At 63.0% G+C, this 111,487-nt stretch carries 109 protein-coding genes and 6 tRNA genes (1 of these 115 running past the window's edge); 70 read left to right on the plus strand and 45 right to left on the minus strand.

The window, feature by feature from the left end:
* Both IGS60_RS12120 and glpK read left to right on the plus strand, forming a co-directional pair.
* Window positions 1-1,427, plus strand: the 3' portion of a protein-coding gene (locus tag IGS60_RS12120) for an ABC transporter substrate-binding protein (protein ID WP_034779106.1). It extends 301 nt beyond the left edge of the window; 1,427 of the gene's 1,728 nt are visible here — the last part of the coding sequence; its start codon lies beyond the left edge, outside the window; it ends in the stop codon at window positions 1,425-1,427.
* A gap of 83 nt (window positions 1,428-1,510) precedes the next feature.
* A complete protein-coding gene (gene glpK, locus IGS60_RS12125; protein WP_230504588.1) occupies window positions 1,511-3,004 on the plus strand; it encodes a glycerol kinase GlpK in 1,494 nt (497 codons plus the stop codon).
* Window positions 3,005-3,008: 4 nt separating this feature from the next.
* Here the strand turns inward: glpK and IGS60_RS12130 are convergent, their stop codons facing one another.
* Genes IGS60_RS12130 through IGS60_RS12140 form a run of 3 tightly spaced genes read right to left on the minus strand, consistent with a single transcriptional unit; the run spans window position 3,009 to window position 4,645 of the window.
* A complete protein-coding gene (locus IGS60_RS12130; protein WP_230504590.1) occupies window positions 3,009-3,389 on the minus strand; it encodes a hypothetical protein in 381 nt (126 codons plus the stop codon).
* 2 nt (window positions 3,390-3,391) lie between these two features.
* Window positions 3,392-3,952, minus strand: a complete 561-nt coding sequence (locus IGS60_RS12135) for a YdcF family protein (RefSeq protein WP_230504592.1) — start codon at window positions 3,950-3,952, stop codon at window positions 3,392-3,394.
* Window positions 3,953-4,006: 54 nt separating this feature from the next.
* Complete coding sequence (locus tag IGS60_RS12140; RefSeq protein WP_230504593.1) at window positions 4,007-4,645, minus strand: cysteine hydrolase family protein; 639 nt, start codon at window positions 4,643-4,645, stop codon at window positions 4,007-4,009.
* Window positions 4,646-4,757: 112 nt separating this feature from the next.
* On the opposite strand from IGS60_RS12140, the gene IGS60_RS12145 reads away from it, so the two are divergent.
* Window positions 4,758-5,753, plus strand: coding sequence for a GlxA family transcriptional regulator (locus IGS60_RS12145; protein ID WP_230504595.1), 996 nt, complete (start codon window positions 4,758-4,760; stop codon window positions 5,751-5,753).
* Here IGS60_RS12145 and IGS60_RS12150 read toward each other — a convergent pair.
* From IGS60_RS12150 to IGS60_RS12165, 4 genes are all read right to left on the minus strand, one after another.
* Window positions 5,730-6,590: a tetratricopeptide repeat protein gene (locus IGS60_RS12150; protein WP_230504598.1), complete on the minus strand. Its 861-nt coding sequence runs from the start codon at window positions 6,588-6,590 to the stop codon at window positions 5,730-5,732. The genes IGS60_RS12145 and IGS60_RS12150 overlap by 24 nt on opposite strands.
* A 90-nt stretch (window positions 6,591-6,680) precedes the next feature.
* Window positions 6,681-7,247, minus strand: coding sequence for a carboxymuconolactone decarboxylase family protein (locus tag IGS60_RS12155; RefSeq protein ID WP_230504600.1), 567 nt, complete (start codon window positions 7,245-7,247; stop codon window positions 6,681-6,683).
* A 95-nt stretch (window positions 7,248-7,342) separates the two neighbouring features.
* Window positions 7,343-7,690 carry a hypothetical protein gene (locus IGS60_RS12160; RefSeq protein ID WP_070222194.1) on the minus strand — a complete coding sequence of 116 codons (348 nt, stop codon included), beginning with the start codon at window positions 7,688-7,690 and terminating at the stop codon, window positions 7,343-7,345.
* A gap of 148 nt (window positions 7,691-7,838) precedes the next feature.
* Window positions 7,839-8,339: an Lrp/AsnC ligand binding domain-containing protein gene (locus tag IGS60_RS12165; protein WP_070222192.1), complete on the minus strand. Its 501-nt coding sequence runs from the start codon at window positions 8,337-8,339 to the stop codon at window positions 7,839-7,841.
* Window positions 8,340-8,445: 106 nt separating this feature from the next.
* Between IGS60_RS12165 and IGS60_RS12170 the strand changes: the two genes are divergently transcribed.
* From IGS60_RS12170 to IGS60_RS12235, 13 genes are all read left to right on the plus strand, one after another.
* Entirely contained in the window at window positions 8,446-9,735 is a 1,290-nt protein-coding gene (locus IGS60_RS12170; RefSeq protein ID WP_099411493.1) for a D-amino acid dehydrogenase, read from the plus strand.
* A 13-nt stretch (window positions 9,736-9,748) separates the two neighbouring features.
* The gene (gene alr / locus IGS60_RS12175) at window positions 9,749-10,858 is read left to right on the plus strand and encodes an alanine racemase (RefSeq protein WP_230504602.1); all 1,110 of its coding nucleotides are present in this window, start codon (window positions 9,749-9,751) and stop codon (window positions 10,856-10,858) included.
* A 204-nt stretch (window positions 10,859-11,062) separates the two neighbouring features.
* The gene (locus IGS60_RS12180; RefSeq protein ID WP_070222187.1) at window positions 11,063-11,620 is read left to right on the plus strand and encodes an NADPH-dependent FMN reductase; all 558 of its coding nucleotides are present in this window, start codon (window positions 11,063-11,065) and stop codon (window positions 11,618-11,620) included.
* Between the two features lie 155 nt (window positions 11,621-11,775).
* Window positions 11,776-13,350: a sensor domain-containing diguanylate cyclase gene (locus IGS60_RS12185; RefSeq protein ID WP_230504604.1), complete on the plus strand. Its 1,575-nt coding sequence runs from the start codon at window positions 11,776-11,778 to the stop codon at window positions 13,348-13,350.
* Between the two features lie 135 nt (window positions 13,351-13,485).
* Complete coding sequence (locus IGS60_RS12190; protein WP_230504606.1) at window positions 13,486-14,031, plus strand: hypothetical protein; 546 nt, start codon at window positions 13,486-13,488, stop codon at window positions 14,029-14,031.
* A 33-nt stretch (window positions 14,032-14,064) separates the two neighbouring features.
* Entirely contained in the window at window positions 14,065-14,493 is a 429-nt protein-coding gene (locus IGS60_RS12195; RefSeq protein ID WP_230504608.1) for a hypothetical protein, read from the plus strand.
* 113 nt (window positions 14,494-14,606) lie between these two features.
* Window positions 14,607-14,987: a hypothetical protein gene (locus IGS60_RS12200; RefSeq protein WP_230504610.1), complete on the plus strand. Its 381-nt coding sequence runs from the start codon at window positions 14,607-14,609 to the stop codon at window positions 14,985-14,987.
* 1 nt (window position 14,988) lies between these two features.
* A complete protein-coding gene (locus tag IGS60_RS12205) occupies window positions 14,989-16,347 on the plus strand; it encodes a TolC family protein (protein WP_230504612.1) in 1,359 nt (452 codons plus the stop codon).
* 2 nt (window positions 16,348-16,349) lie between these two features.
* Entirely contained in the window at window positions 16,350-17,732 is a 1,383-nt protein-coding gene (locus IGS60_RS12210) for a multicopper oxidase family protein (RefSeq protein WP_070290685.1), read from the plus strand.
* 159 nt (window positions 17,733-17,891) lie between these two features.
* Window positions 17,892-19,547 (plus strand): methyl-accepting chemotaxis protein, encoded by a 1,656-nt coding sequence (locus IGS60_RS28450; protein WP_306798482.1) that lies wholly within the window; start codon window positions 17,892-17,894, stop codon window positions 19,545-19,547.
* Window positions 19,548-19,624: 77 nt separating this feature from the next.
* The gene (locus IGS60_RS12225) at window positions 19,625-20,398 is read left to right on the plus strand and encodes a transporter (protein ID WP_230504614.1); all 774 of its coding nucleotides are present in this window, start codon (window positions 19,625-19,627) and stop codon (window positions 20,396-20,398) included.
* A gap of 93 nt (window positions 20,399-20,491) precedes the next feature.
* On the plus strand, window positions 20,492-20,983 hold the full coding sequence (locus IGS60_RS12230) for a hypothetical protein (protein ID WP_230504616.1): 492 nt from the start codon (window positions 20,492-20,494) through the stop codon (window positions 20,981-20,983).
* Window positions 20,984-20,998: 15 nt separating this feature from the next.
* Complete coding sequence (locus IGS60_RS12235; RefSeq protein ID WP_230504618.1) at window positions 20,999-22,297, plus strand: NAD(P)/FAD-dependent oxidoreductase; 1,299 nt, start codon at window positions 20,999-21,001, stop codon at window positions 22,295-22,297.
* A gap of 44 nt (window positions 22,298-22,341) precedes the next feature.
* Here the strand turns inward: IGS60_RS12235 and IGS60_RS12240 are convergent, their stop codons facing one another.
* Window positions 22,342-22,857 (minus strand): DUF6265 family protein, encoded by a 516-nt coding sequence (locus IGS60_RS12240; RefSeq protein ID WP_070290681.1) that lies wholly within the window; start codon window positions 22,855-22,857, stop codon window positions 22,342-22,344.
* A 74-nt stretch (window positions 22,858-22,931) separates the two neighbouring features.
* Window positions 22,932-23,645, minus strand: coding sequence for a sensor histidine kinase (locus IGS60_RS12245; RefSeq protein ID WP_070219230.1), 714 nt, complete (start codon window positions 23,643-23,645; stop codon window positions 22,932-22,934).
* Window positions 23,646-23,955: 310 nt separating this feature from the next.
* Here IGS60_RS12245 and IGS60_RS12250 point away from each other — a divergent pair, with 310 nt between their 5' ends.
* Window positions 23,956-24,351: a hypothetical protein gene (locus tag IGS60_RS12250; protein ID WP_070219229.1), complete on the plus strand. Its 396-nt coding sequence runs from the start codon at window positions 23,956-23,958 to the stop codon at window positions 24,349-24,351.
* 80 nt (window positions 24,352-24,431) lie between these two features.
* Here IGS60_RS12250 and IGS60_RS12255 read toward each other — a convergent pair whose 3' ends face one another.
* Window positions 24,432-25,415, minus strand: a complete 984-nt coding sequence (locus IGS60_RS12255; protein WP_070219228.1) for a diguanylate cyclase — start codon at window positions 25,413-25,415, stop codon at window positions 24,432-24,434.
* A 306-nt stretch (window positions 25,416-25,721) separates the two neighbouring features.
* Window positions 25,722-28,229, minus strand: coding sequence for an ATP-binding protein (locus IGS60_RS12260; protein WP_230504620.1), 2,508 nt, complete (start codon window positions 28,227-28,229; stop codon window positions 25,722-25,724).
* Window positions 28,230-28,657: 428 nt separating this feature from the next.
* Here IGS60_RS12260 and IGS60_RS12265 point away from each other — a divergent pair.
* The 3 genes from IGS60_RS12265 (at window position 28,658) to IGS60_RS12275 (ending at window position 29,061) form a co-directional block, all read left to right on the plus strand.
* Window positions 28,658-28,734: transfer RNA gene (locus IGS60_RS12265), tRNA-Arg, on the plus strand.
* Window positions 28,735-28,816: 82 nt separating this feature from the next.
* Window positions 28,817-28,893 (plus strand) — tRNA-Arg (locus tag IGS60_RS12270).
* A gap of 91 nt (window positions 28,894-28,984) precedes the next feature.
* Window positions 28,985-29,061 (plus strand) — tRNA-Arg (locus IGS60_RS12275).
* A gap of 118 nt (window positions 29,062-29,179) precedes the next feature.
* Here the strand turns inward: IGS60_RS12275 and IGS60_RS12280 are convergent.
* Complete coding sequence (locus tag IGS60_RS12280) at window positions 29,180-31,309, minus strand: hypothetical protein (RefSeq protein ID WP_230504622.1); 2,130 nt, start codon at window positions 31,307-31,309, stop codon at window positions 29,180-29,182.
* Here IGS60_RS12280 and IGS60_RS12285 point away from each other — a divergent pair.
* Both IGS60_RS12285 and IGS60_RS12290 read left to right on the plus strand, forming a co-directional pair.
* Window positions 31,304-31,609 (plus strand): hypothetical protein, encoded by a 306-nt coding sequence (locus tag IGS60_RS12285; RefSeq protein ID WP_230504624.1) that lies wholly within the window; start codon window positions 31,304-31,306, stop codon window positions 31,607-31,609. The genes IGS60_RS12280 and IGS60_RS12285 overlap by 6 nt on opposite strands.
* Window positions 31,587-31,663 (plus strand) — tRNA-Arg (locus IGS60_RS12290). The genes IGS60_RS12285 and IGS60_RS12290 overlap by 23 nt, the downstream gene beginning before the upstream one ends.
* Before the next feature lie 55 nt (window positions 31,664-31,718).
* Here IGS60_RS12290 and IGS60_RS12295 read toward each other — a convergent pair.
* Window positions 31,719-32,591 (minus strand): AraC family transcriptional regulator, encoded by an 873-nt coding sequence (locus tag IGS60_RS12295; protein WP_230504627.1) that lies wholly within the window; start codon window positions 32,589-32,591, stop codon window positions 31,719-31,721.
* Between the two features lie 115 nt (window positions 32,592-32,706).
* Here IGS60_RS12295 and IGS60_RS12300 point away from each other — a divergent pair, with 115 nt between their 5' ends.
* Both IGS60_RS12300 and IGS60_RS12305 read left to right on the plus strand, forming a co-directional pair.
* A complete protein-coding gene (locus IGS60_RS12300; protein ID WP_230504628.1) occupies window positions 32,707-33,666 on the plus strand; it encodes a phytanoyl-CoA dioxygenase family protein in 960 nt (319 codons plus the stop codon).
* Between the two features lie 92 nt (window positions 33,667-33,758).
* Complete coding sequence (locus IGS60_RS12305) at window positions 33,759-34,904, plus strand: alpha-hydroxy acid oxidase (protein WP_070289276.1); 1,146 nt, start codon at window positions 33,759-33,761, stop codon at window positions 34,902-34,904.
* Here the strand turns inward: IGS60_RS12305 and IGS60_RS12310 are convergent.
* The 4 genes from IGS60_RS12310 to IGS60_RS12325 all read right to left on the minus strand — a co-directional run bounded on the left by IGS60_RS12310 (window position 34,901) and on the right by IGS60_RS12325 (window position 37,855).
* Window positions 34,901-35,407: an ATP-binding protein gene (locus IGS60_RS12310; RefSeq protein ID WP_230504630.1), complete on the minus strand. Its 507-nt coding sequence runs from the start codon at window positions 35,405-35,407 to the stop codon at window positions 34,901-34,903. The two genes, IGS60_RS12305 and IGS60_RS12310, sit on opposite strands and share 4 nt — an antisense overlap.
* Window positions 35,408-35,601: 194 nt before the next feature.
* A complete protein-coding gene (locus tag IGS60_RS12315; protein WP_230504632.1) occupies window positions 35,602-36,408 on the minus strand; it encodes a DUF6624 domain-containing protein in 807 nt (268 codons plus the stop codon).
* A gap of 10 nt (window positions 36,409-36,418) precedes the next feature.
* Complete coding sequence (locus IGS60_RS12320) at window positions 36,419-37,078, minus strand: hypothetical protein (protein ID WP_230504634.1); 660 nt, start codon at window positions 37,076-37,078, stop codon at window positions 36,419-36,421.
* 9 nt (window positions 37,079-37,087) lie between these two features.
* Window positions 37,088-37,855 carry a CPBP family intramembrane glutamic endopeptidase gene (locus IGS60_RS12325; RefSeq protein WP_230504636.1) on the minus strand — a complete coding sequence of 256 codons (768 nt, stop codon included), beginning with the start codon at window positions 37,853-37,855 and terminating at the stop codon, window positions 37,088-37,090.
* A 179-nt stretch (window positions 37,856-38,034) separates the two neighbouring features.
* Between IGS60_RS12325 and IGS60_RS12330 the strand changes: the two genes are divergently transcribed.
* The 7 genes from IGS60_RS12330 (at window position 38,035) to IGS60_RS12360 (ending at window position 42,947) form a co-directional block, all read left to right on the plus strand.
* Window positions 38,035-38,598, plus strand: coding sequence for a GNAT family N-acetyltransferase (locus IGS60_RS12330; protein ID WP_070313431.1), 564 nt, complete (start codon window positions 38,035-38,037; stop codon window positions 38,596-38,598).
* The gene (locus IGS60_RS12335) at window positions 38,595-38,942 is read left to right on the plus strand and encodes an SMI1/KNR4 family protein (RefSeq protein WP_175444700.1); all 348 of its coding nucleotides are present in this window, start codon (window positions 38,595-38,597) and stop codon (window positions 38,940-38,942) included. Before IGS60_RS12330 ends, IGS60_RS12335 begins: the two co-directional genes overlap by 4 nt.
* Window positions 38,943-38,960: 18 nt before the next feature.
* Window positions 38,961-39,500: a GNAT family N-acetyltransferase gene (locus tag IGS60_RS12340; protein ID WP_230504638.1), complete on the plus strand. Its 540-nt coding sequence runs from the start codon at window positions 38,961-38,963 to the stop codon at window positions 39,498-39,500.
* A complete protein-coding gene (locus IGS60_RS12345) occupies window positions 39,497-40,210 on the plus strand; it encodes a response regulator transcription factor (RefSeq protein ID WP_230504640.1) in 714 nt (237 codons plus the stop codon). The genes IGS60_RS12340 and IGS60_RS12345 overlap by 4 nt, the downstream gene beginning before the upstream one ends.
* Window positions 40,203-41,426: a HAMP domain-containing sensor histidine kinase gene (locus IGS60_RS12350; RefSeq protein WP_230504642.1), complete on the plus strand. Its 1,224-nt coding sequence runs from the start codon at window positions 40,203-40,205 to the stop codon at window positions 41,424-41,426. Before IGS60_RS12345 ends, IGS60_RS12350 begins: the two co-directional genes overlap by 8 nt.
* 75 nt (window positions 41,427-41,501) lie before the next feature.
* Window positions 41,502-42,383 (plus strand): PHB depolymerase family esterase, encoded by an 882-nt coding sequence (locus IGS60_RS12355; protein WP_230504644.1) that lies wholly within the window; start codon window positions 41,502-41,504, stop codon window positions 42,381-42,383.
* Between the two features lie 60 nt (window positions 42,384-42,443).
* Complete coding sequence (locus IGS60_RS12360) at window positions 42,444-42,947, plus strand: DUF1993 domain-containing protein (RefSeq protein ID WP_230504646.1); 504 nt, start codon at window positions 42,444-42,446, stop codon at window positions 42,945-42,947.
* 3 nt (window positions 42,948-42,950) lie between these two features.
* Here IGS60_RS12360 and IGS60_RS12365 read toward each other — a convergent pair whose 3' ends face one another.
* Genes IGS60_RS12365 through IGS60_RS12375 form a run of 3 tightly spaced genes read right to left on the minus strand, consistent with a single transcriptional unit; the run spans window position 42,951 to window position 45,348 of the window.
* Window positions 42,951-43,406, minus strand: coding sequence for a hypothetical protein (locus IGS60_RS12365; RefSeq protein ID WP_070219495.1), 456 nt, complete (start codon window positions 43,404-43,406; stop codon window positions 42,951-42,953).
* A complete protein-coding gene (locus IGS60_RS12370) occupies window positions 43,403-44,392 on the minus strand; it encodes a D-2-hydroxyacid dehydrogenase (RefSeq protein ID WP_230504648.1) in 990 nt (329 codons plus the stop codon). The genes IGS60_RS12365 and IGS60_RS12370 overlap by 4 nt, the downstream gene beginning before the upstream one ends.
* Window positions 44,389-45,348, minus strand: a complete 960-nt coding sequence (locus tag IGS60_RS12375; protein ID WP_230504650.1) for a LysR family transcriptional regulator — start codon at window positions 45,346-45,348, stop codon at window positions 44,389-44,391. The genes IGS60_RS12370 and IGS60_RS12375 overlap by 4 nt, the downstream gene beginning before the upstream one ends.
* Window positions 45,349-45,523: 175 nt before the next feature.
* Between IGS60_RS12375 and IGS60_RS12380 the strand changes: the two genes are divergently transcribed.
* From IGS60_RS12380 to IGS60_RS12405, 6 genes are all read left to right on the plus strand, one after another.
* Window positions 45,524-45,709: a hypothetical protein gene (locus IGS60_RS12380; RefSeq protein WP_230504652.1), complete on the plus strand. Its 186-nt coding sequence runs from the start codon at window positions 45,524-45,526 to the stop codon at window positions 45,707-45,709.
* The gene (locus IGS60_RS12385; protein ID WP_230504654.1) at window positions 45,706-46,566 is read left to right on the plus strand and encodes an alpha/beta hydrolase; all 861 of its coding nucleotides are present in this window, start codon (window positions 45,706-45,708) and stop codon (window positions 46,564-46,566) included. Before IGS60_RS12380 ends, IGS60_RS12385 begins: the two co-directional genes overlap by 4 nt.
* 271 nt (window positions 46,567-46,837) lie before the next feature.
* Window positions 46,838-48,091: an efflux RND transporter periplasmic adaptor subunit gene (locus IGS60_RS12390; protein ID WP_230504656.1), complete on the plus strand. Its 1,254-nt coding sequence runs from the start codon at window positions 46,838-46,840 to the stop codon at window positions 48,089-48,091.
* Between the two features lie 2 nt (window positions 48,092-48,093).
* Window positions 48,094-51,294, plus strand: a complete 3,201-nt coding sequence (locus tag IGS60_RS12395; protein WP_070219500.1) for an efflux RND transporter permease subunit — start codon at window positions 48,094-48,096, stop codon at window positions 51,292-51,294.
* Between the two features lie 44 nt (window positions 51,295-51,338).
* Window positions 51,339-52,784, plus strand: a complete 1,446-nt coding sequence (locus IGS60_RS12400; protein ID WP_070219510.1) for an efflux transporter outer membrane subunit — start codon at window positions 51,339-51,341, stop codon at window positions 52,782-52,784.
* A gap of 234 nt (window positions 52,785-53,018) precedes the next feature.
* Window positions 53,019-53,576 (plus strand): fasciclin domain-containing protein, encoded by a 558-nt coding sequence (locus tag IGS60_RS12405; protein WP_230504658.1) that lies wholly within the window; start codon window positions 53,019-53,021, stop codon window positions 53,574-53,576.
* A gap of 55 nt (window positions 53,577-53,631) precedes the next feature.
* Here the strand turns inward: IGS60_RS12405 and IGS60_RS12410 are convergent, their stop codons facing one another.
* The 8 genes from IGS60_RS12410 to IGS60_RS12445 all read right to left on the minus strand — a co-directional run bounded on the left by IGS60_RS12410 (window position 53,632) and on the right by IGS60_RS12445 (window position 60,463).
* On the minus strand, window positions 53,632-53,895 hold the full coding sequence (locus tag IGS60_RS12410; protein WP_230504660.1) for a hypothetical protein: 264 nt from the start codon (window positions 53,893-53,895) through the stop codon (window positions 53,632-53,634).
* A 45-nt stretch (window positions 53,896-53,940) separates the two neighbouring features.
* Window positions 53,941-54,285 (minus strand): hypothetical protein, encoded by a 345-nt coding sequence (locus IGS60_RS12415; RefSeq protein ID WP_230504663.1) that lies wholly within the window; start codon window positions 54,283-54,285, stop codon window positions 53,941-53,943.
* A 115-nt stretch (window positions 54,286-54,400) separates the two neighbouring features.
* A complete protein-coding gene (locus IGS60_RS12420) occupies window positions 54,401-55,423 on the minus strand; it encodes a serine hydrolase (RefSeq protein WP_230504665.1) in 1,023 nt (340 codons plus the stop codon).
* A gap of 63 nt (window positions 55,424-55,486) precedes the next feature.
* A complete protein-coding gene (locus tag IGS60_RS12425; RefSeq protein WP_230504952.1) occupies window positions 55,487-56,722 on the minus strand; it encodes a PepSY domain-containing protein in 1,236 nt (411 codons plus the stop codon).
* 15 nt (window positions 56,723-56,737) lie between these two features.
* The gene (locus IGS60_RS12430) at window positions 56,738-58,906 is read right to left on the minus strand and encodes a TonB-dependent siderophore receptor (RefSeq protein ID WP_230504667.1); all 2,169 of its coding nucleotides are present in this window, start codon (window positions 58,904-58,906) and stop codon (window positions 56,738-56,740) included.
* 279 nt (window positions 58,907-59,185) lie between these two features.
* Window positions 59,186-59,530: a hypothetical protein gene (locus tag IGS60_RS12435; RefSeq protein ID WP_230504669.1), complete on the minus strand. Its 345-nt coding sequence runs from the start codon at window positions 59,528-59,530 to the stop codon at window positions 59,186-59,188.
* 39 nt (window positions 59,531-59,569) lie between these two features.
* On the minus strand, window positions 59,570-59,911 hold the full coding sequence (locus IGS60_RS12440; RefSeq protein WP_070219505.1) for a hypothetical protein: 342 nt from the start codon (window positions 59,909-59,911) through the stop codon (window positions 59,570-59,572).
* 222 nt (window positions 59,912-60,133) lie between these two features.
* Window positions 60,134-60,463 (minus strand): hypothetical protein, encoded by a 330-nt coding sequence (locus tag IGS60_RS12445; RefSeq protein WP_070289293.1) that lies wholly within the window; start codon window positions 60,461-60,463, stop codon window positions 60,134-60,136.
* A gap of 210 nt (window positions 60,464-60,673) precedes the next feature.
* Here IGS60_RS12445 and ligD point away from each other — a divergent pair, with 210 nt between their 5' ends.
* Complete coding sequence (ligD, locus tag IGS60_RS12450) at window positions 60,674-63,160, plus strand: DNA ligase D (protein ID WP_230504671.1); 2,487 nt, start codon at window positions 60,674-60,676, stop codon at window positions 63,158-63,160.
* Here ligD and IGS60_RS12455 read toward each other — a convergent pair.
* The 3 genes from IGS60_RS12455 to IGS60_RS12465 form a co-directional block, all read right to left on the minus strand.
* Window positions 63,144-65,456, minus strand: a complete 2,313-nt coding sequence (locus IGS60_RS12455; protein WP_230504673.1) for a PAS domain S-box protein — start codon at window positions 65,454-65,456, stop codon at window positions 63,144-63,146. The genes ligD and IGS60_RS12455 overlap by 17 nt on opposite strands.
* Window positions 65,457-65,576: 120 nt before the next feature.
* Window positions 65,577-66,452, minus strand: coding sequence for a Ku protein (locus tag IGS60_RS12460; protein WP_230504675.1), 876 nt, complete (start codon window positions 66,450-66,452; stop codon window positions 65,577-65,579).
* A gap of 3 nt (window positions 66,453-66,455) precedes the next feature.
* Window positions 66,456-67,433, minus strand: a complete 978-nt coding sequence (locus IGS60_RS12465) for an SDR family oxidoreductase (protein WP_230504677.1) — start codon at window positions 67,431-67,433, stop codon at window positions 66,456-66,458.
* A 127-nt stretch (window positions 67,434-67,560) separates the two neighbouring features.
* On the opposite strand from IGS60_RS12465, the gene IGS60_RS12470 reads away from it, so the two are divergent.
* The 6 genes from IGS60_RS12470 (at window position 67,561) to IGS60_RS12495 (ending at window position 71,043) form a co-directional block, all read left to right on the plus strand.
* The gene (locus IGS60_RS12470) at window positions 67,561-68,142 is read left to right on the plus strand and encodes a TetR/AcrR family transcriptional regulator (RefSeq protein ID WP_230504679.1); all 582 of its coding nucleotides are present in this window, start codon (window positions 67,561-67,563) and stop codon (window positions 68,140-68,142) included.
* Between the two features lie 67 nt (window positions 68,143-68,209).
* Complete coding sequence (locus tag IGS60_RS12475) at window positions 68,210-69,850, plus strand: SulP family inorganic anion transporter (RefSeq protein ID WP_230504681.1); 1,641 nt, start codon at window positions 68,210-68,212, stop codon at window positions 69,848-69,850.
* Window positions 69,847-70,236: an Imm1 family immunity protein gene (locus IGS60_RS12480; protein ID WP_230504683.1), complete on the plus strand. Its 390-nt coding sequence runs from the start codon at window positions 69,847-69,849 to the stop codon at window positions 70,234-70,236. The genes IGS60_RS12475 and IGS60_RS12480 overlap by 4 nt, the downstream gene beginning before the upstream one ends.
* Window position 70,237: 1 nt before the next feature.
* Window positions 70,238-70,510 carry a hypothetical protein gene (locus tag IGS60_RS12485; RefSeq protein WP_230504685.1) on the plus strand — a complete coding sequence of 91 codons (273 nt, stop codon included), beginning with the start codon at window positions 70,238-70,240 and terminating at the stop codon, window positions 70,508-70,510.
* The gene (locus IGS60_RS12490) at window positions 70,500-70,877 is read left to right on the plus strand and encodes a DUF2750 domain-containing protein (protein ID WP_230504686.1); all 378 of its coding nucleotides are present in this window, start codon (window positions 70,500-70,502) and stop codon (window positions 70,875-70,877) included. Before IGS60_RS12485 ends, IGS60_RS12490 begins: the two co-directional genes overlap by 11 nt.
* Entirely contained in the window at window positions 70,855-71,043 is a 189-nt protein-coding gene (locus IGS60_RS12495; protein ID WP_139143560.1) for a hypothetical protein, read from the plus strand. The genes IGS60_RS12490 and IGS60_RS12495 overlap by 23 nt, the downstream gene beginning before the upstream one ends.
* Before the next feature lie 4 nt (window positions 71,044-71,047).
* Here the strand turns inward: IGS60_RS12495 and IGS60_RS12500 are convergent, their stop codons facing one another.
* The 7 genes from IGS60_RS12500 to tssF form a co-directional block, all read right to left on the minus strand.
* On the minus strand, window positions 71,048-71,527 hold the full coding sequence (locus tag IGS60_RS12500) for a GNAT family N-acetyltransferase (protein WP_230504688.1): 480 nt from the start codon (window positions 71,525-71,527) through the stop codon (window positions 71,048-71,050).
* Window positions 71,528-71,598: 71 nt separating this feature from the next.
* A complete protein-coding gene (locus IGS60_RS12505; RefSeq protein WP_230504689.1) occupies window positions 71,599-72,726 on the minus strand; it encodes a T6SS immunity protein Tli4 family protein in 1,128 nt (375 codons plus the stop codon).
* A 3-nt stretch (window positions 72,727-72,729) separates the two neighbouring features.
* Window positions 72,730-74,583 (minus strand): triacylglycerol lipase, encoded by a 1,854-nt coding sequence (locus tag IGS60_RS12510; RefSeq protein ID WP_230504691.1) that lies wholly within the window; start codon window positions 74,581-74,583, stop codon window positions 72,730-72,732.
* Entirely contained in the window at window positions 74,580-77,174 is a 2,595-nt protein-coding gene (locus IGS60_RS12515; RefSeq protein WP_230504693.1) for a type VI secretion system Vgr family protein, read from the minus strand. The genes IGS60_RS12510 and IGS60_RS12515 overlap by 4 nt, the downstream gene beginning before the upstream one ends.
* 12 nt (window positions 77,175-77,186) lie before the next feature.
* A complete protein-coding gene (locus IGS60_RS12520) occupies window positions 77,187-77,441 on the minus strand; it encodes a PAAR domain-containing protein (protein WP_070219429.1) in 255 nt (84 codons plus the stop codon).
* A 28-nt stretch (window positions 77,442-77,469) separates the two neighbouring features.
* Window positions 77,470-78,459: a type VI secretion system baseplate subunit TssG gene (gene tssG / locus IGS60_RS12525; RefSeq protein ID WP_162995730.1), complete on the minus strand. Its 990-nt coding sequence runs from the start codon at window positions 78,457-78,459 to the stop codon at window positions 77,470-77,472.
* Window positions 78,459-80,264, minus strand: coding sequence for a type VI secretion system baseplate subunit TssF (tssF, locus tag IGS60_RS12530; RefSeq protein ID WP_230504694.1), 1,806 nt, complete (start codon window positions 80,262-80,264; stop codon window positions 78,459-78,461). The genes tssG and tssF overlap by 1 nt, the downstream gene beginning before the upstream one ends.
* Window positions 80,265-80,439: 175 nt before the next feature.
* On the opposite strand from tssF, the gene tssK reads away from it, so the two are divergent.
* From tssK to IGS60_RS12590, 12 genes are all read left to right on the plus strand, one after another.
* Window positions 80,440-81,786 carry a type VI secretion system baseplate subunit TssK gene (tssK, locus tag IGS60_RS12535; RefSeq protein ID WP_070219426.1) on the plus strand — a complete coding sequence of 449 codons (1,347 nt, stop codon included), beginning with the start codon at window positions 80,440-80,442 and terminating at the stop codon, window positions 81,784-81,786.
* A gap of 162 nt (window positions 81,787-81,948) precedes the next feature.
* Window positions 81,949-85,014, plus strand: a complete 3,066-nt coding sequence (locus tag IGS60_RS12540; RefSeq protein WP_230504697.1) for a PAS domain-containing hybrid sensor histidine kinase/response regulator — start codon at window positions 81,949-81,951, stop codon at window positions 85,012-85,014.
* Window positions 85,011-87,176 carry a HAMP domain-containing sensor histidine kinase gene (locus IGS60_RS12545; protein WP_230504698.1) on the plus strand — a complete coding sequence of 722 codons (2,166 nt, stop codon included), beginning with the start codon at window positions 85,011-85,013 and terminating at the stop codon, window positions 87,174-87,176. The genes IGS60_RS12540 and IGS60_RS12545 overlap by 4 nt, the downstream gene beginning before the upstream one ends.
* A gap of 175 nt (window positions 87,177-87,351) precedes the next feature.
* A complete protein-coding gene (locus IGS60_RS12550; RefSeq protein ID WP_230504700.1) occupies window positions 87,352-89,562 on the plus strand; it encodes a GGDEF domain-containing response regulator in 2,211 nt (736 codons plus the stop codon).
* Between the two features lie 154 nt (window positions 89,563-89,716).
* Entirely contained in the window at window positions 89,717-90,559 is an 843-nt protein-coding gene (locus IGS60_RS12555; protein ID WP_230504702.1) for an urease accessory protein UreD, read from the plus strand.
* A gap of 41 nt (window positions 90,560-90,600) precedes the next feature.
* Window positions 90,601-90,903 carry an urease subunit gamma gene (locus IGS60_RS12560; protein ID WP_230504704.1) on the plus strand — a complete coding sequence of 101 codons (303 nt, stop codon included), beginning with the start codon at window positions 90,601-90,603 and terminating at the stop codon, window positions 90,901-90,903.
* A 30-nt stretch (window positions 90,904-90,933) separates the two neighbouring features.
* The gene (locus IGS60_RS12565; protein ID WP_034751935.1) at window positions 90,934-91,263 is read left to right on the plus strand and encodes an urease subunit beta; all 330 of its coding nucleotides are present in this window, start codon (window positions 90,934-90,936) and stop codon (window positions 91,261-91,263) included.
* Between the two features lies 1 nt (window position 91,264).
* On the plus strand, window positions 91,265-92,965 hold the full coding sequence (gene ureC, locus IGS60_RS12570) for an urease subunit alpha (protein WP_230504706.1): 1,701 nt from the start codon (window positions 91,265-91,267) through the stop codon (window positions 92,963-92,965).
* A gap of 12 nt (window positions 92,966-92,977) precedes the next feature.
* Window positions 92,978-93,493 (plus strand): urease accessory protein UreE, encoded by a 516-nt coding sequence (gene ureE, locus IGS60_RS12575; protein WP_230504708.1) that lies wholly within the window; start codon window positions 92,978-92,980, stop codon window positions 93,491-93,493.
* Complete coding sequence (locus IGS60_RS12580) at window positions 93,493-94,173, plus strand: urease accessory protein UreF (protein WP_121669901.1); 681 nt, start codon at window positions 93,493-93,495, stop codon at window positions 94,171-94,173. Before ureE ends, IGS60_RS12580 begins: the two co-directional genes overlap by 1 nt.
* Window positions 94,174-94,195: 22 nt before the next feature.
* Window positions 94,196-94,834 (plus strand): urease accessory protein UreG, encoded by a 639-nt coding sequence (ureG, locus tag IGS60_RS12585; protein ID WP_100873508.1) that lies wholly within the window; start codon window positions 94,196-94,198, stop codon window positions 94,832-94,834.
* A complete protein-coding gene (locus IGS60_RS12590; protein WP_230504710.1) occupies window positions 94,831-95,391 on the plus strand; it encodes a HupE/UreJ family protein in 561 nt (186 codons plus the stop codon). Before ureG ends, IGS60_RS12590 begins: the two co-directional genes overlap by 4 nt.
* Before the next feature lie 5 nt (window positions 95,392-95,396).
* Here IGS60_RS12590 and IGS60_RS12595 read toward each other — a convergent pair whose 3' ends face one another.
* From IGS60_RS12595 to IGS60_RS12615, 5 genes are all read right to left on the minus strand, one after another.
* The gene (locus IGS60_RS12595) at window positions 95,397-96,008 is read right to left on the minus strand and encodes a 1-acyl-sn-glycerol-3-phosphate acyltransferase (protein WP_070313465.1); all 612 of its coding nucleotides are present in this window, start codon (window positions 96,006-96,008) and stop codon (window positions 95,397-95,399) included.
* Between the two features lie 204 nt (window positions 96,009-96,212).
* Window positions 96,213-96,512, minus strand: coding sequence for a hypothetical protein (locus tag IGS60_RS12600; protein WP_230504712.1), 300 nt, complete (start codon window positions 96,510-96,512; stop codon window positions 96,213-96,215).
* Between the two features lie 83 nt (window positions 96,513-96,595).
* The gene (locus IGS60_RS12605; protein WP_230504714.1) at window positions 96,596-97,660 is read right to left on the minus strand and encodes an alkene reductase; all 1,065 of its coding nucleotides are present in this window, start codon (window positions 97,658-97,660) and stop codon (window positions 96,596-96,598) included.
* Between the two features lie 58 nt (window positions 97,661-97,718).
* Window positions 97,719-98,015, minus strand: a complete 297-nt coding sequence (locus IGS60_RS12610) for a helix-turn-helix transcriptional regulator (protein ID WP_070217983.1) — start codon at window positions 98,013-98,015, stop codon at window positions 97,719-97,721.
* A 123-nt stretch (window positions 98,016-98,138) separates the two neighbouring features.
* Complete coding sequence (locus IGS60_RS12615) at window positions 98,139-98,498, minus strand: DUF1304 domain-containing protein (protein WP_083287000.1); 360 nt, start codon at window positions 98,496-98,498, stop codon at window positions 98,139-98,141.
* Between the two features lie 212 nt (window positions 98,499-98,710).
* On the opposite strand from IGS60_RS12615, the gene sugE reads away from it, so the two are divergent.
* Together sugE and IGS60_RS12625 are read left to right on the plus strand one after the other, a co-directional pair.
* A complete protein-coding gene (sugE, locus tag IGS60_RS12620; RefSeq protein WP_070217981.1) occupies window positions 98,711-99,031 on the plus strand; it encodes a quaternary ammonium compound efflux SMR transporter SugE in 321 nt (106 codons plus the stop codon).
* 23 nt (window positions 99,032-99,054) lie between these two features.
* The gene (locus tag IGS60_RS12625; RefSeq protein ID WP_070217979.1) at window positions 99,055-99,384 is read left to right on the plus strand and encodes an SMR family transporter; all 330 of its coding nucleotides are present in this window, start codon (window positions 99,055-99,057) and stop codon (window positions 99,382-99,384) included.
* On the opposite strand, the gene IGS60_RS12630 is transcribed toward IGS60_RS12625, so the two are convergent.
* Window positions 99,385-100,338 carry a succinylglutamate desuccinylase/aspartoacylase family protein gene (locus IGS60_RS12630; protein ID WP_070313466.1) on the minus strand — a complete coding sequence of 318 codons (954 nt, stop codon included), beginning with the start codon at window positions 100,336-100,338 and terminating at the stop codon, window positions 99,385-99,387.
* 148 nt (window positions 100,339-100,486) lie between these two features.
* Here IGS60_RS12630 and IGS60_RS12635 point away from each other — a divergent pair, with 148 nt between their 5' ends.
* Window positions 100,487-101,599: an acyltransferase gene (locus tag IGS60_RS12635; protein ID WP_230504717.1), complete on the plus strand. Its 1,113-nt coding sequence runs from the start codon at window positions 100,487-100,489 to the stop codon at window positions 101,597-101,599.
* Between the two features lie 3 nt (window positions 101,600-101,602).
* On the opposite strand, the gene IGS60_RS12640 is transcribed toward IGS60_RS12635, so the two are convergent.
* Window positions 101,603-102,067: a hypothetical protein gene (locus tag IGS60_RS12640; protein WP_230504719.1), complete on the minus strand. Its 465-nt coding sequence runs from the start codon at window positions 102,065-102,067 to the stop codon at window positions 101,603-101,605.
* A gap of 148 nt (window positions 102,068-102,215) precedes the next feature.
* Between IGS60_RS12640 and IGS60_RS12645 the strand changes: the two genes are divergently transcribed.
* The 11 genes from IGS60_RS12645 (at window position 102,216) to IGS60_RS12695 (ending at window position 111,413) form a co-directional block, all read left to right on the plus strand.
* Window positions 102,216-102,292, plus strand: a tRNA-Val gene (locus IGS60_RS12645).
* An 89-nt stretch (window positions 102,293-102,381) separates the two neighbouring features.
* A tRNA-Val gene (locus IGS60_RS12650) sits at window positions 102,382-102,458 on the plus strand.
* A 215-nt stretch (window positions 102,459-102,673) separates the two neighbouring features.
* Entirely contained in the window at window positions 102,674-104,581 is a 1,908-nt protein-coding gene (gene thrS / locus IGS60_RS12655) for a threonine--tRNA ligase (RefSeq protein WP_070218007.1), read from the plus strand.
* Window positions 104,582-104,632: 51 nt separating this feature from the next.
* Entirely contained in the window at window positions 104,633-105,154 is a 522-nt protein-coding gene (gene infC / locus IGS60_RS12660; RefSeq protein WP_071650129.1) for a translation initiation factor IF-3, read from the plus strand.
* Window positions 105,155-105,381: 227 nt separating this feature from the next.
* The gene (gene rpmI, locus IGS60_RS12665; protein ID WP_038493025.1) at window positions 105,382-105,579 is read left to right on the plus strand and encodes a 50S ribosomal protein L35; all 198 of its coding nucleotides are present in this window, start codon (window positions 105,382-105,384) and stop codon (window positions 105,577-105,579) included.
* 26 nt (window positions 105,580-105,605) lie between these two features.
* Complete coding sequence (gene rplT / locus IGS60_RS12670) at window positions 105,606-105,965, plus strand: 50S ribosomal protein L20 (protein WP_010399214.1); 360 nt, start codon at window positions 105,606-105,608, stop codon at window positions 105,963-105,965.
* Window positions 105,966-106,110: 145 nt separating this feature from the next.
* Window positions 106,111-107,127, plus strand: coding sequence for a phenylalanine--tRNA ligase subunit alpha (gene pheS, locus IGS60_RS12675; protein ID WP_070217968.1), 1,017 nt, complete (start codon window positions 106,111-106,113; stop codon window positions 107,125-107,127).
* 78 nt (window positions 107,128-107,205) lie between these two features.
* A complete protein-coding gene (gene pheT / locus IGS60_RS12680) occupies window positions 107,206-109,632 on the plus strand; it encodes a phenylalanine--tRNA ligase subunit beta (protein ID WP_230504721.1) in 2,427 nt (808 codons plus the stop codon).
* 172 nt (window positions 109,633-109,804) lie between these two features.
* The gene (locus IGS60_RS12685; protein WP_010399205.1) at window positions 109,805-110,152 is read left to right on the plus strand and encodes an integration host factor subunit alpha; all 348 of its coding nucleotides are present in this window, start codon (window positions 109,805-109,807) and stop codon (window positions 110,150-110,152) included.
* Window positions 110,153-110,162: 10 nt separating this feature from the next.
* Window positions 110,163-110,570, plus strand: a complete 408-nt coding sequence (locus tag IGS60_RS12690) for a MerR family transcriptional regulator (RefSeq protein ID WP_230504723.1) — start codon at window positions 110,163-110,165, stop codon at window positions 110,568-110,570.
* Window positions 110,571-110,780: 210 nt separating this feature from the next.
* The gene (locus IGS60_RS12695) at window positions 110,781-111,413 is read left to right on the plus strand and encodes a response regulator transcription factor (RefSeq protein ID WP_034783185.1); all 633 of its coding nucleotides are present in this window, start codon (window positions 110,781-110,783) and stop codon (window positions 111,411-111,413) included.
* Window positions 111,414-111,487 lie beyond the last annotated feature (74 nt).

A 111,487-nucleotide genomic window follows, 5' to 3' on the forward strand; every position in this document is an offset into this window, starting at 1 on the left:
AGGAAGGCGACGTGGTGGAAAAGCTGCAGACGTCGATGCAGTCGGGCAAGAGCATCTATGACGGCTGGATTTCCGATTCCGACCTGATCGGCACCCATTATCGCTATGGCGCCGTGGAACCGCTGTCCGACTACATGGCCGCCAAGGGCAAGGAATTCACGAATCCGGGCCTGGACCTGAAAGATTTCATCGGCATCAGCTTTACCACGGCGCCGGACGGCAAGGTGTACCAGCTGCCCGACCAGCAATTCGCCAACCTGTACTGGTTCCGCGCCGACTGGTTCGCGCGCAAGGATTTGCAGGCCAAGTTCAAGGCCAAGTATGGCTACGAACTGGGCGTGCCGCAGAACTGGTCCGCCTATGAAGACATCGCCGATTTCTTCACCAATGACGTGAAGGAACTGGACGGCAAGAAAGTCTATGGCCACATGGATTACGGCAAGAAAGATCCGTCCCTGGGCTGGCGCTTCACCGATGCGTGGCTGTCGATGGCTGGCGCGGCCGACAAGGGCATTCCGAACGGCATGCCGGTCGACGAGTGGGGCATCAAGGTGGCGGCCGACAAGTGCACGCCCGTGGGTGCGTCGATGTCGCGCGGAGGCGCCACCAATTCGCCGGCTGCCGTGTTTGCGCTGACGAAATATATCGACTGGATGAAGAAATACGCGCCGCCACAAGCGAACGGCATGAATTTCTCGGAATCGGGCCCCGTGCCGGCGCAGGGCGAAATCGCCCAGCAAATCTTCTGGTACACGGCATTTACGGCCGGCATGACGAAACCGGGCTTGCCAGTGGTCAACAAGGACGGCACGCCGAAATGGCGCATGGCGCCGTCGCCGCACGGCCCGTACTGGAAAGAGGGCATGCAGAACGGCTATCAAGACGTCGGTTCCTGGTTCCTGTTCAAGTCCACGCCCGATGACCGCAAGGCGGCCGCCTGGCTGTACGCGCAATTCGTCACGTCGAAAACCGTGTCGCTGAAGAAATCCATCGTCGGCCTGACCTTCATCCGCGATTCCGACATCCGCCACGATTATTTTACGAAGCACGCGAACGAGTACGGCGGCTTGATCGAGTTCTACCGCAGCCCCGCCCGCGTGGCGTGGACGCCGACGGGCAACAATGTGCCCGACTATCCGAAGCTGGCCCAGCTGTGGTGGAAGAACGTGGCCACGGCCATTACGGCGGAAAAAACGCCGCAGGCCGCCATGGATAACCTGGCCGAGGAAATGGACCAGGTCATGGCGCGCCTGCAGCGGGCCGGCATGAAGGCGTGCGCGCCCAAGCTCAATCCCAAGGTCGATCCGAACCAGTATCTGTCGGACCAGCACGCACCGTGGAAAAAGCTGGCGAATGAAAAGCCGAAGGGTGAAACGATTGCCTACGATAAATTATTGCAGGCTTGGAAAGAGGGCAAGGTAAGGTAGTCGTGTAGACTTCTGCCGCCGCTTTCCCGGGGCACGGGCGCATGTCCGTGCCCTTTTTTCACTGTATAGCCGTAGTAGCGACCATGACCAAATACATACTTGCTTTAGACCAGGGAACCACCAGTTCGCGCGCCATCCTGTTCGACCATGCTGGCCGGCCGCATGCGAGCGCGCAGCGCGAATTTCGCCAGATTTTCCCCCAGCCGGGCTGGGTCGAGCATGACGCGGGCGACATCTGGGCCTCGCAAGAGGGCGTGCTGCAACAGGTGCTGCGCGACAGCGGCGTGTCCGCTTCGGACGTGGCCGCCATCGGCGTGACCAACCAGCGCGAAACGACGGTGCTGTGGGACCGCGCCACGGGCGAACCCGTCGCCAACGCCATCGTTTGGCAAGACCGCCGCAATGCCGCGTTCTGCGAGCAGCTGGTCGAGCAGGGCAAGGCGGACGTGATCCAGCAAAAAACGGGCCTCGTGCTGGACGCCTATTTTTCCGCCACCAAGCTCAAATGGCTGCTGGACAACGTCCCCGGCGCCCGCGCGCGCGCCGAACGGGGCGAGCTGGCCTTCGGCACCGTCGACAGCTGGTTGATCTACAAGATGAGCGGCGCCCACTTGACGGACACGAGCAACGCGGCGCGCACCATGCTGTTCAACATTCATACTTTGCAGTGGGACACGGATTTGCTGGCGCTGCTGGACATTCCCGCCTCCCTGCTGCCCGACGTCGTGCCATCGAGCGGCGTGGCCGCGCACACGCATGCGGCATTGCTGGGCGTGTCCGTGCCCATCGCCGGCATCGCGGGCGACCAGCAGGCGGCCACGTTCGGCCAGGCCTGTCTGAAACCGGGCATGGCGAAAAATACCTACGGCACGGGCTGCTTCATGCTGATGAACGTGGGCAAGCGCCCGCTGCCATCGAAAAACCGGCTGCTGACGACGGTGGGCTGGAGCCTGGGCGCCGGCAGCGACAAGACTGATTACTTGCTCGAAGGCAGCGCCTTTATCGCGGGCGCGGCCGTGCAATGGATGCGCGACGGCATCGGCATCATCCGCGACTCGTCCGAAGTGGAAGCGCTGGCCACCAGCGTGCCCGATTCGGGCGGCCTCGTCTTCGTGCCCGCCTTCGCGGGGCTCGGCGCACCGTACTGGGACCCGTATGCACGGGGCACCCTGATCGGCATCACGCGCGGCACGGGCAAGGCCCACATCGCGCGCGCCGCATTGGAGGGCGTGGCCTACCAGAACGTCGATGTGTTGTCCGCCATGCAGGACGACGCGGGCATTGCGCTATCCGAGTTGCGCGTGGATGGCGGCGCGGCCCGCAACGACATGCTGATGCAGTTCCAGGCCGACATACTCAATGTCCCCGTGGTGCGCCCCGTGGTGACGGAAACGACGGCCCTGGGCGCCGCTTACCTGGCGGGCCTGGCCGTGGGCTTCTGGGCCTCGCAGGACGAGATCGCCGCCCAATGGCAGGTGGGACGCCGATTCGAGCCGAAGATGGCGGCCGACGAACGGCTGACGCGCTTGCATAAATGGCAGCGCGCGGTGGAACGCTCGCGCGACTGGAGCGAGTGACTGCTCACAGGCCTGGCCTTGCCATAAGCCTTGCCACGCGCTTTAGCAGGCCCGGCAGCAACAGGGCCGCGCTTGCGGCACACAGGGCGCTGGCGGCATAGGCAACGCTCGCCGTGATCGATTGCGTTGCAAATGCCAGCGCGAAACTGCCATACAGCACCGCGCTGCACAGCGCGCCCACGCAGGCCGACAGCCAGTGGCCATGCGCCACGTCCACACGCCGCGCCAGCGCGCCAAAGGCGGTGATGCACACCCCCAGCATCAGCGCGCCAAACAGGTACAGGCTTGCAGCGGCGCCGATTGGCTCCGCATCGGCGGCGGCCATCGACGGCACGGTGCATGCGGCCACCAGGCCAAAACTGGCGGCAAAGGCAAGTATCTTCATGTTCAGGATTTCACGTAATACACAAGGTAGCCCACGGTTTCCCTGGGTACGGAATACAGGTCGCGCAATTCGAAATAGGGCGCATGCACCTGGCCGCTGACGGCGATGCCGGCCCGCTCCAAAGCCAGCCGGAAGCGGGGCACGTGAAAGTATTGCGTGGCCACCATGGCCGTGTGCCAGCCGTGTTGGCGCATCAGGGCCGCAGCGTTGCGGGCCGTGGCGTCCGTCGTCCAGCCTTGATTATCTTCAATAATGACGCCAGCCGGCACGCCGCGCGATTGCAGATAGCGGGCCATAGCCGCGGCCTCGTCGAACCCTTCCTTGCCCGTCGCCCCGCTGACGAGGATGTGCGGCGCCCTGCGTTCCTGGAACTGTGTCAGCGCCGCGTCGAGCCGCGCCTGCAGGCGGGGGCTGGGCGTGCCGTCGGGCAGGATCGTGTTGCCGGGCACGACGATCACGTCGGCCGGGGCCAGCTTGTCGTTCAGGCCCGCCAGCACCAGGGCAGCGGTGGCCAGCAGGAAAACACCAGCAGTCGTCAAGCCCAGCACAGTTATTTTTCGCATCGTTCATCATCAAGTTGGGAATGGACGCATGATACCCGTCCATTCCCGCCGGCGTCAGTTCGCCTGCGCCTTGCGTGCGCGCTGGTTCGACAGATAAATATTGTCCTTGTCCAGCGGCTTGCCTGCGCGTACGGCATCGAGCCAGTCCTGTGTGCTGACGACGGCGGCGAAATTCGAATGAAATACGCTGCTGAAGACGCGGTGGATTTCCTCGGCGCTGGCCGTGCCGCCCGCATTGGCGTAGGGCAGTGTGCCGGTGGCGTCCTGCAGGAACTCGACTTGCAAGCCGTCGTGCGCGGCCTGGTAGATGGTGGCCGCGTCGCAGTTGTGCGTCATGTAGCCGATCACCGTCAGGGTGTCGATGCCGCGGCTCTCCAGCCAGGCGCGCAAGTCCGTGCCCGCAAACGCGCTGCCCATGCTCTTGTTGATGCGGTGGTCGGCGGCAAAGGCGGCCACTTGCGGGTGCAGCTGCCAGCCGTCGCTGCCTTTTGCAAAGATGGGGGAGGCTTCCGGCGCATCGTGCTGGACGACGATGACGGGCACGCCGGCGGCGCGGGCGGCGGCCATGGCGGTGACGATGTTGGGCAGGGAAATGTCGACGGATGGATATTCGATCGGCATGTCGCCCGTGAAGTATTCATTTTGCACGTCGATGACGAGCAGGGCGCGGCGTGGTGCGGTAGTGGTGGACATGCTTGACTCCTGAATGTTTGAAAGAGGAAGGACTTCCCCGATACAGCCATTTTCAAGCTGCGCGTTGAAAACAAAAAGTGGCCCGAAGGCCTATCTGCGATAAAATCGGGCCATGCCTGCCATTTCTTCTTCTTCGCCCTTGAGCGTGGCCGTGATCGCCTTCGACGGCATGACGCCTTTCCACTTGTCCGTGCCTTGTCTCGTGTTTGGCGCTCAGACGGACGAGGCCGATCTGCCGCCTTTCCACGTGCGCGTCTGTGCCGCCGACCCCGCGCCCTTGCGCACGGCGGCCGGCTTCGCCATTACGCCCGAGTTCGGCCTGGAAGGCCTGGAGGGCGCCGATATCGTCATCATGCCGGCCTGGCACGACGATTGCCGCGACGCGCCGGCGTCACTGGTCGCGGCACTGCAGGCGGCCAGCGGGCGCGGCGCGCGCATGGTGGGCCTGTGCCTGGGCGCGTTTCCCCTGGCGCAGTCGGGCTTGTTGGATGGCAAGAGCGCGGCCACGCACTGGGGCATGGCGGACCGGCTGGCGACCCGCTATCCCAGGGTCAGGGTAGACCGGGAAGTGCTGTACGTGGACGATGGCGCCGTGCTGACGTCGGCGGGCGTGGCGGCCGGCCTCGATTGCTGCCTGTATCTGCTGCGCCAGCTGGCGGGCGCCGAGGTGGCCAACCGGGTGGCGCGCCGGCTGCTGGTGGCGCCGCACCGCCAGGGCGGGCAGGCCCAGTTCATCGAACGCCCGCTGCCCGTGTCCGGCAGCGAAGGGCGCTTTGCCGAAGTGCTTGCCTGCGTGACGGCCAGCCTGGGCCAGGCGCACAGCATCGATGCGCTGGCCGAGCGGGCCGCCATGAGCCGGCGCAATTTCACGCGCCACTTCCGCCAGGCGACGGGCACCTCGTTCAAGCAGTGGCTATTGAACCAGCGTCTGGCGCATGCGCAAAGCTTGCTGGAAAAAAGCGCGGCCTCGATCGATGTCGTGGCGCAAGAAGCCGGCTTCGGCACGGCCCTGTCGCTGCGCCAGCATTTCCGGGCCAGCTTGCAGACGTCGCCGTCGGCGTACCGCAAGCTGTTCCGGCAGCAATCAGGCCAGATCAGGCAGCCATAGCGTGGATGTGTCCCGGCTTCCGTTGGGCAGCTGCGCGCTGACGGCGATTTGCCGCGCGATGAAGGCGGCCGGTGCGAAGGCGTAGCGTTCCTGGAACGAGACGGTTTCCGCGCTCATCAGTTCGGCGTACGTCTGCATCAGGGTCGAGGCGGAAAGATGCTTGCCTTGTTCCACATAGGTGTCGATGGCGGCCAGCAGCACGGGGTAATCCGCATTTTCCTTGCTGCCGCCGAAGTTGAACGACAATTGCCCGCAGGCGCGCCAGATGGGGTCTGGTTCCCCGTCCGGCACCGGCTGCGTGCGCAGCCATTGCAAGGCCTTCAATGGCGGGCCGCCAAACGATGGTGGAGAGATGATGGCCTGGATGGCCAGCTTGACGGCTTCGTCGATTCTTCCCGCGCGCACATACTGTCCATGCAGCAGCACCAGCGCGTCCGTATATTCGGGAAGGATGGCGAGCGCCGCTTCCAGCAGCGCGATGGCCGCTGCGGGATTGCGCTGGGCAATCAATTCCTTGGCTTCCAGGAACGCGGCGCGCGGCGAAGCGGGGTCGTCGGCCAGCGATGGCGTGGCGACGTACTCGTCTTCCGCCGTTGCGTAGGCTGACAGAAACGCCGCCAGGCTGGAAAAGTGCGGCTGCAAGCGCCACTCGTCGTGCCAGGTCTCGACGACGATCGGTTCGTACGCTTCGCGCCCGATGGGCCAGTACAGGCCGAAGGTATCGCCATTGCCCAGCGCGCCCTCGGCGAACGGGCTGAAGCCGAGCGGTGGATACGCAGTCGTGTGTTGCCAGTCTTGTTCGACGGAGATGGGGGCGAGGTTTGCAGGTAGTTGCATGGAGGTTGCAGAGGATAAAACGTCAGTGTAGAGCAAGAGCGCATCCGCCGGCGTTCCCCATCGCAGGGGGCAAGTGAGGGGGCAGGCCCTTCAGTCGCGTTCCGGCACCGGCACGTTGAAGCCGTTCAAGGTGGTCGAGACCAGCGCGTACAGGCCCACCAGGTAGATCAGCTCGTTGGTGCCGTGCTGGCCAAAGGTGGCCAGCGCCAGGCGGTACAGCGGCTCCGGCAGCGTGCCGCCGCCGCTGAGCGCGTAGGCCAGGTCGTAGGCGATGCTCTCATGCTGGTCGAGGTCGACGGGCTTGACGTCGGCCACCAGCGTGGCCAGGCGCTCGGCCGACATGCCTTCGCGCTCCGCGACGGCGATGTGGGCGTAGATTTCATAGGCAGCGTTGTAGCGCGCGCCGACCACCAGGATGGCAATCTGGCGCACGTTATCGGGCAGCGTGGCGTTGGCCGTCATGGCCAGGGTCAGGTCCCAGATGGCCTTGCCGATGGCCGGTTCGTGCAGCCACGGATTCCATGGTCCCATCAGGGCGCCGTCTTCGCGCACGGCGATGAAATCGTTGAAATTGCTGGTGATGCCTTTGCGCATATCGTCGTACAGCGGCTGCTGTTCGGGCGTCAGGTCTTGCGGAGCGATCAGGGGCAGGCGCATGGGAACTCCTTGCTGGGTAAGTGAGCGGTGGGCGGCGGTAGCCAGCAGCCAGTATAGCCAGCCAGCATGGTAGGCGGCGCCCGTTCGCTGTGCGCCTACTTGCGCGGCTCGTGAATGCGGAATTTCTTCACGACACCCGCCTGGTCGAACATGACGGCCACTTCGCGCGTGCCTTTTTCGCCCAGCAGGGGGATCAGCCGCGTCACCTTGGGCGCTTGCAGCTGGTTCTTGTAGACCCAGACTTCATAGCCGGGATCGAAGCTGACGACGGTGGCGTTGCCCAGAGCCGCGTCGAGGTCGAGGCGGGTGGTTTTGCCGACCTTGATGTTTTGATAGATGGCGCCGTTGTCGGGCGCGCGGTTGACCTTGTATTCACTGGCGGTGCACATGGCCACGGCCAGGCCCGCGAGGCAGGAAGCTGCCAGTTTGATCAATGTGTTCATAGGGACTCCCGGTGTGCATCACTGCTTCCAATCTCAGAGGGGACGGGCGTGATGTCATGCCGGGAGTGTGCTTGCGTCGCCGCGAATGTGCTACAAGATTATACAAAGGCGCAAAAAATGATGCCGGTGGTGCCGGCTGACGGTACTTTTACCGGTTCTGCAGCACGTCGGTCGACAGTGCCAGGGTTTCCTTGATTTCTTCCATCACCACATAGCTTTTCGATTGCGCGGCGCCCGGCAGCTGCAGCAGCATGTCGCCCAGCAGCTTGCGGTACTCGGCCATTTCATGGATGCGCGCCTTGATCAGGTAATCGAAGTCGCCCGACACCAGGTGGCATTCCTGCACTTCGGGAATCTGCAGCACTTCGCGGCGGAATTGCTCGAAAGCGGACGCCGACTTTTGATTGAGAGTAATCTCTACAAAGACGAGCAGCTTGGCGCCCAGCGCGGCCGGGTTCACCTTGGCGTGGTAGCCCGTGATGACGCCGTCGCGCTCCATGCGCTTGACCCGCTCGATGCAGGGCGTAATCGACAGCCCCACCTGTTCACCGAGGTCTTTCATCGAGATGCGGCCATCCTGCTGCAGGATGCGCAGGATGTGGCGGTCCAGCTTGTCGAGGCCACGTGCCGATTCTTTAAGGATTCTCATGATTTATTGCTGAATATCTCGATTTATACGTGAACAAATACTGGCTCTTTCCCAATATGATAGCGGTTAATCTGGCGTCAGCCTAAAAAAATATAATGAGGAAACTATGCGTATCGTGATTCTGGGTAGCGGCGTCATCGGCGTCACCAGTGCTTACTATCTGGCCAAGGCAGGACATGAGGTGACCGTCATCGACCGCCAGCCGGGCCCCGCACTGGAAACCAGCTTTGCGAATGCGGGGCAAATCTCGCCCGGCTACGCTTCGCCATGGGCGGCGCCCGGTATTCCCCTGAAAGCCGTGAAATGGATGATGCAGCGCCACGCGCCGCTGGCCATCTCGCTCGACGGCAGCGCCGCCCAGCTCAAATGGATGTGGCAGATGTTGCGTAATTGCACGCCGGAAGCGTATGCCGTGAACAAGGAACGCATGGTGCGCCTGGCCGAGTACAGCCGCGACTGCTTCAAGGTGTTGCGCGCCGAGGCCGGCATCACGTATGAAGGCCGCCAGCAAGGCACGATGCAATTGTTCCGCACGGAAAAGCAATACAACGACGCCGCCAAGGATATCGAAGTGTTGAAAGACGCGGGCGTGCCGTACGAAGTGCTGCAGCGCAATGAGTTGTCGCGCGCCGAGCCGGCCCTCGAAGCTGTCAAGGACAAGCTGTTTGGCGGTTTGCGCCTGCCCAACGATGAAACGGGCGATTGCCAGCTGTTTACCACGCGCCTGTCCGAGATGGCCGAGGCGCTGGGCGTGAAGTTCCGCTATGGCGTCTCCATCGATGCATTGCTGACGCAGGGCGATGAAATCGCCGGCGTGCAATGCGGCGCGGAAATCGTCAAGGCCGATTCCTATGTCGTGGCGCTCGGTTCCTACTCGACGGGCTTCATGAAGCCGCTGCTCGACATTCCCGTGTATCCATTGAAGGGCTATTCGATCACCGTACCCATCGTCAACGCGGCCAAGGCGCCCGTGTCGACCATCCTTGATGAAACCTATAAAATTGCCGTGACGCGTTTCGACGACCGCATCCGCGTGGGCGGCATGGCGGAAATCGCCGGCTACAACCTGAACCTGAACCCGCGCCGCCGCGAAACCCTGGAAATGGTCGTCAACGACCTGTTCCCCGGCGGCGGCAACACGGCTGAGGCGACGTTCTGGACGGGCTTGCGCCCGATGACGCCGGACGGCACGCCCATCGTCGGCCGCACGCCGCTGCGCAACCTGTTCCTGAACACGGGCCACGGTACCCTGGGCTGGACCATGTCCTGCGGTTCGGCGCAATTGCTGGCCGACCTGATGTCGTCGAAACAGCCGGCCATCCTGGCCGACGACCTGTCCGTCAGCCGCTACAGCGGCGCGCAGCGCGGCGGCAAGTTGCAATACGCGGGAGCCTGAGATGGCGGGAAGCATGCCTCCAAAGGAACGTAGCGGCGCCATCCTGACGGTGGACCTCGATGCCGTGCGCGCCAACTACCGCTTGCTGCGCGACAAGGCGCACCCGGCCGCCTGCTCGGCCGTCGTGAAATCCGATGCGTATGGCCTGGGCGCCGCGCAAGTGGGCGCGGCCCTGTATGAAGAAGGGTGCCGCCATTTCTTCGTGGCCCACCTGGAAGAGGGCATCAGCCTGCGCCCGCACGTGGCGCCGGACGCGGCCATCTTCGTGTTGCACGGCCCGCCCGTCGACACGGAAGGCGAATTCACGGCCCATGGCCTGACGCCCGTGCTCAACAGCGAGCCGCAGGTGGCGGGCTGGCGCCGGCACGCAGCAGCGCTGGGCACCACCCTGGACGCCATCGTGCAGATGGACACGGGCATGTCGCGCATGGGCTTGTCGCCGCAGGAAATCGACGGCTGGCTGCTGGACCCGCACTTTCTCGACGGCATCAATGTGCGCTATGTCATGAGCCACCTGGCTTGCGCCGACGAGCGCGCCAACCCGATGAATGGCGAGCAACTGGCCCGTTTCATCGCCATTCGCGCCCGTTTGCCGCAGTACCGCGCCAGCCTGGCCAATTCCTCGGGCATCTTTTTGTCGCCCGATTACCACTTCGACCTGGTGCGCCCCGGCGCGGCCCTGTACGGCATCGGACCGCAGGGCGGCGAACCGAATCCGCTGCGCTCCGTGGTGCGGCTGCAAGGCAAGGTCATGCAGACACGCACGATCGCCGCCGGCGACCACGTGGGCTACAGTCGCCGCTACACGGCCAGCGAGCCGCGCCAGGTGGCCACGGTTTCCGTCGGCTACGCCGATGGCTGGCTGCGCAGCATGAGCAATCAGGGTCTGGCCATCGTCGATGGCGTGAAAGTGCCGCAGATCGGCGCCATCTCGATGGATTCCATCACCCTGGACGTGAGCGCCATCGCCGAGGAACGCGTCGCGCCGGGCAGCCTGGTCGACCTGATCTGCGCCGAACACCCGGTCGATGCTGTGGCGGCCATGGCCAATACCATCGGCTACGAGGTGCTGACGAACCTGGGCGGACGCTACTACCGCGAGTACCGGGGCCTGGCACGTTAGCGCACCTGCCAAAACGCCCATGGCGTTGTTGCCTTGCCTTGCCGTACATTCGTACTGTCTTCGGCAAGGCGCCTAGCCCTGAGCATTTTTTTAGGTGCGCTGGTTTCGCACGCTAAGCAGCGCGAAACCGATGATTGTGTGGCAAGATAGCCCTGACGTGCATCGCACCTCAGGGCTTTTTTTTAACCATCATCGGGGATTTCTATGAGTCAATATAACGTTGCTATCATCGTCGGCAGCCTGCGCAAGGATTCCTTCAACCGCAAGCTGGCCGACGCCATCATCAAGCTGGCGCCGCCCGAGTTTTCCTTCAAGCACATTGAAATCGGCGACTTGCCGCTGTACAACCAGGATGACGATGGCGCGCAGGCTGAGCAGGTGCTGCGCCTCAAATCCGACATTTCCGCATCGCAAGCCTTGCTCTTCCTCACCCCCGAATACAACCGCTCTATCCCCGGCGTGCTGAAAAACGCCCTCGACCACGGCTCGCGTCCGTATGGCCAGAGCGTGTGGGGCGGCAAGCCCGGTGCCGTGCTCGGCGTATCCGTGGGCGCCACCGGTACGGCGCTGGCGCAGCAGCATTTGCGCAATGTGCTCGCTTACCTGGACGTGCCGCTGCTGGGGCAGCCTGAAATGTTTATCCAGGCCAAGGACGGCCTGTTTGACGAGCACGGCGGCATCGGTCCGGCCAGCCTCGGTTTCTTCCAGGGCTGGATGCAGCGCTACGTGGACTGGGTCCGCAAGCACGCCATCCACGCTTGATTCCACGCTTGATGCAAGTCAAGGCGGCAGCGCTCAGCGTTGCCGCTTGTTCACATTCTTTGACCAACGATGCCAGGATTTCAATATTGGCACGGCTGTCTCGGTATAATGCGCCCTTTCTGTAGCGCAATACTTTCCAATTTCTTGCCGACTCCATGTGGACTAAACCTGTTCCGCGCATGAACTTGCGCCGTTTGATCGTGCTCGTGGCCTTTGCCAGCGCCCTGGTGTCCCTGGCCAACACCTTTTATGCCAGCTATAGCGTGCAGCGCCAGCTGCTGATCGATACCACCCTGGAAGCGAACCACGCCTACGCGAGCAAGCTGGCCAGCACGGCCGAGGATTTCCTGCAGTCGGCGCGCCAGCAGCTGGCCTACAGCGCCGGCAGCCTGCCGTCGCGCATGGACGACGAGCAATGGCTGACGGAAGAAGCACAGCGCCTGCGCCTGCAGACGAACAGCTTCAATTCCGTGCTTATCGTCGATGCCCAGGGCAAGGTGCTGGGCGTGTCGCCGGAAACCCTGGCCCTGAAAAACCGCACGCTCGACTCGGCCGGCGCCGCGCAGGCGCTGCGCGAACGGCGCCCGCTGGTCACGCAGCCGTACATATCTTCGGTCGGCAATCTGGTGGTGTTCATCTCGCATCCCATCCTTGGCAAGGATGGCCGCTACCTCGGCTACGTGGGCGGCAGCATCTACCTGAAACAGAAAAACATCCTGTACACCATGCTGGGCCAGCATTATTACCGCGACGGCTCCTACCTGTACGTGGTCGACCAGAACCGGCGCCTGCTTTATCACCCTGATCCTGAGCGCCTGGGCCACGTGGCCGGCCGCAATGACGTTATCGACACCATCATCGCGCAGCGGGGCGGCGGCAACCGGCGCATGCATAACAGCCTGGGCGTGGACATGCTGGCCGGCTACGCCGTCATGCCGTCGACGGGCTGGGGCATCGTGGCGCAGCGGCCCACGGCCATGACCCTGGCGCCGCTGAACCAGCTGATGGCCAATACCGTATGGCATTCCCTGCCAATCGCCTTGCTGAGTTTGCCATTCATCTGGTGGCTGGCCAGCCTGATTTCGCGGCCCCTGATGCAACTGGCCGAGGGGGCGCGGCGCATGGATGTGCCCGGTACAAGCGAGCACATCGCCGCCATCCGTGCCTGGTATGTGGAGGCGGCGCAGATCAAGAAAGCCTTGCTGAAGGGCCTGGCGTTGTTGCAGAACAGGATCGGCAAGTTGAAGACCGACGTGGAGACGGACCCGCTGACGGGCCTCTCGAACCGGCGCGGCATGGCGGCGGCGCTCGACGTCTGGCAGGCGCAGGCGCGGCCGTTTTCTGTCATCGCCATCGATATCGACCATTTCAAGCAAGTCAACGATAAATGGGGCCATGCCGTGGGCGATGAAGTCATCCTGCGCCTGGCGCAGCTGATGCGCGCCTGTTCGCGCGATGCCGACGTGCTGTGCCGCAATGGCGGCGACGAATTCATCATGCTGCTGCCCGATGCCGACCTGGACGTGGCCATGCAGGTGGCCGAGCGCCTGCGCGCCAAGGTGGCCGCCGCCGTGATTCCCGGCGCGGGCGCCATTACGGTCTCGCTGGGCGTGGTGGCATCGTCGCACGGCGAGCGCAGCACGGACGCCGTGCTGCTCGCCGCCGACGCGGCCCTGTACGTGGCCAAGGAAAACGGGCGCAATTGCGTGGGCATCACGGAACCCGCCTGACAGGCGTGCCGCGCGGGATGAACTGATCCGTTGTTTTCTGTTGCATCTGAGCCTGTCCCGTTTGCCCGACAGCGCTTACCATATGGCCCTGATGGTGTACAACGGGGACAATGTGCATGGCAACGGTGAATATTGATGACGTTTGAGCAAGAACTTGGCATCCGCTGCGAGGTGGGTGATCAGCCCCACCCGCTGGCCTTGCTCGACTGCCGCGAACTCAATTACGGCCAGCACAGCGTGCTGCCCCTGCACCCGTTCCGCCTGAGCGTGCCGGAAGCTGCGCTGGCGGGACTGCTCGACGAACCGTTCAACAGTTTCGTGCAGGATTGCCGCGAAGACGACCTGCAGTACGAGGAAAGCGACTTGCCCGAGCTTATGCAGGCCGGCTACCCCGACATCACGGCCATGCTGGCGGGTCACCGGCCGCTGCTGGCCGAAATGATTGACGACTTCATGATCGGCGACCTGATGTGGGCCATCGGGCGCGCCAGCGGCTACCGCCGGCCCCGCGCCCGTTGCTTGGGCGACGTGGAGGCGGCCGATGGCCGCGCGTATTTTACCGTCAATAAAGTGGAGAAAATCTATTTTGCCGATGGCCAGCTCATCTTGGAAGGGCAGGGCTATTACGGCACCTACATCATCTGGCTGACGCAGGGCCGGCGAGATCAAATAGGCACTTGACCTTCCTCATGTGGGAAGGTTTATAGTCGTGCCATGAACCGTGCCTTTTTCCGCTTTCTCGCCCGCTCGCTGCTCTGGCTGCTTGCCGTCACCTTGCCCTTGCAGGGCTTTGCGTCGGCCATGCGCAGCTGCTGCGTGGACGAGCGGGCGGCAGCGGTCACCGTCACCGCCGTAGCGATGGAAACGCCCCAGTGCCACGACATGGGCGACATGGCCGGCATGTCCCACATGCAGGACCAGCCGCTAAAAATGGCCATGGACGATGGCGGCGCCGGCCACCCTGGCCACGATTGCAGCAACCACGGCGCCTGCACGGTGGGCGCCACTGCCCCCCCGGGCATGCCTGCCGTGCACGCCTTGACCCTGCGCGCGCCGCCCCCGGCGCTGGCGCCCGATTCCCTGTTCGCCGGGCATATCCCGCCTGGCCCCGAACGTCCCCCGAGAAGCACGCGCTCCGCCTGACCGCCCGTTGAACCTGGCGGTGCCGCCGTCGCACGTCCCTGCACGTTGCTTTGGCCGCGCCAGCGTTCCCGTCGCGCGCCCGCCGCGCCATACCCCGTCATTCAAGGAATACCATGAAGCAATTATTCAGCCTCGCGCTGGCTGCCGGCATTGCGCTTGCCTCGCTGCCGCTGGACGCCGCCGCGCAATCGCGGCCCCCATCCGCCCCGCAAGAGGCGCAAGCGCCCGTGCCGGCCGCCGCCTACCGCTCCGCCTTCGCCGGCTACCTTCCCGCCGCCGAGGACGACGCCACGCCCGATCAGACCTGGCGCGCCGTCAACGACAAAGTCGGCAAGGCCGGCGGCCACATGGGCATGATGAAGATGGATGGCCACAAGATGGAGGGGCACAAGATGGAGGGGCACAAGATGGAAGGCCACAAGATGCCGATGGAGAAGCCCGGCCCCAAGCCGGCCGCCCAGCCCGCCCCGCAACACCAGCATGAAGGACACTGAGATGGCACGTTTTACAAAATCAACTTGCCTCACGCCACTGGCCCTGGCGGCCGTCTTGCTGCTCAGCGGCTGCGCCAGCTTCAGCCCCGATGGCGGCATACAGGCCGTGTCCGCGCTGGCAGACGCCCGCACGGGCGCCCCCGCGGCATTGACGGACAAGGGCGGCGAGGAAAAGCTGGCCTCTTTGCTGGCCCAGCCCCTGGACGCCGACAGCGCCGTGCGCATCGCCCTGATGAACAACCACGGCATGAAAGTGGCGCTGGCCGAACTGGGCGCGTCCGAATCGGACCTGGTGCAGGCGGGACGCTTGCGCAACCCGGGCCTGTCCTTCGGCCGTTCGCACGGCAGCCACGGCAATGAAATCGACCGGGGCGTCAGCTTCGACCTGGCGGGCTTGCTGACCATGCCGATGCGCGTGAACATCGAGCGGGGCCGCTTCGAGCAAGCCAAGCTGCAGGCCGCCGGCAGCGCCGTGCAGCTGGCGCTTGAGACGCGCCGCGCCTACTTCAATGCCGTAGCCGCCGTGCAGACGGAAGCGTTCATGCAGCGGGCGCTGCTGTCGGCCGAAGCGGGCGCCGAACTGGCCACTCGCCTGCGGCAGGCGGGCAACTGGAGCCGCCTCGACCAGGCGCGCCAGCAAGTGTTTTATGCGGACGCCGTCGGCGACCTGGCCCGCGCCCGCCACCAGGCATTGGTGACGCGCGAACACCTGACGCGCTTGCTGGGCCTGTGGGGCAAGCAGACCAGCTTTACTTTGCCGTCGCGCCTGCCCGACTTGCCGGCCCAGGCGGCGGAGGCGGGCAATATCGAGGCGCAGGCGATGGAGCAGCGCCTCGACGTGCAGATGAGCAAACTTGACGCCCATGCCACGGCCAGTGCACTGGGCCTGTCCAAGGTGACGGGTTTCATCAATGTGCTCGACGTGGCTTATACCAACAAGAGCACGAGCGAGGCGCCGCGCGAAAACGGCTATGAGGTATCGCTGGAACTGCCGCTGTTCGACTGGGGCACGGCGCGCAACACCAAGGCGCAAGCCTTGTACGAGCAGTCGCTGCAGCGCACGGCGGGCACGGCGGTGAAGGCCCGCTCGGAAGTGCGCGAAGCGTATTCGAGCTACCGCACGGCCTACGACCTGGCGCGCCATTACCGCGATGAAGTGGTACCGCTGCGCAAGACGATATCGCATGAAGTATTGCTGCGCTACAACGGCATGCTGGCCAGCGTGTTCGAACTGCTGGCCGATGCGCGCGAGCAAGTCGCCAGCGTGAACAGCGCCATCGAAACCCAGCGCGATTTCTGGATCGCGCAAACCGAACTGCAAGGCGCCATCAATGGCAGCGGCCCAGCCAACAAGGAATAATGATGATTACACGTAGAAATTTTTTCATGAATGCGGGCGCCGTCGCCCTGAGTGCGGCAGCGGTCAGCCGTGTCGGTGCGGCGTCCCTGCCGGAAGCCGTCAGCATGGCCGGCGCAGACACGAAAGCGCCGCCACCGCCGCCGAACGGGCGTCCGTACAACCCCGTCGTCACCCTCAATGGCTGGTCCTTGCCCTGGCGCATGAACAACAACGTCAAGGAATTCCATCTCGTGGCCGAGCCCGTCGTGCGCGAACTGGCGCCCGGCATGCAAGCGAACCTGTGGGGCTACAACGGCCAGTCGCCCGGTCCCACCATCGAAGTCGTGGAGGGCGACCGCGTGCGCATCTTCGTCACCAACAAGTTGCCGGAACACACGAGCGTGCACTGGCATGGCCAGCGCTTGCCGAACGGCATGGATGGTGTCACGGGCCTGACCCAGCCGGGTATTCCTCCCGGCAAAACCTTCGTCTATGAATTCGTCGCCAGGCGGCCCGGCACCTTTATGTACCACCCGCATGCCGATGAAATGACGCAGATGGCCATGGGCATGATGGGTTTCTGGGTCACGCACCCGAAAGATCCGAACTTCATGAAGGTGGACCGCGATTTCGTCTTCCTGCTCAGCAACTATGACATCGATCCCGGCAGCTATACGCCGAAGATCATGACCATGACGGATTTTAATTTGTTCACCTTCAACAGCCGCGTCTTCCCCGGCATCGACCCCATGGTCGTGCGCCAGGGCGACAAGGTGCGCGTGCGCGTGGGCAACCTGACCATGACGAACCACCCGATCCACATGCACGGCCATGAATTCGAGGTGACGGGCACGGATGGCGGCTGGACGCGCCCCGAATCGCGCTGGCCCGAAGTGACGACCGATATCGCCGTGGGCCAGATGCGCGCCGTCGAGTTCACGGCAACGGACCTCGGCGACTGGGCTTTCCACTGCCACAAGTCGCACCACACGATGAATGCCATGGGACACGACGTGCCCACCATGATCGGCGTCGACCACCAGGGCGTGGCGGCGAAGATCAATCAATTGGTGCCCGGCTACATGGTGATGGGCGAACGGGGCATGGCCGACATGGGCGAGATGCAGATGCCGATCCCCGACAATACCTTGCCGATGATGGCCGGCGACGGTCCCTTCGGTGCCATCGGCATGGGCGGCATGTTCACCACGGTCAAGGTGCGCAAGGATCAGAAACCGGGCGATTACCGCGACCCGGGCTGGTACAAGCACCCGGCCGGCAGCGTGGCGTATGAATGGACGGGCGCCGTGCCGGAACCGGTGCGGGGCCAGGGCGCGGGCAAGCCGGCGGCAAAAAGCGGCGTGGAAATGACGGTGCGCAAGCCAGGCGGGCACAGCGGCCATTGACGCTCTCCCGGGGATTGCTAGCATGGCACGCCCCGGGGCATGTTGCTTTGTATCAAGGAATTGTTGGTTAGTGACAATCCGAGCATTTTAGTGACAGTTTTTTCCTTATATTCAAGTCATAGCTTAAATTATTGGCTACCGTCTTGTCTTGGAGGAAACATGTTGAGTAAAATGAAAGTGGGGACGCGCCTGCTCGCTGCCTTCTTTTGCGTCGCGCTGATGGGGGCCATCGTGGCCGGCATCGGCATCTTCAACATGGGCAAGATCGATACCATGGCGGGGCAGATGTACAACCATGAATTGCTGGGGCTGTCGTACATCAAGGAAGCCAATATCGCCCTGATCAAGGTGGGCCGCGCGCGCAGCAATTTCTTGCTGGCCACGACCGCCGAGGAGCGCGCCACGCGCCAGGCCGACATCGGCAAATTCCTCGAGCTAAATAAAAGCTATCTGGCCAAGGCCCAGCCGCTGTTCGTCACGTCGGCCGCCAAGGAATTGTTTGCCCGCTTCGCCGCTGTCGAAGCGGAGTACATTGCCACCATGCAGCAAGCCCTGGCGCTGGCGGCGGCCGAGCCGCTGGCGCAGCGCAGCGCGCAACTGGTCGAACTGCTCAACAAGACGCGCCAGCATGCCGATGAACTCGACGGTATGCTGGATAAACTTTCGCTGCAGAAGGAAGAGCGCGCCAAGGCGGCTTCCGAGCAGGCCTCGGGCGTGTACCAGGCCAGCCGCAGCTTCATGATCGCTCTGGTGCTGGGCAGCATGGCGGCCGGCCTGGCGCTGGGGGCGCTGATCACGCGCGGACTGACGCGCCAGCTCGGCGGCGAACCGGCGTACGCCGTCAGGATCGCCGGCGCCATCGCCGAGGGCGATCTCACCATCGATATCCGCACGGCCAGCCATGACAATGCCAGCCTGCTGTTCGCCATGAAAGCCATGCGCGACAAGCTGGTGGGCATCGTCAGCCAGGTGCGCTCGGGTACGGATACCATCAACACGGCCTCGAGCGAAATCGCCCAGGGCAATCTCGACTTGTCGTCGCGCACGGAAGAGCAGGCCAGTTCGCTAGAAGAAACGGCGTCCTCGATGGAACAGCTGACCTCGGCCGTGCGGCAGAACGCGGACAATGCGCGCCAGGCCAATGCGCTGGCCGGCGCCGCGTCCGATGTGGCCGGCAAGGGCGGCGCCGTGGTGGGGCAGGTGGTGCAGACCATGGAATCGATCAATGCGTCGTCGCGCAAGATCGTCGACATCATCAGCGTCATCGACGGCATCGCCTTCCAGACGAATATCCTGGCCTTGAACGCGGCCGTGGAAGCGGCCCGGGCGGGCGAGGAAGGGCGGGGATTTGCCGTCGTGGCATCCGAAGTGCGCAGCCTGGCCCAGCGTTCTGCCAGTGCCGCCAAGGAAATCAAGACCCTGATCGGCGACTCCGTCGAACAGGTGGAAATCGGCTCCAAACTCGTGCATGACGCGGGCAGGACGATGGATGAGGTGGTGACCAGCGTGCGCCAGGTGGCCGATATCATGCAGGAAATCACGGCCGCCAGCGCCGAGCAAAGCGCCGGCATCGAGCAAGTCAACCAGGCCGTGCTGCAGATGGACCAGGTGACGCAGCAGAATGCGGCCCTGGTGGAAGAGGCGGCAGCCGCCGCCGAATCGCTGCAGGACCAGGCGCAGACCCTGACGGAGCTCGTGGGCGTGTTCCGCCTGCATGCCCAGGCCGAACGCATCGCCGTGGCGGCGGCCAGCAATGTCACGCCGCTGCGCCGGCCAGTGCCGCCCGCCCGGCAGGATGTGCGGCGCCTGGCCTGACAGCGGCTGGCTCGGGCGCAATCGGCGCGGCGGTGGTAGGCTGTCGCTATTGCGCGTTTGCCACTTCCGGTTTCCCCATGCCATCTTCTTTCCTGTCCTCCTTCGGTTTTTCCCTGTTGCTGCTGTCGCTGGCGCCCCTGGCGCAGGCGCAGGAGGGCGATCCCGTCCTGCCTTATCGTCCATCGGTGGCCAGTCCCGCCCAGCTGCCCGTGCCGGGCCAGCTGGAATTCGAGGCGGGCGGCCTGCTGTCGAAAACGGACGACACGCGCCGCGCCAGCTTGCCGTACACGTTCAAGCTGGCGTTCACGCCCGAATGGGGCTTGCTGCTCGAAGGTGAGGGCTTCGTGCGCGCGCGCGATGACACGGGGCGGCGCGAGACGGGCGTGGGCGACACGACGGTCGTGCTCAAACGCGCCTTTTTGCTCGACAGCGCCACAGCGCTGGGCCTGGAACTGGGCTGGAAGTTGCCCACTGCCAAGGACAGCATCGGCAGCGGCAAGAGCGACGTCTCGTTGAACGGTATTTTCAGCCGCGACCTGGGCGCCGTGCACATGGACGCCAACCTGAACGCCACGCGCCTGGGGGCTTCCGACCCTGGCACGGGCAAGGTGCAAACGGGCTGGGCGGCCTCCTTTTCCACTCCCGTCAGCGACCGCTGGGGCGCCACGGCGGAAGTGTCGGGCACGCGCCTGCGCGGCGCGCCAGCCACGGCGCAGCTGCTGCTGGCTGCCACCTACAGCCCCACGCCGCGGTTGGCCATCGATATCGGCATGGCGCGTGGCTTGACGGCGGCGTCGCCGGACTGGTCGCTGTTCAGCGGCTTGGTAGTGCCGCTGGGCAAACTGTGGTGAGATTGCGACGGGATTCCTTATGTGTCCTTGCGAACAAACAGTTAGTCACACAAGGTCTACAATTGCGGCATAACTGATAAAAGGAGTGTCCTCATGAAAACCCTCATTCTCGCCGCCGTCCTGCTGTCGGCAGGTACCGCCGCCGTTGCCCAGGTTTCCGTCACCGTCGGCCAGCCAGGCTTTTACGGCCGCATCGACATAGGCGACTATCCCGCGCCGCAATTGATCTACGCCCAACCCGTCATCGTGCAGCGCCCGCAATACTATTCGGCCGCCCCGATCTACCTGCGCGTACCGCCCGGCCATGCGAAACACTGGTCCAAGCACTGCCGCAAGTATAATGCCTGTAACCAAGAGGTATATTTCGTCCAAGATGGTTGGTATAACAACCAATATGTGCCCCGCTACCGCCAGCAGCATGGCGACCATGGCCGTCCCGATTACGGCGACCGCGACCGTCATGACGACAAGCATGACAAGCACTATGACAAGCGCGACAAGCATGATGACAAGCCGGGCAAAGGCCATGGCAATGGCAATGGCAATGGTCGTGGCAACGGTAACGGCAACGGGCACAGGGATTAACAAGCAGGAGGATCTTTGCATAGTAAAATCGTTATCGTAGGAGGAGGTGCAGGCGGCCTGGAGCTGGCTTGCAAACTCAGCCGCAAGCTCGGCCCAGGCCAGGTCACCCTGGTCGACAGCCGCCTGTACCATATCTGGAAGCCGTCACTGCATGAAGTGGCGGCCGGCACCCTGGACATTCATCAAGAGGGCCTGTCGTACCAGATGCTGGCGCATGACAATGGTTTTACCTATGTCTATGGTCCCCTGATCGGGCTCGACGCAGCGTCGAACAGCCTCACCGTGGGCGCCATCGCCACGGACAAGGATGAGCAGCTCTTGCCGCAGCGCCAGGTCAGCTACGACCAGCTGGTGCTGGCCGTGGGCAGCACCTCGAATTACTTTGGCGTACCCGGCGCCCAGGAAAACACGATTTCCCTCAATGCCACGGAAGACGCCGAACGTTTCCGTCTGACCCTGCTGAAACTGCTGGCCATGGCCGAACAGCGCCAGGGCGACGCGGGCCATCCCGGCGTCGACATCGTCATCATCGGCGGCGGCGCGACGGGCGTGGAACTGGCGGCCGAATTGCGCGAAGCGAGCGGCGTGTATGCCGCGTATGGTTTCCAGAATCTCAACGCCGTCAAGGATGTGCGCATCACCCTGCTCGAAGGGGCGCCGCGCATTTTGGCGCCGCTGCCCGAGCGCGTCTCCCTTGCCGCCTCGAAACTGCTGCACCAGCATGGCATCACGGTGGTGACCGATACGCGCGTCACCACGATCGAAGCCGACAAGGTGACGGTGGCCAGCGGCACCAGCTATGCGGCCGACATCTGCGTGTGGGCCGCCGGCATCCGCGCGCCGGAATTCCTGTCCACTTTGGGCTTGCCTACCAACCGCGCCGGCCAGCTGGAAGTGACGGGCATGCTCAATGTGCAGGGCCATGCGAATATCTTCGCGCTGGGCGATTGCGCCGCCTGTACGGGTCCCGACGGCAAGCTGGTGCCGCCGCGCGCCCAGGCTGCCCACCAGCAAGCCGATTACCTGCTGAAAACGTTCCTGCTGCAGGCGAAGGGCAAGCCGCCGCAAACCAGGCCGTACGAATATCTGGACTACGGTTCGCTGGTGTCGTTTGGCCGCACCACCTCGGTCGGCACCCTGATGGGGTCGCTGAAGGGCCTGAGCTGGTTCGTCGAAGGCTTTGTCGCGCGCATGATGTATGTGAGCCTGCACCTGATGCACCACAACGCCGTGCTGGGCACCGTGCGCACGGCCGTCATGGCCATGGGCCGTTTCCTGATCAAGCGCAGCTCGCCGCAGGTCAAGCTGCATTAAGCAGTTTGCGCCGTAACAAAACAAGGGGCCTTGCGGCCCCCTTTTTATTTGCCGCGCGCGACGGGCGCCGCTTCGCAGCGGCCCCGCGTCATGGGGAAGGCGATGGTGGTGAGCTTGCCCTTCAAGGTGCCGGTGATGCTGGCGTGCAAGATGCGCTCGCTGTCATGGCGGTAGGTGATGCGGCTCGGGAAGTCATTGTCCAGGTTGGCGAAGATGAATTCATTCGGCTTGTCCTGGCGCAGCAGGTTGAAGATCACGGGCGGCTCGCCCGACGGCTGCACGATGTAGGCCAGCTGGCCCGGTTCGGTGAGGCGGATCTGCACGAATTCGAAGGCCGTCGTCTTGCCGCCCTTGACGGTGCGGCTGGTGCCGAGGATGGTGCCGCCGGCGGCCGTGCTCCATTGTTCCCCGGAACCGGGTTCGGCGCCGTCGACGTTCCAGCAGCCGGCCAGCCAGGCCAGCTTGTCCACGGTTTCCGGCGGCGGCACGGTCTTGTCGGCGGCCTGGGCGGCTCCCATGGCCAGCAGCGCTGCCAGCAGGGTGGGGATCAGTCGTTGCATGCGGTCTCCTTGTCGTATCGTTGAGCGGGGCAGGGTGCCCGGCGATGTTCCGGCCCGATGCTGTCTGGCAGGGATTATTCTTTCGGGCTAATGCGCGGCAAGACGGCGGTCAGGGCCATGCCGCCTTGCGGATTCGCCGTCAGGCTCAGGCTGCCGCCGAGGTAATGCACGCGCTCGCGCACGGCGCGCAGGCCGTGTTTGCTCATTTCGACGGGCACGCTGGCCGGCAAGCCGCTGCCGTTGTCCTTGACGGTCATCATCAGCGCCTCGTCGTTGTCGTCAATGATGATATCCACTTCGCTTGCCTGCGCGTGCGCGGCGATATTGCTGAGCGCCTCTTCCAGGGTGCGCAGCAGGGCCACGCCCACGTTGCGCGGGCAGATCAGTTCATCTTCGGGCAGGCTGCAGCGCACGGTGATCTTGTGCTGTTCCGCAAATTGCGCAGCCAGCTCGCCCAGCGCCACATTCACACCGAGAAACTCCAGCTTGTCGTTCCACAGCTTCATCTGCATTTGCCGGTTGGTCTCGATGACATTCAGCAGCAATTGCTTCATGGTCGCGGCGCGGTCGAGCAAGGCCGCTTCCTGCGGCATTTTTTGCGTCAGCAGCGACAGGTGCATGGTCAGCGCCGTCAGCGACGAGCCGAGGCTGTCGTGCAGCTGGCGCGACAGGGCGCGCCGTTCATTGTCCCAACTGGTGTTGACATGACCGAGCAACTCGCTGAGATCGGCGGCGCGTTCCGCATCGGCCTGGGCCGCTTCCTTGTTCGGATCTGTTTGTGCGGACATAGCGCCCCGTGAATGGTGAAAGGTGGACCAAATTCAAGTTGTGGATCATACATGATGATTTCATCGCGGGGCGCATGGATGGAAAATTTCTGTCTTTTCGGCAATTTTAATCTCCTCCCATCATTTTTATATGATAGGCAATATTTGTGTTTGCACCAGCAGGAAGTTGTTCCCGTCTTTACGTACGGCTGCGCACATACCGGGACGCCACACGCTGCCATAGTGGGGTTGTGCATTTTTCCATGCAGCATAGCCGCCCCGCGGCGCAGGGTGCAGTACAGGCCCGTTTACCGAAACGAAAGGACATGCCATGAATATCGAAACCATCGTCGACAAGGAATACCTCGACAAAAGCTTCCGCGACATCGTCAATGCCCCCATCAGCGCCTTGCGCGGCGTCAGCGCGAAGGATGCGAAGGCCTTGCAGCAAGCGTTTGGCGTGACCACCGTACGCGAATTGTCCAACCTTAATTTCGTGAAATGGGCCAGCGCGCTGGCCATCCTGGCCGATGAAGAAGGCATGAGCGGCGAAGAGCGGGCCAAGGAAGAGTTGCTTGACGACGCCGTGGAAATGACCTTCCCCGCCAGCGACCCGATCTCCGTCGATGCCGGCATCACGCGCATCGAAGTACCGCCGGAAACCGTCGATGCGCAAACGGACCACCAGCATGCGGGCCAGCATGAAGTGACGGCTGGCAAGAAATAAAACATCGTGCTCATGAAAAAAACCGGCAAGCCATCAACGTGGCTTGCCGGTTTTTTTCATGTGCGGTGCGGCGTAAAAACTCAGGCGATCGACGGAATGTTGTTTTTTTGCATATTCACCTGCGAGGCGATCACCTCGTGCGGGATGCAGCAAAAGCGGTTCTTGCCGGCACGCTTGGCTTCGTACAGAGCCGTGTCGGCCGCGCCCAGCAGGGATTCGACGGTGCTGGCGTCGTCCGGGTAGATGGCGATGCCGATGCTGGTCGACAGGCGCAGGGTCAGGTCGTTGATGAAATACGGCTCGGAAATGACTTCGATCAGCTTGGCGGCCGGTTCGCGCGCGTCGCCCTTGCCGGCCAGGTTGCCCAGCACGATGACGAATTCGTCGCCGCCGATGCGCGCCACCGTGTCTTCCTTGCGCGATGCGCTCACCAGGCGGGCCGCCACCATTTTCAGGATTTCATCGCCATAGCCGTGGCCGTAACTGTCGTTGATGGCCTTGAAGCCGTCCAGGTCCAGGTACAGGATGGCCGACTTGCCGCGGCTGCGGGCCGATTGCTGCAAGGTATGCTCGATGCGGTCTTCCAGCAGGCGCCGGTTCGGCAAGCCCGTCAGCGGATCGTGCAGCGCCAGTTCCTGCTGCTGCTTGCTGTATTGGGCCAGTTCCTTGTACAGCAGGCGCACTTCCAGCATGTTGTGGATGCGCTTGTGCACTTCCATCAGGTCGAAGGGCTTGCTGATGAAGTCGCGCGCGCCCGCTTCCAGGGCGGCGATCTTGAAACTCGGCTGTGCCGTCAGGGCCAGCACGGGCAGGTAGCCGCCATGCTCGATTTCCTTCAAGCCTTTCATGACCTGGAAACCATTGAGTTCCGGCATTTGCAGATCCAGCAAGATCAGGTCGTAGCAATGCTCCCGGTGCAGGGGGCAAACCTGGGCCGGACGCATGGTGGCCGTCACATTGGTGTAGCCGGCATCGCGCAGGATTTCCAGCATCAGGTCAACATTGTCGGGTGAATCGTCGACGACCAAAATTTTGGCTTTCAAAATCTCATCTTGGCTGGGCATGTAAGGTCTCGGTTATACGGTCTATGCAACGCTGGCTTCCACCGCAGATGATGGGCTGACGGCAGTGGGGAAGATAGTAGCGCCTTGCAACAAGTTAGGGCGCACAACAGCGCTTGAGCTCGCTTCTGACGTTCTCGCCGGCCCAGGCCGCCATCTCCAGCCTGCCGTGCAGGTGCGTTTCTGCATTTCAGTGTAGCAAACTTTAGCTTAGTTGCTTGTAGGACAGAGCCGCGTCTGAAAGTAGGAAGGCCAGCCCATGAAAATAGTCATTTTGTACTGCATCATGTATTTCTTTGCATCATCTTTTTAGGGCGGCGTATTGCTGCCCTCTTCAGGACGCTGCGCGAGGGAGCGCGTTGCGGCCAGTTGCGCCACGGCCGCCAGCAGTTCGGCCGGGTCGAGCGGTTTCGAGACCCAGGCCTGGAAGCCGCTGGCCAGTGCCCGCTGGCGGTCCTGCGGTTGCGCGAACGCCGTCAGCGCCAGCGCGGGCAGCCGGGCCGCATCAGGGGAGGCGTGCGCGCGGATTTGCGCCAGCAGGTCGAAACCGTCGGCGTCAGGCATGCCGATGTCGCTGACCAGCACATGCGGGTGTACCTGGTCCAGCAGTTGCAGCGCTTGCGCCACGTTGCCGGCGCCATGCACTTCGGCGTTGCTGTCACGCAGGATGCGCGCCGTCAGTTCGCGCGCATCGGCCTCGTCATCGACCAGCAGGACGGTGACGCCGCGCAAGTCATGGCTGGCGGGCAAGTCGCCGCCCGTTGGCCGCGCCGGCGCGGTTCGCGTCCCCAGGGGCAGGCGCACGGTAAAGCTGGCGCCCTGCATGTCGCCGGCGCTGCTGACCGTGACCGTGCCGCCATGCTGCTCCACCAGGTGCTTGACGATCGCCAGCCCCAGCCCCAGGCCGCCATGCCGGCGCGTGGTGGAGGCGTCGGCCTGGCGGAAGCGGTCGAACACGTGGGGCAGGAAGTCTTTCTTGATGCCGACGCCGTTGTCGCTCACCGTGATGGCCAGGCGGCTTGCCTCTCGGCGCACGCCGATCTCGACCCGGCCGCCTTGCGGCGTGAACTTCAGGGCATTCGACAACAGGTTCCAGATCACTTGCTGGATACGGCTGGGGTCGCCCGTGATCCTGCCCGCATCGCTGGCGATGTTGCTGTGGATGGCGATGTGCTTGGCGTCGGCCGCCGGGCGCAGGGTTTCGATGGCCGAGGCGATGATGCTGGCGGGCACGATGGTTTGCAGGTCCAGCAGCACCTTGCCGGAAGTGATGCGGCTCATGTCGAGCAAGTCTTCGATCAGTTGCGCCTGCGCGCGCGCATTGCGTTCGATGCTTTGCAGGCCGCGGTGCAGGTCGGCCTGGTCGCGCGTGCCGCGCCGCAGCACTTGCGCCCAGCCCAGGATGGCCGACAGCGGCGTGCGCAGTTCGTGCGACAGCGTGGCGAGAAAATCGTCTTTCAGCTGGTTCGTGCGCTCGGCGTCGGCGCGTGCCTCGCGTTCGCTGTCGAGCAGCACCTTGCGCTCTTCGGCGGCGCGCGTGGCGGCCGCGTACAGGCGCGTATTGTCGAGCGCTACGGCGGCCTGGGCCGCGATGGCCGAGACGATGCGTTCGCTGCGCGCGCTGAACATGCCCGCTTGCGGATGGCCGAGCAGCAAGCGCCCCAGCAACAGGCCCGAGCGCGAACTGACGGGCAGGCTCAGGCAGCTGCGCAGCGGCGGCGCGCCGCCGGCGCTGGCGTCGGGCGCGGCCAGCAAGTCGTTCTGGCGCATGGCCGCTCCCTGGCGCAGTTCCGTGGCGATGGCATCTGCCTGGCGCAGGCTGATGCCGTTGACGGCGCGTGCCGCGGGCAGGGCGTCGGGGTCGTCGTGGATATCGCCCGCATCATCATAGTAAAAGGCGCCGAAGCGCGCGCCGCTGATGCGCGTGGCCGCATCGACGGTTTCCTGCAGCAGAGCCGGCAAGTCGAGGGTGCTGGCCAGGGCCGCGCCCGTATTGTTGAGCAGCTCGAGTACGCGCGTTTCATCGCGCAAGGCTTCCTGCGCCCGCTTGACCTGGTCGACGTCGGTGCTCGTGCCAAACCAGCGCAGCAACTGGCCGCCCCGGTCGCGCACGGGATTGGCGCGCGTCAGGAACCAGCGGTACTGGCCGTCGGCACCGCGGATGGGGAACTCCATTTCGAAGGGCGTGCCCTCGCGCAAGGCGGCCTTCCAGGCTTGCAGCATGGAAGGCAGGTGCTGCGCGTCATAGGCGATGCTCCAGCCGTCGCCCGCCATCTGTTCGGCAGTGGTGCCCGTGTAGTCGTGCCAGCGCTGGTTGTACCAGGCAATGGTGCCGTCGAAGCTGGCGATCCAGGCCAGTTGCGGGATGGAATTGGCCAGTGCGCGCAAGTCTTCCTCGCTGTGGCGCAAGTTTTCCTCGGCCGCCTTGCGCTGGCTGATGTCCTGGATATACGTGGTCAAGCCTTCGCTGGAAGGGAAGATGCGCACTTCCAGCCAGCGCCCCAGCGGCGGATACGGCAGTTCGAAACTGCAGCTGAGCTGCTGCGCCATGGCGCGCCGGTACTGGGTTTCGAGTTCCGTGCCATGCAGGGCGGGGCAGGCATGCCACAGGTTCTTCCCCGCCAGGCTGGTGCCAGGCGCGTGTTGCGGCGCCAGCATGGCGGCGCCGCGCGTATTGAGGTAGCGGATGGTCCAGTCGCGGTCGAGCAGGCAAAAGCCGTCGGTAATACCTTCCAGCAAGTTGGACAGGCGCTCGTCCGATAGGCTCAGCGGCGCTGATGGGGGAAGCAGATCTTGCTCGCGGTCATGCTTGGCCATCGGAAATCCTGCAACAATGAATCTGCCGCACGGGCGCTTGTCCCGCCGGGCCGCCGTCGCTAAGCTCAGTTAAATAGGTCATGATGCTCAATGTCCGCCGTCATGCATCAGGGGAGGCAAAAGCGCCCCTGTCTGGCTGGTATTGTAGCCCCAAGCGGGGCACCGCCACCGCACGCTTGCGCGCCGCCTGCAGATAGCACTGGACAGGCTGGAAAGCAGTCCCTATAATCCCGCTTCTTTCGAGGCAGCAACTCCTCGATTCGCTGGACGCGACTGTGGAAGCAGAAGTGCCCTGCGATAAAAAGGCGTCAGCTTTTTGGCAGTGAAAAGGTAGTCGATCATGCGGGGCGGTATTCTGCAAAATCAGCTAAGCGATTGAAAAATCGAACTTTTCAAAGCGAAATGAATACGCTATAATGTTTGCCTGCGCGGCTGTAGCTCAGCTGGATAGAGTACTTGGCTACGAACCAAGGGGTCGTGGGTTCAATTCCTGCCAGCCGCACCAGAATACTGAAAATCAGGCTTTGCCTGGTTTTGTTGTGATAAGTTTCACCTCCATGTTGTTGATGGAATGTTGTAGAGGTTTTGCGGCTGTAGCTCAGCTGGATAGAGTACTTGGCTACGAACCAAGGGGTCGTGGGTTCAATTCCTGCCAGCCGCACCAGTATTGATTAGTATCGTTGCCGGAATGAAGTTCGCTTCGTTCTGATGAAAGTTTCAAGCTTCGCGCCGTTCGGCGAAGTGTGTCAGAGTTTGCGGCTGTAGCTCAGCTGGATAGAGTACTTGGCTACGAACCAAGGGGTCGTGGGTTCAATTCCTGCCAGCCGCACCAGTATCAGCAGTAGTGAAAAAACCCGGAAAGTTCGCTTTCCGGGTTTTTTTTCGTCCAGCGAAAGGCAAGCCTGCAGCGCGCCGCCCCCATCGCGGCGCGCTGCAGTGGTCGGGCCCCGTCAATTCGGGTAAGGCTGGCCCGACGACGCCTGGTTGCCCAGGACGATGGTGGTCACCCACAGTCCGCCGCTTGTCACGGGACCGGTGAACTTGAACAGCGAGGTGCCGGATTGCGCCGGGTCCGCCACGTTCGACGCCAGCGCATTGAGCCCCGAGGTCGTGAACGTGCACGAGGTTTCCTGTCCAACCGCATTTTGCTCCGCGTTCAGCACCGGCGTGGCGCCATTGAACAAGTACAGGCCGCAATTATCCATTTTCGATCCGTAGGTGGCCGACTGCGTGTAATTGAAGGTCACCGCGCCATCGAGCAGGGCGGCGGACGGGATGGACGACAGTTTCGCCGGCGTGATGCTGGTGAGCGTGGCGAACAGGCTGGCCTGGTTGGCCTTGGCAAACGCTTTCGACAGGGGCACGGCATTGATCTGGAACGGGAAGGCGCTGACGGCGCCATTCGGCGTTTTCAGGGTCCACACGTAGATTTTTCCAGGCGCCACTTTCGTTTCGTCGATGCAAGCCGTACCCGCGCCCAGGGCCGGCGTATTGGCGGGCAGGCTGGCCAGGTCCTGGCAGCTCTGGATCGCTTCCGCGTTATTGTAGAAAATGCTGGCGGCGCCATTGCTGTCGGCCACCCGCATGTGGGTGTAGCCGGTGGCCGGCAGGATCAGCTGCAGTTTGCTGCCGGCCGTGCCCGGTATCTGGAAGTCGCCGAACGTCGTCAGGCCCGGTCCCCGCACGTCGATCTTGTTGACGGCCGGATTTTCCTGCAGCACGGTGTCGAGCTCGACGTGGGCTGCCCATTCGCGCGCAAAGCTGGCCGTGCCTGCAGCATCGAAGTTGCGCTGGATGCGCGCATTCATGTGCATGTCCAGGTGGCCGCTGCCGGCCAGTTTCCAGCCGCCGGCGCAGCCGCTGGTGTCGCCCGTCTTGACCAGCTTCCAGTTGAGCATGCCCGCATCTGTTCCTATGCGTAACTGTACCCATGCGCTGCTGGGCTTGCCTGAAGTAAAGGCGATGGCCGTCGCCCCGGTACCGAGGCGATTGCCGATGAAGTCGGCGACGCGCGTCGTCGAAGTGCTGCTCGCGGACGTCAGCGTGGCGATTTCATCGGCGCTCAAGGGCTGCATGCTGACGCTGGCCAGGCCCAGCGCCTCGATCGTCAGGCCCGCATGGGCAGCCTGGTCGGCGCTGCTCAGGGCGGACACAATGTCGGCCTTGCCCACCGCCGCGCCCATATTGAAGCTGCTGTCGATGAACGGCGACACGGCCGCCGCCGACGGCACGACGAAGCCCGTCTTCGGATACAGGGCGCTGAGCGAGGCCATGCAGGCGCGGATTTCCGGCAAGACACTGGCCGCGGCCGTCGCTCTGGCCAGGTCGGCGTCCGATGGCGGCGTCGCTGCCGGTATCGTCGGCGCGCCGCCGGCGGCGGCCGGCAGGGTTACGCTGCCCAGCGCGCTGTTGGTGGCGATCAGGGTGACGGTGGCCATGGCGCCCTGCGCTTCCGCGGGCGCGACGAGGATCTGGTCCAGCACGGCGTCCATGCCCGTGCCGTTGGCAACAAAGGCGCCCGTCAGCGGATTGGTATTGCCGGTATTAATCGGTTTGATCATGGCGACGACGGCGGCCACGGCCGCATCGAGCCGTTGCTGCGTCGCGGCATTGGCCAGGGCCGCAGTGCAGGCGGCCGATACCGTATTGGCGACGGGAGCGCAGACGGCGGCCAGGGCCGTGCCGCCGGGCTGGCCCGACGCCGTGGAGACGATCAGGTCGGTCAGCGGCGTGATGTTGACGGTTTGTCCAGCCGCGGTGGCGATGGAATTGAGCGTCACCTGCTTGCCGCCGGACGAGCCGGTGATGCTGAGGAAAAACGGCGCCGTCATGCCGGCCACGTCCACCGTAAATGCCCCGCCGGCGCCGGTATTGACCGCCGTGGAGACTTTGCCCTTGCTATCGATGGCCACCACGCTGCCCGAGATGGGCGCGCCGACGGCGGCAGTGCCGCTGAGCGTCGTTGCCGGCGGCGGCACGACGGGCGGAACCGGGTCGGCGGGGCTGCTGCTACTGCCGCCGCCACAGGCGGCAAGAAGGAGGGTGGCCGCGCAGGCGGCGGCCAGAGGCAATTTATGCAAGTTTATTTTCATGACATCCCCTTGGTATTTTTTTTGGAATTACTGCTAGTAAACATTCTCAAAGTTTTCCATGAATTGCAATTTATTTTTCTTGAATGCATTAATAATGGCCAATCAGTCATCAGCGTGTCGGTTTTGCGCCGCAATCAGAACATCAATGTGATTAAAAATGCAAGTGGCGGGGCGGCCGGTGAAAAACCGGGGAGGGCGTCAATTGTGAAATATCGCCGCCACGCCCTTTGCCATTCTGCAAAGCCCTGCTATAATCTTGTCTTAGGCGGCTGTAGCTCAGCTGGATAGAGTACTTGGCTACGAACCAAGGGGTCGTGGGTTCAATTCCTGCCAGCCGCACCAGAATATCGGGGATCAGATTGTAAAATCTGATCCCCTTTTTCGTTTCCGAACGGATTTACGATAGGTCTTTGACGCCGCGCCGGTATTGCAGGCGAAACGCGCGCGGCGTGACGTGCTTGGCGGCGCGGAACTGGCGGTTGAAATGCGCGAGGTTGCGGTAGCCCGCCTCTTGCGCGATGACGGCGATGGCGAGATTGCTCTCGATCAGCTGTTGGCAGGCGCGGCCGATGCGCAGCCGCGCCAGGTACGCGCCCGGCGTGCAATGCGCGTGGCGCTTGAAGCAGCGGTGAAACGCGCCCAGCGACAGGGCCGCCCGCTGCGCCAGGCTCTCCAGTGCGATCTCTTCCCGGAAATGCGCGTGCATGAAATCGAACACGCCGGCCATGCGTTTTTGCTGCCCATCGGGCAGCGGCGCCTGCGCCGTCGAGGCCAGCGGCCGCGCGCCCGTATCGCCCGCCAGGTCCAGCAGCACGTCGAGCAGCAGCGGCAAGCGCTGCGGCACGGGCAGGGCGTTCAGTTGCAGCAGTTTATCAGCGCTGCGCGCGCTCGTCCGCGGCGAAAAATGCAGGGCCGGGCCGGCGCGGGCCGCCAGTTGGCGCAAGCTGAGAAACTCGGGAAAACAGGCCGCCAGCCGCTCCAGCCACTCCAATGAAAACCACACGACGACGGCCAGCATCGGCTGGCTGCTGTCGATGCGCTCGCTGGCCGACCATGTGTGCGGCAAGTTCGGCCCCAGCAGCACCAGGTCGCCCGGTTCGAAATCGCCCAGGTGGTCGCCGATGTAGCGCTGCCCCCGCGCATTGACCGTCAGGGTCAGCTCGAACTGCGGGTGGTAGTGCCAGATGAAGGGAATGGTGTCGAGTTCGCGCCACAGCAAGCCCCAGGAGTGGCCCGCCGGTATCGTGACTTGTTCGAATAAAGGCGTCATTGTGATGTTTGAAGCGTATGAATAGTCAGGATAGTATCAGTATTGGCCGCTTGGCGCGCATTTCAGCCTGCCATGCCATCGCACAATCTCTCTCACACCAACACAGGAGACAGCGATGCAAGAAGATCGATATCAATACGGCGAAGACCGTCCCGGCAACCCGTCCGTGGCCTACACGGAACAGACCCAGCTGCGCGACATCCAAAAACAGCTGCCCCTGCGCGTGCTGTCCGACAGCGATTTCCTGCACTGGCAAACCTATGGCTACGTCATCGTCAAGGATGCCGTGTCGCCCGAGCAAGTGCGGCGCACGACAGATTTCCTGTGGGAATTCCAGGGACTCGACCAGCATGACCCCGCCACCTGGAACCGGGAGCAATTGCGCGACCACGCGATGAAGGAACTCAACGGCTCCGGCATGGTCGAGGCCTATCACAACCAGACCCTGTGGGATAACCGCCAGACCCAGCGCGTGTACGACGCCTTTGTCGACATCTGGGACCGTCAGGATTTGTGGGTGACGATCGACCGCGCCAACCTGAACACGCCGAACCATGGCAAGCGCAAGTTTGGCGGCTTCATCCACTGGGATGCGGACACCACGCTCGACCCGCTGCCCGTCAACGTGCAGGGCGTGCTGGCCCTGTCCGACACCTCGCCCGAGAGCGGCGGTTTCCAGTGCTATCCGGAGCTGTTCAACAACTTGCTCGCATGGCGCAAGACCGTGCCGGCGGATCGCAACCCGTGGCAGCCGGACCTGGCGACGGTGCCGTACCCGATGGAATTCATCGCCATGAAGAAGGGAGAACTGCTGATCTTCAACAGCCTGCTGGCGCATGGCATCCGCCCGAACACGTCGACGGACCAGGTGCGGCTGGCGCAATACATTTCCTTTACGCCCGCCCAGCAAGACAACCAGGCCTTGCGCGACTGGAGGGTGCAAAGCTGGCGCGAACGCAGCGCGCCGCAGGGCTACGCGTTTCCCGGCGACCCCGAGGACAAGGAAAAGCTGCGCTATCCGCAGGCGCGCTTGAGCGAACTGGGTGAGAAGATCCTCGGCGCGCGCGACTGGTAAGCGTGGCGCCATCCGGCAGGCTTGCCTGCCGGATAGACAATTGCCGGCAAATGCACGATCATGGTCCGACTAGCCATCGACCGAGGAAACGCATGAGTATCATCACCTGCATCGAAGACTTGCGCGTGCTGGCCCAGAAACGGGTGCCGCGCATGTTTTACGACTACGCCGATTCCGGCTCCTGGACGGAATCGACGTACCGCGCCAACAACAGCGATTTTGCCAAGATCAAATTCCGCCAGCGCGTGGCCGTCAACCTGGAAAACCGCAGCCTCGCCTCGACCATGGTGGGGCAGGCCGTCTCGATGCCGGTGGCCCTGTCGCCCACGGGCTTGACGGGCATGCAGCATGCGGATGGCGAAATCCTCGCGGCCCAGGCGGCCGAGCGCTTTGGCGTGCCGTTCACCCTGTCAACGATGAGCATCTGCTCGATCGAGGACGTGGCGGCGAACACGAGCAAACCGTTCTGGTTCCAGCTGTACGTGATGAAGGACCGCGAATTCATCAACCGCCTGATCGACCGCGCCAAGGCGGCCAAATGCGGCGCGCTCGTATTGACGCTCGACTTGCAGGTGCTGGGCCAGCGCCACAAGGACTTGCGCAACGGCCTGTCCGCGCCGCCGAAACTGACCATACCGAATATCCTCAACATGGCCACCAAGCCGCGCTGGGTGGCGGGCATGCTGGGCACGAAACGCCGCGGTTTCGGCAACATCGTCGGCCACGCCACGTCCGTGTCCGACATGTCGTCGCTGTCGGCCTGGACGCAGCAGCAGTTCGACCTGAGCCTGTCGTGGGCGGACGTGGAATGGATCAAGCAGCGCTGGGGCGGAAAACTGATCATCAAGGGCATCATGGACCCCGAAGACGCGCGCCTGGCCGTCAACAGCGGCGCCGACGCGCTGATCGTCTCGAACCACGGCGGGCGCCAGCTCGATGGCGCGCAATCGTCGATCGAAGCCTTGCCCGCCATCGTCGACGCCGTCGGCAGCCAGATCGAAGTGCACATGGACGGCGGCATCCGCTCGGGCCAGGACGTGATCAAGGCCGTGGCCTTGGGCGCGAAAGGCGTCTACATCGGCCGCCCGTTTTTATACGGCCTGGGCGCCATGGGCGGCCCGGGCGTCACCAAATGCCTGGACATCATCCGCAATGAACTCGATCTGACGATGGCGTTTTGCGGCTTGCGCGACCTGCAGCAGGTGGACAAGAAAATCCTGCTGCCGGGGACGTTTTAAGCGGCAATCCGCACGATATCAAAGCCTTCCGAGGCGTCGGGCGGCGTGAAGTGGCGCGTGATTTCATCAAATTGCGCGTCGCTGGTGGAGAACGGGTGCAAGCCGCTGTCATTGCGCTGGCGCAAGCGCGCCTTGCATTCTTCATCCGTCACGTCGAGGTAGTGCAGCACGTGCGGCACGCCCGCTTGCTGGAACAGCTCGCGCATCCAGGCCCGGCTGGCCGGCGTATTCGCGGGGAAATCGAGCACGACGGACACGCCCGCCCGCAGCATCTGCATGGCCAGAGGCGCGATGGCCGCGCGCAGCCGCGCCGCGCAGGCCACGTAGTCGGCCAGGCTGGCGATCTGGCCCGGATACAGCTGCGCCAGCAGGGTGTCTTCGCTGATGCGCACGGTATGCGGCGCTTGCGCAAGCTGGCTGGTCAAGGTGGATTTGCCCGAGGCAATCTTGCCGCACACGAGGTGCAAGGTGGGGATAACGGGGGTGCTGGAAGTGGTGTGCATGGTCGCTCGCTGAAAGTGAAAACAAAGCCTGCGAGACGTCTTGATTATTTGTTGCCGATCAAAGCCGCCTTGCAGGCGGCTTGGTCAATGTCATTCCTGTCCAGCCACCATGTGTGAAATGGCGGCAATAATCGATGGCAGGGGCGGGAATGGCGATGGCATGGCGCAACGATGCCATGCGACGGTTGGCGTTGTCAATTGTCCTTTTCGAATAACTGCCGGTACTGCGCATACGGTTCCATGCCCATGCTGGCGCGGCGCTGCTCCAGGCGCTGCGGATCGTCGATGGGGAAGGGCACCGTCTTGCCGGTGCTATCCGTGCGGAACTGGCTGCCGTACAGCTGCGGCAGCTTGTCATTGCTCAAGTCGCGGTCGATCGCCAGTGCCAGCTTCGAGGGCGTGATCTCTCCCCTTGCCGCTGCTGCGCGCATCAGCACCAGGCTGCTTTTGAGGAAGGCACTGGAGCCATGCTGGGCGATCAGCCAGGCGCTGCCCGCCGCCTTGTAGCCGACCATCGTTTGCGTGGGCCAGCCCTTGCTGGCGATGATGTGCCGCAAGCGTTGCTCGCGTGCTTCATCCGTGGCCAGCATGCGCTGGCGCGTGGCCAGGTCCGGCCCCGTTGGCGGGAATCCCGCGCGCAGGGCCTGGTCTTCCTGTTCCATGGTCCGCAATTCGGCTGCCAGCGCCGCCTCGGGCACCGCGGCCGGATACAGCAGGAAGTCCAGCGCGCCCGCCGTGGCCACGCTGAAGATGAGCTTGGGTTCCGCTTCCCAGCCGGGCGATTGCAAAAGCAGTGCCAGTGTGCCGCCTTCCGGTACATCAATGCGGTAGCGGCCATTTTCGACCGTGCCATGTATCTGCGGCTCGCCGTGCATGCGCTCGGCAACGATGCTGATGGCTTGCGGCAGCGGCGGGCCGTTGCTGCGGATGGTGCCGCTCAGTTCGAAGGCGCCCGCATGGACGCTCCAGCACAGCAGGATGGCAAAGCTCAGGCGTGGCATGGGAGTCCGTTCATGCATGGTGGATGTCGAGTTTGCTCCATACATCTTGGAACGCGGTGTCATCGAGCAGCCGCGCATGCGGGTCGTCTGCCTGGAACAGGCCGCCGATCAGCATGTCCTGGATGGCACCCGTGAAACCGCCATACGGCGAGGCGCGTCCCCACTGACGGTGCGTATGGGCGAAGACGACGGCACCTTGCTGCGCGGCCAGTTGTGCCAGCGCTTGCCGCAAGGTGGCGGCCGCTTCCGGGCCCATGTCCGTGGCGATGGCGCACACCAGGCGCTGGGTGAACTGCAAGGGCTTGCCTGCCAGTCCCAGCAGCGATTCATTGGCCAGGGCCAGGAACACATCGGGCGCCTGGTCGTCCTTTTCGCAGACGGTCCAGGTGGGCGCCCATGCTTCCAGGCTCATGAAGCGCGCTTGCGTCGTGGCCGGCGTGTGCGTGCACTTCGCGTGCGATTTGGCGTCCCAGCCCAGGCGGCCAAAGGGAATCGGCTTGCCCTTGGGATTGTACTGATGGCTGCGCACGCCGGCCTTGCCCCGCGCCTGCGCCATCAGGCCGTCGAGGCTGGCGGCAAACGGCGTCCATTGCGCCGCATCCCATAGCGGTATGGCATCGGGCGCGGCCAGCAGCAGGAATACCTCGTAATCACGTGAAAAAAACGCCATGCACAGTCCTTATCGTTGCAGTTGAGATATGGCGGCCCGCTGGCTGGGGCGCAGCAGGTAGACGCCGTACAGGCACAGGGGCAGCACGGCCAGCAGGGCGATATACGGCAGGATCGATGCGCCGTCTTCGGCCGGGTGCGGCAAGGTGGCCGTCACGAGTGCGTAGTCCCACAGTCCATGTACGAGCACCATGGGCCAGATGGAGCGGGTGCGCAGGCGGATGGCCGCATAGCCGACGCCTTGCAGGGTGGCCGCGACGGCTTGCCACAGGGCGCCGCTGACGTCGCCCGTGGCCAGGCCGTTGGCCGTATGGGCCAGGCCGAACAGCGCCGAGGACATCAGGACGGCGGGCCAGACGGCGTAGCGGTCCAGCATTCCTTGCAGCAAGATGGCGCGGAACATCAGCTCTTCCGAGACGGCCACCAGCGCCGCATTGCAGGCGACGATCAGCAGCACGCGCGGTTGCGGCCAGCCGCCGGCCCAGGCCAGCAACAGCATCAGCAGCGCATACAGCAGGGGCGGCGAGGCGAGCCACACCGTTTTCCACGGCTGCGGCGCGCACAGGCCCGCTTCGCGGGGCCGGCTGGATGCCAGCAGCAGCGCCAGTGCGAACACGGCGGCCAGCGCCCACGACAGGCCGATACGGCCGGTGACGGCGGCGCCCGGCAAGGCGTAGCCGGCCGATTCCAGCCAGCGGCCGCCCATGCTCAAGCCCAGCCAGACGGACAGTGCGCCCAGGGCAAGCGGCATGGTGAGGTGGATTTTAGGGATGGACATGGTCGGCTTCGGTGTTGGCTGCGTGTTTTACTGCGTGCATGAGCGGATCATGAAGTTGCATCAATGATATGGTCGAAATATTGCCATATTACATTAAAAGCACCGTCACAAAATTGCCACTTCGTTATAGTTGCATGGAATAATAAGCATTCGTCCGTTTGCCGCCAGACTGGAGCGCCATGACTTACAGCAAGACCATCACCACCGAACGCCTGATCCTGCGCAAGCCGCAGCCATCCGATGAGGCGGCCCTGTTCGCCATGCATGCCGACCCTGAAGTGATGCGCTATTTCAGCGAGCCGCCCTGGGACGATGCCGGCCGCGCCGCGCGCCAGATCGCCGAGGACAGCGCCGCCTTCGAGAACGAAGAGTTCTTCCGCTTCGCCATCGAACTGCAGCAGACGGGCGAGTATGTGGGCAGCTGCACGCTGTTTTCCGTGCACCGACAGAACCGCCGCGCCGAGATCGGCTATGCGCTGGCGCGTCCGCACTGGGGCCGTGGCTATATGCATGAAGCGCTGTCGGCGCTGATCGAGTACGCCTTCGTCGAGCGCGACCTGAACCGCCTGGAAGCCGATATCGACCCGCTCAACGCCGGCTCGGCCAGCGCCCTCGAGCGCCAGGGTTTCAACAGGGAAGGCTTTTTGCCCGAACGCTGGATCGTTGGCGGCCACGTCAGCGATTCGGCACTGTACGGCTTGCTGCGGCGCGAATGGGAAGCGCGGCGCAAGGATGCCGCGTGAGCGGGCAAGCGATCGACGCGCTTGAACGCTGGCTGGGTGCCCCCTTGCCGGCGCATTACCTGCGTTTTTTGCAGGATGGGCAAGAGAGCATGCGCGGCGAACAGGTATTGCTGTACGGCGTGGACAGCTTACGGGAACGCAATGAAACGTATGAGACGCAGCAATTTTGCCCCGGCTACATGACCATCGGCGACGACAGCGGCGGGCGCGCCGTCATGCTGGCGCTCGATGGCGTTGACCGCGCCGTGTACCTGGTGGACCATGGCTCGATGCAGCGCGACGATTTCGAGCGGGCCGCCGATGATTTCGCCGCCTGGCTGGCCGCCGACTGCCCCGTCGATTGACTATTCCAGGAGCCAACGATGAAGCCGGCCGACTTGCCCCGTTCCACCCATCCCCTCGTGACCTTGCGCCACCTGGAACGCAGCGACGCGCCCGCCTGGTATGCCTACCTGGCCGACCCTGTCGTCGTCGAACACACGAGCTGGGACGTGCGCGGCATCGACGATTTGCAAGCCAATTTCGATGACTATGCATCGGCCCAGCCGGCTTCGCCCATGCGCCTGGCCGTCGTGCTGCGCGACGGCGGCCAACTGGTGGGCACCATCGGCTTCAATGCGATTTCTCCGCAGCACCGCACGGCCGAAATCGCCTACGACCTGGCGCCCGCCGTGTGGGGGCAGGGCGTGGCCACGTCCATCGTGAATGCCGTCGTGGACTGGGGCTTTCAGCGCCTGGGCTTGCTGCGTATCCAGGCCACCGTGCTGGAAAGCAACGAGCGTTCGCTGCGCGTGCTCGAACGCTGCGCTTTCGAGCGGGAAGGCTATCTGCGCAGCTACCGGCAAATCCGCGGAAGATCGGGCAACTTCTGGCTGTATGCGCGCCTTGCCGGTATTCCATGAGCAAAGCGCCCTTGAACATCCTGCTGGTGGAAGACCACCTGGCCATCGCGCGCCAGGTATTGGATTTCCTCGACGGTCTGGGCTGGCAGACCGATCATGCGGGCACGGGCGCGCTCGGTGTCGCGCTGGCCACGCGCAACCCCTATGACGTGGTGCTGCTGGACCTGAACCTGCCCGATATCGATGGCTTGCAGGTGTGCCGCGCCATCAAGGCCAGTGCGCCCCGCAATGTGCCGATTCTGATGCTGACGGCACGCGACTCTTATGAAGACAAGGCACGCGGCTTTCGCGACGGCGCCGACGACTATCTGACCAAGCCCTTCGACTTGCGCGAGGTGGCCTTGCGCTGCGAGGCGCTGGCGCGCCGGCAGCAGCTGCACGTGCACCAGGAAATGCGCGTGGGCCCATTCACCTTGCAGACGCGCGCAGGACGCGCCCTGTACCGTGACGCAACGCTGCCGCTGACGCAGACGGGTTTTAAAATTTTGCTGCTGCTGTGCCGAGAACATCCGCACGCCGTGTCGCGCTCGGCCTTGCTGCAAGCCCTGTGGGGCAGCCAGCCGCCGGACAGCGACGCCCTCAAATCGCATATCTATGCGCTGCGCAAGCAGCTGGAACTGGTCGGCGGGGCTGGTGCGGCGGGCGTGCTCGTGACCATCCCGCAACTGGGCTACCGCCTGGCCTTCGAGGCGGCGGCCAGCGATGGTTAGGTCAATCCGGCAGCGCCTGTTTGCGGCCCTGGCCGGCTTCACCGTCCTGCTATGCCTGTGCTACACGGGCCTGGCGCTGGTGATCGCCTACGTGACGGAAGACATGCTGGTGCAGCGCCTGCTCGAGCGCGAAGCGGCGGTGGTCAGCCAGCGTTTGCGCCAGCACGGCGAGCTTACGCCGTCTGGCAGCGACCTCATCACGGTTTATGGCCGCTACCTTGATTTGCCTCAAGCGGTGCGCGCGCAAGTGCCAGCATCTGCGCCGCGCGGGGAAGTGTTTACGACGACGGGCCAGCATTATCACGTGCTGGCGCTGGACCTCGTTGCCGCTGGCCAACCGCAGCGCGCGTATCTGCTGGCCGACGTGGCGCCCGTGCTGGTGGTGCAGCGCCTGGCGCGGGAGGTGGGCGGTGTCGTCGCCGGCATGGCCCTGGCGCTGATCGCCCTGGCCCTGCTGCTGGCGTACTGGCTGGCGCGGCGCCTCGTGCTGCCCTTGCAGAGATTGGCGCAGGAAGCGCGCCAGCTGGCGCCCGGCGGCGCCGTCCATTTCAGCGAGCGCGATCGTCCCGACGAGATCGGTTTCCTGGCGCGCCGCCTGGAAACCACGTTTGCCGAACTGCAAACGGTGTTGCGGCGCGAACAGGTATTCGCCCGCGACGTCAGCCACGAACTGCGCACGCCGCTGACCTTGATGCACAACAGCCTGGCGCTGGCCGGCGCGCAGCCTTTGACGGCAGACGGGCAGGCGCAGCTGCGCCAGGGCGTCGACGACATGCGCGCCACCATCGAGGTGCTGTTCGCGCTGGCGCGGGCCGAGCAACTGCCCGGCGACGTGATGGAGCTGCGCGCCTGCATCGAGCAATGCCTGCTGCGCCTGCTCGACGAACATCCGTGGGACGCCAGCCTGCTGGCGCTGGACTTGCCCGAGCGCCTGGAGGTCGTCGGCAATCCGCAGTTGACGATGTTGCTCATCAATAATTGCCTGGCAAATGCCCTGTTCCATGGCGGCCCCGCTTGCCGCATCCGCATCGCGTATGCGCAAGGCAGCCTGAGCATCGGCAATACTGTGCCAGCGGGGCAACCACGGCGCATCCAGGGCTTTGCGCACGGACAAAGTTTGCTGGGGCGCGTGGCGCAGGCCATGCGCTGGGAAATCCGTTTCCATCCGGGCGAGGCGCACTATCGCGTCGACATCATTCCCCTCCAGATACGATGAAAAGCAGGGAGATTTCACCGCGATTTCACCGGCTCCTGCGTAAGCTGCAAGCTCTTGATGAATGGAGAAAACCGCATGAAACTTCTTATCAGCCTGCTGGTGCTGGCGTGCACCAGCATCCCGGTTCTGGCGCAAGTGAGCAGCCTCGTCCACAATGAGGAAAAGCGCCGCTACATCGTTTATACGCCGGAGGCTTATCAAAGCCAGCCCCAACAGACCTTTCCCGTCGTCTTCAATTTCCATGGCGGCGGCATGAGCATGGCGGAACAGATGCTGTACACGCAAATGAACAAGGCGGCCGAGCGGCACCGGTTCATCGTTGTGTATCCGCAAGGTATCAAGCAGGACTGGAACGTGGGCTTCGGCATGGATTACCTGGCAGGCACCGATGATGTTGGTTTTACGCAGGCGATATTGAGCAAACTCAAGCAGGATTACCGCATCGATGACAAGCGCGTGTATGCGACGGGCCTGTCGCGCGGCGGCTTCTTTGCCCTGCGCCTGGCGGCCGAGCTGCCCCAGCAGTTCGCCGCCGTTGCCTCGGTGGGCGCGCCCATGCCGGAACCCGTGCTCCAGCATCACAAGCAGAAGGACAAGGTGGGCATGCTGCTGATACAGGGCATGGCCGACAAGGTCGTGCTGTTTGAGGGCAAGGCCGCCAGCTACCTGTCGGCCGAAGGCACGTATGATTACTGGCGCAGGCACAACGGCATCGACGGCGCCACGCCGCAGCCGCGCCTGATGCCTGGTCCTGCGGGCGACGCCACGCAAGTGAACTGGCTGGAGCAGGGCAGTGGTGAGGGCGGCGCCAAGGTGGCCTTGCTCACCGTCAAGGATGGCGGCCACACGTGGCCGGGCGCCGACGCTTTCAATGTTGGCCTGCCCATCGGCAAGACCACGCGCGCCATCGATGCAAATGAGGTGATGTGGGAATTTTTCAGCAAGCACCGGCGATAACGCTGCGGCGACGCGGGTGCCTGTGGCACACTCTTGTCATCGTGAATCTTGCACAAGGAAATGATGAACAGCCACCCCGTCGCCATCTTTTGCCGCTCGCTGGGCCAGTTGTCGGCCATGCTGGACAAGCTCGACGCCCAGCCGCAGATCCTGGCGGCGCGGCTGCACCCGGACATGCTGCCGTTCGCCCAGCAGGTGCGCGCAGCCGTAAGCTTTTCGCTGCGCGGCTGCTGCCCGCTGGCGGGGCTGGAGGTGGCCGATTTCAGCGCCGCCGCCAGCCTGCAGGAACAGATCGCGCAGACCATGCGTTATCTCCAGGACATTCCCGCAGAGAGCTTCGAGGGACCGCTTGAGCGCATCTGCCGCGACCGCGCCGGCTTTGCCGACATCGCGCTGCCGGCCGGCGAGTATTTGAATTTGTACATCCTGCCGAATTTCTACTTTCACTTCAGCATGGCGTATGCGATCGCGCGCAGCAGCGGTGCGGCCATTGGCAAGGGCGATTTCGACGGCTATCACCTGTATGCGCCGGGTTTCAGTTTTGAGCGCCCCGCCGCGCCGTAAGGCCTACAGCCCCGCTTCCTTCCAGGCAGACAGTCCCAGCCGCTTCAACAGCCGGCCCGACAGCCCGCAGCTCCAGCAGCTGATCTGGATTTGCCGGTGCCGCCCCTGGTCCGCATGCCAGGCTTGCTCGGCATAATCGAGCAGGGCGTCGCTGAGCGCAGAGGCGTCGGCTGTCGCAGGCAAGCGCGACATCAGTTCGAACACGCCGTGGGACCTCTCCTGGATCTGCAGCAAACCGGCCAGCAGGGCGCGCAGCACGGCGCCGTCGATGGAAGCGCTCGCTTGCGTGAAACGCTCCTGCCAGCATGGCTCGCGCTGCGGCCACAGGGCCAGCAGCGCGGGCACGTCGGCCGTCCGCAGCTGTCCGATCAGCTCATCCGCCTCCTGAAACAGGTCGAGGCGGTCGTATTCCTCGTCGTCGCCGCACAGCAGTTCATCGAGCTCCTGCAACACGCTCATGCCACCACGTTCACGGGAGCACCGCGTTCGAACGCTTCGATATTGCCGATCAATATGTCGGCCAGCTTTTGCATGGCCTCGCCGCTGGCCCAGGCCGTGTGCGGGGTGAGGATGAAGTTGGGTAGGCGCAAGTTCAACAGCGGGTTGTCGGGCAGCGGCGGTTCCTTCGACAGCACGTCGAAGCCGGCGCCGGCGATCACGCCACGGGTCAATGCGTCGGCCAGCGCCGCTTCATCGACGAGGCCGCCCCGCGCCGTGTTGATCAGCAGCGACGTGGGCTGCATGCGCGCCAGCTCTTGCTCTCCGATGATGTTGCGCGTCTTGTCCGTCAAGGGCAGGTGCAGACTGAGCACGTCGGAGGTGGCCAGCAGTTCATCAAAACTCACTTCCTGCACGCCGTCTTCCTCGATCGGGGAACGGTTGTGGACGATCACCTGCATGCCGAAGGCGCGTCCCAGCTGGGCCACGGACTTGCCCAGCGCGCCGTAGCCGAGCAAACCCAGGCGGCTGCCGGCCAGGTCGCGGATCGGGTGGCCGAACAGGCAGAAGCGGTCGGACTTCTGCCACAGGCCCGCTTCCACGTCCGCGCGGTAGGCGATGAGCTGGCGGCGCAGGGCCAGCATCAGGGCCAGCGTGTGTTCGGGCACGGTGGCGCGCGCATAGTCGCGGATATTCGCGACGATAATGCCCCGCGCGCGGCAGGCGGCCAGGTCGAGGATATCCGTGCCCGTGGCGGCCACGGCGATCATTTTCAGGTGGGGCAGCTGCGCCAGTTCGGCCGCGCGCAGCGGCACCTTGTTCGTGATGGCGATGGTGGCGCCTTGCAGGCGGGCTACCGTCTGCTCGCTGCCCTTGGTATGCGGATATTCTTCCCAGCTGTGGGCAAAGGCGGGCGGGCGCACGGTGGCGATCAGGCTGTCGCGGTCGAGAAAGACGATGCGGTGCGGGTGCAGGTGCAGGTGCGGTGATGTGCTTGCTGCGGTCATGGCTGGGCCTCGGTCAGGGTGGCGCGCGCGGGCAGGGTGCTCTTGCCCTTCAGTTGCGTGGCCGGGTGGTTGGTAAACATGTCGGCGACCCATTCGACGAACACGCGCACCTTGGCGGACAGGTGGCGGTTGGGCGGATAGATCACGTGGATGGGCAGCGGGTCGGATTCCCAATCGCCCAGCAATTCCACCATTTTGCCCTGTTCCAGCAGCGGCGCAAGCATGAAATGCGTCATTTGCACGATGCCCAGGCCCGCCAGGCCGGCCGCCGCGTAGGCGTTCGAGTCGTTCAAGGCAATATGGCTGGGCATGGACATCTGGATGCGTTCGCCGGCGCGCGTGAAATCCCATTCGAAGGTCTTGCCCGTCTTGGCGGAGAAGAAATTCACGCCCCGGTGCTGCGCCAGGTCGTTCGGGTGCAACGGCGTGCCATAGCGCGCCAGGTAGCCGGGCGCGGCGCAGGTGATGAAATGCAGCACGCCGACCCGGCGCGCGATCAGGTTCAAATCGCCCAGTTCGCCGCCGCGCACGGCGCAGTCGACGCCTTCCTCGATCAGGTCGACGGGGCGGTCGCTGCAGCCGAGTTCCAGCGATATATCGGGGTAGCGGGCGAAGAAGTCGGGCAGGGCAGGGATGATCAGTTCGCTGGCCAGGGCCGTGGGCGCGTCCACGCGCAGCCGTCCGCTGGGACTCAATCGCGTGCGCGACAGCGATTCCTCGGCTTCGCGCACGTCCGACAGGATGCGCACGCAGCGTTCGTAATACGCGGCGCCGTCGGAGGTGATGCTGACGTGGCGCGTGGTACGGTTGAGCAACTTGACCGACAGGCTCGCTTCCAGCGACTGGATCAAGGTCGACACGGTGGCTTTGGGCAACTGCATGTTTTCCGCCGCGCGCGTAAAACCGCCCGCATCGACGACTTGGATGAAAACTTCCATGGCTTGCAGCTTGTTCACTTGATTTCCTATCACTTTCTTCGTGATTATTCAGAATCCTGAACAATCAATTCGGCATTGCACTCTTTATCAGATTGTAGATCAAGTCTATAGTTGTTGTACTGCAGCATAAATGTGATGCCGCAGGAAGTACAACAGGAGAAACATCATGGGTCATCGGAATGGAATCTTTGCAGTGCTCGCTCTCGCTATGAGCTCGCTTGCTTTGGCCGCGATGGTATCGACGGATGCCTACTCGCTGGCGGCGCAAAGCGAAGCGAGCGCTTATAGCGCCCTGACCCATGAAGTGGGCGGCATCGCCCTGTTGTGCCTGAACGACGCGGTACGCGATGTGGCCGTGCAGCCGGTGGTGGCGCAATGAGCATTGCCGACACCACGGCCGAACTGGCACCTGGCCAGGCGCTGAAGATACGCGACATCCAGGTGCAGGGCGCGCAGGATGCGCTCGGCGCGCGCGTCTATACGGCCGGCGTGCCGGGCGCCAAGCAGCCGAACCTGATGGTCTTCTTCCATGGCGGCGGCTTTGTGGCCGGCGACCTGGACGACGCGGACGACTTCCTGCGCTGCCTCGTGCTGAGCAACCCCGACCACGTGGTGCTGGCCGCGAACTACACGCTGGCGAAGGTGCGGCCATTCCCCGCCGCCGTCGAAGATGCGCATGCCGTGCTGCTGTGGGCGAAAAAGAACAAGTCCAAGCTGGGCTGGACGGGCAAGCAGATGGTGGTGTCGGGCATCGAGGCGGGCGCCAACCTGGCCGCCGTGTGCGCCATGATGTCGCGCGACCGGGGCGGGCCGCCCCTCGCGGGCCAGGTGCTGATCATGCCCATGCTCGACCCCGGCCTGTCGACCTGCTCGATGCGCTCCTTGCCGACCTGTCCGGACCTGGCCGAAGTGGCCGACCAGTGCGCCGCCGCCTACCGCGGCTACCTGCCGAATGCCGCTGACCGTACCCATCCGTACGCGTCGCCATTGCAGTCGAGCCGCCTGAAGAACCTGCCGCCAGCCTTGATCTTGTCCAGCGAAGATGACCCATTGCGCGACGAGGCTGAACAATACGGCAGTAAATTGATCGCCTGCGGCATCAAGACCACCGTGCGGCGCATGGCCGCCGCGCCGCTGCAAGACGCGACCGCCCGTAATGAATGCGCCTGCAAGGTGCAGGTATTGAGCGAAATTAGCAGTTTCGTCGCCGGACTGGGGCAGGAGCCCGAGTCATAAAGCCGCCATCTGCGGCACTGCAAAAAAACTTACACTAATCAGTTTACTTTTTGAGTTTCGGTTGCTACACTACGCAGTGTAGTTCCCTTCCTGTCTGCGTTGTGCGTTCGCACAGCCAGCTTCGTCGTCCCCGTCCGCTTTCAAGCAGCTGGCGGCCTGTTTACCTTTGATCGAGCGCCGTCGGGCGCCATGGCACCACCATTCACTTTTTCAGCTGGGTTGCTTCCTGCCGCCCATATCATTAGAAATTTTCATAAAACAGGGAAATAAAATGAAAAACGTTCAACAATTTTCCACCTTAGGTACACTCATCAAGCCCCTGGCGGCCTCGCTCGCGCTGGCGGGACTGGTGGCCGTGAGCCTGGCCGGCTGCGATTCGGCCAATAGCAAGGTGCCCGACGCGCCAGCGGCCGGCGGCCCGCCCATCTCGGCCGCCGCCGTCGTTGAAAAACAGATCACGGAAACGCAGGAATTCTCGGGCCGCCTGGAAGCGATCGAGCGTGTGGAAATCCGCTCGAGAGTCGGCGGCTTCATCACGGCCGTCAACTTCAAGCCGGGCAGCGAAGTGAAGAAGGGCGATGTGCTGTTCGTCATCGATCCGCGTCCATTCCAGGCTGAAGTATCGCGCGCCGAAGGCACGGCCGCCTCGGCCCGCGCCAAGGCGGAACTGGCCAAGCTGGAACTGTCGCGCGCTGAAAAGCTGCTGGCCGAAAAAGCCATCGCCCAGCGCGAATTCGACGAAAAGGCCTCGGGCCTGAAAGAGCTGGACGCGAATGTCCGCTCGGCGCAAGCCGCGTATGAAGCGGCCAGGCTGAACCTGTCGTACACGCAGGTGCAGGCGCCGATCAGCGGCCGCGTCAGCAAGGCCGAAATCACCGTCGGCAACCTGATCGACGCTTCCGCCATTTTGACGTCGGTGGTGTCGACGGACCGCATCTACGCCAGCTTCGACGGCGATGAAGATACCTACCTGCGCGTGGCCGGCACGGCGCAAAAGGGCACGCCCGTCACCGTCAAGGTGGGCCTGGCCAATGAAACGGGCTTCCCGCACGAAGGCAAGCTGGAATTCGTCGACAACCAGCTCGACCCGGCCACGGGCAGCGTGCGCATGCGCGCCACCTTCGCCAACGCCGAGCGCCAGCTGGTACCGGGCCTGTTCGCACGCATCCAGCTCGATGGCGGCAACGGCCCGCACGCGCAAAGCACGGCACTGCTGATCTCCGACCGCGCGGTCGGCACGGATCAAAGCCGCAAATACGTCTACGTGGTGGGCGCCGACAACAAGGCCGAATACCGCGCCGTCAAGCTGGGCCCGACCTCGGACGGCTTGCGCGTGGTGCGCGAAGGCTTGAAAGCGGGCGAAAAAATCGTCGTCAACGGCTTGCAGCGCGTGCGCCCCGGCGCGCCCGTGACGCCGCAGATGGTGGCGATGGATTTCGACCCGACCGCGCCCGTCGCTCCCGCAAAACCTGAAGTAAAAGACGCCAAGATCGCCGCGAAAGCAGCATCGACTTCCAAGGAATAAACATGAATTTTTCCCGCTTTTTCATCGACAAGCCGATTTTCGCGGCGGTGCTGTCGATCGTCATATTCGTGGCCGGGCTGCTGTCGATATTCGGCCTGCCCATCTCCGAATATCCCGACGTCGTGCCGCCATCGGTGGTGGTGCGCGCGCAATACCCGGGCGCCAATCCGAAAGTGATCGCCGAAACCGTGGCCGCGCCGCTCGAAGAGCAGATCAACGGCGTCGAGAACATGCTCTACATGTCCTCACAAAACACGTCCGACGGCGCGATGATGCTGACCGTGACCTTCAAGATCGGCACCAACGTCGAGCAGGCCGAGACGCAGGTGCAGAACCGCGTGCAGCGCGCCTTGCCGCGCCTGCCCGAGGAAGTGCGCCAGATCGGCGTGACGACCGTCAAGTCCTCGCCCAACCTGACCATGGTGGTGCATCTGGTGTCGCCCAACAAGCGCTATGACGATATGTACCTGCGTAACTACGCGGTGCTGAACGTCAAGGATCAACTGGCCCGTTTGCCCGGCATGGGCGACATCCAGATCTTCGGCGCCGGCGACTATGCGATGCGCATCTGGCTCGACCCGCAAAAGGTGGCGGCGCGCGGCATGACGGCCAATGACGTCGTCGACGCGATCCGCGAGCAGAACGTGCAGGTGGCTGCCGGCGTGATCGGCGCCTCGCCAGCGAAGAACTCGGACTTCCAGCTGACCGTCAACACGCAGGGTCGCCTGCAGACGCCCGAGGAATTCGGCGCCATCATCGTGCGCACCAATGCCGACGGCGCCGTGACGCACCTGAAGGACGTGGCGCGCGTGGAAATGGGCGCAAACAGCTACTCGCTGCGTTCGCTGCTGAACAACAATCCTGCCGTCGGCATGGGTATTTTCGAAGCGCCGAACGCCAACGCGCTGCAATTGTCTTCCGACGTGCGCGCCAAGATGGACGAACTGAAAAAAGACTTCCCGCAAGGCGTGGAATACCGCATCGAGTACGACCCCACGCAGTTCGTGCGTTCGTCCATCGAAGCCGTAATCCACACACTGCTGGAAGCCATCGCCCTGGTGGTGCTGGTGGTGATCATCTTCCTGCAAACCTGGCGCGCATCGATCATTCCGCTCTTGGCCGTTCCCGTGTCGATCGTCGGCACCTTTGCCGTGATGCTGGGCTTTGGCTTCTCGATCAACACCCTGTCGCTGTTCGGCCTCGTGCTGGCCATCGGTATCGTCGTCGATGACGCCATCGTCGTCGTGGAAAACGTCGAGCGCAACATCGAGGAAGGCTTGTCGCCGCGCGACGCCACCATCCAGGCCATGAAAGAGGTGAGCGGTCCCATCGTCGCCATCGCCCTGGTGCTGTGCGCCGTGTTCGTGCCGATCGCCTTCGTGCCCGGCCTGTCGGGCGAGTTTTACCGCCAGTTCGCGCTGACGATCGCCATTTCGACCGTGATCTCCGCTTTCAGCTCGCTGACCCTGGCACCAGCCCTGTCGGCCGCTCTCCTGAAACCGCACGATGCGCCGAAAGACGCGCTGACGCGCGGCATGGACATGGTCTTCGGCCGCTTCTTCGCCTGGTTCAACCGCTTCTTCGGCCGCGCCTCGCACCGCTATGAAGCGGGCGTGAAGGGTGTATTGGGCCGCAAGAGCGCCTCGCTGGGCGTGTATGCGCTGCTGGTCGTTGCCGCCATCTTCACCTTCAAGTCCGTGCCGGCCGGCTTCGTGCCGGCGCAGGACAAGCAATACCTGGTGGGCTTTGCGCAATTGCCCGACGCCGCTTCGCTGGACCGCACGGAAGATGTCGTGCGCCGCATGTCCGACGTCATCAAGTCGGTGCCCGGCGTCGAATCGACCATCGCCTTCCCCGGCCTGTCGATCAACGACTTCACCAATGCGCCGAACGCCGGCATCGTCTTCGCCACCCTGAAGCCGTTCGACGAGCGTACGACCAAGGAGCTGTCCGGTGGCGCCATCGCGGCCGAGATCAACAAGCGCCTGGGCGGTATCCAGGACGCCTTCATCATGGTCTTCCCGCCGCCGCCCGTCAACGGCCTCGGTACCATCGGCGGCTTCAAGATGATGATCGAAGACCGCGGCAACCTCGGTTACGACGCGCTGTACAACGCCACCCAGGCACTGGCCGCGAAAGCGTACCAGACGCCGGAACTGGCGGGCGTGTTCTCGGGTTACCAGATCAACGTGCCGCAGCTGTTCGCCGACGTCGACCGCGTGAAAGCCAAGCAGATGGGCGTGCAGCTGCAAACGATCTACCAGACCTTGCAGATCAACCTCGGTTCGCTGTACGTGAATGACTTCAACCAGTTTGGCCGCACCTACCAGGTGCGCGTGCAGGCCGATGCGGCATTCCGTTCGCATGCGCAGGACATCGCGCAGCTGAAGGTACGCAATGACAAGGGCGAGATGATCCCGCTGTCGTCGCTGATGCGCGTCAAGGACAGCTATGGTCCTGACCGCGTGCAGCGCTACAACGCGTATGCAGCAGCCGATTTCAACGGCGGCGCAGCCCCTGGCGTATCGAGCGGCCAGGCGCAAGTCGCGCTGGAACGCATCGCCAAGGAAGTGTTGCCGCAAGGGATTTCGTATGAGTGGACGGAGCTGACCTACCAGGACATCTTGTCCGGCAATACGATGATCTATGTCTTCCCGCTGTGCGTGCTGCTGGTGTTCCTGGTGCTCGCTGCCCAGTATGAAAGCTGGACCCTGCCGCTGGCCGTGATCCTGATCGTGCCGATGTCGATCCTCTGCGCGCTGTTGGGCGTCAAATTGACCGGCGGCGACAACAATGTGTTCACCCAGATCGCGCTGTTCGTGCTGGTGGGGCTGGCATCAAAAAATGCCATCCTGATCGTGGAATTTGCCCGCGAACTGGAAGAGCATGGCCGCACCGTCGTGCAAGCGGCGCTGGAAGCGTGCCGTCTGCGTCTGCGTCCGATCCTGATGACGTCGATCGCCTTCATCATGGGCGTGGTGCCACTGGTGTTCTCGCACGGCGCCGGTTCGGAAATGCGCCATGCGATGGGCGTGGCGGTCTTCGCCGGCATGCTGGGCGTGACCTTCTTCGGCCTGTTCCTGACGCCCGTGTTCTACGTACTGCTGCGCACCCTGGCGCAGCGTTTTGAGAAAAAACCAGCCGCCGCTGCCGCCAAGCCTGTCGCCGCGCCAGCGCTGGACCTGGAAGGAGATATATATTGAAAACCAATGCAATCATCCGGCGCGCGGCGCCCGTCTTGAGCGCCATGGCCGCCGCAGTTCTGCTGGCCGCCTGCGCGGCGCCCGAGTTCAAGCAGCCGCAGATCGAGACGCCGGCGGCGTTCAAGGAAGCACAAACCTTGCCTGCCGTGCAGACGGCAGCCGACGGCACGCGCTGGAAGCAGGGCGTGCCGGCCGAGCGCCAGGCGCGCGGCGAGTGGTGGCTGGCGTTCAATGATCCGGCTTTGACTGGCCTGATCAACGAGGCCACGCAGGCGAACGCCAACCTGGCGGTCGCCGCCGCCCGCGTCAAGCAGGCGAGGGCGATTGCCGGCATCGCCGAAGCGGACCGCATTCCGCAAGTGGGCGTGAACGTGGGCGGCCAGCGCAACCGCGCTTCCGCCGTGTCGCTCGGCTTGCCGAACGGCGCGCCGGTGGCGGCGACCAACGTCTACCAGGCCAACCTGACGGCCAGCTACGAAGTCGATCTGTTCGGCAGGGTGGCATCGAACGTCAGCGCCTCGCGCAGCGATGCGCTGGCCGTGGAAGCGACTTACCGCTCGGTGCTGCTATCGCTGCAGGCCGACGTGGCGCAAACCTACTTCCAGCTGCGCGCCACGGACGCCGAACTGGCGACCCTGGAACAGACGGTGCGCCTGCGCGAGGAGAGCGTGCATGTGAACCAGCGCCGCTACGACCTGGGTGACATCGGCGAATTCGACCTGTCCCGTGCCCGCACGGAGCTGTCGACCGTGCGCGCCGAAGCCATCGGCCTGCAGCGCCAGCGCGCCACCAGCGAGCATGCGCTGGCCGTCCTGCTGGGCAAACCTGCCGCCAGCTTCACGGCGGGCGTCAACCCGCTGCAGGACAGCGGCTTCCTGCCCGTGATCCCGGCCGGCATGCCATCGTCCTTGCTGGAACGCCGTCCCGACATCGCGTCGGCGCAGCGCACCATGGAAGCGTCGAATGCGCGCATCGGCGTGGCCAAGTCGGCCATGTTCCCCGCCTTGAGCCTGAACGCTTCCGGAGGCGGCGCGTCCGATACCTTCTCGGACATCTTCAAGTGGAGCAGCCGCTCCTGGCTGCTGGGCGCCCTGATGTCGATGCCGATCATCGACGGTGGCCGCAACAAGGCGGCCGTGAGCCGCAGCGAAGCGCAGCTGGAAGAATCGGTGGCGACGTATCGCCAGAGCGTGCTGGTGGCCTTCGCCGAGGTGGAAGACAACCTGGCCGGCCTGCGCATCCTGTCGGGCCAGACGCAGCAGATCGACGAAGCCGTCGTCTCGGCGCGCCGCTCGGCCGACCTGGCGCAAAAGCTGTACGACGCGGGCCGTTCCAGCTACCTGGACCTGCTCGATGCGCAGCGCAACCTGGCGGCCATCGAGCGCAATGCCGTGCAGCTGCGCGGCAACCGCGCCGTCACCACGGTGGCGCTGATACGCGCCCTGGGCGGCGGCTGGGGCGAGACGGAGCCGCAGGTCGCGGCCAACTAGTATCCCGGCGATAAGCCAGCCAAGAACGGCGTCGTGCATTGCACGGCGCCGTTTTTTTATGGTTGGCGCAGGTGGGCTCAGCGCTGTAGGTCGGCTTAGCGCGCAGCGCGTAAGCCGACAACACCCGCGCCCTCAATCCAGACAAGACCAGCAAAATCAGTTGAATCCGTTTGCGGACAGGCCGCGTAAATACTCCTGCAATCACGCAAACGCAGTCATTCAGGAGATATCATCATGCGCACCATCGTTCCCGCAGCACTGTTCATTACGTCCATGCTGGCCGCCAGCGCCCCCTTTGCCGCCGATATGACGACCATGGTCGGTGGCCAGAGCATGTATCCGTCCAGGGATATCGTCGACAACGCCGTCAATTCGGCCGACCACACGACCCTGGTCGCCGCCGTCAAGGCGGCCGGCCTGGTCGACACCCTGAAAGGCAAGGGACCGTTCACCGTGTTCGCGCCGACGAATGCGGCCTTCGGCAAGCTGCCGGCCGGCACCGTCGACACCCTGGTCAAGCCGGAAAACAAGGCGACCCTGACGAAAATCCTCACCTACCACGTGGTGCCCGGCAAATACGACTTCAAGGCGCTGGCCAGGGAAATCAAGATGCATGACGGTAAAGCCACCTTGCCCACGGCCAGCGGGGGCAAGCTGATGTTCGCCATGAACGGCATGCACAACATCGTGGTGATGGATGAAGGCGGCAACAGCGCCAACATCAGCACCTATGACGTGTACCAGTCGAATGGCGTGATCAATGTCATCGACACGGTGCTGATGCCACAATAAGCGGACGAAAAAAAAGACAGGGAAAACCCTGTCTTTTTGCTTGCTGCGGCCGTGATTACTTGGCTGGCGCTGCTGCTGGTGCGGAAGCTGCTGGTGCGGCCGGAGTTGCTGGCGTTGCTGGTGCCGCTTTCTTCGCCTTGTGATGCTTGGCTTTCTTGTGCGTCGCTGGCTTGACGGCTGCTGCCGGTGCTTCAGCCTTGACGACAGGGGCGACGACAGGAATCGGTGCCACTGGAGCGACTGGCGCGACGGCTGGCGTCTGGGCGAAAGCGGCGGTGGCGAACAGGCTGGCGATCAGGGTGGCGATAACTTTTTTCATGATGAGATCCTTGGTGTTTTTTCGGGTGAATGCAGTGGGAAGAAATTACTTCGCTGGAGCCGCTTCAGCGGTGGCCGATGCCAGCTTTTCGTCAGCCTTGGCCTTGGTTTTCTTGGCTTTGTGGTGGGCTTTGGCCTTGGTGGTGGCCGCTTCCGCTTTGGCGCTGGCGACGTCCGTCTTGGCGGCGACGACGGCTTTCGCTTCTTTCGCGTCCGCTTTGACGACCGTTTGCGCTTCCTTGGCATCGGCTTTTACGACGGCCTTGGTGTGGGCCGCTTCCACTTTGGCGGGAACCGAGGCTGCCGGGGTGGCTGCAGGAGCTGCAGGCGTCTGGGCAAAGGCAGCGGTTGCGAACAGGCCGGCGATCAGGGTAGCGATTACGTTTTTCATGGTGCAGTCCTCAGTGGTGGTTTGTCTGGTAAGTCTGTTGGTGCCGGGATGATTCCCGTGTCACTGAGCATAAAACGCGGCCCCGGACGCTTGCGTTGACGGTCATTACAAACGCTTACATCTGCGTGGCATCGGCTTTCAGGATGGCTTTCAGGATGTCTTCCGAACGGCGCTGCCCATGCGCCTTGCCGTAGGCGCTGGATGCCACGCTCACCACCATGCGGCGCGTGGGAATCACATAGATCTTGTTGCCGCCATTGCCCGAGGCGAAATACACGGCGATTTTTTGTCCTCCGATCTCCTGCGTCTTCGCGTACCAGAAATAGCCATAGCTGTCGGCGTAGCGGTCGACGGCGCCGATGGCCACGCGTGGCGCCAGCACCGCGTGCAGCCAGGCGGCGTCGATGACCCTCTTGCCGCCAACTACGCCATCGTCGAGCACCATCTGGCCGATCTTTGCCGTGTCGCGCGCCCGCAGCGACAGATTGCCCTGTCCCTTCGGATGGTTGGCCACGTCGCGGCCCCAGCTCCAGCGCGTGATGCCCAGCGGCGCGAACAAGACCTTGGCGGCGTAGTCTTCCAGGTCGGCGCCGCTGGCGTTTTCCACCACCCTGCCGGCGATGTATGACCCCAATGAGTTATAGCGGTAGGCGCTGCCCGGCTTTGTTGCGGCCGGCACGCCGCGCACGAAGGCGGCGGGGTCGGGCGCCGCATCGAGCTTGTCTTCATTGCCGGGCGACTGTTCGTCTTCATCGAAGGCGGCCAGGCCCGAACGCATGGTCAGCACGTCGTCGAGGACGACCTTGCCCGCCGGGCTGCCGGCCACTTCGGGCCAGTAGTCGCCCACGGTTTTTGTCGTCGCCAGCTGGCCGCGCGCCACGGCCGCACCGGCCAGCAGGGCGGTGATGCTCTTGCCGGCCGAGCGGATGTCGTGCAGGGTATCGGCCGTCTCGCCGTTGTAATAGCGTTCGGCGACGATGGCGCCGTCGCGCAGTACGACGACGGCGCGCAGGTCGCCATGGCTGTCGCGGTCCTGGGCTTGCAGGACTTGCGCGATGGCGGCGGGGGCGCTGTCCTGCGCCAGGGCGGCGCAGGACAGGAGGAGGGTAGTCAGCAAGGACAAGGACAGGCGGCGCATGGACAGCTTTCGTGGCGATGGTCGGATTGCCAGTGTCGCCCAGTTGCGCCGTTTTGTGGCGTTTTACTGCGCCTGCTTGCTGAAGTTCGCATGCAGCGGCGCCGGCGCCTTGCCGGTCTGCGCCGCGCGGGCACGGCGCTTTCTCAGCCAGATGATCAGGCCCGTTGCGCTCAGCATGGCCACCACCAGGCCCATGGCGGAAATCAGGATGCGCCCGGGCAGGCCCAGGATGCGGCCCGAATGCAGGGGGAATTGCGCCTGCAGGAAGATGTCGCCCGCGCTGCCCGTGCCGGGCACCACGCCGCCGGCCGGCTTGCCGTCGCGCCCGTCGAAGTACAGCCACGCATTGCCCAGGCCACCGTCGCCATGGTCGTTGTCCGCCGCGAAGAAACCGACGCCATACAGGCCGTAGGCGGAAGAATAGAACACGCCGCCGGCCGGCAGCGTCCAGCCCCGTCTTGCCGCTTCCGTCTTCGCCAGCGCCACCGCCTCTTCGCGCGTCAGCAGCGGCTCGATGGGGTTCCCGGGGGGCTGCGGCGTGCGGCTGTCGAAGGCGTTCGGGCTGAGCGTGGACAACTTCGCGACCAGGGGACGCATCACCTGGGTTTGCAGATTCATCGACACGGACGTGACGGCCAGCACCAGCAGCAGCAACCAGACCCACACGCCGCCCGAGCGGTGCAGGTCGAAGTTCAGCCTGTGGCCCCCTTCGCGCCAGCGGAAGGCCAGCGACTTGCGCCAGCTGCGCCAGTTTGGAAACGACAGGTACAGGGCGATGCCGCAGTCAAGGACCCACACGATGCCGATGATGCCCATGAACCACACGCCCAGTTCGATGCCCCAGCCATCGGGAATGTGCATGGTGTAGTGCAGTTTATACAGGAAGGGCAGCAGGTTTTCGCGCGTCAGCGAGACCGCGCCCCACTGGCGCGTGCCCTGGATGGCGCCCGTGGCCGGGTCGACGGCCACCTGGTTGAAGCCCGGTTCAAACGGCTTGCCGGTGGCCGGGTCGGGCCGGCCTTCCACCGCGATCAGCGCCGTGTGGCCAGGCTCGATCGCCGTGAGCGCGTAGTTCACGCGCAGGCGCCGGTCCTGCGCCTCGAGCTGGCGCGCCAGCTCCAGTCCCGATCTTTCGGGGCCGGCATCGGCGGCGCTTGCGGCGCGGAACAGCTGCGGATTGAGCCAGGCATCGAGCTCGTGATCCCACGAGATCACGGCGCCCGTCAGGCCGGAAATGAACAGGAAGAGCGCCACCGCCAGGCCGAACCAGCGGTGCAGAACAACCATGGGAGGACGCAGTCGCATGGCGGCTCCCTAGTACTTCCAGCTCAGGGTGGCGCTGCCATTGCGGCCGGCCGCGTACAGCGACTGGGTCCAGTACAGGCTGGTCAGGTGCTTCTTGTCCGTCACATTGTTCAGGTTCAGCGACAGGCTGACGTTGCGGCTGATGGCGTAGCTGGCCATCAGGCCCAGTTGCGCGTAGGCGCCCTGGTGCAGGGTGGTGCTGTCATCGACCTTGTTGTAAATGGCGTCCTGCCAGGTCAGGCTGGCGCCCACCTTCAGCGCCGGCACGGCCGGCACGTGATAGGTGGTGGCCAGGTGAAAGCGCTTGCGCGGGATGAAGGTGCGCGCATCGTGGCCGTCTTCGCCTTCGATGCGCAGCTGCGCATAGCCGGCGTTCGCCTGCCAGCCTTTCGCCAGCTCGCCCGAGGCATCGAGCTCGAAACCCTGCGATTCCGAATCGACGCCCTTGTAGAACGTCTTGAGGTCGGGCGTGGTGCCGGCCGCCTCGGCCACGTTCTTCTGGCGCGTCTTGAACAGGGCGCCGGACAGGTTCAGGCGGCCGTCGAACCAGTCGCTTTTCAAGCCCGCTTCCAGGCTCTTGCCGGTGGCCGCCGCCAGGGTCTGGCCCGTGCGGTCGATGCTGCTTTGCGGGTTGAAGATTTCCGTATAGCTGCCGTAGGCCGACACATGGCGGCCGATGTCGTACACCAGGCCGAGATAGGGCGTGGTATCGCTCTGCGACTTGGCCTGGCTGACGCCATACGCGCTGCCCGTGCTGTCGGCCTTGACGGTGTTCACGCCCGCCAGCAGCTTGGCGTTGTCGGCCAGGTTGAAGCGGGCTGCCAGGTAGGCATTCTTGCGTTCGTCCTTGTAGGCGCTGCCATCGGTCGATGCATCGAAGAGCGGTTCCGGGTAGGAGCCGTCGAAGGCCGTGCCGTTCGGCAGGGCCGTGCCGATGCCGCGGCCATAATACGACACGTCGTCGAGCGTGGACTTCGACCAGGCCAGGCCCATGCTGAGGTCATGCCGGCGCCCGGCCAGCGTGAATGTGCCCGTGGCGGCGACATCGAGCAGGCGCTGCTTGTTGGCCGAGGCATAGCGCGAAGGGTAGCTGAACAAGCCGTCGCCCGTGGCCTTGTCCGGCGTGCCGTAGACGTAGAACAGTTTGGAATCGGAGGTGGAGCGGTTGTAGGTGGCCGTGGCCGTCACGCGCCAGTCGGCATTGAACTGGTGCGCCAGTTCGGCGAAGGTGCTGTTGTTGAGGATGCTCCAGCGCGACCAGTCGGCCGACGTCGAGGCGGAAATCGGGTAGTCGGTCGGCGTGCCGTCCGTGTAGGCGACGGGCAGGGCGCCCCACATGCCGCCCCTGGCCAGGTTGTTCTGGTAGCTGTGGCCCACGGCCAGGCGGGTGTCCGGCGTCAGTTTCGCTTCGACGATGGCGTAGGCGACATCCTTGCGCGGCGAGTAGCGGTCCAGGTGGGAATCGCCTTCCTCGTGGGCGGCGACGAAGCGGGCCGCCACCTTGCCGTCGCTGCCGAGCGGCGTCGAGACGTCGGCATCGACGCGGCGCGTGTTCCAGGAGCCCAGCGTGACGCCGGCAGCAGCGGCCAGGCCCTGGGTCGGGCGCTTGCGCACGAAGTTGACGGTGGCCGACGGATTGCCGGTCGAGGAAATCAGGCCATTCGCGCCGCGCACGATGTCGACGCGCTCGAACAGCGCCGTATCGAGGTCGCCCATCACATTGCCGAAGACGAAAGGAATGCCGACGCCGTCGAACTGGAAGTTGGTGATGTCGTAGCCGCGCGCCGTGTAATAGGTGCGGTCCGTTTCTACCGCTTCCACCGTCACGCCCGTCGTTTGCGCCAGCACCTTGCTGGCGTTATCGAGCCTGAAATCGTCCATTTGCGCGCGCGTGACCACGGAAACGGCCTGCGGCGTCTCGCGCAGCGACAGGTCGAACTTGCTGGCCGAGGCGCTTTTGCGCGCCGTGTAGGCGTTCGCGTCGCTGCTGCCCGTGACGGTAATGGTTTGCATCATGGGCGTGTCTTCGCCAGCGTCATCGGCGGGGGCGCCGTCGGCGCCATGCGCCATGCCGGCGCCGAGCGCCAGTGAAATGGCCAGGGCCAGCGGGCGCAACGACAGCGCGGCGGGGGAGGATGGGGTGGACGGTGCGGCGGAAGGGGTGATGCGACCTGGCATTGAAACGGCTCCTGAATCAAGGATGAGAATGAGAATAATTCTCAATTCTATTTGAGGAGGGGCCGGAATGGGGACTTTTTGTGACTGAAAAGCGTTGTTTTTTTACATCTTTACACGGTTTTACGTGGAAAGCTCCTGCTCCCGAGCGTAAGTATCGGTCATGCGCAGCCGATGCCGGGCGCGAAAAAAAAAGACAGCCGAAGCTGTCCTTGGTATTCGGGGCGAAGCCGCCACGGAAGCGCAGACCCGGCGGACGCGCTCCCGTGGCTACCGCCGCGATTACTTCGCTGGCGCTGGCGCAGGTGCTGCCGGTACGGCTTCTGCCGCTTTCGTTGCATCCGCTTTTACCTTGGCTTTGCTGGCTTTGTGATGGGCCTTGGCCTTGCTGACCTTGGCGTCGGCCTTGGCGCTGGCCACGTCGGCTTTCGCATCGGCGACGACGGCCGCTTCTTTCGCATCGGCTTTCACGACGGCCTTGGTTTCCTTGGCTTCCGCTTTTGCTACGGCTTTCGTGTGGGCCGCTTCCGCCTTGGCGGGAACCGGTGCTGCCGGGGCGGCAGGGGTTTGGGCGAAGGCGGCGGTAGCGAACAGGCTGGCGACGAGGGTGGCGATAACTTTTTTCATTGTATTGTCCTGGAGAGTGGTAAGCGATTGTCTGGGTGATTACTTGGCTGCTGCCGGTGCTGCTTCAGCGGTGGCCGATGCCAGCTTTTCGTCAGCCTTGGCCTTTGTTTTCTTGGCTTTGTGGTGGGCCTTGGCTTTCGTGGTGGCCGCTTCCGCTTTGGCGCTGGCGACTTCCGTTTTCGCGGCGACGACGGCTTTCGCTTCTTTGGCGTCCGCTTTCACGACCGTTTGCGCTTCCTTGGCATCGGCTTTTACGACGGCCTTGGTGTGGGCCGCTTCGACTTTGGCGGGCACTGCCGGAGCTGCTGGGGCTGCGGGCGTCTGGGCAAAGGCAGCGGTTGCGAACAGGCCGGCGATCAGGGTAGCGATTACTTTTTTCATGGTGCAGTCCTCAGTGGTGGTTTGTCTGGTGTATCTGTTGGTGGTGGGATGATTCCCGTGTCACTGAGCATAAAACGCGCCCCGGAAGCTTACCGTTGACCTTGTTTACACTTTCTTACAATCAGGTGTTTTATAGGATGTTGCTGCATGATGCTGGCATGAAAATGAAAAAAGACAGCCGAAGCTGTCTTTTTGTGTGGCGCAAAAAATGCGCTGTGGGGATTACTTGGCTGCTGCTGCGGTCGCTTCAGTTTTGGCTTCGTCAGCCTTGGCCTTGGCTTTTTTCGCTTTTTTGTGGGCTTTGGCTTTGGTGACGGCGGCATCGGCCTTGGCGCTGGCGACGTCGGCTTTGGCATCGGCGGCAACGGCGGCTTCTTTCGCATCGGCTTTCACCACGGCCTTCGTTTCTTTTGCTTCTGCTTTAGCCACTTCCTTGGTGTGCTTGGCTTCGGCCTTGGCCGGCGCTGCTGGTGCTGGGGTTTGAGCAAAGGCTGCGGTAGCGAACAAGCCGGCGATCAGAGTAGCGACAATGTTGACAGTGCGTTTTTTCATGATGCAGTTCCTCGAGAAGTGGGGTTGTAGTTCAGGAGATCAATCCCCTGTCACTGAGGCAAAAACGCGCCGTGCGGCAATTGCGTTGACACGTTTTCTCTCAATTACAAACACTTACATTTGCCGGGGCAGGCGCTCTGTTAGCTGGCGTACCGCGCCTTGGCCCCTGGCGGCCTAGACTCGATGCCATCGTCACCGCATGGGTCCGCCATGAAAGCCGCCTTGAAAACCTATCAAGCCAAGCGCAACTTCGCCGTCACGCCCGAGCCTGCGGAGGGCGGCGAGGCGGCGGGCGGCGGGCTCAGCTTCGTCATCCAGAAGCATTGGGCCAGCCGCCTGCACTATGACTTTCGCCTGGAACTGGACGGCACGATGAAAAGCTGGGCCGTGCCGAAAGGCCCCAGCTACGACCCGCGCGACAAGCGCATGGCCGTGCAAGTGGAAGACCACCCGATTGCCTACGCCAGCTTTGAAGGCACGATCCCCGAAAAACAGTATGGCGCGGGCAAGGTCATCATCTGGGACAAGGGCACGTGGCAGCCCCAGCCGGCCACGCCCGATGCGCGCAAGGCGCTGGCGGCCGGCGAGCTGAAATTCACCGTACATGGCCACAAGATGCACGGCAAGTGGGTGCTCGTGCGCATGAAGGGCAAGGGCGAAAAGCAGCCCGCCTGGCTGCTGATCAAGGAAAAAGATGAATATGCCCGGCCGGCGCTGGAATTTTCTGTCGTCGACGAATTCCCCGACAGCGTCAAGCACAAGGCCATGCCCAGGCGCAAACACAGCGCGGAGCAGGCGGCTGCGCCAGCCGCGAAGCTGCCAGCCGCCCTGTCGCCGCAGCTGGCCACGCTCGTCGATGCGCCGCCGCCAGACGCGCAAGACTGGATGTTCGAGGTGAAATTCGACGGTTACCGCATCCTCGCGCGTTGCGATGGCGAACGGGTCAGTTTGATCACGCGCAATGGCAACGACTGGACGGCGAAACTGCCGAAGCTGCGCCAGGCGCTGGAAAAGCTGGGCTTGCCGCCTGGCTGGTATGACGGTGAAATCGTCGTCAACGACGCCAGCGGCCACCCGGATTTTGGCGCCTTGCAGCGCGCCTTCGAGGCGGACACCACCAGCGAGATTGTGTATTACCTGTTCGACGTGCCGTTTTTCGACGGCCACGATCTGCGCGGCCAGCCCGTCGAAGCGCGCCGGGCCTTGCTGGAACAGCTGCTGCAGCGCTTGCCCGCTTCGCCGCTGCTGCGCTTCAGCGAAGCGCTCGACGCCAAGCCCCGGCAATTGCTGGCCCACGCCTGCCGCCTGGGGCTGGAAGGGGTGATTGGCAAGCGGCGCGGCTCGCCCTACGTCACGCGGCGTTCCGGCGACTGGATCAAGCTCAAATGCGGGCTGCGCCAGGAATTCGTCATCGGCGGCTATACGGCGCCGCAAGGCGCGCGCGAAGGCATCGGTTCGCTGCTGCTGGGCGTACACGATGACCAGGGCAAGCTGCGCTATGCGGGCAATGTGGGCAGCGGCTTTGACGATGCGGCCTTGCGCGACTTGCGGCGCCGCCTCGACGCCCTGACCATCGAGACGAGTCCGTTCGCGGGCAAGGCGGGCGGCGTGCGCCAGCCCATCTGGGTCAAGCCGGCGCTGGTGGCCGAGGTCGGCTTTGCGCAATGGACCAGCGGCGGCGCCGTGCGCCACGCCGTGTTTCACGGCTTGCGTGCGGATAAACAGCCGGCCGCCATCGTGCGCGAGCGGCCACAGCGAATCGACAGGGAGAAGACGATGCCAAACCAATCCAGGCCGGACAGCGTCTTGCCGGCCAGTTTCAAGGTCAGCCATGCGGACAGGGTGATCGACCAGGACAGCGGCGCCAGGAAGATCGACCTGGTGCGCTACTACGCGCTCGTGGGCAAGCTGATGCTCGTGCATTTGCGGGGCCGGCCCGTGTCGCTGGTGCGCGCGCCGTCCGGCGTGGGCGGCGAGCTGTTTTTCCAGAAGCATGCGGACACGTCCGCCATGCCCGGCGTCAAACAGCTCGATCCCGGCCTCGATCCCGAGCATGCCAGCATGCTGGAAGTGGCCAGCGTACAGGGCCTGTTGTCGGCGGCGCAGTGGAATGTGGTGGAATTTCACACGCAAAATGCACTGGCCAGCGCCTACGACACGCCGAACCGCCTGGTGTTCGACCTGGACCCGGGCAAGGGCGTGGCCTGGCCCGCCATCCGCGAAGCGGCCGTGCTGCTGCGCGCCTTTTTGACGGAACTGGGCTTGCCCGCCTGGCTGAAAACCAGCGGCGGCAAGGGCTTGCACGTGGTCGTGCCGATCCGCCCGAAACACGACTGGGATACGGTCAAGGCGTTTTCGCAAGCCATCGTGGCGCACATGGCGCAGCTCATTCCCCAGCGTTTCGTCCTGAAAAGCGGACCGTCCAACCGGGTCGGCAAGATCTTCATCGATTATTTGCGCAATGGCCGGGGCGCCACCACCGTGTGCGCGTGGTCGGCCCGCACGCGTTCGGGGCTGGGCATTTCCGTGCCGCTGGCCTGGGAGGAGCTCGACCAGCTGAAGGCGGGCGACCAATGGAACGTGGGCAATGTCCACAGCCGTCTCGACGTGGGCAACGCGCCGTGGGCTGGCTATGCGCGCAGCGCGAAAGGGCTCGATGCGGCGATGAAAAAGCTGGCCTTTACGCCTCCGGCTTGAATGTCACGGTGGCGCGCGCCAGCTGCAGGGCTTCGTCGATGGCGGCGTTGAGCTGGGGAATCTCGACGGGTTTGGTCAGGTAGCGGAAAAAGCCCGCGGCAAGGCCATGCCGGATGTCGCCCTTCATGGCGTTGGCCGTCAGGGCGATGACGGGAATGTGCGCCGTGCGCGGATCGTTGCGCAGAATGCGTTGCGCCTGGTTGCCGTTCATGCCGGGCAGGTTGATATCCATCAGGATGACATCGGGCTGGCGTTCCAGCGCCAGCGCGATGCCCTGGCGCGCATCGGTGGCCGAGATCATGCGCAGATGCGGCAGGAAGCTGACGATGTCTTCCACCAGGCGCAGGCTGGCCGGATTGTCTTCCACGTACAGCAGCAGCGCCTGGCCGCTGGCGTCGTCCCCGGCGTCGCCGGCAGGCTCGGATAGCCCCTCCGTGTCCAGCGGCATGCTGTCGGGCGGCGCGGCCATGGTGTCGAGTTCGATCCAGAACACGCTGCCCTCGCCAAGGCAGCTGTGCACGCCCATGCGTCCGCCCATCAGTTCGACCAGGCGCTTGGTGACGACCAGGCCGATGCCCGTGCCTTCTTCGCTGCCGGCCTCCTGCCCCAGGCGGTTAAACGGCTGGAACAGTTCGGCCATCTGCGCGTCGTCCAGCCCCTTGCCCGTGTCGCGGATGGCGATGCGCACGCACAGCGCATCGGGCTGCGAAATTTCCAGCTCCACCTTGCCGGCCGGGCGGTTGTACTTGATGGCGTTCGACAGCAGGTTCAGCAGCACTTGCTTGAGGCGCGTATGGTCGGCCCTGAGCGTCAGCGCTTCGCAGGCGGGAAAGATCAGGTGGATCTGGCGCTGCTGCGCCTGTTCTTCCACCATCACGCGCACTTCCTCGATCAGCGCGGGTAGCGTCACCGCTTCCATCGACAGGCTCAGGCTGCCTGATTCGATCTTCGCCAGGTCGAGGATTTCATTGATCAGGGTGAGCAGGTGGCGTCCCGAGGTGACGATGTTTTGCACGAAGGTGCGTTTTTGCAGCACGGTGGCGGGCAAGGCTTCGTTGGCCAGCAGCTGGGCAAAGCCGAGGATGGCGTTCAGCGGTGTGCGCAGCTCGTGCGACATGCTGGTGAGAAAACGGTCCTTCGCCTGGCTGGCCCGCTCGAGTTCGACTTTCTGCTCGTTGAGCGTGCGTTCGATGCGCTTGCGCTCGGAGATGTCGCGGATGGCCGACGACACGAGCACGCCTTCGTCCGTTTCCAGCGGCGACAGGCTGATTTCGACGGGGAATTCGGTACCGTCGCGGCGCAAGCCGTACAGTTCCAGCCCGGCGCCCATGGAGCGGGCGCGCGGCGCCGTGGAAAACGCATGGCGGTGGCGCGGATGGTCCATCGCATAGCGGGCCGGGATCAGCACTTCCACATTGCGCCCGAGCAACTCCGCGCGCGAGTAGCCGAACAGGCGTTCCGTCTGCGAATTGACGAGCACGATCTCGCCATCGCCGTTGACGATGACGATGGCGTCCGGCGCCGATTCGAGCAGGCCGCGGAACTTCTGCTCGGCGCGGCGGCGGTCGCTGACGTCGCGGATGGCGCTGATGACGAAGGTGCCGATCTCCGTCTGGATGGGCGACAGGCTGATTTCGACGGGAAACTCGATGTTGTCCTTGCGCAGGCCCAGCAACTCCAGGTCGGCGCCCATGGTGCGCGTGCGGGGCTGATCGAAATAGCGCGCGCGGTGCGCCACGTGCGAATGGCGCAGCCGTTGCGGCAGCAGACTATCGATTTGCCTGCCGTTCAATTCGCCTTCCGCGTAGCCGAACAGGCGCTGCGCCTGCTGGTTGGCCAGCACGATGGCGCCCGTGGCATTGACCATGATGACGCTGTCCGGCGTCGATTCGAACAGCACGCGGTAGCGCACCTCGACGAACTGGGCGTCGCGTGCCGCCTTCAGCAAGGTCGTGTCTTTCATGGTGGAAATCAGGTAGCGGGGGGCATCCGCCCCGGCCTGTGCGACCTGGCATGCGACATCGACGTGGATGAGTTCGCCATCCTTGCGCCGCCGCAGCGATTCGCGGTCGTAGCTGCCATGCAGGGTCAGCTGTTCGTCGATCAGCTGTGCCGCCTCGGCTTGTCCGGGCAAGGAGATCAGCTCCCACAGCGTGCGGCCCAGCGCTTCGTCGCTGCCATAGCCGAAGATGCGCTGGGCACCCACCGTCCAGCGCACGACGGCGTGCTCTTCGTTCGTGATGACAACGCCGCCAGGGGCGCCGCTGAGGATAAGCTGATCTAACTCGGCATCCATTTTTTTCCGCACGCGAGACAGGGCTTGCCGGCTGGCAGGCCTGTGCATAACGTAGCGAGAAGCTTGATCAAAGTCAATGCATTTATAGTATTGACTATTCTCGGTGGCGTGGGGCGTGCCTCAGGCCGCCTTGCGCCTGGCGGACGCCGTTTTGCGCGCAGGGGACGCGGCCGTCCGCTTGCGGACCGGCGCCGCGGACGTCTTCTTGCCCAGGCTTTGCTGCAGCAGGGCGACCAGGTCGATCACATTGCTGGCGTGTTCCTCTTCCGGTTCGGGGGCGGGCGGCGTGATGGTCTTGGTCTGTTTCGCCTTGATTTTCTTCTTGACCAGCGCCAGCACGTCTTCGCGGTAGCTGTCGTGGTATTGCTCCGGTTCCCACGCTTCGCTCATGCCTTCCACGAGCGACAGGGCCATCTTGAGTTCCTTGTCGGAAATGCCGGCCGCCTTCAGGGTGCTGGCGGGCAAGTCCAGGTCATCCGTGGGGCGGATTTCATCAGCGTAGCGCAGGGTGTTGAGCACGATGGCGTCGCCCACGCAGACGAGCGCGCACAAATGCTGCTTGGTGCGCATGACTACGCTGGCGATACCCACTTTGTTAGCTTTGCGCAAGGTTTCGCGCAGCAGCGCATAGACTTTCTCGCCGCCCTTGGCGGGCAGCAGGTAATACGGGTGCTCGTAAAAGGTCAGCGGCACTTCCGCCGCATCGACAAAGGTCAAAATGTCGATGGTTTGCGTGGCCTTCACGTTCGCCTGCCTTAAATCCTCGTCGGACAGTACCACGTACTCGTCCGTCTTGTATTCATAGCCCTTGATGATGTCGTCCCACTCGACTTCCTTGCCCGTCTGCTTGTTGTAGCGCTTGTAGCCGATGGGCGCGAAGTCGCGCCGGTCCAGCATGGACAAGTCCAGCTCGTGGTCGAGGCTGGCAGAAATCAGCTCGACGGGAATGTGCACGAGCCCGAAGCTGATGGCGCCTTTCCAGAGTGCGCGCGCCATCGGCTAGTCTCCCACGCTGCCGGTGACGGGCAGGACGATGCCGCTGATGTAGCTGGAACAGGCGGGCGAGGCCAGGAAGACGTAGGCGGGCGACAGTTCCTCGGGCTGGGCCGGGCGGCGCATGTCCGTGTCCTGGCCGAATTTCTCGATCTCCTCGGGCGACTTGTCGGCCGGATTGAGCGGCGTCCACACGGGGCCGGGTGCGATGGCGTTCACGCGGATGCCCTTGTCGAGCAGGTTGCCGGCCAGCGCCATGGTGAACGCATGGATGGCGCCCTTGGTGGTGGAATAGTCGAGCAGGTGCTTGGAACCCTGCAAACCCGTCACGGAACCCGTGTTGATGATGGACGCGCCCCGCTGCAAGTGGGGCAGCACGGCCTTGGCCATGTGAAAGTAGCCGTAGACATTCGTTTTCATGGTCAGGTCGAAGCGTTCTTCGCTCAGGTCCAGCAAGGATTCGGCGTGCTCCTGGAAGGCGGTGTTGTTCACCAGCACATCGATGTGCGTGAAGCGTTCCAGCACCTGGCTGATGGCTTGCTGGCAAAAGCCCTGGTCGCGCACGTCGCCGGGGATCAAAAGACAGCTTTGGCCTTCCGCTTCCACGTAGCGCTTCGTTTCGTTGGCGTCCGCGTGTTCGTTCAGGTAAATGATGGCGACATCGGCCCCTTCGCGCGCGTACAGCACGGCCACGGCGCGCCCGATGCCCGAATCGCCGCCCGTGATGACGGCCACCATGCCGGCCAGCTTGCCGCTGCCACAGTAATCGGGCGCCAGGAAGCGCGGTTTCAACTGCATTTGCCCCTCGATGCCCGGTTTGTCCAGGTGCTGGGCGGGCAGGGGTGTGCCTGGCTGGCTGCGGCTGCCCGTCTGTACGGGCTGCTTGCTGTCCTGTTTGCCTTTTGCTACGGCATCACGGCCATCCTGCTCCTGCTGGATGGCGCGCTGCAAGTTGCCGGCGGACTGGTCTTTGTTTTCGTTCATGCTGGCCTCCCTGGAAACGAAGACCCAGTATCGGCGCGGCGCCGGCATCAAACGGTGCGCTTGCTAACAGAGTGGCGCAAACGGGCGTAAAGTTATATGATGATTGACATAAATGTAGGAGGGCAGCATGAAAGTGAGCAGGGAGCAGGCGGCGCTGAACCGCGAGCGCATCGTTGACGTGGCGGCAAGATTGTTCCGCGAAAAGGGCTATGACGGCATCGGCGTGGCCGACCTGATGAAGAACGCGGGCCTCACGCATGGCGGCTTCTATGGCCATTTCGCGTCCAAGGAAGACTTGATGATCGAGGCGTGCCAGCATGCCTTGAATAAGTCGCTGGAAGGCTGGCGGGCGAAGGTTGCCAGCGACCCGCAGCGCGCGCTGCCGGCCATCATCGACAGCTACCTGACCACCCGGCACCGCGACCAGCCGGGCGGCGGCTGCCCGGCGGCGGCCATGGGCGTCGACGTGGCGCGCATGTCGCCCGGCGCGCGCCCCGCGTTTACGCAAGCCACGCGGCAGCAGTTCGCGCTGCTGGAAGGCTTGCTGCCCGACGGCGCGCCCGATGGTGCGCCGGAGCGGCGGCGCCAGCAGGCCATTGCCACGTTTGCCGCCATGGTGGGCGCCATGGTGCTGGCCCGTTCCGTCGATGACGAAGCGCTGTCGGCGGAAATCCTCGATGCCGTGAAGGCGCAATTGCTGCCAGACTGATCGCGTTCCCCCTGTCAGCCGGCCTCGTCGCATGATAGGCTTCGGTTTTCAGATTTTGGGATCATCCATGCTGCTCTGGCTCAGGCAATACCGGCGTCCTCTGTTGGCCGGAGACATCACCGCCGGTATCGTTGTCGCCATGATGATGGTGCCGCAAGGCATGGCTTACGCCTTGGTGGCCGGTTTGCCGCCCGTGGTCGGCATCTACGCCAGCATCTTGCCGCCCGTGCTGTATGCCTTGTTCGGCAGCAGCATGACGCAATCGGTGGGCCCCATGGCCATCGTCTCGCTAATGACGGCCGCGGCCCTGGCGCCGCTGGCCGACCCCGGCTCCTCGCTGTACATCGTGCTGGCCGCCCAGCTGGCCTTCATCAGCGGCCTCGTCCTGTTGCTGTGCGGCGTGCTGCGGCTGGGCTTCATGGCCAGCTTTTTGTCGCGTCCCGTGATCAGCGGTTTCAGCAATGGCGCCGCCATCCTGATCATCTGGGGCCAGATCACGCCCCTGCTGGGGGCCACCTGGCCACACTGGCACACGCCCAGCCTCGTGCTGGGGCTGTCCGGCCTGCTGTTCCTGTGGCTGGCCAAGCGCTACGCATCGCGCCTGCTGCAGCGCTGCGGGCTGAACAAGGTGGCCGCCGACGTGGGCGCGCGCCTGGCGCCGATGGCGCTGGTGCTGGCCGGCATCGCGCTCGTCGCCTATGGCGGCCTGGAAGCGATGGGCGTGCAGACGACGGGCCACGTGCCCAGCGGCTTGCCGGGGCTGAATCTGGCCACCTCGGGCGCCCATTGGCGCACCTTGCTGTCGCCGGCCCTGCTGATCGCCTTCATCATCTTTCTGATGAGCATGTCCGCCGCCCAGACCCTGGCGCAAAAGCGCGGTGAAAAGCTGCATACGAACCGCGAACTGCTGGGCCTGGGCGCGGCCAACGTGGCCAGCGCACTGTCGGGCGGCTTTCCCGTCACGGGCTCGATTTCGCGTTCGGCCGTCAATTTCCAGGCGGGCGCCAACACGCCCCTGGCCAGCATCATCACGGCGAGCCTGCTGGCGCTGGCGCTGGTGGCGCCCACGGGCTGGCTGGCCCTGCTGCCGCTGCCCGTGCTGGCCGCCACCATCATCTTTGCCGTCAGCAGCTTGCTGGACTGGGATACCTTGAAATTGTCGTGGCGCTACGACCGCAGCGATGCGCTGGCCCTGCTGGCGACGACGGCCGGCGTGCTGGTGCTGGGCGTGGAAGCGGGCGTGGTGATCGGCGTGCTGCTGTCGATGGGCACCCTGATCTGGCGCGCCAGCCGCCCGCATATCGCGGTGCTGGGGCGTATTCCGAATAGCGAGCACTTCCGCAACGTGGAGCGCTACGAGGCGCAGACCTTGCCCGACGTCTTGCTGCTGCGCATCGATGCGGGCCTGTTCTTTGGCAACGTGGAAGCCGTCACGGAGCGCGTGGAAGACGAGCTGCGCGGCCACCCGACGGCGCGCCATCTGGTGCTGGTGCTGTCGGCCGTCAACCAGATCGACAGCACCGCCTTGCTGGGCTTGATCGAGCTCAACAGCACGCTGGCCAAGCGCGGCATCAGCCTGAACCTGGCCGAAGTAAAGGGCCCCGTGATGGACCGCCTGCGCCAGAGCAGCCTGCTGCAAGACCTCAGCGGCAAGCTGTACCTGAGCACGGCGCTGGCGACGAACGATTTGAGCGGGAGCACAGCATGACAATGGAATTGAACCTGCATGGCGAGCCGCGTGCGATCGGCAGCGTGCTTGCGCTGGAACAAGCGCTGCAGGAAGCGCGCGCCCTGGCCCAGTGCGAGCTGTGGCTGACCATGGCGAGCGATGCGGAGCAGGGCCCGGCCCTGTGCATGCTGCGCAATGGCGGCAACGCCTGGCTGATGTATCTGTCGGGCCAGGATGACCTGAGTTTTCACTCGCTGGGCGACGAGGAGGCCGACGGCGTTTGCAGCTATCTGCTGTCGAATGGCCAGGTGGATGAATATCCGGAAGCGTGGTGCGTGGACGTGGAACACTGCCAGCATGCCTTTGCCGCATTTTTCAGGACGGGCGGCGCGCGGCCCGCCGCCATCGCGTGGGAGGCGGATTGACATGCCGCACACCATCATCGCCGACATCGACACAGACTTGCTGGCCGCGCTGGAGTCCGGGTCAGGTTTGCTCACGCTGCGCGCCATCCTGCTGCGCTACAAGGCCAGCGGCGTGACGGCCGCGCAAGTGGCCGGCTTGCTGCAGGAACTGCGTCCTGCCACGCAGGAGGGCCCGCTGGAAGACGTGATACTGGACGCCCTCGACATGGTGACGGGCTGGTGCGCGCCGCAGCTGCGGGTATGGGACGAGGTAGGGGAGAACCGTGCATCTTGAAAAGTTCAAGCAGGTGATGGGCCAGCCGTCCGCCGAACGCCATGGCTATTTTGTGCGCAAGGTAGCTGATACGCAAGAAGTGTGGGGCTTGTACCACGACGGCTGGGCCACGGCGCAAGCCGACGGCAAGGTGGCGATTCCATTCTGGCCGGAAGCGGCATACGCGCAAGCGTGCGCCAGCGGCGAGTGGGAACATTTCCAGCCGCGCGCCATCGCGCTCGACGATTTTTTGAGCAAGTGGCTACTCGGCATGGCTGGCAACGGCCAGCTGGCGTCCGTCTTTCCCGTGCCGCAGGGCCGCGCCAGCATCGCGGCGCCGGACGATTTACGGAGGGATTTGCAATATGAGTCAGAGCAATATGAATGAGGGCCAGGATCGCCTGGACGCCTGGTACGACGGCTCGGCCATCTGCCTGATCGCCGTCGGCGCGCATGGCGACCCGCTGGACCTGGGCGACGACGAAGTGCGCGCCCTGATCGCGAAGCTGCAGCAATGCCTGGCCGAGTCCGAGGCAGGCGCGGTGCCTGATTGAAGGTTCAGGCCGCCGCCAGCGCCTTTTCCATCGCCACGCTGGCCAGGCTGATGCCGCTCGGGTGCGCATACGCTTCGGCGCGCAAGGCAACAAAACCGGCGGCCCGGTAAAACGGTTCCGCATTGAGCGAGGCGGACAGGTGCAGGCGCACTATGCCGCGCTGGCGCGCCAGCTGCTCCAGCGCCGCCAGCAGGCGCTTGCCGATACCGAGTCCCGCGCGCGCGGGATCGACGAAGACGGCATCGACTTCCTGCTTGTCCGCATCGAGCATGGCATAGCCGGCGATGGCCTCGTCCTGCATGGCGACGATGCCGCCACCGGCAGCCAGCATGGCGCCATACGATGCCGGCACGGGCGAGGCCGTCCACGCGTCGATCTGTTCCGGCGCATAGTGCGTGGCGCAACTGACGCGCACGGCCACCGTGCGCAGGGCCCACAGGGCGTCGATGTCGGAGGGCAGGGCGGGGCGCAGGGTGATGGTCATGGGGTTTTTCCGGGTAAAAGGAGCATGCTAGCGCAATGGCTTGCACGGCGCCAGCATGAGTTTGTCAATTGTCACTGCGCCGGCTTGTCCGGATCGAAGTAATACGAACCCGGCGGCGCACCCGGCACTTTCACGCGGAACTTCAGGCCGGACAGCAGCTTGTCCCACAAGGCGATGGCCTCTTCGTCCGTCAGCGACGCGGCTTCGGCGGCGCCGACCATGTTGTGGGCGACTTTGGTGTACATGGATGCTTCCAATACCGCTGGATAGGCGATATCGCGCGGCGTACCGACCAGCGTCCATTCAAAATCATGCACGCCATCGGTACGCCGTATCAACGATTCCTCGCCGTGCCAGTGCTGCACGTCACGCTTGCCTTCGCGTAGCAGTGTGCGAGCGGGATAATTCTTGCCTTGCTGGTCTTTCGCTTCCTGGATGCGAGCAAGTAATGATAATTTCCCACGTACTTTTGCATCATATTCGGCAGGAGGATAGTCACCGTAGGCATTTTTATTTGATGTGATGGAAAAAGTCACGTCTGGAAAGCTGGGGAAATACAGGCCTGCATCTGCCATTTCCTGACTATCATATTTGTTGTCGGTCATGAAACTATTTTTGACGCAATAGCCAGGTTCCTTGGGAACTTCATTTTCATCGCGCAGACGTAAGTTATTAGCGCGAACCATTTGATTTTCTATGGAATCTGCTATTGTTTCACCTTTTCGTGTTGATCCGTCAAGAATGAATATATGGTTTCCTTTTGTGATGTAGGTTTTGAAGATTAAACGCCCACCTTTTTTGGAGAATTCTCCATCATAGTATTGAAGTTGCCAGCTATTTTCTATTGGACCTTTTCCATTGTATGTAATTTCAGAGGTTGGGTCATTTTTTTTTATTTTTTCAATTTCTTCTGCTATGCGTTCGTTTTTTTCTGGTATTCCGCCTGGTATGGTCTTGATTTCCGAAAGAATTGTTGTCCCTCCTGATATGAGTTGTGCTTCTTGCGGAATCTCTAGGGCATAGCGCCCGAAGCATACTATTTTTGTTTTTAAAAATAGTGTTTCCAGGCGTTTGCTGATTTTGAAATTTTCAAGCATTATGATCTCCTTGGCTGAATTTTTTTTCGCGTAGGCGGATAGGAATACCATCGCAATAACCGTAATCGTGAGGAAAATTGTTTTCTCTATCTTATTGTTCATGGCTTACTCCCATTTTGCCGTCTTGGCAATTTGTACGATGGAATACAGCATGGATGCCATTACATTTGTATCGGCGTAGCTGTTCTGGTGTTCATAACCGTTCGCTTCCGCCGTGCCATGTACGAAAAGTGTGCCTGTGATATGCTGGGCAGAACGGTCTGACGGCACCGTTCCATCACCGCGTGCATTAGCTGCTTGTAGCCTTAACTTTAAGAATTTACCTCCGGCCTGGACCAGGAGTTGTCCCTTTGCATCATCTTCAAGTAACTTCCATTTTTCAGGTAACGGCTCGAATTTATTCCACGGATCATTTGAGCCACTATGAAGACCTTCAATTAATTTAAATACGACGTCGCCGTAACTTAAAAAATTTCGGGAAGCGCAATAGCTTGCATAAGTCTTTGGATGGAATTTTTTTTCTATGGACGATAGAAATTTTGAGGCGGATGTTATTCTCTCCATTGTTCTTTCTATACCCCCACCTTTTTCATAAGGAAGGTCTGCGGGGTTTACCCATTTTGGATTGATTAGCCTCCACCACGCATTGGCGGGTTGAAGGTAAATGCTTTCCAGTGCAGTGGCCTTATCGCGAGGCCAGCTCCATAAAACTTTATCCTGTGCATCTACAATTTTCAGCCAATTCTGGCCATATGCCGCACCTGGCAACATTTCCAGTGGCGCTGGTGCATTTGCCAGAATGGCGGTGGCGTATTCACCGTCGATCCCTAGAATGCTGGCCTCTATTTTTGCTATCGAACCTTCTCTTTCCTGAAATCCAAAACGCATGCGTTTATACGCTCCTGCGGCGCCAATGGTCGGCATCACGTTGTGATAAATGCCCAGAATTTTTACATCTTTATCGTCTAACATATTTCCATAGCTGGGGTGTATTAATGCACGGGCCAGCAAGCCCCCCATGCTATGGGTAACGATGATGACTTCGTTACATTTGAATCCGCGTTCCTGGTAGCCTTTGACCAGGCCGCGTAGTCGCTCTGCAATAGTGACGGCGGATACCCCATTGCTCTTGATAAAGTTATAACCCATCGCATGCACTGGATACCAGCAAGGAGAAATTTTCTTTAAATCGCTGACGGTAATGGCTTTCCCAGATGACGCGCCAAAATTTTCTGGATCTTGCAAAAGCAGTGCGCCAAGGCCACTTGTTTGACGCCAGACAGGATGTGGCTTACCGTCGGAAATCATGTTATTGAGATGCAATTCGGCAGCCCGCAACATTGTTCCGTACGCACCAGCAAATAACACTTCACTCCATCCTCGCCAACGGGCTATTTGTGCTGGGCTTTGATATGAGCAGGCTTTACCTTGATTCGGGCGTGATGTTGTCGCTATCCTGTTCGTTCCCATCAGAGGAGGAATGGGCGTAAAGCTGTCAGGCACATTTTGATGCCGCGCATCCGCGGCTTTGGTTTCCGCACCATCTGGATCAAAGCGGCTATTGCTCTCGGTATAGTGGTAATACTCGACTTCGGTTTCTGTGGGATCAAACACCAATTGACGCTGCCGTGGCGACGCATCTTTGAACCAGCCACCCAAGCCGTTGCCTGTGAGGACAGCCGTCTTGCCTCCCGCACCCATCATATCGTCTGGCCGCCAAGCCCGATTGTCTGGACGGCGCAATTCTTCCTGGCGAACCTTGCTCATCCTTAGATTGCTGCCCATCACGCCTGGCAGGAAAATGACAGGAATGACTTTGCCAGGCGGCACGGTGACGTCATGCCGAGCAGTATCTTTTGTTTCCGTCATCGAAACAGCGAGTTCCGCCCACCCTCCCACGCCCTGACTAAACTTTGCAGGATGATTGCCGCGGTTATTCAAGTCCTCACATTTACTCATGGCAGTTCTCCCTTATAGCGAATGATGTAGCTGTCCATGCCCGTGGATTTTTGTAGCTGCGTGGAACCGTCTTCCGCGCTTTTGCCGGGCATGTTGCCGTCATCGCGCAGGATTTCAAAAGCAATGCCAACGGCCGGTGTATCGTCGACATTCACCAGCAACACTTCCTGGTCAAAACTGCTGTGTGGCCGTTCATTGAATTCCTGCGACACGCTCTTCGGCGCCAGGGTCTCCAGGTTGCCGTTGAAGAGCACGGGGGAGGAGGTGAAGAACTGCACCTTGTCGCTGATTTCCAGCATGTGGTTGGCGCCGTGCAGGCGGATGCCTTTCTTGCCCTTGATGTTGACCCAGTCCGCTTCGCTGATCAGCGACAGCACTTTCCTCGCAATGACTTCGACCTCGTCGCTGTGCGCTTCGATGGACACCTTGCCGCTGGCGGCGATCAGCTTCATGCCGGCCTTGTGCACGAACAGGCTGAAGCTCCTGGCGATGCTGGCAAACATGCTGTCGCCGCTGGCGAGTGAAATATGCTTGCTGCTGCTGAGCGCCACATGCTCGCTGGCGGCCAGGTGGATGGACTGGCCCGTGCTCAGCTCGATGCCGGCCGGGCTGGCCAGCACCAGATGTGGTTCGGACAGTTCCGGGAAATCGCCGCCGGCGCCTTTGATGGCGGCGTTTTGCCGTTGGATGGCGTCGACCACGGCGCCTTGCTGTGCGGTACTGTCCTGCGCGCCCGCATCGACGGCCATGCCGGCCAGTCCCTCCTGCAGTTGGCGTGCCTGCGCCAGACGGGACTGTGTTTCGTCGAGCTGTTTGACCGATCCCGTTCCTGCTGATGTTTCTGTGCTGATCAGCATGCCTTTGGCGGCGCGCAGGGCGCCCCAGGCATTGCTGGCCAATTCAAAGCCCGCGCCGCGCGCTTCCTTGCGGCCGGCGTTGTCGTCGATGCGGGTGATGTTGCCCAATGACAGCCGGCTGTCCTGGTGCTCGCTGCGCAGCTGTGCCTGGATCGCGCCCTTGGTGTCGTCGAGCACCAGGTGGTTGGCGCTGCGGGCACCCAGTTCACGGCTGCGCACGCCGGACAGGGCGCGTTGCTGCGGCAATTGCCATGGCGGCGGATTGGCGCTGTTGTAGACCACGCCGATGACGATGGGATGGTCGATATTGCCGTCCTGGAATTGCACGACCACTTCCTGACCCACGCGCGGCAAGGCGATGTGTCCCATTTGCGCTCCCGCCATCGGCATCATGACCCGTATCCATGGCGAGCTGCGCTCATCGAATTTGCCCAGGCGGTCCCAGTGAAATTGCAGGCGGATGCGTCCCAGGGCATCGGTATGGATTTCTTCCCCGGCCGGCCCGACCACCAGTGCCGTCTGCACGCCGGCAACCACGCACGGCGTGCTGTTGTAGCCACGGCCCGGGCGCCAGCGAATGTCCCGCCGCACGCACACCAGCGTGTTCGCATAATCCGATGGCGCGCTGGGGCCCGCTTGATAATTGTTGCTGGCGATATGCTCGGCTGACAGGATCAGGTACTCGCGTTCGGCAATACTGTCCGGGCGTTCCTGGCCAGGCTGATAGCGCTTTTCCTCGGCGCTGAAATGTCCATCGAGCCGGAAGCAAAGGCCGGGCTGCGCGCCACGGTGATTGCCTGCCGCCTCGAAATACTGGCGCAGATGGTCGCTTTCTTCCATGCGGCGCTGTGCCAGGGACTCTCCATCATCGACATTGCTGTAGCCATAGGCGCCCGTATCTTCATACAACTCGTGGGCAAATACGTCGCCCTGGCGATTCAGCGAGTAGCCGCTGGCAAGGCGTGGCTGCGGATTTTTATAGTCGAAACTGGCCAAGGTCAGCTGCCCGGAGCCGATCCGGCGCACGGCTTGCCATTGTTGCAGGCCATCGTCTTCCAGGGAACCCGACTCGGCGTGAAAGCGCATGGCGCCGTCGCCGGATGCCGTGGCGATCATGTCCGCCAGGGTGCTGTTGTCCGCGAGCCACAAGGTGTGGCCATCGGCGCGGTGCTCGTACCAGTAATGCCAGCCGAGGGCTTCCCAGCGCCGGTGCAGGTGGTTGTAATCGGTTTCATTGTGCTGGTTGGCGCAGGTAATCTGTGGATCGTCGCCATGGATGCTGGTTTTCCAGTCGCGCTGCCCGTAGTGCGCGAACGTTGTTTCGGTCAGCTGCATGACGCTTTGGCCATGAAAGGAGACGTTGTCCTGGCGCAGCCGGGCAAAGGCCAGCCACGGCTGCAGCACCATCCGGTACCAGGCGAAGCCGCCGTCTGCGCGCAGCAGGCAGAATTCGCCCACATAGCCGTTAAAGTGGCGCAGCGTGCCATCGTCGCGCACCATGGAAATGGTGACCATGCGGCCCATCATGGCCTTGAGCGCGATGTGTGCGTCGTCCGACAGCAGCTCGGCTTCGAAACGGAAATCGCGCGATACTTCTTCCCTGGCGGTCAGCGAATTGACCAGCAGGATGGCGCCGGCCGGTCCATCGTCATGGGGGAAATCGATCTTCAGCAGGCGCCGCTCTTGCGCGGCGAGGTCAAAGGCCGATAACGCCGCCTGTATGCTTGCATGCATGGCCTGCCTCCCTTATAGCGATGTGATCAGGCGGGCGCCGCAGGCGGTGGCATCGCCGTCATAGGCGTACGGCTTGCCCATGTGCTTTGCGCCGGCGCCGTCTGGCGTGATGGGAAAGCTGCCCTTGCACTTGGGACAGAAAGTCATGTCGTCGGCCAGCGCCGCCGTCTTCCCCATCACGGTGCTGCCCGACGATGCACTGGTGACCTTGCCGCCGTGATCGGTTGCGTCTCCTAGCCGGATGACGCCGCGTCCCGCATGTTTCATGCTTGCCTCGCTTTCAGGGATAAACTGCTCAAGCCAGTTGCAGCAAATAACGCACCTGCGCGCCGTGTACCTTGCCCTGTGCCGTCTGCAAGAACGTCGTCCAGCCGAGGCGCCTTCTTTCTGAAGGGTTGGAACTCAGGAGCAGGGGCCGGATGCACGGCGGACTCAGTATCAGCCGCACTTCGTATTGCACATCCGGCACGCCAAACAGCGCCAGCATCTTTGCCAGTGCCGCCGCACCTGCGCTGTGCGGCAGGAAGCGTTGCAGGCCGGCAGTATCCAGCGGGCCGATATGCAGGCAGACGCGCATGTCCTGGCGCCACAGCCGCAGACCAAGCGTTGCGCCGCGCGCCAGAACGAAGTTGACACTGCCCAGCAGGCTGCGCCGGTTTTTTTCCAGATAGTCCCAGCCCCCGACAAATTGTTGCAGGGTGACGGGTACGCCGCAGTATTCGGCCAGCACGGGACCTATCGCCTGAGCTGAAACGGGGCGGCAGCGCAGCAGGCCAGCGTACCAGGCTGCGACGTCCTGCGTCACGGCGCCAGCTTCGCCGTTCGATGGCAGCGCATCGCGCGGTACGCCGGCCAGTGCCGTCAGCAAGGGCAGTTGCGCATCTTTTGCATGGGTCTCGCGTGCGGACTCCAGGCGATATTTTTCCCATGCCTGGCAATACAGCGAGACCATGCGGTGCGAAAAGATATCGAGGAAGGCCGAGACGCCGGCGTCCTTGCTCGACAGGCGGCAGGCGGCGATGCGTTCCGAGTGATGCAAGGGTAAGGTGCCGCTGGCGCCCAGAAAACGCATGAAAGTCGGTGTCAGGATCAGTTGTTCATGCTCGTCGAGCGAGAGCTGCTCGATTTCGCTGGCTGGAAAGTTCAAGGACAGGCTGTTCTTGAAGCGCAGCACCTGGCTGAAGGCTTGTGCATGGGACACGTTCTGCTGACGTAGCCAGCACAGCAGAATACGCACCGCCTGCACGAACTGGTAGCGGTAAGGCTCGGCGAGCAAGTGTTGCATTACACCAGATTCTGCAATCCGCTTCTTGGTTTGCATCGGATCAGCTCCTCTCCGCTTTGCAGTGACAGCACCACCAGTTCGATGAAACTGTTGATTTGCACATACAGGCCAAGAAAGTGGTCGATCACCTGCACAAACAGGTGCATGCCGCTGCCGATAAAGGCTTCCTCGTCCAGCGTGATGCGCACTTCCACGCCATGCGCCAGCGAGGTGCCGCGCCTGTGCCGCAGCCATGTCGTGGTTGGCGAGTGCGCCAGCGCGACGATGCCGCCTATCTGGCGTTGCGAACTTGCCGATTGGGACAGGTCGTACAGCGTCAGCATTTCGCGCAGCGCCGGCAGTCCCTCCTGGACCAGTGCGTGATGATTCAGCGCCAGATGCGAAATCAGGCGCCAGTGCAGACCTGCGCCTGGCGAAAAGCGTCGCGGCTGGCTGGGGCGTCGCAGCATGTGCAGCGCGGGTCCGCCAGCGCACGGTTGCAAGTCTCCTTGCGGCTGGCCGTATTTGAGTGCAAGGGGAAGATCGCGGTTGCTGCATGTCAGCGACAGCGACAAGCTGGCCTTTTCATGGATCAGGGGATTGAAGTCGCTGTCGATCAGCGTGATTTTCTTTTCATGACCCGGGCTTTTGATGGCCAACGCCGTATCGTGGCGCATGATCCAGTAATGGCCTTGTTGCGCCGTACCCTCGCCATGCCGCAGGCTGTACAGCGGGCGGAATTCGCTCAGCGTGCTTTCGCCGCCGCGTTGGCGCAGCAAACGCACGGAGTCGATGGAGACGACTTCGTAGCCATGCGCATGGGTGGCATGGGCCAGCACGGGATAGTCGGTTTTCTGCCGGGTGACGGAGATCGGCACGCCCTCCTGGCGGAAGAGATTGACCGCCGGACTGCAGCCCAGCTTCAAGTTTTCGCTGGAAATGCTGGACAACATGCGCGCCGTCGCGGAATCGGGTCGCAAACCGGCCATGCACAGATGGAGGGTGAAGCGCTGGCAAGCAAGCGGCAAGGCGGCACTCAGCGCCGCGATATCGATGTCAAAGAAATTGAATTTTTCCGGATACGCAAAATACTCGCTCAGGATGCGGTATGCCGGCTGCGAACGGGCACCGAACGGTATCAAGGCATCCGAGTCGGCGAAGCCGACGGGGGCCAAAGGGACGGCGGGCAGGGCCGTCCATTGCGCCGCGTCGGCCGACACAAAAGCACAGACGGTATGCATGAACAAGGCATCGCGCAATGCGGCGGAAAAAGAAGCCTCGCCATCGATGAAAACGCGCAGCGACGCGGGCGCCGCACCGGGATGCCTGATGCCGATGTTCAGCGAGGCGCTGGCCGATGCTGGCAGGCGTACGCCCGGTGGCGCCTTGATCATCGCATCGAAAGCGGCGCTGTCCAGTACCGATGCGCCGGTCGTCATATCGTACGCCGTCTTGAAGCGGCAGCGTACGCCACGCACCGGCGCTGTATCCATTTCACTGCCGGCAGGCAGGTGCAAAGCATCCGCTCCGGCCGCCGGGGCGCACTGGCGCACGATGCTGCAGGATGGAAAGGGACGCAGGTAATGCGGGAACAGGGCTTCGAACAAGGCTTCGGTAAATTGCGGATAGTCGTCATCGAGCCGTTTTGAGATGCGTGCCGCCAGCATGGCCACCGATTCGATCAAATGTTCCACGTGCGGATCTTCGCAAGATTCGCCAGACATATGCAATTTGCCGGCGATTCTCGGATAGCGCTCGGCAAACTCACGGCAATGTCGCCGCAGCATCACCAGCTCGCGTTCGAAATACGGCAGCAAGTCTTCCATCTTTCTTTTCCTGTGTCTTCGCGGCGGAATGGCCAGTATCCGAGCGTTTGCTCCAAGGAAAATTGCGTTTGCGCAAATAATTGAACAGGGTTACTGCGCAACATCAAGGACTTCCACGCTGCCAACATCAGACTGGCAAAGCAGAAAGATTCCAACGGTCAACACGGAGAACGCAATGACATTGCCATCCAAATTACTTTGGTCCGAAGGCCTGGCTATCGGTCCCCAGCAATTCCAGCAGCTGGACCGCTACCATGAAGCGCGCCTGCAACGTCTGGCCTCGCTCATTAACCCACATTTATGGGGCGTGCACGGCGTCAGCTGGAATGCGGATGCGCTGGCCAACAATAGCCTGCGGGCAGACGCCATGTCGCTCGTCTTTCAGGACGGAGAACTGTTTGAAGCGCCGCTGGGCGACGTGTTGCCCAGTGCGGTTGACCTGTCCAAACTCCCTTCCAGCGAACATAGCTTTACTTTTTATGCCGCGCTGCCCGCGCTGCAGGCACATGGCGGCAATGTGAGCTCTGCCGGTGCGCGCTATGTCCAGGCGGATATCGAAACACCGGATCTGTACAGCGAGGCAGTCAGCATAGACGTGGCTTACCTGAAGAAACGCGTGTATCTGCTGTCCCAACTGGACCCTCTGAATGATTACCTTGCCATCCCGGTGATCCGTTTGTACCGCGCTGGCAATGGCGGCTTTGACATCGATGCTTCCTTCATCCCACCTGGCCTGACCATCAGTGCAGAGTCCTCGCTGCAGAAAATGCTCGATTCGCTGATCGATCGCATGGGGGCGAAAATTGAGGCGCTGTACAGCCGCCACCGTCAGCCTGGTAACAATACGGTGGAATTTCATGGCGGGGATGTTGCCTCGTTCTGGATGCTCCATACCTTGAGCATGGCCAGCGCCACGCTCAGTCATTGCGCCAGTTACCGGCGCCACCATCCCGTGTATTTGTTTGAAAAATTGATGGCGTTGGCCGGTGGCTTGATGACGTTTTCGAAGAAATACACACTGAGCGACTTGCCCGCTTATTGTCACGATGACGCGGCTGCCGGCTTCGGCAAGCTCGATGGCATCATTCGTGACCTGATCGATACTGTGCTCCTGTCGCGCTATTTCCCGATCGCGCTATCGAACGACGCGCAACAGAACACCCACTATTACGGCTTGCTCGATGCCAAGCGGATTGACCGTCAGACCGAACTCTGTCTTGCGGTAAACGCCGATATGCCGGCGCTGGAACTGGTCGCCACGGTGCCGTTGCAGTTCAAGATTTCATCTCCGGACAATATCGAACTGCTACTGGGCAGGGCACTGCCGGGTGCCGAGTTGCGCCATATGGCCCAGGTTCCCGCCGAGGTGCCAGTACGGCCCAATACGTATTACTTTTCGATCGATAACAAGGGCAGTATCTATGACAGCATGATCAAGGCCCAGGCGATTGCGATTTATGTGCCGTCTGGCATAAAAGGGCTGAAGCTGGAATTGTTCGGTATCAGTAGTACAGCCGCGTAACGATGCTTGGCCTGACGCGCCGGGGTATTGTCAAAAGATTGCCCTAAGGAATAGACTTGCCCCGGCAGTTGACGTTATCATGTTTTTGTAAGTGTCGGTGGCTGAATGGCCGGCGCATAGTTGAAACATGGTGACAGGCGAGGGTGAGCATGGGCATGGCGAATGATGCGTGATGTGCCTGGCGGCGGGACGGGCAGGGCAGCGGTGTACCGCTGCGGCCGCGCATTGCTGCTGGCATTCTGTGTCGCCGCAGCCCCGGCCGCCGTGCCGGCGGCGGCGCCAGCCGCTGCGCCGCCGCACCAGGGCCAGCGCGTGCTGGTCCTCAACGCCTACGATTACGGCCGCGCCGGCGTGGAATCGTACACGCGCACCTACGTGGCCGCCATGGCCGCCGCGGGCCTGGCCAGCGAAGACATCATGGTCGAGCACCTGAACCTCAATACCCAGGGCGACCCGGCGCTGCGCAACGAGATGCGTGATTTGTTGCTTTTAAGATACACCCAGATGATGGGGCGCAAGGCCGACCTGATCATCGCCATGCAGCAGCCGGCGCTCGATTTTTTGTTGTCCGACCTGGCGCCGCTGGCGCGCGGCGTGCCTGTGCTGGCGATTAACACCTCGGGCAAGGCCTTGCCGGCCGGCAGTCCGCTGGCCATCTGGCAGCAAAAGGCGAACGTCGATTTGCCCGGCACCCTGGCGCAAGCGATGGCGCTGTTCCCGGAGACCAAAACCATCGTCATGGCCGTTGGCGTCAGCGAGGCCGACCAGGCCTTGAAGCGCAGCATGCAGCAGGCGGCGCAGGCGTGGCAGGGCAGGGTTTACATCGAGTATCTCGACGGTCTGACCCTGGCGCAGATGCGCGTGAAGGTGGCGCACCTGCCCGCCGATACGTTGCTGGTGGCGGGCAATGTCAACCGCGACGTGGCCGGCGCCATCGCCACACCCGTGCAGTTTGCCGGCGAACTGGCGCGGCTGGCGAACGTGCCCGCCTTCGGCATGTACAACACGAACGTGGGCAAGGGCATCCTGGGCGGCTCCCTCCTGCACATCGAAGGGGCTGCGCAGCAGGTGGCGCAGATGTCGCTGGCCGTGTTGGCCGGCAAGGCGCCAGCCGCGCCGGGCGCCTTGCTGCCGCCGGTCCGCCCCGTGCCCATGTACGACTGGGAGCAGCTGCAGCGGTGGGATGCCGACATCAGCCAGCTGCCGCCGGACACGCTGTTCTTCAACCGCCCGCCGCAGCTGTGGCACGAACACCGCGCCGCCGTGCTGCTGGCGGCCGGCGTCTTCATCGTGATGGCCGGCTTGCTGAGCGCCCTGCTGCTGCAGCGGCGGCGTTTGCGCCGCGCAGAGAGCGAGGCGCGCGAAAGCGAACAGCGCTTCCGCATCCTCGTCGAGCATGCGCCTGAAGCGATCGTCGTGTATGACCTGGACCAGGACCGCTTCATCGACGCCAACAGCAGCGCGCAACGCATGCTGGGCATGTCGCGCGAAGCGCTGCTGGCGCGCGGGCCGTTCGACCTGTATAGCACGGAGCAGCCCGACGGCATGTCTTTGGGCCTGATGATGGAAGAGCATCTGCGCCGCGCCATGCTCGGTGAACCCATCCTGGTCGAGCGCCATGTGCGGCGCGCCGACGGCAGCGTCTTTCCCTGCGAAGTGCGGCTGGTGCGCTTGCCGATGGAAGGGCGGCGCCTGGTGCGCAGCGGCATCGTCGACATTTCCGAGCGCAAGCAAAGCGAGCAGGAGCTGCTCGGCTACCGCGACCACCTGGAAGAACTGGTGCAGCAGCGCACGGCCGCCCTGTCGGTGGCCGTCACCGAGGCCGAATCGGCGAACCGCGCGAAAAGCGTTTTTCTCGCCAACATGAGCCACGAATTGCGCACGCCCTTGAATTCCGTGATCGGCTTTTCGCAGATGATGGCCGATTCGAGCAGCATGTTCGAGGAAGAAAAACACAACCTGGCCATCATCAACCGCGCCGGCCACCATTTGCTGACCTTGATCAACGATATCCTGGAATTGTCGAAAATCGAGGCGGGCCGCATGCAGCTGCAGGCGGGGTCCGTGGACTTGAACGGCTTGCTCGACGAGGTGCTCGAGATGGTGCGCATGCGCTCGGGCGACCAGGGCATCGCGCTGCGGCTCGAGCGCGACGGCGTGCCCCCGCTGGTGCGCCTCGACGGCGCCAAGCTGCGCCAGGTGCTGCTCAATTTGCTGTCGAACGCGCTCAAGTTCATCGAGCAGGGCAGCGTGACCCTGTCGCTGAGCTGCCAGGCGGACGGCGACGGGCAAATGGCGCTGGCGTTTGCCGTGCGCGATACGGGCAGCGGCATCGCGGAAGAGGACCTGGAACGCATCTTTGAACCGTTCGTGCAGGCCGACAGCGCCGTGGCGCAGGCGGGCACGGGACTGGGGCTGACCATTTCGCGCGAATTCGTGCGCCTGATGGGCGGCGAGCTGCGCGTCGAATCGACCTTGGGCGCCGGTTCCCGCTTCAGTTTCGAGCTGCACGCGCCCGTGCTGCGGCAGCCGGCCCTCGCGGCGCAGGCGCCGGGCCGCGTGGCGCGCCTGCCGCCGTCCCAGCGCGGGCGCATGGTGCTGCTGGTCGACGATGACGACAACTGCCGCAAGCTGCTGGCCGGCTTGCTGGCGCCGCTGGGCTTCCAGCTCCAGGAAGCGGCGGGCGGCGTGCAGGCGCAAGCGATGCTGGCGGCGCAGCGCTACGACATCGTGCTCAGCGACTGGCGCATGCCGGACCTGGATGGTTTGGCGCTGACGCGCTGGCTGCGCGCGCAGCCGGCGCTGGTGCAGCCGCGCCTGGTGATCATGACTGCCTCAGCCTTCGAGGAAGAAAAGCAGGAGGCGCTGGCGGCCGGCGCCGACGGCTTCCTGCGCAAACCGATCGAGCAGGAACACCTGTTCGCCATGCTGGAGCAGCAACTGGGCCTGCGCTTCCAGCGCACTGCCGCCCAAGCGCCGCGCGTGCCGGCCGCCGCCTTCGACCTGCAGCAGGCGCTGGGCCAGCTGAGCGCCGCCCAGCGGCAGGCGCTGCTCGAATCCGTGCAAGCCCTCGATTTGCGGCGCAGCGCCATCGTGCTGGCCGGCGTGGCGACCAGCCTGCCGCAGCTGACCGCGCACATCGCCGCCATGCTGGAGCAGCACCAGTACCAGCCGCTGTGCGCCCTGCTGGCGCAGCCAACCAGCGAGCCGCAGGGCGAAGGCGCATGACGCCATACGCCCCCAAAGATGCGCGCCTGGGCGGCGTCTCCATCGTGCTGGCCGTCAGCGTGGCGCTGACCTTTGTCGTCACCGCGCTGCTGCTGGTGTTTGCCGTGCTGTTTTACCAGTCCGAACGCGAGCAGCGCTGGCAGCAGCTGCAGGGCAGCCTGTCCGTAAGCGCGGACCAGCTGGCCGTGGCCATCGAACTGCCATTGTGGAATCTCGATGAAAAGCAGATGCAGGCCATCATGCGCAGCATGCTGGGCAAGCGCGACCTGGTGGCCAGTTCCCTCACGCCGGGCATCGGCAAGGAAGCGCTGGTCCTGCGCCGCACTGCGTCCGGCGCCATCGGCAGCTTTTCTTCGCTGTCCGCGGAACCGGGCTGGCTGGTGCAGCGGCGCCCCGTGACGATGGGCGGACAGGTCATCGGCAGCGTGGCCGTGTATGCGACGCCGGCCCTGCTGCACGCGCAGCTGCGCCAGCGCGCGCTGGGCATCGGCGCCATGATCGTGGCGCTCGACGTGATCCTCGTGGCCAGCATCTGGCTGCTCATGTGGTGTCTGATGCTCAAGCCCCTGAAGGCGATCGGCCAGTATGCGGCCGGCATCCAGGCGGGGCAGGGCGAAGCGCCCGGCACGCCGCCGAAAGCGTGGTTCCTGGGCGAGCTGCGCACCTTGTACCGTTCCATCCGCGACATGGTGGCGCTGCTCGACAGCCGCTACCGCGCCCTGCAGCGCAGCGAGGAGCGCGTGCAGATGGCCACCGGCGCGGCCAGCATCGGCATCTGGGACTGGAACGTCAGCAGCGATGCCTTGCAGTGGGATGAACAGATGTATGCGCAGTTCAAGGCCGACGCGGAAAGCGGCATGGCGCCGGCGGCGATCTGGCGCAGGGCGCTGGCGCCGGACGACGTGCCCGCCGCCAAGGAGGCCCTGCGCGCCGCGCTGGGTGCCGGCCAGGCGTTCACGCATGAGTACCGCATCCTGTGGCCCGACGGCGCCATCCGCTACATCAAGGCCGATGCCGTGATCTTCCGTGACGGCCAGGGCCGCCCCATGCGCCTGGTGGGCTCGAACTACGACATCACGGCGCACCGCGAGGCGGAACTGGAACTGCTGCGCCACCGCCATCACCTGGAAGAACTGGTGGCCGAGCGCACGAGCGCCCTGTCGGTGGCCGTCAGCCAGGCGCAGGCAGCGAACCGCGCCAAGAGCACCTTCCTGGCGAACATGAGCCATGAACTGCGCACGCCCTTGAATTCCGTGATCGGCTTTTCGCGCCTGATGGCCGCCTCGCCGAACATGCAGGACGATGAGAAGCGCAACCTGGCCATCATCCACCGCTCGGGCAACCATTTGCTCACCCTGATCAATGAAATTCTCGAACTGTCGAAGGGCGAGGCGGGGCGCCTGCAGGCACAGACGGCCGTGGTGGCGCTGGCGCCGCTGCTGCAGGAAGTGATGGACATGCTGGGCATGCGCGCCGAGCAGCAGGGGCTGGCCCTGCGCCTCGATTGCGCGAGCCTGCCGGCGGCCGTGCTGCTCGATGCGACACGCTTGCGCCAGGTGCTGCTGAACCTGATGTCGAACGCCGTCAAGTTCGCCGGCGGCGGCGAAGTCACCCTGCGCGTGCGCGGCGAGCGGCGCGCTGGCGACCAATGGGGGCTGTCGTTCGCCGTCAGCGACACGGGCATCGGTATCGCCCCGGAGGACCAGCAGCGCATCTTCGAGCCCTTCGTGCAGGCCGACAGCGCGGGGCCGAAGGATGGCACGGGCCTGGGCCTGGCCATCTCGCGCGAATTCGTGCAGCTGATGAACGGCGAACTGACGGTGGAGTCGACGCCGGGGCAGGGCGCCACCTTCCGCTTCAGCATCCCCGCGCAGGCGGCCGAAGCGCCCGTGCCGGCGCCTGTGCCGCTGCCCGTGGCGCCGGCGCCCGAGGCGTTGCCGGCACTGCGGGCACAAGACTTGCTGCTGCTGACGGGGGAAGAACGCGCCGCCTTGCTGGTGGCGCTGCGCGAATTGAACCTGGCCAGGGTGGCCCTGCTGCTGGCGGCCTTGCCAGCGGTGGCGGCGCCGTTGCTGGCGCCGCTGCAGGCCATGCTCGACCAGCATCAATACCGCCAGCTGTGCGGCTTGCTGGAGAATGAGGGGGCGCTGGCGCACACGTAAAAGTGTGGGCTGACAACATCGGTTTCGCTGAAAAGACGGACTAAGTAGGGCCGATGGATGGTGCTAAATTGCAATAAAGATTATGATGATAGTACGTAGTTCATCGCAAAGAAAATGTCTTGTCCAGCGTGGCAACGGACCGCCGCGCCTCATCCAAAGCTGAGAGAACTGCTACATGCACCGCGATTTTTCGGAAGTGAATTCGAAGGGCGAAGTACTGATCGTTGAAGATACGCCGGCTTCGCTGAAGCTGTTGAGCGATTTGCTGGGCGGCGCCGGCTACGCGGTGCGCCAGGCGCCGAACGGCGAACTGGCCCTGTGGACGGCCCAGGCGCGCCCGCCGGAGCTGATCCTGCTCGACGTGCGCATGCCCGGCCTCGACGGCTTTGAAGTGTGCCGCCGCCTGAAGGAGATACCGTCCCTGCAGCAGGTGCCGGTGATCTTCCTGTCGGCCCAGTACGATACGGACGACAAGGTGCGCGGCTTTGCGCTGGGCGCCGTCGATTTCATCGCCAAGCCCTTCCAGGCCGAGGAAATCCTCGCCCGCACCGATGCGCATGTGCGTCTGGCGCGGGCGCAGCTGCAGCTGGCGCAGGAGCGCGCCAACCTGGAACGCCGGGTGGCCGAACGCACGGCCGAACTGGAACAGGTGGCCAGCACGCTGGCGCACGAAGTGCAGATCCGCCGCGCCAATGAAGAATTGCTGCGCCTGTCGGGCCAGGTCTTCGAAGCCACCCAGGACGCCATCCTGATCACCGATCCGGCCGGCATCATCGTCACGGCCAATCCCGCTTTTACCCGCATCACCGGCTACGCGGCGCAGGAAGTGGTGGGCACGGACATCATGCGCCTGCATGCCGAATACACGGGCGAAGCGGTGCTGCTGGCCCTGCGCCAGGGCTTGCGCAGCAGCGGCTGCTGGTCGGGCGAGGTGCAGACGCGGCGCAAGAGCGGCGACACCTATCCCTGCCTGCTCAGCGTCTCCACCGTGCACGGGCCCGATGGCGCCGTCGTCAACTATGTGGGCGTCTTCCTCGACATCAGCGAGCGCAAGGCCGAGCAGCATCTGATCGATTTCCTCTCCTACCACGACGCGCTGACGGGCTTGCCGAACCGCGTGCTGCTGCGCGAGCGCTTCGAACAGGCGCGCGCGAACGCCGTGCGCGACAGCCAGCAGGTGGTGCTGATGTGCCTGGACCTGGACCGCTTCAAGAACATCAACGATTCGCACGGCCAGGCCGTCGGCGACAAGGCGCTGCAGGTGGTGGCGCGCTTCCTGTCCGGCTGCGTACGCGAGGGCGACACTGTGGTGCGCCAGGGCGGCGACGAATTCCAGATCCTGCTGCAGGACGATGCCCTGCTGGGACGTACCCTGGGGCTGGCGCAAACCATCCTGGCCGGCTTGCGCGAAGAATTGAGTGTTGACGGCGAGCGCCTGGCGCTGACCACCAGCATCGGCATCGCCATGTGCCCGGCCGACGGCGACAGCCTCGACGACGTGCTGCGCCATGCCGACACGGCCCTCGTGCGCGCCAAGGAAATGGGGCGCGACCATTACGCCTTCTTCACGGAGCGCATGGGCAGCGATATCCGCGCCCGCCTGGCCATGCAGCAGCAGCTGCGCGGCGCCATCGGCCGCGATGAATTCGAAGTGCATTACCAGCCGCAGATGTGCTTGCGCACGGGCGCCATGCTGGGCGCGGAAGCGTTATTGCGCTGGAATAATCCTGTGCTGGGCAAGGTGCCGCCCGGCCTGTTCATCGCGCTGGCCGAGGAATATGGCTTGATCACGGCTATCGGAGAATGGGTGCTTGAAAGCGTGTGCGCGCAGATCCGTGTGTGGCACGATGCGGGCCTGGGCAGCATCAAGGTGGCCGTCAACCTGTCCGGCAAGCAGTTCGCGCAGGACCGCACGGTGCCCTTCGTCGAGGCGGCCCTGCGCAAGTACGGCATCGCGCCCGCCTGCCTCGGCATCGAGATCACGGAAAGCACGGTGATGGGCGACCCGGACAAGGCCGTGGCGGCCCTCACGCGCCTGAAGGACATCGGCGTAGGCATTTCGCTCGACGACTTCGGCACCGGCTATTCCAGCCTCGGTTACCTGAAGCGCTTTCCCATCGACGTGCTGAAGATCGACAAATCCTTTGTCGACGACGTCACCACCAGCAGCAGCGACGCGGCCATCGCCCGTTCCGTCATCTCGCTGGCGCACAACCTCGACATGCGCGTCATCGCCGAAGGCGTGGAAACGCGCGAGCAGGTCGCCTTCCTGACGGAACACGGCTGCGATGAAATGCAGGGCTATTATTTCAGCCGCCCCCTGGGCGCCGCACTGTTTACAGCCTTGCTGCGCGAACGGCGCACCCTGGCCATGGCCCAGGCATAAACGCCGCGGTGCGGTCGCTGCACCATGCCAGTGCATTCGCTGCAACGCGGTGCACGATTCTCACGTTTCCTTCACCTGATGCTGGCACATATCCTGCTTAGGTAATCGCTTATTTACGCGATTGCCCCGCATGCCAGACAGCAGCCACCCAGTCATGCCTCCACCAGCCAGCGCACACGGCGCCTGGCAGGCGCACCTGCGCCTGGGCTTTGCGCTGCACGATGGCGTCAGCCGCCTCGTCGAGCGCACGCACAGCGGCCCCCTGCGCGTGCAAAAGCCCCTGTATCCGGAAGGCGATGCCGTCTGCCACGCCATCATCATCCATCCGCCCGGCGGCGTGGTGGGCGGCGACCAGCTGGCCGTCGACGCCACGGCCGGCGAGGGCGCGCACGCCTTGCTTACGTCACCGGGCGCCGCCAAATGGTACCGCGCCAACGGCCATGTCTCGGGCCAGCACATCGTGCTGCGCGCGGGCAGCGGCGCGGCGATCGAGTGGCTGCCGCAGGAAAGCATTTTCTTCGACCAGGCCTGCGTGCGCCTGCGCCATGAGGTGGACCTGGCGGCGGACGCCGGCTACATCGGCTGCGACATCGTTTGCCTGGGCCGCAGCGCCGCAGGCGAAATGTTTAACACGGGCAGCATCAGCCAGCAGGTGCAGATCCGCCGCGGCGGCAAGCTGCTGTGGTGGGAGCAGGGCGTGCTGGCCGCCGGCGGCGCCCTGATGGCCAGCCCCCTGGGATTGGGCGGGCACACGGTATGCGCCACCCTGATCGCCGTCGGCCGGCCCGTTTCTTCCGCCGTACTGGCGGCCGTGCGCGAGATCGCCGTGCCGGAAGGCGCCGCGTTTGGCGCCACGCACATGAAATCGCTGGTGGTGGTGCGCCTGCTGTGCGGCGACAGCGAAGCGGCGCGCCGCGTCATGCTGGCCGCCTGGCAGTTGCTGCGCCCCGCCATGCTTGGACGCGACGCCGTCGTGCCCCGCATCTGGAACACTTAGCATCTGGAACACTTAATCAGGAAAGAAGCGCAAGGAAAACCATGGACCTGACTCCCCGCGAAAAAGACAAGCTGCTCATTTTTACGGCTGCGCTGCTGGCCGAACGGCGCCTTGCGCGCGGCTTGAAATTGAATTACCCGGAAGCGGTGGCCCTGATCAGCGCCGCCATCATGGAGGGCGCGCGCGACGGCAAGTCGGTGGCGCAGCTGATGTCGGACGGCACCAAGATACTCTCGCGCGCCGACGTCATGGACGGCATCGCCGATATGATCCCCGACATCCAGGTGGAAGCGACCTTCCCCGACGGCAGCAAGCTGGTGACCGTGCACCACCCGATACCGTAACCCTACAAGCGACATTGACAGGAGCCCCTCATGACCCCAGGCGAATACCAATTGGAAGAAGGCGAAATCAGCTTGAATGCGGGGCGCGCCACGGCCACCGTGGTGGTGGCCAACCGTGGCGACCGGCCGATCCAGGTCGGCTCGCACTTTCACTTTTTTGAAGTCAATCCGGCGCTGGCCTTCGAGCGCTGGCGTGCCTACGGCATGCGCCTCAATATCACGGCCGGCACGGCCGTGCGCTTCGAACCGGGCCAGCAGCGCACGGTGGAACTGGTGGCGCTGGCGGGCGAGCGCAAGGTTTACGGCTTCAACGGCGAAGTGATGGGCGAACTGCAAGACACACCACCGGGAAAGGATTGAGATGGCCAGCATTCCCCGCAGCGCATATGCCGAGATGTTCGGCCCCACCAAGGGCGACCGCATCCGCCTGGCCGACACGGAACTGTTCATCGAGATCGAGCATGACTATGCGATCTACGGCGAAGAGGTGAAATTCGGCGGCGGTAAAGTCATCCGCGACGGCATGGGCCAGTCGCAGCGCTGCGCGGCCGAGGTGATGGATACCGTCATCACGAATGCCGTCATCCTCGACCACTGGGGCATCGTGAAGGCCGACATCGGCCTGAAAAACGGTCTGATTTTCGGCATCGGCAAGGCGGGCAATCCCGACATCCAGCCCGGCGTGACCCTAGCCATCGGCGGCGCCACGGAAATCATCGCCGGCGAAGGCATGATCGTCACGGCCGGCGGCGTCGACACGCACATCCATTTCATCTGCCCGCAGCAGATCGAGGAAGCCCTGATGAGCGGCGTGACCACCATGCTGGGCGGCGGCACGGGGCCGGCCGTGGGCACGGCCGCCACCACTTGCACGCCGGGACCGTGGCACTTGCACGCCATGCTGGCGGCCGCCGACGCCTTCCCGATGAACCTGGGCTTCATGGGCAAAGGCAACGTCAGCCTGCCGCTGCCCCTGGAAGAACAGGTGCGCGCGGGCGCCATCGGCCTGAAACTGCATGAAGACTGGGGCAGCACGCCGGCCGCCATCGACAATTGCCTGTCCGTCGCGGACCGCATGGATATCCAGGTGGCGCTGCACAGCGACACCCTCAACGAGGGCGGATTTCTCGAGCACACCCTGGCCGCCTTCAAGGACCGCACCATCCACACGTTTCACACGGAAGGGGCGGGCGGCGGCCATGCGCCCGACATCATCGCCGCCGTGGGCCAGTCCAACGTGCTGCCCTCGTCGACCAATCCCACGCGCCCCTTCACCGTCAACACGCTCGACGAGCACCTGGACATGCTGATGGTGTGCCACCACCTGGACCCGGCCATTGCCGAAGACGTGGCCTTTGCCGAGTCGCGCATCCGCCGCGAAACCATCGCCGCCGAAGATATCTTGCACGATATCGGCGCCATCTCGATGATGTCGTCCGATTCGCAAGCGATGGGCCGCGTCGGCGAAGTGATCATGCGCACCTGGCAGACGGCGCACAAGATGAAGGTGCAGCGGGGCGCCCTGGCACCCGACACGGCGCGCAGCGACAATTTCCGCGCCAGGCGCTACATCGCCAAGTACACGATCAACCCGGCCATCACGCACGGGATTTCGCACGTGGTCGGTTCCATCGAGGCGGGCAAGATCGCCGACATCGTCCTGTGGAAGCCCGCGTTTTTCGGCGTCAAGCCGTCGATGATTTTAAAAGGCGGCATGATCGCCGCCGCGCAGATGGGCGACCCGAACGCCTCGATCCCCACGCCGCAGCCCGTGCATTACCGCATGATGTTCGGTGCCTTCGGCGGTGGCCTGAAAAAGTCGTTCACCTTTGTCTCGCAGGCGGCGTATGACCTCGATATCGGGCACCAGCTCAAACTCAATAAATCCGTCATCGCCGTGAAAAACATGCGCGGCTTGCGCAAGCACGACATGATCCACAACGGCGCCACGCCGCATATGGAAGTGGACCCGGAAACCTACGCCGTGCGCGCCGACGGCCAGCTGCTCGTGTGCGAGGCGGCCGCCGTGCTGCCCATGGCGCAGCGTTATTTTCTATTTTAAGCGGGAGACATCATGCTGACTTTGCATACCAAACTGGCGGCTGACGATCCTCGCGCCGCCGTTGCCCAACTCGTGCTGCCCTACGACCAGCGCGAAAAATGCCGGCTGCGCGCCGTGCTGTCGGATGGCGAGGATGTGGCCGTGTTCACCGTGCGCGGCACGGTGCTGCGCGACGGCGAGCGCATGACGGGGCCGGGCGGGCAGGTGGTGCAGATCGTCGCCGCGCGCGAACCGACCTATCTGGTGCGCTGCGCGGATGCGCACACCTTGCTGCGCTGCGCTTTCCATCTGGGGAACCGCCACACGCAGGCGCAGGTGGGCGACGGCTTTTTGCGCATCCGCAAGGACGTGGTGCTCAAGGAGATGCTCGAAGGCTTGCGGGCGACCGTGACGGAAGAAAGCGCGCCGTTCGAACCGGAAGCGGGCGCATATGGCGGCGGCCATGGCCACCACGACGGCCACGGCCAGCACTTGCTGGCGCCCGTGCCGCTGCGGCAGAAAATCCACCGCCCCGGTGACACTGCGTGATGCAGGCGTCGGCCCTGCTGCATTTGCTGCAGTTCGCCAGCCCGGCCTTGCCGATCGGCGCCTACAGCTATTCGCAGGGGCTGGAAGCGGCGCTCGAGTCAAGCCTGGTGCACGACGCGGCCACGGCGCGCGCATGGATCGCGCAACACTTGGCGCAGGTGGTGGCGCGCTGGGAAGCGCCCCTGTGCTGGCGCTTGATGCAGGCGTTTGCAGCGCAGGATCTGCGCGCCGTGCAGCGCTGGAGCGAGCGCTTCATCGCTTCGCGCGACACGGCGGAATTTCGCGCCGAAACCATCCAGATGGGATATTCCTTGACCAAGCTGCTGGCCGAGCTGGGCGTGGCCGATGGCGTCTTGATCGACATGCTGCAGGGCGAACCGGAAGTGGCTTTACCCACCGCGTATGCCTGCGCCGTGGCGGCGCTGGCCATTCCGCGCGAGGAAGCGCTGCTGGCCATGCTGTTCGCCTGGGCGGAAAACCAGGTGCTCGTCTGCGTGAAATCCGTGCCGCTGGGGCAGGTGGCGGGCCAGCGTTTGCTGCTGTCGCTGCGGCCGGACCTGGAAGCGGCTGCCCTCACGGCGCAAACGTTACCAGACGACGAGATGGGCAACTGGGCGCCAGGCCTGTCGCTGCTGTCGATGCGGCACGAAGTGCAGTACAGCCGCTTGTACCGTTCCTGAACTATTCAATGAGAGAGCAAACATGACATCGATTACCTCCAATCCCTTGCGCGTGGGCATAGGCGGGCCCGTCGGCTCGGGCAAGACGGCCCTGTGCGAAATGCTGTGCAAGGGCATGCGCGAGCGCTACGACATGGCCGTCATCACGAACGATATCTACACCAAGGAAGACATGGAAATCCTGCTGCGCGCCGACGCCTTGCCGGCCGAACGGCTGATGGGAGTGGAGACGGGCGGCTGCCCGCACACGGCCATCCGCGAGGACGCGTCGATCAACCTGGAAGCGATCGCGCGCATGCAGGCAGATTTTCCGCATCTTGATTTGATCCTGGTCGAATCGGGCGGCGACAATCTGGCCGCCACCTTCAGCCCGGAACTGTCGGACCTGACGATCTACGTGATCGACGTGGCCGGCGGCGAAAAAATCCCGCGCAAGGGCGGGCCCGGCATCACGCGCTCGGATTTGCTGATCATCAACAAGACGGACCTGGCGCCGTATGTGGGCGCCAACCTCGACGTGATGGCGCAGGACGCCAGGCGCATGCGCGGCGAGCGCCCCTTCGTGTTTACCAACCTGCGCAGCGGCGACGGCGTGCAGGTCGTCATCGATTTTATCCGCGAGCAAGGTTTGCTCGATCAACCCGGCAAGGAGCTGCAATGAGCGCAACACTGATGACAAAAACGGCCGCCGTGGCGGCCCTGTGCCTGCTGGCCTTGCCCGCGATGGCCCACCCAGGCCATGGCGACAGCGTGGGCTTCCTGGCCGGCTTCGCCCACCCGTTCACGGGCATCGACCATTTGCTGGCCATGCTGGGCGTGGGACTGTGGGGCGGCCAGCAGCGCCGCGGCTGGGGGCAGCCCGCCACGTTTCTCGGCATGATGCTGCTCGGCGCGCTTGCCGGCATGGCAGGCTTGACGGTGCCCGGGCTGGAAACGGGTATCGCCGCCACGGTGGCGCTGGTGGGACTGGCCATCGCGCTGGCGCTGGCCTTGCCGAACTGGCTCGGCATGGGGCTGGTGGGCGTATTTGCGCTCGCGCATGGCAATGCGCATGGCCAGGAATTGCCGGCCGCCTCGGCCGCGTGCGGCTTCATGCTGGCCTCGGCCATGCTGCTGTGTGCGGGACGTGTCGTCGGCCAGGTGCTGGCCGAGCGCGTGCTGCGTGTGGCCGGCGTGGCCTTGACGGCCGCCGGCGTGGTGCTGATGGGGGTTGCTTGAGCGGCTTACGCGCCGGGGCGCTTGTCGGACAGCACGATGGGCGCCGCCATTTCAGGATGCAAGCCCTGGTGGCCCGCATACACGGCGGCAATCGCCGCCATGTCGGCCTCCTTGTCGCCCGTCAAGTATAAATGGTCGACGACGCCCAGCACCTTGTTCGGGTAGTCGATGTAGACCAGCAGCAGCGGCACCTTGGCGGCGACGGCCAGGTGATAAAAGCCGCTTTTCCAGTTCGGGCGGTAGCTGCGCGTCGCTTCCGGCGTGATGGCCAGCCAGTACCAGTCTGCGGCCAGCATGCGTTCGGCCTGGCGCTGGATCGTGCCGCTGGTGGTGCTGCGGTCGACGGGTTCGCCGCCGAGATAGCGCAGCACCTTGCCCATGGGGCCGCGGAACAGCGAATCCTTGGCCAGCCAGCGGAACGGCAAGGACAGCGCCCATTTGCCGAACAGGCCCACCATGAAATCCCAGTTGGACGTGTGCGGGTAGACGACGGCGATGCCGCGCGGACCCGGCAAGGGGCGAAAGCGCAGGCGCCAGCCGAACAGGTGCAGCACGCGCAGCGCGCAGCGCTGGTGCCAGGTCGGCAAGTCGCCCGCTTGTACAAATAAATCGTCCATTGATACCCTTCAGTGACACTGTTTTAATGGGATGGCGCTGGTGGCCATTTTCCTTGAAGCAAAAATTCTGCGCAGGCATTTTATACGGGGCTGGCGGTGGCGACAAGCAGCCGAGGCCGCTATCCATGCGGTGTCGGCGCCGTTTGTACTGCCATTTTAACCATGCTTGCTTCCTGTGCCGGGCACTAAATGCACGGTATGTGGTCAAAACTTGATGCAGGGTTGATTCACCCGATAGGGAGCCATGGCATGAAAAACAGTGTCGATGATGTACATGGAAACAATGTCCGAACGGACAAAGTGATGGCCGAGCTCGTCGAGCGTGGCGTGGCGTTTCATCACGCCCTGGGCCGGACGGTGGCGACGGCCTATTTGCGCGAGCATGCGGTACCGGCCGAAGTGATACGCCGCGTCTTCAGTAGCGTGCAGGCGCGCCGCCCGGCCCGGCCGGCACGGCGCCGATGGCGCTGAAAGACAGGCAAAAACGGCGGCCGCCACGATCATTGCGCAGCGAACTGCGTTGGTGTCGTTGCGCCCGTCGCGTGGGGGAATGAGCGGCGCAGAGCCGCTCGTGCTCAGGGCGCTGTTCAGGCGTGTGCCGCCAGTGCCGGGTAGTCCGTGTAGCCGGTCGCGTCCGGCGCGTACAGGGTGTCCGGGTTCAGCGGGTTGAGCGGCGCGTCGCTGCGCAGGCGGATGGGCAGGTCGGGGTTGGCGATGAACCACAAGCCAAAGGCCACGGCATCGGCTTCGCCCTTGGCCAGCAAGGCTTCGGCCGCCGCCTTGTCCATTTTCTCGTTGGCAATGTACACGCCGCCAAATTCCTGCTTCAGGTACGGGCCCAGGCGGTCTTCACCGAGCGCTTCGCGCGCGCAGATGAAGGCGATGCCCCGTTTGCCCAGCTCGCGCGCCACATAGCCGAAGGTGGCGCGCGGGTTCGAATCGCCCATGTCGTGGGCATCGCGGCGCGGCGCCAGGTGCATGCCGACCCTGTCGGCGCCCCATACTTCGATGCACGCGTCCGTCACTTCCAGCATCAAACGGGCGCGGTTTTCAATCGAGCCGCCGTAGTTGTCGGTGCGCAAGTTGGTGCTGTCTTGCAAGAACTGGTCGAGCAGATAACCATTGGCACCATGGATTTCCACGCCGTCGAAGCCCGCTTTTTTCGCATTTTCGGCGCCCAGGCGGTAGGCTGCCACGATGCCGGGAATTTCTTCCGCATCGAGCGCGCGCGGCGTGACGTATTCCTGTTTCGGGCGCACCAGGCTGACATGGCCGGCCGGCTTGACGGCGCTGGGTGCCACGGGCAGGTCGCCATCGAGGAAGACGGGCGCGGAAATGCGGCCCACATGCCACAGTTGCAGCACGATCAGGCCGCCTGCGTCATGTACGGCCTTGGTGATGTGTTTCCAGCCTTCCACCTGCTCGTCGGACCAGATGCCGGGCGTGTCGGCATAGCCCACGCCCTGCGGCGTGACGGCCGTCGCTTCCGAGATGATCATGCCGGCCGAGGCGCGCTGCGTGTAGTACTCGGCCATCAGGGCGTTGGGCACGCGGCCCGGATTACCGGCGCGCGAACGCGTCAGCGGCGCCATGATGATGCGATTTTTCAGTTGCAGGCTGCCTATGGTGATGGGGTCGAATAAAGTTGCCATGGTTGCTATCTTTCCTGTCGAGAATGCCGCGAACGGCGATATGGATGGGGGGGGGCTGTTACAAACCTTGCTGCATGTGGTCCAGAAAGGCCTGGATGGTGGCTTCATTGCGCTTGAAAAAGCTCCATTGGCCAACTTTTCTGGCGGAAATTAAACCGGCCTTTTGCAGGGTGGCCAAGTGCGCCGAGACCGTCGATTGCGACAACCCCAGCCGCCGGTCGATCAGGCCGGCGCAGACGCCGAAGTCGAGCGGATGGTCCTGTTCGCAAAAATACTGCTCCGGCTCCTTCAGCCACTGCAAAATCTGCCGCCGTACGGGATTGGCCAGCGCCTTGTGAATGGCGTCGATGTCCATGCTGTTTCTCCTGGTCGATGTTCGTCTTCAAGCGATATATGTATCGTCTTTTGTGAATTTCAATATCGGAATTTTACGATATAAATAAAAAACGTGCTGGCGGGCGGATTTTTCAGGCAGGTATCAGGCGAAGTGGAACAGCAGCAGAGCGATGACGGCAGGCACCGTTTGCAGATAGAGGATGCGCGTCATGACGGTGGCCGCGCCCCACACGCCGGCCACGGCGATGCAGGCCAGGCCGAAGACGGTGAATGCATGGGCGACGGCCGCGTCCGGGTGAAAAAAGCCCAGAGCCAGCGCGGCGACAAGAAAACCGTTGTAGCAGCCCTGGTTCGACATGGCGGGGCGCACGATCTCCGCTTTTTCCTTGGACAAGCCAAACACCTTGCGCCCGCGCGCATCGAACAGCACGGTTTCCAGCAGCACGATGTAGACGTGCAGCAGCAGGATGAGGGCGGTAAGGATTTGGGCCAGTAGCAGCATTATTGTTCCCGAGAGTGAGTGGATGCAGCAATTATGCTGCCACAAGCATGTTTTTTGGCAATATTTGATTGGAGCGGCCGCACTAGAAAAAATGTGCTTGCGGCAAGGGTTTCCACCCGATGGTATACTTTTCCCTTTGCTCCTGTGGGGACGACCCCGCTCGATGTGGGGGCTGCATGGCGGGGACGACCCTGCCGCCTCGGGAGAAATAGATGGCGTGGATCATTCTGGTATTGGCGGGCTTGCTGGAAATCGGCTGGGCCATCGGCCTCAAATATAGCGCCGGTTTTACCCGCCTCGTGCCCTCCGTCTTGACGGCGGTGTCCATGCTGGGCAGCGTGGTGATGCTGGGCCTGGCCTTGCGCACCTTGCCTCTGGGCACGGCCTACGCCATCTGGACGGGCATCGGCACCGTGGGCACGGCCATCTTCGGCATCATGGTGCTGGGCGAACCGGCCAGCGCCGCGCGCATCGCCTGCATCGCCCTGATCGTCTCCGGCATCCTGGGCTTGAAATTGCTCAGCCCGCAATAAAGGATGCCAGCATGAGTCTCGCCATGACGTATTTCTACCTGGCCATCGCCATCATCGCCGAAGTCATCGCCACCAGTGCCTTGAAGGCATCCGAGGGATTCAGCCGTTTGTGGCCCAGTGTCATCACCGTGGTCGGCTACAGCATCGCCTTCTGGTGCTTGTCGCTGACCTTGAAAGTCATTCCTACCGGCATCGTGTATGCGATCTGGTCGGGCGTGGGCATCGTGCTCATTTCCGCCGTGGGCTGGTTCTGGTTCAAGCAAAGCCTCGATACGCCGGCCCTGATCGGCCTGGGGCTGATCATTGCCGGCGTGCTGGTGATTAATCTTTTCTCCAAATCAGTGGGGCATTGATCAGAAGCTGCTGGCCACCCGCGCCAGGTAATACCATTCGGCATTGGCTTGCGCGTTGACGTCCGGGAAGAGGATGTAGGCGTCGAATTCGGCCGTCACGGGCGTGCCGTCCGCGCGCACGCCGATCTGCTCGCCCTGTTTGACCTTGTCAAAGCTGGACCAGGTCTTGATGAAGCGGTCGCTTGCATGCAGCTTGTCGTGCACGACGACCATGTTCAACGCTTCCATGTCCGCGTCGGCGATCGGTTCAGGCTGCGGCGCATCGATGAAGCCGAGGAAGGCCAGGGTGTTCATGATGGCGCGGTAGGCCACGTCCGGCGCGGCCGGGTCCGCGTGCTGGCCGCATTCCAGGGTCAGCGCATAGCCGCCCGTCGAGCGCATGTATTCCGTCGTGCCCACGCCATAGCGCAAGACCAGGCCCACCTGGTCGCTATTGCCCAGGCGGCGCTGCACGCCCTGGCCATACGCATGCAGCCAGCCATCGACAAAGCGGCGTACGCCCAGGCGGCGCGCCAGCGCGCGCTCCTTGTCTTCATGCTGGAATGGTTGCAGCGGACCGTCGTTGTTGCGCGGCCCTACCATGACGAAGGGCTGGCTGTCGGCATTGAACGAGTGCAAATCCAGCAGCACATCGTGCTGGCCCAGCAGAGGGCACAGCCAGTTGGCGATGCGGTCTTCGAAATCCTGCGGATTGTCGTTCGGAAACAGATTGCGGTTCAGGTTGCGGTCGCCGCTGCGCACGCCCTTGGCGTAGGCCAGCGGGTTGGTGATGGGCACGAAGGTGACGCTGCCGGCCAGAATCGAGAGGGCGCCGCTGTCGAGTTCAGCCATCACGCGGTGGATACCCTTGGTGCCGCAGGTTTCATTGCCGTGCACGGCGCCGGTGACGATCAGGCGCGGGCCGCTGCCCTGGCCCGTGTAGTTGATGGATTTGAAGTGGAGTGCGCTGCTCATGCTGGACATATCCTATGCTGTTGCGGGAAGGGAAAGCGGGGTCGGCATATTTTAGCGGGATTCGCCGTGCACGCCTGCAAAAAGTTGGCCATGGCAAGGTGCGCCGTGGCATGATCGGCGCCACCGTTGTTTTTCCTTGCCGAGATCCATGTCGTTTTCTTCCTCTTCTTCGCGCCTGTATGGCCTCGATACCTTGCGCGCGCTGGCCATCGTGCTCGTCTTCATGAACCACTATTTGCTGTTCGTCAGCGACGGTGGGGCGTTTGGTTTCTGGGGGGAAATCGGCTGGACGGGTGTGGACCTGTTCTTTGCCCTCAGCGGCTATCTGATCGGCAACCAGATCTTCACGGCCTTGCGCAGCGAACACGGCTTTTCCCTGTCCCGCTTCTATGCGCGGCGTTTCCTGCGTACCTTGCCCAATTTCTATGTCGTGCTGGCCCTGTATTACTTGTGGCCCGCGTTTCGCGGCGACAGCGCGCTGCTGCCCCTGTGGAAATTCCTGACGTTTACGCAAAACATCAATCTGACGCCGGGCACGGCGTTTTCCCATGCGTGGTCGCTGTGCGTGGAAGAGCAGTTCTACGTGCTGTTGCCGGCCGTGGCGCTGGCGATCGCCGCCTGCCGCAAGTCGCTGCTGTGGGCGTGGCTGGCCATGGCCGCCAGTTTGATCGTCGGCATGCTGGTGCGCGCCTATCTGTGGGATGAATATGTGCAAGTGCCGCGCGGCGGGCTTGGCTACTACAAGTATATTTATTACGCGTCGTGGTGCCGCTTCGACGAACTGGTGGCGGGCGTGGCGCTGGCGCTGCTGAAGAATTACCACCCGACCGCCTGGGCGCGCCTCACCTCATACGGCAACCGCACCTTGCTAGCGGGGATAGGCGGCACGGCGCTGATGTTTTACGTGTTTCTCACCGATCACTATGGCTATGCGGTGACCGTGTTCGGCTATCCGGCCCTGGCCGCCAGTTTTACTTTATTGCTGGTCGCCGCGCTCAGTCCCGGCAGTACGCTATATAAACTGCGCGTGCCGGGCGCGGCCAGCCTGGCCCTGTGGTCGTATGCGATTTATCTGTTGCACAAGCAGCTGTGCATCCTGCTGCGGCCGGTGTTGCAGGATCTCGGTCATGGGCCGGACGGCGCGCCGGCGATACTGCTCAGTGCCGCCGTCAGCATCTTGACGGGCTGGCTTTTGTATAGAGTGGTGGAAACGCCATTCATGCGCTTGCGGGCGCGCTACGTTCCCGCCAATCATGCATGACGATTACATGTCGATCACGTCCAGCCCCCGTGGCGTGCCGACCAGCAATTCCAGGATCGCATGCACGCGCAGATTCGTGTCTTCGTGTTCCGTGTTGTAGATCAAGGTGCGCAGCCCGGGCACGGCTTCCGTGATGTGGGGGCTGGCGTAGGCATTGATCAGTAACAAGACCAGGTCCGTGGCACCCGCGCCGGGCTGGCGCCGCAGCCGGTCGTGGATCACGTTCAGCAGCGCGCGCTGCATGCGCGGCGTGGGATTGCTGATGTAGGCGAAGACGCTCGGCGTGTTGGCGATGGCCGCGCAGATGCGCTGTTCGATCTCGTCGGGCTTCACGTCGGAGGCGATATCGAAGTACGCGGCTTCCCAGCGCGTGCGCGCATAGGGATGATTGGGCGGGAAGGAGTCGGCCGTTTCAAAACCGCAGATGCGGCTCAGGGTTTTCAGCCAGGCGAATAGGGTGGAGTTCATGCCGCGATTCTAGCGGCATTCCGCATGTGCCGGGCCGACTCTCTATAAAGGAGGCTGACGCCCGGGAAGCGGATGAAAAACAGATTAAAGTTTCCTGTAAAACAGCCCTTGTCATTCTGGGAAAGCCTCTCTATAATGCTGGTCTTCGGGGCGGTTAGTTCAGCTGGTTAGAATACTTGGTCGACATCCAAGGGGTCGGGGATTCGAATTCCTCACCGCCCACCAGAATTTGGCAGTAAGTGGTTTTAAAGAGTTTTAAGCTGGCGCAAGCCGCAAGCGGTCATTTGAAATACAATGATCAACAAAAGTTTTACGGGCGGTTAGTTCAGCTGGTTAGAATACTTGGTCGACATCCAAGGGGTCGGGGATTCGAATTCCTCACCGCCCACCAGAATGCAGTTAGAGAGAAAGGTAAAACCGGTTATGACACCGCGAACTACTACCAAGCTTTGGGAGTGACGCTAGTCGAACGGGTTTCCTTTGTCTCAAAAAAGTGAAAAACGCGGCTAGTCCGCGTTTTTTTGCGTCTGCGTTTTCCTTTCAGTTTTTCAGTCCACACCATTCATTGCAGTTTTACCTGGCGCCAGCGCCGATATGGAGATCAATATGCTTACAATCCGACTTCCCGATGGTTCCGCCCGTCAATTTGACGGCCCGGTCACCGTGGCCCAGGTTGCGGCCAATATTGGTACCGGCCTGGCCAAGGCTGCCCTGGCGGGCAAGGTTGACGGCAAGCTGGTCGATACTTCCTATCTGATCGAGCAAGACGCGGAATTGGCGATTGTGACGGACAAGGACGCCGACGGCCTGGAAGTGATTCGCCACTCGACGGCCCACTTGCTGGCGTATGCCGTCAAGGAATTGTTCCCGGACGCGCAAGTGACCATCGGTCCCGTGATCGACAACGGCTTTTACTATGACTTCGCCTACAAGCGTCCGTTCACGCCGGAAGATCTGGTCGCGATCGAAAAGAAAATGGCGGAACTGGCCAAGAAGGATGAGCAAGTCACGCGCAAGGTTGTCGCGCGCGACGAAGCCATCGACTACTTCAACAGTATCGGTGAAGCGTACAAGGCTGAACTGATCGGCTCGATCCCGGCCGACCAGGAAGTGTCGCTGTATTCCGAAGGTAAGTTCACGGACTTGTGCCGCGGCCCCCACGTGCCGTCGACGGGCAAGCTGAAAGTGTTTAAGCTGATGAAGCTGGCCGGCGCCTACTGGCGCGGCGACTCGAAAAACGAGATGCTGCAGCGTATCTATGGCACGGCCTGGGCCAAGAAGGAAGACCAGGAACTGTATCTGCACAACCTGGAAGAGGCGGAAAAGCGAGATCACCGCAAACTGGGCAAGCAGCTCGATTTCTTCCATTTCCAGGAAGAGGCGCCGGGCCTGATCTTCTGGCACCCGAAAGGCTGGTCGATCTGGCAGCAAGTCGAGCAATATATGCGCAATGTGTACCAGGTCAACGGCTACCAGGAAGTCAAGGCGCCGCAAATCCTCGACCGTGGCCTGTGGGAAAAAACCGGTCACTGGGATAATTACCGTGAAAACATGTTCATCACGGAATCGGAAAACCGCGCCTATGCGCTGAAGCCGATGAATTGCCCTGGTCATATCCAGATTTTCAACAATGGCATGCGCAGCTACCGCGACTTGCCATTGCGCTACGGCGAATTCGGCCAATGCCACCGCAACGAACCGTCGGGCGCCTTGCACGGCATGATGCGCGTGCGCGGCTTTACGCAGGATGACGGCCACATCTTCTGCCTGGAAGAGCAGATCGCCGGCGAAGTGACGGCGTTCCACCAGCAGGCGATGGATGTGTACACGGCATTCGGCTTCACGAATATCGACGTGAAACTGGCCTTGCGTCCCGATAACCGCATCGGCACGGAAGAATCGTGGGATTTCGCCGAGGAATCCCTGCGTTCGGCCTTGCGCGCCTGCGGCGTGGAGTGGACGGAATTGCCGGGCGAGGGCGCGTTCTATGGTCCGAAGATCGAATACCACCTGAAGGATAGTCTGGGCCGCGCATGGCAAGTGGGCACCGTGCAGATCGACCCGTCGATGCCGGGCCGCCTGGGTGCCGAATACGTGGCCGTGGACAACACGCGCCAGGTGCCGATCATGTTGCACCGCGCGATCGTGGGTTCGCTGGAACGTTTCATCGGCATCCTGATCGAACACTATGCGGGTGCCATGCCGTTGTGGCTGTCGCCGGTGCAAGTGTCAGTGTTGAATATTTCCGACGCCCAAGCTGATTATGTACAAGAAGTAACAACAAAACTGCGCAAAGCGGGGCTGCGCGTACAGGCTGATTTGCGTAACGAGAAGATTACCTATAAAATACGTGAACATTCCGTACAAAAATTGCCTTACATCTTAGTAATTGGCGACAAAGAGCGGGATGCGAATACAGTGGCCGTGCGGGCGCGGGGCAATGTCGATCTGGGCGTCATGTCCGTCGATGCCCTGATTGAGCGACTCAAACATGAAGTCGACACCAAGGCCTGACGAGGAAACTCGCTGCACGACCGTCTTACAAGATTTTTAAAGGAAACTACAATAGCTACTGACAAGTCACATCGCATCAATGGCGAAATCACTGCCCCTGAAATGCGTTTAAGCGGGGTCGATAACGAGCCACTCGGTATCGTAAGTTTGGCTGAAGCCTTCCGCCTGGCGGAAGAGGCAAACGTCGACCTGGTGGAAATTGCGCCTACCGCGCAGCCACCGGTGTGCCGTTTGATGGACTACGGCAAATTTAAGTATTCGGAGCAAAAGAAAGCTCACGAAGCCAAATTGAAGCAAAAGATCATCCTCGTGAAGGAAGTCAAATTCCGTCCGGGGACTGATGATGGTGACTACAATATCAAGTTGCGTAATCTCATCAAGTTCCTTGAAGATGGCGATAAAACCAAGATCACCTTGCGTTTCCGCGGTCGTGAGATGGCGCACCAGGATATTGGCTTCCGCATGCTGGAACGTCTGAAAGCCGATCTGGAGCCGTACGGCCAGGTCGAGCAGTTCCCGAAGATGGAAGGCCGCCAAATGATCATGGTTCTTTCGCCTAAGAAGAAGAAGTAAGTTACAATAGCGTTTTACTGTGGGTGGACACAGCGCGTGCCAGCATTGGCGCGGCGTCAAACCCCAGGCAGAATTTGCGCGGCCCGCTCAGCAATGTGCGGGCCGCGTGAACTGTAGCGGACTCGCATCCGCTGCACAACATGTGAAAGCAGGCATCTAAGCGCAACGTCGTGTTGCCACCTGCAATCCTGTTATAAATGGAGCTGTCCGTAAGAGGACAGATTGCTATGCCTAAAATGAAGACCAAAAGCTCCGCGAAAAAACGTTTTCGCGTGCGTCCAGGTGGAACTGTCAAGTCGGGTCACGCGTTCAAGCGCCACATCCTGACCAAGAAGACCACCAAGAACAAACGTCAGTTGCGCGGTACCCGTAACATCAACGCATCGGATGTCACATCCGTTATGCGCATGATGCCGACTGCTTAATCTCACACTCAATTTAAGGAGTTACTATGCCTAGAGTAAAACGTGGGGTTACAGCTCGTGCCCGTCATAAAAAGATTCTTGTTCAAGCTAAAGGCTACCGTGGTCGCCGCAGCCGTGTATACCGTGTTGCCAAGCAAGCAGTTATGCGCGCTGGCCAATACGCTTACCGCGATCGCCGCAACAAGAAGCGCGTTTTCCGCCGCCTGTGGATCGCCCGTATCAACGCCGCTTCCCGTGAGCATGGCGTAACGTACAGCGTATTCATGAACGGCTTGAAAAAAGCAAATATCGAACTGGACCGTAAAGTCCTGGCCGATATGGCTGTGATGGACAAGCCAGCATTCGCTGCGATTGTCAACGCAGTGAAAGCAAAAATCGCTGCGTAAGCATCGGTCATTGCACAACGTCATCCACAGGGTGACGTTATAAAGAGCGGGGCAGGGGTGTGAACCTTATGCCCCGTTTCCGTTTTTGATTGTTGGGTTCTAGATTACTAAATCCAGGATTGATTTCCAAAACAGGAAAAGCCGCATGAACTCCCTAGAAGAACTCGTCGTCTCGGCCCAGGCTGACTTTATCGCCGCCGCAGACGCTGCCGCACTTGAAAACGCCAAAGCCCGCTACCTGGGCAAGACTGGCCAGATTACCGAAATGATGAAGGGCCTGGGCAAACTGGACCCGGACGCGCGCAAGGCGCAGGGCGCCCTGATCAACGCCGTCAAAGTGCAGATCGAAGACGCGCTGACGGCGCGCCGTGATGCGCTGGCTGATGCCCAGATGCAAGGCCGTCTGAACGCCGAAGCGATCGACGTGAGCCTGCCGGGCCGTGGCCGCATGCCCGGCGGCATCCATCCCGTGATGCGCACGTGGGAGCGTGTCGAGGAAATCTTCCGCTCGATCGGCTTCGACGTGGCCGACGGCCCCGAAATCGAGAACGACTGGACCAATTTCACGGCGCTCAACAGCCCGGAAAACCACCCAGCTCGTTCCATGCAAGACACGTTCTACATCGATGGCAACGACACCGACGGCAAGCCCTTGCTGCTGCGCACGCACACGAGCCCGATGCAGGTGCGCTATGCGCGCACGCATACGCCGCCGATCAAGGTCATCGCGCCGGGCCGCACCTACCGCGTCGACAGCGACGCCACCCATTCGCCGATGTTCCACCAGGTCGAAGGCCTGTGGATCGCCGAAGACATCAGCTTTGCCGACCTGAAGGGCGTGTACCTGAACTTCGTCAAGGCCTTCTTCGAAACGGACGACCTGCAGGTGCGCTTCCGCCCGTCGTACTTCCCGTTCACGGAACCGTCGGCCGAGATCGACATCGCCTTCGGCTCCGGCCCCCTGAAGGGCCGCTGGCTGGAAGTGTCGGGCGCCGGTCAGGTGCATCCGACCGTGGTGAAGAACTTCGGCCTCGATCCCGAGAAATTCATCGGTTTTGCTTTCGGCTCTGGCCTGGAACGCTTGACGATGCTGCGCTATGGCATCAACGACCTGCGCCTGTTCTATGAAGGCGATTTAAGGTTCCTGAAGCAATTCAACTAAGCGTTGTTCCGTTTGATTCATGGCGCTTGAGCGCCCGTGCGCTCGCGCTGTGAGCTTTGACCATTTGAAGGCTTGATTATGCAATTTTCCGAAAACTGGCTCCGTACCATGGTCGATCCGAAGATGACTTCGGACGAACTGGCCCATCTGCTGACCATGTCCGGTCTCGAAGTCGAGGACGTCGATCCTGTCGCGCCCCCGTTCTCGAACGTGGTGGTGGGCCTGGTCCTGGAGATGGAAAAACATCCGAACGCGGACCGCCTGAATGTGTGCCAGGTCGATGTCGGCACGGGCACCATGCTCAACATCGTCTGCGGCGCGCCGAACGTGCGTCCGGGCTTGAAAGTCGTCTGCGCAATGGCGGGCGCCGTGCTGCCCCCTGGCGCCGATGGCAAGCCGTTTGAAATCAAGGTGGGCCAGCTGCGCGGCGTCGAGTCGCAAGGCATGCTGTGCTCCGCGCGCGAATTGAAATTGTCGGAAGAAAACGCCGGCTTGATGGAATTGCCGGACGACGCGCCGATCGGCCAGAATTTCCGCGATTACTTTGCTTTGAACGACTTGAAATTCACCATCAAGTTGACGCCGAACAAGGCGGACTGCCTGTCCGTGCTGGGCGTGGCGCGCGAAGTGTCGGCATTGACGGGCGTGCCCCTGCATGCGCCGCAGTTCCGCACCGTGCCGGTTTCCAGCGATGAAATCCTGCCCGTGAAAGTCAGCGCGCCGGACCTGTGCGGCCGTTTCACGGGCCGCGTCATCCGCGGCTTGAACGCCAAGGCAGCCACGCCGGACTGGATGAAGCAGCGCCTCGAGCGCAGCGGCCAGCGTCCGCTGTCGGCCCTGGTCGACATTTCCAACTATGTCATGCTGGAACTGGGCCGTCCCAGCCACGTGTTTGACCTGGCAAAGATCCACGGCAGCCTCGACGTGCGTTGGGGCAAGGCGGGCGAATCCGTCAAGCTGTTGAATGGCAACACCGTTGCCGTCGACGAGTGGATCGGCGTCATTGCCGATGAGCAGGAAATCGAATCGTTGGCCGGCATCATGGGCGGCGACGCCAGCTCGGTGTCGGACGATACGGACAGCATCTACCTGGAAGCGGCATTCTGGTGGCCGAACGCCATCCAGGGCCGCGCCCGCCGTTTGAATTTCTCGACCGATGCGGCGCACCGCTTCGAGCGCGGCGTCGATTTCGCCACCACCGTCGAGCATATCGAGCGCATCACGGCCCTGATCGTGGAAATCTGCGGCACGCCGGCCACCACCGTCGGTCCCGTCGACGACCATGTAGTGAACCTGCCGCAACGCCAGCCCGTGACCATGCGCACGGCGCGCGCGCAAAAAGTCATCGGTGTGCCGCTCAACGATGCGCTGATCGCCGATATCTTCACGCGCCTGGCCCTGCCGTTCACCCTGGCCGACGGCGTGTTTTCCGTGACCTCGCCCAGCTACCGTTTCGACATCGAGATCGAGGAAGACTTGATCGAGGAAGTGGCGCGCGTATACGGCTTTGAAAACATCCCGACCTTGCCGCCCGTGGCCGCGAACGTGATGCAGATTGCACCAGAAAATACCCGCTCCTTGTTTGCGGTACGTCATGAGCTGGCCGACCTGGGCTTCCAGGAAGTGGTTAACATGAGCTTTGTCGATACGGCATGGGAGCGCGACTTCTCGGGCAACACGAATCCGATCAAATTGCAGAACCCGATCGCCAGCCAGATGAGCGTGATGCGTTCCTCGCTGATCGGCGGCCTGATCGCCAACGTGCGCTACAACCTGAACCGCAAGACGAACCGCGTGCGCATCTTCGAAGTGGGCGCCATTTACCAGCGCGACGACAGCGTGCAAAACGGCCCCTTGTCGGTGGCCGGCTATGCCCAGCCCAAGCGCGTTGCCGCCATGGCCTACGGCGCGGTGGCGGACGAGCAGTGGGGCCAGCCGTCCCGCACGGTCGACTTCTTCGACGTGAAGGCGGACCTGGAAGCGCTGTTCGCGCCGCTGGTCTTGCGTTTCACCAAGGCGGAACACCCGGCTCTGCATCCGGGCCGTTCGGCCAACGTGGAACTCGATGGCAAGGTCATCGGTTTCATCGGTGAATTGCACCCGCGCTGGATGCAAAAGTACGACTTGCCGCTGGCGCCCGTGCTGTTCGAAGTCGATGCCGCTGCCCTGACGCAAAGAGTCGTGCCCGTGTACCAGGAAATCTCGAAATTCCCTGGCGCCAGCCGCGACCTGGCCGTGGTCGTCAAGCAATCGGTGGCCGTCCAGGATCTGCTCGACAGCTTCCATGCCGCCGCCAAGGCAAGCCCTGCGGCGCGTATCGTGCAAGCCATTGTTTTATTTGATGAATATCGTGGAAAAGGTCTGGAAGCGGATGAAAAAAGCCTTGCTTTCCGGATTAGCTTGCAAGATACTCAAAACACCCTGCAAGACGATGTCGTCGATGGCCTGATGGCTGTCCTGATCGATGCCGCCAAGCAGGGCCACGACGCGAAACTGCGTTCGTAATTACCGGACTGGCCGTCGCTTTTTGCGTGACGGCCTTTCCGTCGTCAATCGTAGACGAGCTTGCCATGTGGCGGGCTCGGGCGCACAGAAAAGGCAGGGCAGGAAAATTAATAACAGCGACGTTGATTCCGCCGTACTGCAATCCGCACTGGCCGCCGATTTGCATCGGGCCATGCTGGTTGCCAAAGTGCGCCAGGAAGCGGAAAAAGATTTACCCACCTTGACCAAGGCGGAACTGGCCGAACTGTTGTTCGAGCAAGTGGGCCTGAACAAGCGCGAAGCGAAGGATATGGTCGAGACCTTTTTCGACGAGATCCGCAATGCGCTCGAGCGTGGCGAAGCCGTCAAGCTGTCCGGTTTCGGCAATTTCCAGTTGCGCGACAAACCGCAGCGGCCGGGCCGCAATCCGAAGACGGGTGAAGAGATTCCTATCACGGCGCGCCGTGTCGTGACCTTTCATGCGAGCCAGAAGCTGAAAAGCATGGTCGAAGAGACCAGTCCGCTGGCACGTGCTGCCTGAGTGAGTGGCGATGAACGAGCGCATCAGTAAAACCGAGTTGATCGCCCCCTTGCCGCCCATTCCGGCGAAACGCTATTTCACGATCGGCGAGGTGAGCGAGTTGTGCGGCGTCAAACCGCATGTACTGCGCTACTGGGAGCAGGAGTTTTCCCAGCTCAAGCCGGTCAAACGACGCGGCAACCGCCGTTATTATCAGCACCATGAGGTGCTGCTGATACGCCGCATCCGCGAATTGCTGTACGAGCAGGGCTTTACCATCAGCGGCGCGCGCAACAAGCTCGACAGCCGTGGCGCATCGCATGCCATCGCCGACGAGCTGCCAGTGCTGCCGGCCATGCCTGCCGTGCCGCTGGAAGCGCCGCTGGACCGCGTGTGGATACGCAATGAATTAATTGCGATTTTAAACTTGCTAAAATAAGATTTGTACCAATATAGGTCGGGTTGTCCGGTAGCGGTTGACTAAGTTGACTATACTGCATGGGCGCTCCGCCTTGGTGCTGACGCTACCGTACGGCGCGCCATATTTTGAATATAATGTTAATGTTGCGTTTTTGTTAGTGACGCTAAGCCGGAGCAGCGTTCAGGTTCCGGTAGTCTTTCCCAGGCCAGGAAAATTTAAGGGGAAACAATGATACGCGTTGCCATTTGTGATGATCACCAAATAGTACGAGCTGGGTTCAAACAGATTTTTTCGTCGTCAAGCGACTTCAGTGTGGTGGCGGAAGCCGGTACCGGGCGCGAAGCGCTCGATATCGCCCGCCGCGAAATTTGCGATGTATTGCTGCTCGATATCGCCATGCCCGATCAGAGCGGCATCGATACCTTGCGCACGATCCGCCAGGGCCAGCCGGAATTGCCCGTGCTGATCCTCAGCGGCTATCCCGCGCAGCAATATGCGCTGAATCTGTTCAAGATGGGCGCGAATGGCTATCTGAACAAGGAATGCGAAGCCGACGAGCTGATGACGGCCGTGCGCACCGTATTCCAGGGGCGCCGCTATGTCAGCTCCACCGTGGGCGAGTTGCTGGCGCAGTCGTTCGACCGCGACACGAATGCCGCGCTGCATACGGAATTGTCGGACCGCGAGTTCCAGGTCTTCCTGCGCCTGGCGCGCGGCGCCACCGTGTCCGATATCGGCGTGGCCTTGTCGCTGAGCATCAAGACGGTCAGTACCTACCGTACGCGCATCATGGAAAAAATGGGCTTGCAATCGAACAGCGACTTGACCTATTACGCAATGAAAAACAATTTGCTTGACTAGCGCTGCGGTGCGATCATGGAAACATGATCGCTCAGCCAGCTAACCGGGCACGACTTGATGTTGTGCAGTGCAGC

The sequence above is a fragment of the Janthinobacterium sp. FW305-128 genome (assembly GCF_020858135.1).
Lineage (GTDB): Bacteria > Pseudomonadota > Gammaproteobacteria > Burkholderiales > Burkholderiaceae_D > Janthinobacterium.

Excerpts from the sequence above, each read along its gene's own strand:
- IGS60_RS12405 (WP_230504658.1), top strand. The coding sequence starts at position 53,019 with ATGCGCACCATCGTTCCCGCAGCACTGTTCATTACGTCCATGCTGGCC.
- IGS60_RS12345 (WP_230504640.1), top strand. The coding sequence starts at position 39,497 with ATGAGCAAAGCGCCCTTGAACATCCTGCTGGTGGAAGACCACCTGGCC.
- IGS60_RS12190 (WP_230504606.1), top strand. The coding sequence starts at position 13,486 with ATGACGTTTGAGCAAGAACTTGGCATCCGCTGCGAGGTGGGTGATCAG.
- IGS60_RS12445 (WP_070289293.1), bottom strand. The coding sequence starts at position 60,463 with ATGAAAAAACGCACTGTCAACATTGTCGCTACTCTGATCGCCGGCTTG.
- pheT (WP_230504721.1), top strand. The coding sequence starts at position 107,206 with ATGCAATTTTCCGAAAACTGGCTCCGTACCATGGTCGATCCGAAGATG.
- thrS (WP_070218007.1), top strand. The coding sequence starts at position 102,674 with ATGCTTACAATCCGACTTCCCGATGGTTCCGCCCGTCAATTTGACGGC.
- IGS60_RS12200 (WP_230504610.1), top strand. The coding sequence starts at position 14,607 with ATGAAGCAATTATTCAGCCTCGCGCTGGCTGCCGGCATTGCGCTTGCC.
- IGS60_RS12560 (WP_230504704.1), top strand. The coding sequence starts at position 90,601 with ATGGACCTGACTCCCCGCGAAAAAGACAAGCTGCTCATTTTTACGGCT.
- IGS60_RS12205 (WP_230504612.1), top strand. The coding sequence starts at position 14,989 with ATGGCACGTTTTACAAAATCAACTTGCCTCACGCCACTGGCCCTGGCG.
- glpK (WP_230504588.1), top strand. The coding sequence starts at position 1,511 with ATGACCAAATACATACTTGCTTTAGACCAGGGAACCACCAGTTCGCGC.
- IGS60_RS12230 (WP_230504616.1), top strand. The coding sequence starts at position 20,492 with ATGAAAACCCTCATTCTCGCCGCCGTCCTGCTGTCGGCAGGTACCGCC.
- IGS60_RS12550 (WP_230504700.1), top strand. The coding sequence starts at position 87,352 with ATGCACCGCGATTTTTCGGAAGTGAATTCGAAGGGCGAAGTACTGATC.
- IGS60_RS12470 (WP_230504679.1), top strand. The coding sequence starts at position 67,561 with ATGAAAGTGAGCAGGGAGCAGGCGGCGCTGAACCGCGAGCGCATCGTT.
- IGS60_RS28450 (WP_306798482.1), top strand. The coding sequence starts at position 17,892 with ATGTTGAGTAAAATGAAAGTGGGGACGCGCCTGCTCGCTGCCTTCTTT.
- IGS60_RS12240 (WP_070290681.1), bottom strand. The coding sequence starts at position 22,857 with ATGCAACGACTGATCCCCACCCTGCTGGCAGCGCTGCTGGCCATGGGA.
- IGS60_RS12495 (WP_139143560.1), top strand. The coding sequence starts at position 70,855 with ATGAGTCAGAGCAATATGAATGAGGGCCAGGATCGCCTGGACGCCTGG.
- IGS60_RS12640 (WP_230504719.1), bottom strand. The coding sequence starts at position 102,067 with ATGAACTCCACCCTATTCGCCTGGCTGAAAACCCTGAGCCGCATCTGC.
- IGS60_RS12135 (WP_230504592.1), bottom strand. The coding sequence starts at position 3,952 with ATGCGAAAAATAACTGTGCTGGGCTTGACGACTGCTGGTGTTTTCCTG.
- tssK (WP_070219426.1), top strand. The coding sequence starts at position 80,440 with ATGACATTGCCATCCAAATTACTTTGGTCCGAAGGCCTGGCTATCGGT.
- IGS60_RS12365 (WP_070219495.1), bottom strand. The coding sequence starts at position 43,406 with ATGAGCGTGTTGCAGGAGCTCGATGAACTGCTGTGCGGCGACGACGAG.
- IGS60_RS12210 (WP_070290685.1), top strand. The coding sequence starts at position 16,350 with ATGATTACACGTAGAAATTTTTTCATGAATGCGGGCGCCGTCGCCCTG.
- IGS60_RS12170 (WP_099411493.1), top strand. The coding sequence starts at position 8,446 with ATGCGTATCGTGATTCTGGGTAGCGGCGTCATCGGCGTCACCAGTGCT.
- ureE (WP_230504708.1), top strand. The coding sequence starts at position 92,978 with ATGCTGACTTTGCATACCAAACTGGCGGCTGACGATCCTCGCGCCGCC.
- IGS60_RS12480 (WP_230504683.1), top strand. The coding sequence starts at position 69,847 with ATGACAATGGAATTGAACCTGCATGGCGAGCCGCGTGCGATCGGCAGC.
- IGS60_RS12165 (WP_070222192.1), bottom strand. The coding sequence starts at position 8,339 with ATGAGAATCCTTAAAGAATCGGCACGTGGCCTCGACAAGCTGGACCGC.
- tssF (WP_230504694.1), bottom strand. The coding sequence starts at position 80,264 with ATGGAAGACTTGCTGCCGTATTTCGAACGCGAGCTGGTGATGCTGCGG.
- IGS60_RS12540 (WP_230504697.1), top strand. The coding sequence starts at position 81,949 with ATGATGCGTGATGTGCCTGGCGGCGGGACGGGCAGGGCAGCGGTGTAC.
- IGS60_RS12520 (WP_070219429.1), bottom strand. The coding sequence starts at position 77,441 with ATGAAACATGCGGGACGCGGCGTCATCCGGCTAGGAGACGCAACCGAT.
- IGS60_RS12595 (WP_070313465.1), bottom strand. The coding sequence starts at position 96,008 with ATGGACGATTTATTTGTACAAGCGGGCGACTTGCCGACCTGGCACCAG.
- IGS60_RS12580 (WP_121669901.1), top strand. The coding sequence starts at position 93,493 with ATGCAGGCGTCGGCCCTGCTGCATTTGCTGCAGTTCGCCAGCCCGGCC.
- IGS60_RS12410 (WP_230504660.1), bottom strand. The coding sequence starts at position 53,895 with ATGAAAAAAGTTATCGCCACCCTGATCGCCAGCCTGTTCGCCACCGCC.
- IGS60_RS12255 (WP_070219228.1), bottom strand. The coding sequence starts at position 25,415 with ATGCCCAGCCAAGATGAGATTTTGAAAGCCAAAATTTTGGTCGTCGAC.
- IGS60_RS12355 (WP_230504644.1), top strand. The coding sequence starts at position 41,502 with ATGAAACTTCTTATCAGCCTGCTGGTGCTGGCGTGCACCAGCATCCCG.
- IGS60_RS12330 (WP_070313431.1), top strand. The coding sequence starts at position 38,035 with ATGACTTACAGCAAGACCATCACCACCGAACGCCTGATCCTGCGCAAG.
- rpmI (WP_038493025.1), top strand. The coding sequence starts at position 105,382 with ATGCCTAAAATGAAGACCAAAAGCTCCGCGAAAAAACGTTTTCGCGTG.
- IGS60_RS12400 (WP_070219510.1), top strand. The coding sequence starts at position 51,339 with ATGGCCGCCGCAGTTCTGCTGGCCGCCTGCGCGGCGCCCGAGTTCAAG.
- IGS60_RS12600 (WP_230504712.1), bottom strand. The coding sequence starts at position 96,512 with ATGATCGTGGCGGCCGCCGTTTTTGCCTGTCTTTCAGCGCCATCGGCG.
- IGS60_RS12475 (WP_230504681.1), top strand. The coding sequence starts at position 68,210 with ATGCTGCTCTGGCTCAGGCAATACCGGCGTCCTCTGTTGGCCGGAGAC.
- IGS60_RS12325 (WP_230504636.1), bottom strand. The coding sequence starts at position 37,855 with ATGTCCATCCCTAAAATCCACCTCACCATGCCGCTTGCCCTGGGCGCA.
- IGS60_RS12390 (WP_230504656.1), top strand. The coding sequence starts at position 46,838 with ATGAAAAACGTTCAACAATTTTCCACCTTAGGTACACTCATCAAGCCC.
- IGS60_RS12305 (WP_070289276.1), top strand. The coding sequence starts at position 33,759 with ATGAGTATCATCACCTGCATCGAAGACTTGCGCGTGCTGGCCCAGAAA.
- rplT (WP_010399214.1), top strand. The coding sequence starts at position 105,606 with ATGCCTAGAGTAAAACGTGGGGTTACAGCTCGTGCCCGTCATAAAAAG.
- IGS60_RS12285 (WP_230504624.1), top strand. The coding sequence starts at position 31,304 with ATGCAAGTTTATTTTCATGACATCCCCTTGGTATTTTTTTTGGAATTA.
- pheS (WP_070217968.1), top strand. The coding sequence starts at position 106,111 with ATGAACTCCCTAGAAGAACTCGTCGTCTCGGCCCAGGCTGACTTTATC.
- IGS60_RS12360 (WP_230504646.1), top strand. The coding sequence starts at position 42,444 with ATGATGAACAGCCACCCCGTCGCCATCTTTTGCCGCTCGCTGGGCCAG.
- IGS60_RS12510 (WP_230504691.1), bottom strand. The coding sequence starts at position 74,583 with ATGAGTAAATGTGAGGACTTGAATAACCGCGGCAATCATCCTGCAAAG.
- IGS60_RS12485 (WP_230504685.1), top strand. The coding sequence starts at position 70,238 with ATGCCGCACACCATCATCGCCGACATCGACACAGACTTGCTGGCCGCG.
- IGS60_RS12300 (WP_230504628.1), top strand. The coding sequence starts at position 32,707 with ATGCAAGAAGATCGATATCAATACGGCGAAGACCGTCCCGGCAACCCG.
- IGS60_RS12260 (WP_230504620.1), bottom strand. The coding sequence starts at position 28,229 with ATGGCCAAGCATGACCGCGAGCAAGATCTGCTTCCCCCATCAGCGCCG.
- IGS60_RS12630 (WP_070313466.1), bottom strand. The coding sequence starts at position 100,338 with ATGAGCAGCGCACTCCACTTCAAATCCATCAACTACACGGGCCAGGGC.
- IGS60_RS12160 (WP_070222194.1), bottom strand. The coding sequence starts at position 7,690 with ATGAACACATTGATCAAACTGGCAGCTTCCTGCCTCGCGGGCCTGGCC.
- IGS60_RS12615 (WP_083287000.1), bottom strand. The coding sequence starts at position 98,498 with ATGCTGCTACTGGCCCAAATCCTTACCGCCCTCATCCTGCTGCTGCAC.
- IGS60_RS12395 (WP_070219500.1), top strand. The coding sequence starts at position 48,094 with ATGAATTTTTCCCGCTTTTTCATCGACAAGCCGATTTTCGCGGCGGTG.
- IGS60_RS12180 (WP_070222187.1), top strand. The coding sequence starts at position 11,063 with ATGAGTCAATATAACGTTGCTATCATCGTCGGCAGCCTGCGCAAGGAT.
- IGS60_RS12625 (WP_070217979.1), top strand. The coding sequence starts at position 99,055 with ATGACGTATTTCTACCTGGCCATCGCCATCATCGCCGAAGTCATCGCC.
- ureG (WP_100873508.1), top strand. The coding sequence starts at position 94,196 with ATGACATCGATTACCTCCAATCCCTTGCGCGTGGGCATAGGCGGGCCC.
- IGS60_RS12140 (WP_230504593.1), bottom strand. The coding sequence starts at position 4,645 with ATGTCCACCACTACCGCACCACGCCGCGCCCTGCTCGTCATCGACGTG.
- IGS60_RS12555 (WP_230504702.1), top strand. The coding sequence starts at position 89,717 with ATGCCTCCACCAGCCAGCGCACACGGCGCCTGGCAGGCGCACCTGCGC.
- IGS60_RS12610 (WP_070217983.1), bottom strand. The coding sequence starts at position 98,015 with ATGGACATCGACGCCATTCACAAGGCGCTGGCCAATCCCGTACGGCGG.
- IGS60_RS12605 (WP_230504714.1), bottom strand. The coding sequence starts at position 97,660 with ATGGCAACTTTATTCGACCCCATCACCATAGGCAGCCTGCAACTGAAA.
- IGS60_RS12565 (WP_034751935.1), top strand. The coding sequence starts at position 90,934 with ATGACCCCAGGCGAATACCAATTGGAAGAAGGCGAAATCAGCTTGAAT.
- ligD (WP_230504671.1), top strand. The coding sequence starts at position 60,674 with ATGAAAGCCGCCTTGAAAACCTATCAAGCCAAGCGCAACTTCGCCGTC.
- IGS60_RS12155 (WP_230504600.1), bottom strand. The coding sequence starts at position 7,247 with ATGCGCCTGCCCCTGATCGCTCCGCAAGACCTGACGCCCGAACAGCAG.
- tssG (WP_162995730.1), bottom strand. The coding sequence starts at position 78,459 with ATGCAACACTTGCTCGCCGAGCCTTACCGCTACCAGTTCGTGCAGGCG.
- IGS60_RS12460 (WP_230504675.1), bottom strand. The coding sequence starts at position 66,452 with ATGGCGCGCGCACTCTGGAAAGGCGCCATCAGCTTCGGGCTCGTGCAC.
- IGS60_RS12130 (WP_230504590.1), bottom strand. The coding sequence starts at position 3,389 with ATGAAGATACTTGCCTTTGCCGCCAGTTTTGGCCTGGTGGCCGCATGC.
- IGS60_RS12455 (WP_230504673.1), bottom strand. The coding sequence starts at position 65,456 with ATGGATGCCGAGTTAGATCAGCTTATCCTCAGCGGCGCCCCTGGCGGC.
- IGS60_RS12690 (WP_230504723.1), top strand. The coding sequence starts at position 110,163 with ATGAACGAGCGCATCAGTAAAACCGAGTTGATCGCCCCCTTGCCGCCC.
- IGS60_RS12340 (WP_230504638.1), top strand. The coding sequence starts at position 38,961 with ATGAAGCCGGCCGACTTGCCCCGTTCCACCCATCCCCTCGTGACCTTG.
- IGS60_RS12370 (WP_230504648.1), bottom strand. The coding sequence starts at position 44,392 with ATGACCGCAGCAAGCACATCACCGCACCTGCACCTGCACCCGCACCGC.
- IGS60_RS12465 (WP_230504677.1), bottom strand. The coding sequence starts at position 67,433 with ATGAACGAAAACAAAGACCAGTCCGCCGGCAACTTGCAGCGCGCCATC.
- IGS60_RS12415 (WP_230504663.1), bottom strand. The coding sequence starts at position 54,285 with ATGAAAAACGTAATCGCTACCCTGATCGCCGGCCTGTTCGCAACCGCT.
- ureC (WP_230504706.1), top strand. The coding sequence starts at position 91,265 with ATGGCCAGCATTCCCCGCAGCGCATATGCCGAGATGTTCGGCCCCACC.
- IGS60_RS12315 (WP_230504632.1), bottom strand. The coding sequence starts at position 36,408 with ATGCCACGCCTGAGCTTTGCCATCCTGCTGTGCTGGAGCGTCCATGCG.
- IGS60_RS12440 (WP_070219505.1), bottom strand. The coding sequence starts at position 59,911 with ATGAAAAAAGTAATCGCTACCCTGATCGCCGGCCTGTTCGCAACCGCT.
- IGS60_RS12350 (WP_230504642.1), top strand. The coding sequence starts at position 40,203 with ATGGTTAGGTCAATCCGGCAGCGCCTGTTTGCGGCCCTGGCCGGCTTC.
- IGS60_RS12150 (WP_230504598.1), bottom strand. The coding sequence starts at position 6,590 with ATGCAACTACCTGCAAACCTCGCCCCCATCTCCGTCGAACAAGACTGG.
- alr (WP_230504602.1), top strand. The coding sequence starts at position 9,749 with ATGCCTCCAAAGGAACGTAGCGGCGCCATCCTGACGGTGGACCTCGAT.
- IGS60_RS12545 (WP_230504698.1), top strand. The coding sequence starts at position 85,011 with ATGACGCCATACGCCCCCAAAGATGCGCGCCTGGGCGGCGTCTCCATC.
- IGS60_RS12695 (WP_034783185.1), top strand. The coding sequence starts at position 110,781 with ATGATACGCGTTGCCATTTGTGATGATCACCAAATAGTACGAGCTGGG.
- IGS60_RS12430 (WP_230504667.1), bottom strand. The coding sequence starts at position 58,906 with ATGCCAGGTCGCATCACCCCTTCCGCCGCACCGTCCACCCCATCCTCC.
- IGS60_RS12145 (WP_230504595.1), top strand. The coding sequence starts at position 4,758 with ATGCCTGCCATTTCTTCTTCTTCGCCCTTGAGCGTGGCCGTGATCGCC.
- IGS60_RS12250 (WP_070219229.1), top strand. The coding sequence starts at position 23,956 with ATGAATATCGAAACCATCGTCGACAAGGAATACCTCGACAAAAGCTTC.
- IGS60_RS12385 (WP_230504654.1), top strand. The coding sequence starts at position 45,706 with ATGAGCATTGCCGACACCACGGCCGAACTGGCACCTGGCCAGGCGCTG.
- IGS60_RS12295 (WP_230504627.1), bottom strand. The coding sequence starts at position 32,591 with ATGACGCCTTTATTCGAACAAGTCACGATACCGGCGGGCCACTCCTGG.
- IGS60_RS12225 (WP_230504614.1), top strand. The coding sequence starts at position 19,625 with ATGCCATCTTCTTTCCTGTCCTCCTTCGGTTTTTCCCTGTTGCTGCTG.
- IGS60_RS12635 (WP_230504717.1), top strand. The coding sequence starts at position 100,487 with ATGTCGTTTTCTTCCTCTTCTTCGCGCCTGTATGGCCTCGATACCTTG.
- IGS60_RS12420 (WP_230504665.1), bottom strand. The coding sequence starts at position 55,423 with ATGCGCCGCCTGTCCTTGTCCTTGCTGACTACCCTCCTCCTGTCCTGC.
- IGS60_RS12435 (WP_230504669.1), bottom strand. The coding sequence starts at position 59,530 with ATGAAAAAAGTTATCGCCACCCTCGTCGCCAGCCTGTTCGCTACCGCC.
- IGS60_RS12310 (WP_230504630.1), bottom strand. The coding sequence starts at position 35,407 with ATGCACACCACTTCCAGCACCCCCGTTATCCCCACCTTGCACCTCGTG.
- IGS60_RS12320 (WP_230504634.1), bottom strand. The coding sequence starts at position 37,078 with ATGGCGTTTTTTTCACGTGATTACGAGGTATTCCTGCTGCTGGCCGCG.
- IGS60_RS12185 (WP_230504604.1), top strand. The coding sequence starts at position 11,776 with ATGTGGACTAAACCTGTTCCGCGCATGAACTTGCGCCGTTTGATCGTG.
- IGS60_RS12505 (WP_230504689.1), bottom strand. The coding sequence starts at position 72,726 with ATGAACAATAAGATAGAGAAAACAATTTTCCTCACGATTACGGTTATT.
- IGS60_RS12685 (WP_010399205.1), top strand. The coding sequence starts at position 109,805 with ATGCTGGTTGCCAAAGTGCGCCAGGAAGCGGAAAAAGATTTACCCACC.
- IGS60_RS12515 (WP_230504693.1), bottom strand. The coding sequence starts at position 77,174 with ATGCATGCAAGCATACAGGCGGCGTTATCGGCCTTTGACCTCGCCGCG.
- IGS60_RS12590 (WP_230504710.1), top strand. The coding sequence starts at position 94,831 with ATGAGCGCAACACTGATGACAAAAACGGCCGCCGTGGCGGCCCTGTGC.
- IGS60_RS12500 (WP_230504688.1), bottom strand. The coding sequence starts at position 71,527 with ATGACCATCACCCTGCGCCCCGCCCTGCCCTCCGACATCGACGCCCTG.
- sugE (WP_070217981.1), top strand. The coding sequence starts at position 98,711 with ATGGCGTGGATCATTCTGGTATTGGCGGGCTTGCTGGAAATCGGCTGG.
- IGS60_RS12195 (WP_230504608.1), top strand. The coding sequence starts at position 14,065 with ATGAACCGTGCCTTTTTCCGCTTTCTCGCCCGCTCGCTGCTCTGGCTG.
- IGS60_RS12245 (WP_070219230.1), bottom strand. The coding sequence starts at position 23,645 with ATGTCCGCACAAACAGATCCGAACAAGGAAGCGGCCCAGGCCGATGCG.